The sequence below is a fragment of the Sphingobium bisphenolivorans genome (assembly GCF_000412635.1).
In the GTDB taxonomy this organism is placed as follows: Bacteria; Pseudomonadota; Alphaproteobacteria; order Sphingomonadales; family Sphingomonadaceae; genus Sphingobium; species Sphingobium bisphenolivorans.
This window is the reverse complement of the sequence record NZ_ASTG01000017.1, coordinates 57,672-142,186: the sequence shown is the minus strand read 5'-3', so window position 1 is coordinate 142,186 and position 84,515 is coordinate 57,672. Positions and strand designations below refer to the sequence as shown.

Below are 84,515 nucleotides of genomic sequence, written 5' to 3'. Positions count from 1 at the left end.
GCTTGGCGTCGTCCCGTCCGGTGAGGCGGCATATATGGAGGGGTTCCCGAACCGTCAAACCCTTTTTGCAATTTTATTACCGATTTTTTTGCGAGTTGCCCGCTAGAGGGCTTTCAGGCGCAGGAACAGCCTCGCGATATGGGAATGAAGATGGGTTTGCAGGACGCCGATTCGAGCGATGCCGGCTTTGGCACGCGGATAAGGAAGGCCATTCTCTGGCGATCGGGCAGCCAGATCGTGTCGCAGATGCTGAGCTGGCTGGTGACGCTGGCGGTGATCCGTTTGTTGGAGCCAGCGGATTACGGCCTGTTCGCGATGACGCAGGTGATCCTGAACTTCGCCACCTTTCTGAACGGCTATGGGCTGGTGAGCGCCCTGGTGCAATCCGATGAACTGAATCAGCATCGCCTGCGCCAGGCATTTGGCTTGATGCTTCTACTCAATGGCGGATTGGCGCTGCTGCAGCTGGCGATCGCTCCGCTCGCGGCGGACTATTACGACCAACCGATGGTGGCGCAGCTGCTGCGGGTGCAGGCGCTGCTTTACCTCTCCACCCCGTTCATCTCGATACCCGAGGCGATCATGGGCCGAGCGATGGACTTCAAGCGTCCGGCGCTGGTCAACCTGATCGCGGCCCTAGTTTCGGCCGCTACAGCGCTGGCCGGCGCGCTGTCAGGATGGGGCGTGTGGACGCTGGTGTTCGCGCCGATCGCGGGTTTCTGGATCAAGGGCATCGGCTATGTGCTGGCTACCGGCTTTCGACCGATCCCCAGCTTCGATTTCAAGGGCAGCGGCGCGATGATCGGCTATGGCGCATCGCTGCTGGGAAGCCAATTATTCTGGATCGTCCAGAGCCAGGCGGACATCTTTATCGGCGGACGCGTGCTGCACCCGCACCAGCTTGGCCTCTATGCAGAGGCGCTGTTCCTTACCCAGATTTTCGTCAGCAAGTTCGTCCCGCCGCTCAACGACGTGGCCTTCCCCGCCTATGCGCGGATGCAGAAAGACCCGGCGCGAATCGCCTGGTCCTTCTGCAAGGCGGTGCGGCTGCTGCTGCTGATTTCCTGTCCCGTCTATCTCGGCATGGCGGTGACAGCCGGACCGCTGGTCGAAACCCTGTTCGGCGCGAAATGGAGTGAAATGGCGCCGTTCGTTTCGATATTGGCCCTCGCCATGCCGTTCATGACATTACAGGTCATGTTCGCTCCGGTCAGCAATGCCGTGGGCCGGCCGGGGACGACTGCGCGCATCTCGGCGGTCGGCGCCGTGCTGATGCCGGCCGCGTTCCTGATCGGCATTCGGTTCGGTGCGTTGGGCCTGGCCTGGGCCTGGCTGGCAGCCTTTCCGCTGCTGACCCTCATCACGGCGCGCCTCGCGGGAGCGCCGATGGGCCTCAAAGTGATCGACCTCCTGCGCGCCGCTGCGCCTGGGGTGGGCTGCTCTATCCTGATGGCGGTGCTGGTCATGATGACCGACCGGCTGCTGCCGCCACTCGCCGCGCCGCTGCGCCTGGGCATCTTGGTGCCGGTCGGAGGCATCTTCTTCCTGGGCGCGCTCATGTTCTGTGCTCGCGGTACGGCAATGGAGTTGATCGCGCTGGTGGCGAGGCGCGCTCCGCCGGAGAAGGCGGCCGCCTGATCGATCAAGCCGTCTGAATATATTCGCGTAAGGCAGCCGCTTCCGACTCGATGCTGTCGATGCGGAACTTCACGAGGTCACCGATCGATACGAGGCCGACCAGTTCCCCATCCCTGATCACGGGAAGATGACGCACCCGCCGCTTCGTCATCAGCGACAGGCAGTGGATGACGGGAGTGTCGCCATCGATGGTGATGGGGTCTGCGGTCATGAACTCCTGCACTGGGCGGTTGAGCGCGTCCGCCCCCTCCTCCGCCAGGCGGTAGACGAGATCGCGTTCGGAAAAGACGCCGACGACCTTGCCCTGGTCCACCACGGGCACGCAGCCGATCCGCCGTTCGGCCAGGAGCTTAACGACGGAGAGAACCGTGTCCCCGGACTGCGCCTGGACCACTTCATGGCCTTTCCTCTGCAGAATCGTCGCGATCGTCATGATCCCACTCCTTCCCCTGCGTTATGTTGGTTCGGTCCCTTGATGATCCCACTTTCGCACCCCAAAAGAAAGGGATGACGCACAAGCAAGGCCTGGATGATCCCGAGATAGCGAAGGTCGCCTGGCGCAGATTTCGCCGCATCATGCTGTGGATGGCGCTAGGCGGCGCCGTTTGCGTCGGCGCGGCCCTGTTTCTTCTTCAAACATGGGTCGGCCCCATGCCGCTGCACATGATAGTGGCGACCATATTGGGGGTCTGGTTGACCTTCATGCTGGGGACTGGCTTGATGGCGCTGACCTTCCTTTCGCATGGAACCGGCCATGACCATCAGGTGGTCGACCGGATGAAAAATGAGGTGAAGATTGACGAGTGAGCAAAAGGGCGAGGTCGTGCTGCGCGTCGTACCGCGGATGAGCGACCTCAACGCCAACGGCCATATTTTCGGCGGTTGGGTGCTGAGCCAGATGGATATCAGCGGCGGCCTTGTGGCGGGGCGGATTGCGGCTGGGCCGGTCGCAACCGTGGCAATCGAAGCGATGACATTCATCAAGCCGGTTCTGGTGGGCGATGTCATCAGCGTCTTCGCCCATGAGGAGCGACGCGGTCGCACCTCGATCGGCATTCGCGTCGACGTCGTGGCGACGCGGGGGCCGGCGCAGGAACAGATCGCCGTGACCAGCGGCCTCTTCACCTTCGTCGCGCTGGACGAGAATCATCGGCCCCGGCCGCTTCCCGGATCCTGACCCGTCAACGGCACGAAAAAGGGGACGGCGCGAAGGCTCCGTCCCCTTTTTTCTGATCATCAGGCAGGCGGTCGCCTGGTGATGTGCCAGATCACTCCGCCGCTTCAGTCGCAGGGCGCGGCCGGCGGGTCCGCTTGCGGGGCGCTTCAGCCGCCGGATCGGCATCATTGTCGGCACGCGCGATCGAGGGCGGCAGGACAGCCGCATCAAGCGCGGTGTCGGCCTCATCCTTGGGCGCCGCCTTGCGCGGCCGGCCGCGACGCGCACGGGGCGCCTCCGCATCAGCCGGAGCCTCAAGCTGCAATTCGGGTGTGGTCACGGGTACCGGAGCGGGTTCAGGCGCGGATGCTGCCTGCGGATGCTCAGCCACTTCCTCCGCAGCCGGGCGTTCACGGCGGCGGTCGTTGCGGTCATTGCGATCGTTCCGCTCATTGCGATCCCGACGATTGCGATCATTGCGAGGCTCACGATATTCATCGCGGCGCCGCTCACCATCGAAAGCGCGCTCGAAATTCTGATCGGCGCGGCCGTCCTCCCCGCCCTCGTCAGTAATTTCGAACTCCTCGCCTTCCTCGTCGAAACTCTCGTCATGGCGGCGGAAGCGCTGTTGCTGCTCTTCCTGGCGGGCGCGGTTATCGGCAAGGACGCGGAAATAATGATCGGCAAATTGCAGATAATATTCGGCGTTCACGCGGTCGCCGGCCATCTGCGCGTCGCGCGCCATATTCTTGTATTTTTCAAGAAGCTGGGCCGCATTGCCACGTGCGCGGCTGTCGATCCGGTTACCATTATCGCCGCCGCCCCGGTTTCCGCCGTTGGGACGCCCGTTATTGTTCCGGCCGCGATTACGGCGACCGGCCTGCCTGTTGTTGATCAAGAGCTGATCCTTGCCTTCACTTTGCCATCGTTCACTGAAAACATGTGTTCAGTCGCTATCCTCAAACACCGCCTGCATCAGGCCGGGGTAGGGCTCCGCCGGACAGGGACCGAGCGACCGGTCCATGCCCTTGATCTGCCAGAGGCGCCTGCGCAGCAGCGCCATCGTGACTTTGAAAGGAGCAGGAAAACGGCCTTTTCTCGTCTAAGCCCCATGGGGCAGATCCAAAGGATAATGCCGTCCCTTAGTCCCATGTAGTAAGTTCAACGCCAGAAACCAAGCGATTTTCGCTTGGGCTGATGCAAATCGGCCACCGACTCAATCCCGGCGGCGCGCGGTGGCGATAAGGCAGCGGTCATGGCCGGCCAAGTCCTGGCGCACGGCAACAGCAAGTCCTTGATCCAGAAGCAGAGCCGAAACACTCTCGCGCTGATCATATCCGATCTCGATGGCGGCCATGCCGTCCGGCGACAGCAGCGGCGGCAGCAGCGGCGCGATCCGGCGATAATCGTCCAGCCCCTTCACCCCTGCGAACAGCGCGCCTTTCGGCTCGTGCAGCACGTCGCCGGTCAGCTCGACATCCTGGTCGATATAGGGCGGGTTGATGAGGATAAGGTCGAACCGCCCTGCCATCCCCTCGGCCCAGTCACCGATGCGGAAGTCGGCGCGGTCATTGAGGTGCAGGCGTTCGGCATTGCCGCGCGCGACCGCCAGAGCGGCAGCCGAAATGTCGATGCCCAAACCCTGCGCTCGCGGCCATTGGCTAAGCGCCGCGAGCAGAAGCGCACCCGAGCCCGTGCCAAGATCAAGGATGCGCGCCGGCTCTCTCCTCGCGAAATGATCGACTGCTGCCTCGATCAGCGTTTCGGTGTCGGGGCGCGGGATGAGAACGTCCGGCGTGACATGCAGGCTGATCGTCCAGAAATCGCGGGATCCAGTGATATAGGCTATTGGTTCGCCAGCCAGGCGGCGCTCGACCAGAGCCGCGAAGCCGGGCGGAACGATCAGGTCGCGCTGCCGCATCAGCAGATCGGCTCGGTCGATCCCCAGGGCGTGGGCGAGCAACAGTTCGGCGTCGAGGCGAGGGGTCGCGCTTACCGGCCCCAGGCGGACGGCTGTCGTACGAAGGGCGTCCGCAACGCCCTCCCTGGTCATTCCCCCGAAATCGGGAAGCCATCTCGACACGACTTCCGCATGGGGCAGAGCCGGGAAATGGATTCGCGCCTGCGCGGGAATGACAGCGTTGAAATAGGGGAGGAGAGGCTCACGCCACGCCGTCCAATTGCGCGAGGCGAGCGGCTTCATCCTCCGCCACCAGCGCGCCGATGATCTCGGAAAGGCCCGGGCCTTCGAGGATTTCGGGCAGGCGATGCAGGGTCAGGTTGATGCGATGATCCGTCACCCGGCCTTGTGGGAAATTATAGGTGCGGATGCGCTCCGACCGGTCGCCCGAACCGACCATCGCCTTGCGCGCGCCCGCCTGTTCGCTCTGGGCGCGCTCCCGTTCCACCTCATAGATGCGCGCACGCAGCACCTGCATCGCCTTCGCCTTGTTCTTGTGCTGGGAGCGTTCATCCTGCTGCGTCACCACCGTGCCCGAGGGCAAGTGGGTGATGCGCACAGCGGAATCGGTCGTGTTGACATGCTGGCCGCCCGCGCCCGACGCCCGATAGATGTCGATCTTCAGGTCGCTGTCGGCGATCTGGACATCCACCTCCTCCGGCTCCGGCAGCACGGCGACCGTCGCAGCGGAAGTGTGGATGCGCCCGCCGCTTTCGGTCACGGGCACGCGCTGGACGCGATGGACGCCGCTTTCGAACTTCAGCTTGGCGAAAACACCGGTGCCGGTGACGCTCGCCACCACTTCCTTGAATCCGCCCACTTCCGACGCGTTAGAGGAGATGAGCTCCATCTTCCAACCCTGCGTGTCGGCAAAACGCTGATACATGCGGAAGAGGTCGCCTGCGAACAGCGCGGCTTCGTCGCCACCCGTGCCGGCGCGAATTTCCAGCATCGCCGGGCGCGCATCGGCGGCATCCTTGGGCAGCAACTGGAGCGCCAACGCCCGTTCCGCCTCGGGCAACTGGCTCTTGATCAGCTGCATCTCTTCCTGCGCCATGTCGCGCATCGCCGGGTCGGCATCGGCATCCTCGCCCCCCGCCATATATTCCAGCGCCTTCAGCTCCTGGCGCAGGCGGCGGACTTCGCTGGCCGCGCGGGCCACCGGCTCGATCTCCGCATATTCCTTCGACAGCCGCACAAACTCTTCCGGCGCGAGGTCGGCGCGCGTCATCGACGCCTGCACCTCGTCCCGGCGCGCCTCAATCTGCGCGATACGTTCGGCGGAGATGTGCATTAGCCTATCTGGTCTTCCGGAAGTTCATCTCCAGACAGCTGGTTGTAAGGCTCACCCAGCGCATCGAGAACCCTCAACAACTGCCGCGACGCACCTTCAGGGCCAAGGCGAGCATTGGACAGTTTGACGCGGTCGCTGAGTAGCTCAGCAGTCCGGACGAACAAGACAGCGTCAACGCCCTTGCGCTTAGCTGCTTCCACCCGCTTTTTGGCTGTGCCTTTGAAAGCCATCTCGACGGCAATGCCCCGACGCCTCAAAACCGATGCTATTCTGATCGCTTCTTGCTCAGCATCGGGATTGTCCGGAACAACTGCAATCTCGGGCCGGTCTAGTTCCGGCGCATCGATCAGCATCGCCAGCCGCTCGATCCCCGCCGCCCAGCCGACCGCCGCCGTTGCAGGTCCGCCCAGATTCTCGATCAGCCCGTCATAGCGGCCACCGCCCAGCACCGTGCCCTGCGCGCCCAGCCGGTCGGTGATGAACTCGAACGCGGTGTGCCGGTAATAGTCGAGGCCGCGCACCAACCGCGCATTACGCTCCCACGCCACACCCGCCGCATCGAGGCCGCTCGTCACCTTGTCGAAGAAGGTCCGCGCCTCCTCGGTCAGATAAGCGTCGATGTCAGGCGCGCTGTCCGCCACGGCCCGGTCGCGCGGGTCCTTGCTGTCAAGGATTCGCAGCGGGTTGCGGTGGAGGCGGTCGAGGCTTTCTTCGGACAGCTCGCCCCGATGCGCCTCAAAATGGGCGACGAGCGCCGCGCGCCAGGCTTCGCGGCTTGGTCCGTCGCCCAGCGTGTTGAGGTTGAGCGTCACGCCCTCCGACACGCCCAGCTCGCGCAGCAACTGGTCCGCGAACACCAGCAATTCCACGTCCGCGCCCGGCTCGCCTGCGCCGATAATCTCCGCGTCAAGCTGGTGAAACTGGCGGAAGCGCCCTTTTTGCGGGCGCTCGTAACGGAACAGCGGCCCATGAGTCGCCACCTTGAGCGGCGTATATTGCTGCCAGCCTTCGGTGATATAGGCGCGCGAAATGCCGGCGGTGAACTCCGGCCGCAGGGTGATGCTGTCGCCGCCGCGATCGTCGAACGTGTACATCTCCTTGGAGACGACGTCCGTACTCTCGCCGAGCGAGCGCGCAAAAACCGCCGTCGATTCAAAGACCGGCACTTCCACGCGATGAAATCCGTAGAGCTTGCGCACCCGGTCGAAGCTCGCGACGACATGCGCGAAACGTTCCTGGAACGCTTGCGCCGTGCCGCCCAGCATGTCCTGCGTGCCGCGCACTGGCCGCGGCGTTTCGATTTTGGCCATGGGACAGCGCCTTTAGCGGCAAAGAAGCTTCAAGGAAACGCGCTTTTTTGTCCCATAATTTCGTTACGCCACTTGGGGGGTGGACGGCGGGATGATGGCCCGCCATGCTGCTGTTATACGGTCGTTCGACCGCCCTTTTTCGGAGATGTTCATGATCCGCAGCCTTGCTGCCGCCATCCTCTTTTCCACAGCCTTGACCGCCCCGCTGGCCGCGCAGGAAGCGACCCGCTCCAAGCCTGCCGCGCTGCCGGTGGACAGCGCCGCGCCGATGCCCAAGGACATCCCCTATCCTGGCGGCACCATTCGGCTGGAGGTCGATGCCACCGACACCGTGCAGCGCATCTTCCGCGTCAGGGAAACCATCCCGGTTGCGGCGGCGGGACCGATGACGCTGCTAATGCCGCAATGGCTGCCCGGCAATCATGCGCCGCGCGGACAGATCGAGAAGCTTACCGGCCTCACCTTCACCGCCGACGGCAAGCCGCTCGTGTGGAAGCGCGACCCGCTCAACGTCTTCGGCTTTATGATCGACGTGCCGCAAGGGACGAAGGAGGTCGTCGCGTCCTTCCAGTTCCTGTCCGCCACCCAGTCCAACCAGGGCCGCGTGGTGGTGACGCCCAAGATGCTGAACATCCAGTGGGAAGCTGTGTCGCTCTATCCGGCCGGCTATTTCACGCGGCAGATCCCGGTGCAGGCGACGGTCACCTATCCGGACGGCTGGCGCGCGGCGACGGCTCTGCGCGGTCGGCAGTCGGGATCGACGGTGGCCTATGACGTCATCGACTATGAGGCATTGCAGGATTCACCGGTCTTCGCCGGGCGCCATTTCAAGCCGGTCGACCTCGGCCATAATGTGACGCTCAACATCGTCGCCGACGACGCGGAGGAACTGAACGCCAAGCCCGATCAGATCGCCAAGCACAAGAAGCTGGTCGATGAGGCGGGCGCGCTCTTCGGTACCTATCATTTCGATCATTATGACTTCCTGTTCGCCATCACCGACGAGATGGGCGGCATCGGCCTCGAGCATCACCGCTCCTCGGAGAATCAGGTGGAGCCGGGCTATTTCACCAAATGGACCGAAGGCACGGCGCTGCTCGACCGCAATCTCCTGCCGCATGAGTTCACCCATAGCTGGGACGGCAAGTTCCGCCGCCCCGACCTGCTCTGGACCCCCGACTTCAATGTGCCGATGCAGGACAATCTGCTCTGGGTCTATGAGGGGCAGACGCAATTTTGGGGCTATGTATTGGGCGCCCGGTCGGGCCTGTTCACCAAGCAGGAGACGCTGGACGCCTACGCCCATATCGCGGCCAAGCTCGACACCACCCGGGGACGAGAATGGCGGCCGATGGAGGACACCACCCACGACCCGATCATCTCCGCCCGCCGGCCAAAGGGCTGGTCGAGCTGGCAGCGATCGGAGGATTATTATAATGAAGGGCTGATGATCTGGCTGGAAGCCGACGCCATCATTCGCCAGCAGACGCGGGGGGCCAAGGGGCTGGACGACTTCGCCAAGGCCTTTTTCGGCATCAACCCCGGCGACTGGGGCCAGGTCGTCTATAATCGGGGCGACGTGATCAAGACGCTGAACGCCGTCGCTCCCTATGACTGGGCTGGTTTCTTCGCCCGATATGTGGACAGCACCACGCGGGAGACGCCGAAGGGCGGTTTCGGGCTCGGCGGCTACAAGCTCGTCTATGGCGATACCCCCAACGCCTTCACCAAAGCAGCCGAGGCGAAGAATCTGGACCAAAGCTTCGGTGTCGGGCTGGTCGTGAAGGGCGATGGCGAGATCAGCAACGTCGTCTGGGACAGCGCAGCCTTCAAGGCGGGACTGGTCACCGGTGCGAAGATCGTCGCGGTCAATGGCGACGAATATTCCGCGGACGTCTTCAAAACCGCCCTGAAGACCGCAAAGCCGATGCAGTTGATCGTCAAGCAGGATAGATATTACCGCACTTTGACGCTCGCTTATTCCGGCGGGCTGCGCTATCCGCGCCTCGAAAAAACGGGAGAGGGTGAAGGCAGCCTGGACCGGCTGCTGAAACCGAGAACATAACCACCCACACAGTGCAACGCGTTTACAAAGGCTTAGTCTGATGAACATCGAACTGATCCCCGTCGGGGATGATCCGCCCAACAGCCTGAATGTCATCATCGAGGTTCCGGTCGGCGGTGAGCCCGTCAAATATGAGTTCGACAAGGCATCGGGCGCGCTGTTCGTGGACCGGATCCTGCACACGCCGATGCGCTACCCGGCAAATTACGGCTTCGTGCCGCACACTTTGTCGCCCGACGGCGATCCGCTGGACGCACTGGTCATTGCGCGCTCGCCTTTCGTGCCCGGCTCGGTCGTGCGCGCGCGCCCGATCGCGGTGCTGAACCTGGAAGATGAAGCCGGCGGCGACGAGAAGCTGGTCTGCGTTCCCGATAACAAGACCTTCCCTTATTATCATAATGTGGACGAGAAGGACGACCTGCCCGGTATCGTCATGGAGCAGATCGAACATTTCTTCACCCACTATAAGGATCTGGAAAAGCAGAAGTGGGTGCGCATCGGCACCTGGGGCGGCGCGGAAGACGCCCGCCGCATCACGCTGGAAGCGATCGAGCGCTACAAGGCTGAAAAGCAGGCTGCTTGAGGCTGAACCAAAGCGAAAAAGGCTCGCGTGGATCGTTCCGCGCGAGCCTTTTTTTTCGTGCCGTGCTTCTACGTCGGCAGGAGACCAGTCCCGCTGTCTGAGCTGGCTTCCTGCCGTCGCAGGAACACATCCACTATTCAGATCAATCGATCCGCCTCCAGCGCAGCGGCGAGCGAGTCCCGACCGCGCGGCAGGCGGGCGTGAAGCCGCGCATCCGCCTCGGCCAGCCGCTCCACACCCGCCGTCAGCTGCTCCTCGGGCAAGGTGAAGGGCAGCCTCAAGAAACGTTCGAAAGCGCCGCTGACGCCGAAGCGCGGGCCGGGCGCCACGCGGACGCCGTGACTCTCCGCCAGCGCCGCCAGCGCGGTCGCCTCGGCGCGCGGTAGTTCGGCCCAGAGCGAGAGGCCCCCGGCCGGCGATTCAACGCGCCAGTGCGGCAGATGCCGTTCGATCAGGCGCAGCAGATGATCGCGCCGCCCGCGCAGCATCTCGGCACGGGGGCCAAGCCCCTCGTCGGCGTCGATCAGCTGCGCGACGGCAAGCTGCTCGACTACCGGGCTCGCCATGTCCATCGTCGTGCGCAGGCGGCCCAGCGCCGCGACCGTCTGCGGATCGGCACGGACCCAGCCGACGCGCAACCCGCCCCAGAAAATTTTGCTGGCCGATCCCATGGTGATCACCTGCCGGCCGAAGGGATCGTGGATCGCAACCGGCGGAGGCGGCGCGAAGTCCAGACCCATCGCGACCATCGTCTCGTCGATGATGAGCGGCATGTGATTGCGCGCCGCGGCCGCCACCAGGGCGCGGCGGGTCGCCGGGTCCATGCTGCGGCCGGTCGGGTTGTGGAAATCGGCGATGATGTAGGCGAAGCGCGGCGAGGTCTGGCGGAACGCCGCATCCATGGCATCGATGTCCCACCCCTGCGCGGGCAGGCCCACAGGGACCGGCACGACGTTCGCGCGCTGCAAGGCCTGGATCGCATTATGATAAGTCGGATGATCGATCACCGCGCGATCCCCGGGTCCTGCCAGCCATTGCAGCAGCAGCGAAAGGCCCTGCTGCGCGCCGTTGGTGACGATGATCTGGTCCGGGGTGGTCGGACAGCCGCGGCGCTCATAATGAGCGGCGATGGCTCTACGCAGCGGCGACAAACCGAGCGGGTCATAACCCAGTTCGCCAAGGAATGCGGGCAGCATCTCGACCGCCACCTGGCAGGCCCTGCCGACGCCCGGCGCCGCGGGCAGCGCCGCGTGGGTCCAGTTCAGGACATTGCCGCCGTCTGCGGTGTCGATCGCGGGCAGGTCCGGCTCCATCCGGCCGGGCGGCAGGCGAGTCACGCTTCCCGAACCCTGCCGGCTCTCAAGAAAGCCCTCGTCCCGCAGCCGGTCGAAGGCGGCGGCGATCGTCGTGCGGCTGAGGCCCAGTGCGGCAGCCAGTTCCCGCTCGCCGGGCAGACGGACATTCAGCCCCACGCGGCCGTCCAGCACCAGCATGCGCAGCGCTTGGGCCAGTTGCCGATAGGCGGGTTCGGCACTTTCCTCAGCGCGCCATGCCCCCAGCAAACGGAGCAGGGAAGGCGGCCGCAGCAAAGAAGTGGACATGGACAGACGATCCTTTTGGGTAGTGATCAAGTCCACTTATCGGATAATGGCCGTTTTGTAAAAGGCCATCTCCAGGGAAGAAGAGGCTTGCCCCCTGACCGGCCGGCAAGGAGCCCAGCCGGCCGGTCCTTTTCCCCTCAGCCGGCGATCAGGCGGATCGAGGCGCTCGATACCCAGCCGCTGACGCAGGGGCCGTCATAGGCCTGCTTGCGATCCGCTGGTTCGGAGACGCCGCAGTCGACGGCCGCTCCATCCTCGGTGGCAGAGGCCGGGACGAGCACGACACCCAGCCATTTCTGGTCCAAGCTGCGGGTACAGACCCACGCCCGCCCGCCTTCGCTGATCCGCGTTACTTCCCGGGCATCGGAAAATGGCGCGGTTCGAACGGCAAGCCCCTTGGCTCCGACGCGAACAGCCTCGCCCATCGCTCCACAGGCATCGAGGCGCGGCCCATCCTCGCCGATCATGACCGGCCGGCGCAGGTCCGATTCCAGCCTCGCTTCGGGCACGTCCTCGCGGGGGGCGCCGGCCAGCGAACTGTTCGGCAGTTCCTCCAGGACGTCGCTGCTTTTCGAGCAGGCGGCGAGCATCAGGGCCAGGGCAAGGACGACACGCATATCCGCCTGATAGACCGTGCTTCCCGAGGGGGAAAGGCGGCATGTTTCGCTTTAGTTTCGGTGCGCCTTTCCCTATATGCTCGGCATGAGCGAGGAAAGTCAGACCAACCCCAACAGCAACAGCTATGGCGCCGACAGCATCAAGGTCCTCAAGGGTCTGGATGCCGTGCGCAAGCGGCCCGGCATGTATATCGGCGACACCGATGACGGCTCGGGTCTGCACCATATGGTGTTCGAGGTCAGCGACAATGCGATCGATGAAGCGCTGGCGGGGCACTGCGACCGCATCCTCATCACGCTGAACCCCGATGGCTCGGTCAGCGTCGAGGATAATGGCCGCGGCATTCCGACCGACATCCACCGTGAGGAAGGTGTGTCGGCGGCCGAGGTCATCATGACCCAGCTGCATGCCGGCGGGAAGTTCGAGAATACGTCCGACGACAACGCCTATAAGGTGTCGGGCGGTCTGCACGGCGTCGGCGTGTCCGTGGTGAACGCGCTTTCCGAATATCTCGACCTCAACATCTGGCGCGACGGCAAGGAGCATTATATGCGCTTTGCCTATGGCGATGCCGTGGCGCCGCTGAAAATCATCGGCGATGCGCCGGAGGGGAAGAAGGGCACGAAGGTCACCTTCCTGCCCTCGACCGAGAAGGTCCCCGGCGACGGCGGCACGTTCAAGAATCACACCGAGTTCGATTTCGAAAAGCTGGAGCATCGCTATCGCGAGCTCGCCTTCCTCAATTCCGGCGTGCGGCTGTTCCTTGTCGATGCGCGGCATGAGGAGAAGAAGGAGGTCGAGCTGTTCTATGAGGGCGGCATCGCGGCTTTCGTGAAATGGCTCGACCGCAACAAGCAGGCTTTGATGCCCGATCCGATCGCGATCTCGGGCAGCCGCGACGATGTCACCATCGACGTCGCGCTGGAGTGGAACGATTCCTATTATGAGAACGTCCTCTGCTTCACGAACAACATCCCACAGCGCGATGGCGGTACCCACCTCGCCGCCTTCCGCGCGGCGCTGACCCGCACGCTGAACAATTATGCCGACAAGTCGGGCCTGCTCAAGAAAGAGAAGGTGTCGCTGACCGGCGAGGACATGCGCGAGGGGCTGACCGCCATCGTGTCGGTGAAGCTGCCCGATCCTAAATTCTCGTCGCAGACCAAGGACAAGCTGGTTTCGTCGGAAGTGCGCCAGCCGCTCGAAAGCCTGATGGCCGACAAGATGGCGGAATGGCTGGAGGAAAATCCCCAGCATGGCCGCATGATCGTGCAAAAGGTGATCGACGCCGCCGCCGCGCGCGAGGCCGCGAAGAAGGCCCGCGAACTGACCCGGCGCAAGGGCGTGATGGACATCGCTTCCCTTCCCGGCAAGCTTGCCGACTGTCAGGAGCGTGATCCCGCCAAGTCCGAACTCTTCCTGGTCGAGGGTGACTCGGCCGGCGGTTCGGCCAAGCAGGGGCGTAATCGGCATAATCAGGCGATCCTGCCGCTGAAGGGCAAGATTTTGAACGTCGAGCGCGCGCGCTTCGACCGCATGCTGTCGTCCAAGGAAGTCGGCACGCTCATCCAGGCGATGGGCACCGGCATCCGCGACGATTTCAATCTCGACAAGCTGCGCTATCACAAGATCGTCATCATGACCGACGCTGACGTCGACGGCGCGCATATCCGCACGCTGCTCTTGACCTTCTTCTATCGCCAGATGCCGCAGATCATCGAGGCCGGGCATCTCTACATCGCCCAGCCCCCGCTCTACAAGGCGACGCGCGGTCGATCGGAGGTTTACCTCAAGAACGAAGCGGCGCTCGAACAGTATCTTGTCGACAATGGCGTTGAATCGATGGCGCTCGACACCCGCGAAGGCATGCGGTCGGGCGAGGACCTGCGCCACCTGATCGAACATGGCCGACGCATGCGCGCGGTGATGCGCTATGTGCCCCGCCGCTACAATCCCGCGATCATAGAGGCGCTGGCGATCAACGGCGCGCTCGATCCGGAACTCAGCCAGGATGCGCAGGGCGCGCGGCTGGACGCCACGGTGAAGTGGATGGACGCGCAGGATGACGAAGGCAGCTGGAGCGGCCGGATCGCGGAGGAAGGCGGCTTCCACTTCGAGCGGCTGTGGCGCGGCGTCACCGACCATCACATGATCGAACATGGCTTCATCGGATCGGCCGAGGCGCGCAAGCTGCACGCGATCGCGGCCGAAGAAGCCCAAAGCTACCAGACCTCCAGCCGCCTAGTTACCGCCAAGGCGGCGCAGGCGGCGGAAGAGGCTGGCGAGGATGATCTCCCCGTCGCGACCAAGGGTTCGACGCCGGTCACGCGGCCGAGCGAACTGCTGGAGGCGGTACTGGCCGCAGGCCGCAAGGGCCTGGCGATCCAGCGCTACAAGGGGCTTGGCGAGATGAACGCGGAGCAGCTTTGGGAAACCACGCTGGACCCGGACAACCGCTCCATGCTGCGGGTCGAGGTGGAGCAGGCGGACGTCGCCGACGAGATCTTCACCCGGCTGATGGGCGATGTGGTGGAGCCACGGCGCGAGTTCATTCAGGACAATGCGCTGAACGTCGCTAATCTGGACGTGTAAACACGATGCGGTGCTGGCCCCTCACCCTTCTCCTGCTGGCAGGATGCGGTGACGGTGGCCGCGCCGACGACGCACACCGGTCGCTGAAAACGCCGATCCGCTATGCCCCGGCCGATACGCCGCCGACGGTTTCCGCTCCTGCCGATATTCCTGCCGCGGCAGGCTTCGAAAATCAGGCCGAAGCCGCGCCAGAGCCGAAGCCGTCGGCAACGCCTGCACCCGTCAAGCAGACGGCCAGCCTGCCTGCCGCTGCGTCCGACAACAGCTATTATGCAATCGGCACAGAGCCATTCTGGGCGGTCACCGTCAGGGGCAGCAGCGCTTCGATCGACCGGGCGGACAAGGAACCGGCCCGCGTCATCGTCTCGCGCGCGGAGGAAGACGGCAACGTCCGCTACAATGGCGAGGGCTTCACCATGACGGTCACGCCAGGCCCATGCAGCGACGGCATGAGCGACGCCGTCTGGTCGGACCGCGTCACGATCTCCTTTGGCGACAATGTCGTGAAGGGCTGCGGCGGGCGGAGGGACGATCCAGGCGGTTAGGGCTCATCGGTCCGCATCGCTTCGCTGACCAGCGCTTCGGCCTCGATCAGCAGCGCATCTTCGACATCATGCTGCGCCACCTGTTCCCGCCCGATAAGGATCAGCACCGGCACCGCGAGCGGACTCACCCGGTCAAGGCTGACATGCAGCATCGTCGCACAGGCGCGGTCGATCAGATCGCCCAGCCGCCCGACGTCGGTCATCCGTGCGCGGGCGTCCGCCCATGCGGCCTTCAGCAACAGATGGTCCGGCTGATATTTGCGCAGCACCTCATAGATAAGATCGGTGGAAAAGGTAACCTGCCGCCCGGTCTTGCGTTTGCCGGGATGCTGCCGCTCGATCAGGCCGGAAATCACCGCCACGTCGCGGAAGGCGCGCTTCAGCAGGCTGGACTGTTCGACCCACTCGATAAATTCATGATCGAGGATATCGGCGGAAAAGAGGCTCTGCGGATCGGTGATGGGCTTTAAGCCATAGACCGCGAGCGCATAGTCGTTCGAAACGAAGCCCATCGGCAGCAGCCCCTGCGCGTCCATGCGGCGGGTCAGCAACATGCCGAGCGACTGGTGCGCGTTCCAGCCCTCGAAACTGTAGCAGACCAGGTAGTGGCGCCCCTCATGCGGGAATGTCTCAATCAGCAACTGGCCCGGCTCGGGCAAGGCGGAGCGATATTTCTGCACCTCCAGCCAGTCGCGCACATCGTCGGGGAAGCGATGCCATTCCTCCGGCTCGGCAAGAAAATGGCGCACCCGGTCGGCAAGGCGCGTCGACATCGCCATGCGCGTGCCGCCCCAGGTCGGGATGCGCGCCTGCTTGGAGGTGGCGCGCACGATGAGGTCGGTGGTATCCATCCGCACCACCTCCAGCGCCATGCCGGAGAAGAAGAAACTGTCGCCCGGCCGCAGCGTGGCGGCGAACCCCTCCTCCACCGTGCCGAGCTTTCGCCCATTGTTGAAGCGCACGCCAAGCGCCGGCTGATCGACGATGATGCCCGCATTCAGCCGATGCTGCTGGATGAAGCGGGGGTGGGAGACGCGCCATGTGCCGTCCGGATCATGGGTCAGCCGCCTGAACCTGTCATAGGCGCGCAGCGCATAGCCGCCGCCTTCGATGAAGTGCAGGACATTGGCGAACGCCTCTTCGGTAAGTCCGCTATAGGGCGTGGAAGACCGAACCTCCGCCAGCAACTCCGCCGCGCGGAACGGTGCGGCGCAGGCGAGGCCCATCACATGCTGGGCGAGGACGTCGAGGCTGCCCGGCCGGAAATCGTCGGCGTCCCGTTCCCCCTCCTCCACCGCATCCAGAGCGGCGCGCGCTTCGAGATATTCGAAGCGGTTGCCGGGGATCAGGATGGCCTCGCTCGGACAGTCGAGCCGGTGATTGGCGCGGCCGATGCGCTGGAGCAGGCGCGACGACCCCTTCGGCGCGCCCATCTGTATCACGCAATCGACATTGCCCCAATCGACACCCAGATCGAGGCTGGCGGTCGCGACAAGCGCACGCAGGCGGCCGTCCGCCATCGCCGCCTCCACCTTGCGCCGTGCCTCGATGGACAGGCTGCCATGATGAATGGCGATCGGCAGGTTCGCCTCATTCACCGACCAAAGTTCCTGGAAGATCAGTTCCGCCAGCCCCCGCGTGTTGCAAAAGACCAGCGTGGTCTGCCGCCGCTCGATCTCCTCCATTACCTGCCGCGCCGCATATTTGCCGCTATGGCCGGACCACGGGATGCGGCCTTCGGGGATCAGGATGGCGACGTTCGGCTCCGCGCCCTGTTCGCCGATGACCGGCGTCACGGCATTGATATCTCCGTCCGGCGCGAGCCAGGCGCGATAGGCGTCTATATCCGCGACGGTGGCGGACAGAGCGACCCTGCGCAGTTCCGGATTGATCGCCTGAAGACGCGACAGGCAGAGGCTCAGCAGGTCGCCTCGCTTCTGCGTGGCGAAGGCGTGAACTTCGTCGATGATGACGGTCTTGCAATTCGCGAACAGCAGGAAGCTGTCCGGATAGCTGAGCAGCAGCGAAAGCGATTCGGGCGTCGTCAGCAATATCTGCGGCGGCCTCGCGCGCTGCCTTGCCTTGCGATCGGAAGGAGTGTCCCCGGTCCGCGTTTCGACCCGGATCGGCAGATCCATTTCCTCGATCGGCGTGAGGAGATTGCGGCGCACGTCCACCGCCAGCGCCTTGAGCGGCGACACATAAAGGGTGTGCAGTCCCTCGGCGGGATTATCGATCAGGTCGGCAAGCGTGGCGAGAAAGCCTGCCAATGTCTTGCCCGCCCCGGTCGGCGCGACCAGCAAGGTGTGATCCCCGCGCCTTGCCGCCTCCAGCATCTCCAGCTGATGACGGCGCGGCCGCCAGTCGCGCTGGCTGAACCATCGCTCCAGCGGTTCGGGTAGGCTCTGGTCCATTATCATGATGTAGGGAGGGGGAGCGGTCCTCGGCAAGTTCGGTGCAAGGGGTAACTCCGTCCACCAAGAAGAAGTTTCGCGCCGCCTGTGGCTCCGGCGGCGGAAAAGGCGTTACACTCATCGACATGCAGACCGGCGCCGCTTCGGCCGCGCCCCTTGGCAGGAGAAGATGATGACCGGCGAAACCGAAGCCGACCTCACCGGCGCTGAACCCACGCATAACCGCCGCCGCCCCAAGCAGCCGATCATGGAGATTGAGGGCCGCAAGCTGAAGCCGGCGACGCTGATGATGGGCCACGGCTATGACCCCACCTTGTCGGAAGGGTCGCTGAAACCGCCGATCTTCCTGACCTCCACCTTCGCCTTCGAAAGCGCGGCGGCCGGCAAGCGGCATTTCGAGGGGGTGACGGGCCTTCGCCCCGGTGGCGCGGAAGGCCTCATCTACTCTCGCTTCAACGGCCCCAATCAGGAGATCGCCGAGGACCGGCTGGCAATCTGGGAGGAGGCGGAAGACGCGCTGCTTTTTTCCAGCGGCATGTCGGCAATCGCCACCACCCTGCTCGCGCTGGTTCAGCCGGGCGACGTGATCGTCCATTCGGCGCCGCTCTATGCCGCGACGGAATCGCTGATCGGCCGTACGCTGGGCAAATTCGGCGTCCAATGGCTCGATTTCCCGGCCGGTGCCAGCGAAGAGGAAATCGGCGCCGTGATCGAGAAGGCCAAGGCGCTCGGCCGCGTCGCGCTCATCTATCTTGAAAGTCCGGCCAACCCGACCAACGTCCTGGTCGATCTGGAAGCGGTAGTTGCGCGGCGCGACTTTTTGTTCGCAGGCGAAGAATATCGCCCGCCGATCGCGATCGACAACACTTTCCTCGGCCCGCTGTGGCACCATCCGCTCAGTCACGGCGCTGACCTCGTCATCTACAGCCTCACCAAATATGCCGGCGGCCATAGCGACCTGGTCGCGGGCGGCGTGCTGGGTCCCAACGGCCTCATCAATACCATCCGGCTGATGCGCAACACGATCGGCACCATCCTCGATCCGCACAGCGCCTGGATGCTGCTGCGGAGCCTGGAGACGCTGGAACTACGGATGAGCCGTGCGGGCGACAATGCGGCGAAGGTCTGCGCCTGGCTGAAGGATCAGCCGCAGGTGGAGAAGGTCGTCTATCTCGGCTTCCCGGAGACGGAGCGGCAGGCTGACATCTACCGGCGCCATTGCACCGGCGCGGGCTCCACTTTCTCGCTCTACCTCAAGGGTGGCGAGCCGGAAGCCTTCGCCTTTCTCGACGCCCTCAAAATCGCCAAGCTGGCGGTCAGCCTGGGCGGGACGGAGACGCTGGCGAGCCACCCGGCGGCGATGACGCATTTGTCGGTGCCAGCTGAGCGCAAGAAGGCGCTGGCGATAAGCGACAATATGGTCCGCATCTCGATCGGCTGCGAGGATGCGGACGATCTGATCGCAGACTTCGCGCAGGCGTTGCGGGCGGTGGGATGAGCGGGGACCGCCCCCTCATCCTCATCGCCCAGCCGCATCTTGCGCCGCTATTCGGGGTCCTGACGCCTCTCTATGACGTCATGCCGTTGTGGGAGGAAGCCGGGCGGGCACGCATGGCGGAGGCGCAGGTGCTGGTGACGGCGGGCGAGTTCCGGCTCGAAAGGACGATGCTGGAGCGGATGAAGGCGCTGCGGCTGATCGCCTGCTTCACCGTCGGCCATGACGGCGTCGATCTGGAGTGGGCCAAGGCGCATGGCGTGGCGGTGACCCATGCGCTCGATGCCAATGCGGAGGATGTGGCCGACCATGCCATCGGCCTCATCATCGCGCATCGGCGCGGCCTCGTACGCGGCGAGCGGCAATTACGCGCAGGCGGATGGACGGCGGACGGCAAGATGCTGAGCCACTCGCTGGCGGACGCAAGGATCGGCATCGTCGGCATGGGTAGCATTGGCGTCGCCGTCGCTACTCGCGCGGAAGCATTGCGGATGCAGCCGAGCTGGTGGGGTCCGAGGGCCAAGCCCGCCCTGCCCTGGCGGCGCGCCGAAAGTCTGCAAGCGCTCGCTGAGGAGAGCGACATAGTGGTGGTGGCGGCGAAGGCGACCGAGGAGAATCGCGGGATGATCTCCGCCGCCATGCTGGATGCGCTTGGCAGCGACGGGCTGCTCGTCAATGTGGCGCGGGGGCAATTGGTCGATGAAGACGCGGTGATCGCGGCGCTTCGCTCCGGGCGGCTGGGCGGCGCGGCGCTCGACGTGTTCGAGGAGGAGCCGACTCCCGCGGCGCGCTGGGAAGACGTGCCCAACTGCATCGTGACGCCCCACACCGCCGGCGCGACCCATGAGGCGGTGGCCCGCATGACGCAGATGCTGCTGGCGAACCTCTCCGCCCATTTCGCGGGCGAGCCGCTCGTCTCACCCATTATGGGATGATCAGTTCCAGTCCACTCTCGTCCACCCTCGCTCAGCCGCCAGTTTCGCCAGCGGCTTGTGCGGATTGGAGGCGAAGGGAACGTCCGCATATTCCAGCATCGGCGCGTCGGACACATGGTCCGAATAGGCGCGGATATGCGTCGTGGTGCGATCGATCGCCTCGGCCGCCATCCACGCCTTGATCATCCGCAGCTTGCCGGTGTCGTAGCAATTCTCACCCGCGATCTTGGCGCGAACGTAACGCAGGTCCTGGCTCAGATGATCGGTGGCGATCACCGCGTCGAAGCCGAGCCGGCGAGCGATCGGCTCGACATAAAGCCGGTAGGAGGCGGTCGCCAGCACCAGCGTGCAGCCATCAGCCTTGTCCCGCGCGATCTGCGCCAGCGCGCCCGCTCGGACGTTCTTCGCCACCACCCGCTCGGCATAGCTTTCGACATGCGGCATCAGCTTTGCGCGCTGGACATTGGAACCGATCATCAGCGCCTGATTTAATTCCTTCAGGCGCTGGCGCGTGATCAGCTTCATGACATAGGCGAGCATCAGCAGAATGACGCAAGGAAACAGCACCAGCCGCCATGGCGCCATCGCCCGGGCGACGTGGATCAGAAAGCCGGTATAGGTGCCCGTAAAGGTGACCGTGCGGTCCATATCGTAGATTGCCAGCCTGTGCGTCATGCCGTGTCCGAAACTTTTTGGGTAGTCCCTTCGTTTGATCGTGCGGATGGGCCGTTTCGGCTTGCCGTGCAACCGATAATGGACCACTAAACCGCCTTGATGAACAAAGCCGCAGACCTTGTGGAAGAAGCGCGCGATGGCGGTGGTGTCATTCGGCTTTCCGGTCATCTTTCCATTGCATGTCTCCACGACCTGCCCAACCGGCTGGACGCGATTTCCGGGCCAGTGGAGGCGATCGACCTGTCCGGCGTCGATCATATGGACACGATCGGCGCCTGGACCGTCCACCGGGCAGCGCGGCGGCTGGGTTGCGGCATCACCGGCGCGGACGAGGATGCAGAGCGGCTGATCGCGACCGTCAGCGAAGTGGACGAGCCGGTCAATATCCGTCCGGACTATGTGTCGCCCTGGCAGCGCGTCGTCGGGCAGATCGGCGCGGCCGTGATGATGGCCGGGGAAACGCTGCTCGGCCTGCTCGGCTTCTTCGGCAGCACGCTGGTCGCCACCTGGAACGTCATCCGCCATCCCAGCCGCTTCCGCATCAACGCCGTTGTCCAGCGGTTCGAAGTGGTGGGCGTGTCGGCGCTCGGCATCATCGGCCTCATGAGCTTCCTGATCGGCATCGTCATCGCCCAGCAAGGATCGGTGCAGTTGCGGCAGTTCGGCATGGAGATGCTGACGATCAACCTGGTCGGCCGTCTCACCTTCCGCGAACTCGGCGTGCTGATGACCGCGATCATGGTCGCGGGCCGGTCCGGTTCCGCCTTCGCCGCGCAACTCGGCACGATGAAGCTGACGGAGGAAATCGACGCTATGCGCACCATCGGCGTTTCGCCGATGGAGGCGCTGGTCCTTCCCCGCACGCTTGCGGTGGTGGTGATGATGCCGCTGCTCGGCTTCTATTCCTCGATCGTCGCCATCATCGGCGGCGGCTTCCTCTGCGCCGTGTCGCTGGAGATACCGCCGATCACCTTCTTCCAGCGCCTGCGCGAAGTGGTGCCGATCACCGACCTCTGGGTCGGCCTCATCAAGGCGCCGGTCTTCGGCATCATCATCGCGCTAGCCGGCTGCTATCAGGGCATGCAGGTCAAGGCCAATGCTGAGGAAGTGGGCCTGCGCACCACCTCCGCCGTGGTGCAGGCGATCTTTCTCGTCATCGTGATCGACGCCTTCTTCGCCGTATTCTTCACCTGGCTGGGCTGGAACTGATGGCGCCGGAGGAAGAAACCGCCGCTGAGGAAGCGCGGGTCGAGCGGGCTGTCCAGAAGGACGGCGTCGCCATCTCCGTGCGCAACCTCAAGAACAGCTTCGGCGATCAGGTCGTGCATGAAGGCCTGAACCTCGACGTGCGCAAGGGCGAGATATTGGGCGTGGTCGGCGGGTCCGGCACCGGCAAGTCGGTGCTGATGCGTTCGATCATCGGGCTGCAGACGCCTGACGAGGGCGAGGTTCACGTCTTCGGCGAATCCATGATCGGCCGTCTTGACGATGAGGCGCTCGCCATCCGCAAGCGTTGGGGCGTCCTGTTCCAGGGCGGCGCGCTCTTCTCGACGCTCACCGTTGCGGAAAATGTCGAGGTGCCGATCCGCGAATATTATCCGAACATCGGCCCGCAGCTGCGCGACGAGATCGCCGCCTACAAGATCCGCATGACGGGCCTGCCCGCCGAGGCTGGCCCCAAATATCCCGCAGAATTGTCAGGCGGCATGAAGAAGCGCGCCGGCCTTGCCCGCGCCCTCGCGCTCGATCCTGATCTGCTGTTCCTGGACGAGCCGACCGCAGGGCTGGACCCGATCGGCGCGGCGGCGTTCGATGAGCAGACCCGGAGGCTGCAGCAGACGCTGGGCCTCACCGTCTTCCTCATCACCCACGATCTCGACACGCTCTATTCGATCTGTGACCGGGTGGCGGTGCTGGCCGACCGGCAAGTCACCGCGGTCGGCACGATCGACGAGCTGCTGGCTACCGATCACCCCTGGATCCAGGAATATTTCAACGGCCCGCGCGGGCGGGGGGCGGGCCGCTACGGCGGCGGTGGAGCGGGAACGCGGCAGGTCCGCTTCTCCGCAGCCATCGGCGCAAGCGCAACCGGACAAAAGGCGATAAGATATGGAAACCCGCTCCAACCATGTGCTGGTGGGTACGGTCACGCTGCTGCTGCTGGCGGCGATCATGCTGGCCGCCTTCTGGTTCTCGCGCCTGTCCGATGGGGAGAATATGGAATATGACATATTCTTCAAACAGTCGGTGAACGGTCTGGCGAAGGGGTCGAGCGTCAATTATTCCGGCGTTCCCTCCGGTCAGGTCGAGAAGATCGAACTGTGGAAGCGCGACCCGAGCTTCGTGAAGGTGCGCATTTCCGTCAAGGAGGGCACGCCGGTGCTGCAAGGCACCACCGCGACGATCGCCGGCGTCGGCTTCACCGGCGTTTCGGAGATCGTGCTGGACGGCGCGGTCAAGGGTGCGCCGCCCATCACCTGCCCGACAGAAAACCCGCTCTCCGCCTGCCCTGATGGCGTGCCGGTGATCCCGACCAAGCCCGGAGCGCTGGGTGAATTGCTCAACAATGCGCCGCAACTGCTGGAGCGCCTCTCCACCCTGACAGAGCGGTTGACGCAATTGCTCAACGACAAGAACCAGCAGTCGATCGCCGGCATCCTTGCCAATGTGGAGCGGATCTCCGGATCGCTCGCCGATCGCAGCCCGGAAATCTCGGCTACGCTCGCAGAGGCCCGGGTCGCGGTCCAGCGCACCGGCATCGCCGCTGAGCAGATCGGCAAGCTCGCCGCCACCACCAATTCGATGCTGGCCGACGAGGGCCGCCCGTTGATGGCCGACCTGCGCAAGAGCGTGCAAGCTGCGACGCAAAGTATCGATACGTTGGACAAGACCATCGCCGAGGCGCAGCCGGGCGTCCGTGCCTTCAGCAACCAGACCATGCCGGAAGTGAACCAGCTGGTGCGCGACCTGCGCGAAATGTCGCGCGCCTTCCGGGGAGTGGCCGAAAAGCTCGATCAGCAAGGCGCCGGGTCGATCGTCGGCGCACCCAAACTGCCTGACTACAAGCCATGAGAGGGCCTCCTGCGATGTTCCACAAGAAACTAGCCGCCATGTCGGCCACTCTCGGCCTCGCTCTCGCGCTGACAGGCTGCGTCTCGTTCGGCGGGAAGCCGCCACAGCGGCTGCTCGCCCTCTCCGCCGCGCAGAAGGTTGCGCCCGGGACGCTGCGCAGCGCCTCCGCCGGCACCAGCATCACTGTGGCCGATCCGGAGTCGCCCAAGATGCTCGACACCGTGCGCGTGCCGGTGCAGACATCCCCCACCTCCCTCGCCTATGTGACGAAGGTGCAATGGGCGGACACGCCGCGCCACCTGTTCCAGAAGCTGCTGTCCGAAACCATCGCGGCGACCAGCAACCGCGTCGTCCTCGATCCCGGCCAATATTCCGCCGATGCGGGGCAGCGGCTGATGGGAGAGCTGGTCGAATTCGGGCTGGATGAGGCGACCAACAGCGCCGTCGTGACCTATGACGCCATGCTGGCAGGACCCGGCGGCGTGGCCATCGCCAAGCAGCGCTTCACCGCGAGCGCGCCAGTCGGCGGCAAGATCGAAGCCGGCACCATCGGCGCGCCACTCAACACCGCCGCAAACAAGGTGGCTGCCGACGTCGCCGCCTGGCTCGCGAGCCGCTGAAGGAGCGACCCGGCTGGGGGGCAGGTCAGCCGAGCACGGTCATTCCAGGCTCTTGCTGACCTGCTCGGTCACATCCTTTGACAGGCCGGGCTCTGCCAGTATCCGCTGCAACTCAGCGCGCATCATCCCAGCGCGCTGCGCATCGAACCTCTTCCAGCGGCCGAGCGGCGGAACAAGCCGGGCTGCGGTTTGCGGGTTAAGCTTGTCGAGGGCTATGACGCAATCAGCGACGAGGCGATAACCCTTGCCGGACGGGTGATGAAAGGCCCACTGGTTTCCGGTGAAGGCGCCATAAAGCGAGCGCACCCGGTTGGGGTTGCCAAGGCTGAAGTCCTGATGATGCGCCAGTTCCTGCACCAGATCGACCGTGTCGGCATGGAAGGCGAAGGCCTGTGTCTGGAACCATTTGTCCAGCGTCAGCGCATCGCTGCGATACCGCTGGTAGAAGATATCCAGCGCGGCATCCCGCTCCACGCTCGTGCCATTGGCCAGCGTCGCTAGGGCCGCCTGCCGTTCGGTCATATTGTCGGCCTGATCGAATTGGTCGAACGCAACGGAGGCCCCGTCCTCAGCGCCCGACGCAGCCAGATAGAGCAAAGCGGTATTGCGCAGCTTCCGTGCCCCCTTCGCCGCCGCGGAAAGGGAAAAGCCGTTGGCCTTTGTTCGGGCATGAATGTCGCGCCACAGCGTCTCCAATTCCGAGCCGATGCGGCTTTGCAACCCGTCCCGCGCTGCGTGGATCGCATCGGGATCGACTATGGCCATCTGATCGCCGAGATAGGCTTCGCTCGGCAGACGGATCGCTTCGGCGACGAATGCGGGGTCTAGAGCAGAATCGGCGGCGGTGTTCCGGATGGCGGCAAGGACCGCATCCTCGTCCACCGGCTGGCCCGCTATTTTCCCGACCAGCACATTGACCATCAACTGCTGCATCGCTTCATAGCGCGCGAAGGGGTCATCGTCGTGCGCGGAAAGGAACGCCAGATCAGCCTGGCTGCGGTCGGTCTCCACGATAACTGGAGCGGAAAATCCGCGATTGATCGACAGGATCGGCGCCGCGCTCAAACCTTCGAAGATGAAGTTCTGCCGCTCCTCGGTCAGCAGCAGCAGATGGTCGCCACCGCTCTGCCCCGATGCAGGATCGAACAGGGCCGTGCGCAGCGGAATAGCCATGGGCTCCTTATCGGCTTGACCAGGTGTAGGCGGAACCGACTGCTCCAGTGTAAGCGTTGCCCTCCCAGCGGCCGCGTCATAGGCCAGCAGGGCACGGACGCGCGGCGTTCCCGCCTGCTCATACCAGAGGCGGAACTGGCGAAGGTCGATGCCACCGCCCTCCTCCATTGCGATAACGAAATCCTCGCATGTCGCGGCCTGGCCGTCATGGCGCTCAAAATAAAGGTCGGTGCCTGCACGGAAGCGCTCTGGTCCCAGCATCAGCGCCATCATGCGGATCAGCTCAGCGCCTTTGTTATAGATGGTCGCCGTATAGAAGTTGCTGATTTCCATATAGGATTCGGGGCGAACCGGATGGGCGAGCGGTCCTTGATCCTCCTGGAACTGCGCGCCGCGCAGGATGCGCACGTCCTCGATGCGCTTGACGGCGTGGCTCCCCATGTCAGCAGAAAAATTCTGGTCGCGAAAGACTGTGAATCCTTCCTTTAATGACAGCTGGAACCAGTCGCGGCAGGTGACGCGGTTGCCGGACCAGTTATGGAAATATTCGTGGGCGACGACACCCTCTACTCCATCATAGTCGACGTCCGTAGCGGTATCCGGATCGGCCAGAATATAGCGCGAGTTGAAGATGTTGAGGCCCTTATTCTCCATCGCCCCGAAGTTGAAGTCCGCCACCGCCACGATGTTGAAGACGTCCAGATCATATTCGCGCCCATATACCCGCTCATCCCAAGCCATGCTGTTCTTCAGCGCCTGCATGGCATGAGCGGTGCGGGGGAGGTCGGCCTCCTTAACCCAAATGCCAAGCGCCACCTCGCGGCCGCTCATCGTAACGAAGCGGTCCGCATTGCAGGCCAGGTCACCCGCAACGAGCGCGAACAAATAACAAGGCTTGGGGAATGGATCCGTCCAGCGCGCCCAGTGGCGCCCGCCCGGCAAATCGCCTTGGCCCACCGGATCACCATTGGCGAGCAGGACAGGATAAAGCTGCTTATCGGCAGTCATATGGACCGAGTAGCGCGACAATATGTCCGGGCGATCCGGGAAGAAGGTGATCCGCCGAAATCCTTCCGCCTCGCATTGGGTGCAGAGCAGCCCGCCGCTCGCATAAAGCCCCATGAGCTTGCTATTTTCGGCCGGCGTAAGTTCGACCAGGGTTTCTATCTGATGCGTGTCGCCAGTCAGCGGGATGACGAGCGCCCCGGCATCAAGGTGCCACTGCCCCTCCTCCAGGATTTGGCCATCGACACTGACACGCAAGGGGGTCAGATCATCGCCATCGAGCCGAAGTGGGCGATCATGAGCACCGTTGCGCGAAACGCCGAGCGTTGCCTTGACCTGCGTGGCAGCCGCATCGAGATCAAAATCCAGGTCGATCGCAGGGACGAGCCAATCGGGCGGACGATAGTCCTCACGCCGGATAATGGTGGGGACGGCGGCGGGGGAGGATTGCATGTCTGCCATCGCGCCAGACTAGGACTGCGCCGGCTAAAAGGCCAGTAGCCGCCGCCGGAAAAGCGAGGGCTGCTGGCCTTCAGATACGTTCGCCGGAAAGGCGCTGACAGAGCATGTCAAGTTGATCGAGGGTTGAATAATGCAGCGACAATGTACCGCTCGCGCTATCCGTTTGGCCGATCTCTACACGGACGCCGAGAATGTCTGCCAGATGTTCTTCCAGTGCCAGAATATCAGGGTCATTCTGGCGCTGCGGACCGCCTCGGGGTCGAGCAGGCGCCGTGTCCCCGGTCTTGGCCTTGCGGACCAACTGCTCCGTATCGCGGACGGAAAGACCCTTGGCCTCGACCGTGCGTGCCAATGTTTCGCAATCCGGCGCGCCGATCAGCGCGCGCGCATGGCCCATGCTCAGCTTCTGCTCGACCACCTGTTGCTGCACCGTAGCCGGCAGGTCGAGAAGCCGCATAAGATTGGCGACATGGCTGCGAGACTTGCCGACGAGGCGTCCCAACGCTTCCTGGCTATGGTCATATTCGGCGATCAGCTTACGATAAGCTTCCGCTTCTTCGATCGGGTTCAGATCCTCGCGCTGGATATTTTCGATCAGCGCGATTTCCAGTGTCTCCGCTTCATCGAAGTCGCGGACGATCGCGGGAATGCGGTGAAGCTGTGCGCGTTGCGCGGCACGCCAGCGGCGTTCACCCGCAACAATCTGAAAGCCGCCGCCATGAGGACGTACGATGATCGGCTGGATCACCCCGCGCTTGCCGATGCTGTCCGCCAGTTCCTGGAGCGCGGCTTCATCGAAATGGCGCCGCGGCTGTTCGGGGTGCGGCTGGATCAGGGCGACTTCGATGCTCTGAATTGCCTTGGTCGACGGCGCATTCGCCGCAAGCGAAACAACGGGTTCTTCGCGCGAGACATCGCCCAGCAAAGCCGACAGTCCACGCCCCAACCCCTGCGGACGCTTGGCCGCCTTCATCGCATTTTCGTTACTCAAGCAGCGGCCTCCTGACGGGGAAGGCGCGCGATCAATTCACGCGCCAAACGCATATAGGCTTCCGATCCGGAACAGCGGAAGTCATAGATCAACGCCGGCACGCCATGGCTAGGCGCTTCGGACAGACGCACATTGCGCGGGATAACAGTGGAGAAAACAAGATCGCCAAGGCATGCGCGAACGTCGTCGGCTACCTGGTCCGTCAGCCGGTTCCTGCGATCATACATCGTCAGAGCCACGCCCATGATCGACAATCCCGGGTTGAATCGGCCGCGGATGCGCTCGACGGTTTGGAGCAATTGGGACAGGCCCTCTAACGCGAAAAATTCGCATTGTAGCGGCACGATCAAGGATTGCGCACCGACCAACGCGTTGATCGTCAGCAGGCCCAGCGAAGGAGGGCAATCCACGAGGCAAATATCCCATCGGCCGGGCTGCGCTTCGGCAAGGACACGTTCCAGACGGTGGGTGCGCTCCTCATATTCGATCAACTCGATCTCCGCGCCGGACAGATCCTGGGTCGCCGGCACGATATCGAGCTTGGGCACCCGTGTTGCGATGACCGCGTCCTCCAGCGCGCAATTCCCCACCAGCAGGTCATAGCTTGAACGGATACGATCGGGCTGGTTAACCCCCAACCCAGTCGACGCGTTGCCTTGCGGGTCGAGGTCGACGAGCAGCACGCGCAGGCCAGTGGCCGCCAAACCCGTCGCCAGATTGATTGCGGTGGTGGTCTTCCCCACGCCGCCTTTCTGATTGGCAATGGCGATACGGATCATCCCTGAACCTTCCCCCTTGCAGATCTCACGCCTGTCGCCACGATAATCGCGCTCTCCGGATCAGTGATACTGCGTTCCACGTGGAACACACCTTGCCATGATGTCCGCGCGACCTCCAGCTCATTATGCGCATTTCGCCCCTTTGGCAGCACCCATAAGCTATTGAGGTCGCTGAGGTGGACTGCGGAACTGAGCAATTTGGGCAAAGGCGCGTAGGCGCGGGCACTGATTACCGCCGCTGCGGCGGCTGGTACCGTCTCCACCCTGCCGGCGAAAACAGAAGCATGCGGTAAAGAGAGCCGGCTAATGACCCCGTTCAAAAAATCGACCCTCTTGCGCCTGCTTTCCACCATCACCACAGGCCGCTTTGTGAGGAGAGCAATGACGATCCCGGGCAGGCCAGCGCCCGAACCGAGGTCGATCCATTGCCCCTCGCGCGCCCCTCTCGCCATCGTCACGAGCTGCGCGGAATCAACGATATGGCGCGCCCAGACATGCGTACGCGTCGACTCGGCAATCAGATTTTGCTGGTCCATTTCGGCCAGCAACATCGCCACATAAGCCTCCAGCCCCTCCCATGTTTCACGTGGAACATCGAAATGCGTCTGCAGCCACCCCTTCGCTTCCTCTTCGGTCATGCGGCCTTCCGGCGAATATGCACAAGGACAGCGGCCAGCGCGGCGGGCGTCACACCCCTGATGCGCCCAGCCGCTGCCAAGCTTTCCGGCCGTGCAGCATTGAAGCGCTCTACCATCTCGTTGGATAGTCCGCCGACACTCTCGTAGGCGAAGTCGGCTGGAATGAGGACGCGTTCATTGCGGCGCAGTTCATTGATCTCCGCCTCCTGCCGTTCAAGATAGGGGGCGTAACGGGCATCCTCCAAAATTTCGCGGCCCAGATCCTCATCCACGCTGCGTAAGGAAGGAGCGAGAGCGAGAAGCAGTTCCTGGCTCACTTCAGGAAAGCGCGCCCATTCAAACAAGCTGCGTCGAGCGCCATCCTGCCGCACCGCCGCGCCCGCCTTGGCCATTTCTGTCGCCGAAAGCTGTTGCTCCAGATCGCTACTCACCCTTTCCCGGCCAGCGGCGCGGCGCTGATAATGGGCTCGCCGCTCAGCGCCAATCAAGCCATGCTCCTCGCCTAACACTCCGAGCCGCGTGCCGGCATTGTCCGCCCGCAGCCGCAGACGATATTCCGCTCGCGCAGTCAGCATTCGGTAGGGTTCAGTGACGCCCTGCAGGACAAGATCGTCGATCATCACCCCGATATAACTGCTGGCACGATCGAGGATGAGCGGCGCGTCGCCAAGCGCACAGGCCGCTGCATTGGCGCCGGCGACAAGCCCCTGGGCCGCAGCTTCCTCATAGCCGGTCGTGCCGTTGATCTGACCGGCGCAGAACAATCCCGTGATGGCGCGCGTTTCCAGACTGCTGTCGAGTGCCCGCGGATCGACATGATCATATTCGACCGCATAGCCGGGCACCACGATCTCCACCTGTTCCAGCCCCTCCATCGACCGGACCATCTCGCGCTGGACGTCTGCCGGCAACGATGTGCTGATGCCGTTGGGATAAACCAGATGCGTTTCAAGCCCTTCGGGCTCGAGAAATATCTGGTGGCCATCTCGGTCCCCGAACCGCAGCACCTTATCCTCGATGGAGGGACAATAGCGCGGCCCGCGCCCCTCGATTGCTCCGCTGAACAGAGGTGATCTTCCTAGCCCCTCCCGGATGATCGCATGAGACCGCTCATTCGTGCGCGTGATGGCGCAGCTTAGTTGCGGCAATATTCGGCGCTGCGTCAGCGCAGACATCCTCCAAGCGCCGCCATCGGAAGGCTGCTCTTCAAGTCGGGCCCAGTCGATCGTCCGCCCGTCCAAGCGCGGGGGCGTTCCGGTCTTGAGTCGCGCGATAGGCAGGCCCAGTTCGCGCAACTGCCTGCCCAGTTCCGTAGCCGCCCGTTCTCCGGTTCGGCCCCCAGCCTCCGTTTCCTCACCGCGGAAGAGTTTGCCTCCCAGGAATGTTCCGGTGGCAAGGACAAGAGCCCTGGCTCCCAGCGTACGGCCGTCCGCGAGCCGAACCCCGGCAATCGCATCACCCGCCAGCATCAGCGCCGCCGCTTCGCCTTCGACAATGTCCAGACCCTGCTGAACATCGAGCAGCCGGTGAATTTCTGCGCGATAATATTTCCGGTCAGCCTGGATACGCGGGCCTTGAACCGCTGCGCCCTTGCTACTGTTCAGCATCCGGTGATGGATCGCTGCGGCGTCAGCGCCTCGCGCGATCAGGCCGTCCAGCGCGTCGACCTCGCGCACCAAATGGCCCTTGCCCAATCCACCTATGGCAGGATTGCACGACATCGCGCCCACGGTGGCTTTGGAAAAGGTGAGCAGCGCGACAGTGGCACCCTTGCGCGCGGCAGCAGCCGCCGCCTCGCAACCGGCATGGCCCCCACCGACCACGATCACATCATAGCTTGTTCGCATAGCGTGCCCTTATCAGAAGAGGGCAGGGGGCGTCAAAACTGTTCCACGTGGAACATGCTATTTGCCGATGCAGAAGCCCGCGAACAGATGGTCGAGCATATCTTCAGTGCCGGCTTGGCCGGTAAGCTGGTCGATCACCTGCCGACTTTGCCGCAGCTCCTCAGCAGTGACCAGCAGATCGCTCGTGTCGCCAGCGTGCTTCAGATGCTGCTCCAAAGCCTCAGCCCCCTCGCGCTGTCGCCGGTGCAATGCATACTCCCCCTCCCCCGGCAGGAGAGCCCCGGCCCTCTCTCCCAGCAGAGCAACTAGTTCATCCATCCCCTCGCCCGAATGCGCCGAGATCCGAAGACCTGCCCGAGCGGCAGACGGACGATCGCTTTGCGCCGCCAGAAGAATGGCATCCGCGCGGGGCAGAGCCTCAGCCGGACCGAGCCAGAGGATGATGTCAGCCGCCGCGAGCGCATCGCGCGCGCGGTCCATTCCAATCGCCTCTATCCGATCGCCCGTTTCATCTCGGAGGCCAGCCGTATCGGTGAAAAGATAGGCCGTGCCGTTGAGTGAGGCTGGCACCTCAACCCGATCGCGCGTGGTACCGGCTATGTCAGACACGATGGCAGCCTCTCTGCCGACCAGGCGGTTGAGCAGGGTCGATTTGCCCGCATTGGGCGGACCCGCCAGTACCACACGGATTCCATCGCGCAGACGCTCAGCCGAAGGGGCTGACCGGATCGCTGCCACCTCCTCGGCCAGCTCCCTGATCCCGTCCTTAATCCGTTCTTCGATCGACCCGTCCGGCACATCATCCTCATCGGAAAAGTCCAGCGCTGCCTCCGCCATTGCGGAAACCTGCAGCAGACGCAGCCGCCAGTTTTCCAAACGGCGGGAGAAATGCCCCTCTGTCATCAGCAGGGCGGTCCGGCGCTGCTGCTGCGTCTCCGCCGCCAGAAGGTCCGCCAGACCTTCGACGGCATTCAGGTCCATCTTACCGTTGAGGAACGCGCGTCGGGTGAATTCCCCAGCTTCAGCTCTGCGCAGGCCGGAAAGCCCGGCTAATGCTTCCTCCACCGCCACGATCACGGCCCGCCCGCCATGACAATGAAGTTCCGCCAGATCCTCGCCGGTGACCGTGGCCGGCCCGGGAAACCACAAGATCAGCGCACGGTCGAGCGGCGCGGCGTCAGATGGATGACGGAGCAGCCTGAGCTTTGCAACGCGCGGAGGCGGCATGGCACCCGCGAGAGCCTGAAGCGCTGCCGCCGCTGCCGGACCGCTGATGCGCAGGACACCGATGCCAGCCGGGGGCGAACCACTGGAAAGGGCGAAGATTGTATCGCTCAACTCAGCCTCAGCGCGCGCTCAGCCTGGGTTCTTGCTGTCCGACTTGCCGCTCATTCCGGCCAGCCCTAGGTCCATCATCTGCCGGAACAATCGCATACCCGCATCGCCCAAGGGCGAAAAGCTCTTGAACAACGTTTCCATCTGCTCGACATTCGCGACACCGTCGAAACTGTCCAGAACGGTCTTCACATATTTGTCGTGTATCGGGGTAACATCGGGCAAGCCCAGGAAAGCCCGAGCCTCTGCCGGGGTACAGTCGACGTCTACGCTGACTTTCATCTTACTCGCCCTTGTTCCTGTTCATCACCTGTCATGGCGCATCCTCGCAGAAAAAGGCAAATTTTTTGCGGACGCCAAACCATGATTGCGCAGGTGCCCGGCCCGCCCCATGATGACGTCCTGAACCAGAAGAGCAACGGAAAGGATCACCGATGTCCGAATATAAGCCCATCGCCACATTGGAAGATGATGGTGAGTTCACCGCATATGTCGCGCTTCCGGATGGCGGTCCTAAAGCGGCCATCATCGTGATTCAGGAGATCTTCGGCGTCAATGAAGGCATTCGGCGGAAGTGCGACAACTGGGCAGCCGCTGGATATCTCGCTTTGGCACCTGATCTGTTCTGGCGGGAAAGGCCCGGCATCGAATTGGATGCTGACGTGCCGGAGCAGTTTGAGCAGGCGATCGGCCATATGGGGAAGTTCGATCAGGATCAGGGTATCCGCGACATCGAGGCGACCATCAAGGCCGCGCGGGCGGAACTGGGCGGCGCCGGCAAGATTGGGCTGGTAGGCTATTGCCTGGGCGGCCGACTGGCTTTCATGTCGGCCTGCCGGACGGACGGCGATGCTTTCGTCGGCTATTATGGCGTGGGGATCGACAATCTTCTGGGCGAGCAACATGCGATCGGCAAGCCGGTTCTGCTGCACATCCCTACCGCCGACGGGTTCGTGCCTGCGGACGTTCAGAAGAAGATGCATGATGGCCTGAAGGATAATGGTCATGTCACGCTGTACGATTATGAGGGGCTGGACCATGGTTTCGCAGCCGAAACGGGTAAACGCCGTGTCGAGGATGCTGCCCAGCTTGCGGATCGCCGCACGGCCGAGTTTTTCGCGGCACATCTTTGAGGAGCAACATGGTGGTTGACGCCTGGCGCATGGTCGCACGAACCCATGGCGGTCCGGAGGTCATTGCCCGGGAGCCGTTCGAGCCGGGCGAGCCCGCGCACAGCGAAGTGCTTATCGCGCAGGAGGCAGTCGGCCTGAATTATGTCGACACCTATTACCGCAGCGGCCTCTACCCTGCCCCACTCCCGATCCCCTTGGGGTCGGAAGGGGCCGGCACCGTCATCGGGGTTGGTTCGGCTGTTTCGAATATCAAGGTCGGGGACCGGGTCGGCTGCGTCGCCGGTCTTGGCGCCTATGCCACCCACCGCGTCGTGCCGGCCGACCGGGTCGTCAAGCTCAGTGCGGCAGTCAGCACGGAAGACGCTGCGGCCATGATGCTGAAGGGCATGACGGCCTGCTACCTTGCAGAGGATTGCCTTCGCCTCGAAGCAGGGCAGACGGCGCTCGTCCATGCGGCTGCCGGCGGGGTCGGATCAGTCCTGGTGCCTTGGCTCCGCGACAAGGGCGTGATCGTCATCGCGCATAGCGGGTCGGCGGAAAAGGCGGCGCGGGTCGATGCGGACCATAGTCTGCACGGCAGTCTTGAGGCGCTGGCGGCCCAGGTGCGGGAGATCACCAGTGGCCAGGGCGTCGAGGTTGTCTATGACGGAGTGGGCAAGGATAGCTGGACGGCTTCCCTCGCCTCTCTGAAGCGTCGCGGGTTGATGGTGAGCTATGGCAACGCTTCGGGGGCAGTGCCGCCGGTCAGCCTGCTCGACCTCAGCCGCGGATCGCTCTTCGTCACGCGTCCGACGCTGGCGGACTATACCGCGACTGCCGATGATCTAGCCCGTTGCGCGGCGCGCCTTTTCGACCGAATGGAGCGCGGCGTGGTGAAGGCGGTGATCGGACAGCGATTCGCTCTGAGCGACGCGGCAGAGGCGCATCGTGCCCTGGAGGCGCGTCGGACCGTTGGGACCACTTTGCTGATCCCCTAAGCCTCGGTCAAACCTGTTAATGGCGCCGGCGATAGACATTCGCCGGCGCTATGCTGTTCAGGTGAACAGCGTCAGTACGCCCACCTGATGATCGACAAAGCCGTCATAGATCATCTTGACCGCGACATAGAGGATCACGACCAGACCGAGATAGGCGATCCAGCGGAACCGCTCGATATATTTGGCGATGATGTTGGCCGCGACGCCCATCAGGGCCACCGACAGGATCAGGCCGATGATGAGGATGCCGGGATGATCCCGGGCCGCCCCTGCAACCGCCAGAACATTGTCCAGGCTCATGGAGACGTCGGCCACTGCAACCGCCCACGCAGCCGCCGCGAAGCTCTTGGCGGGGCGCAGGCCTGAGATGTCGTCATCGCTGGGGTCGGCCGTCTCTCCACCCCGCTTGGGATGGAGTTCGCGCCACATCTTGAACGCGACCCATAGCAGGAGCAGGCCGCCCGCGAGGATCAGGCCGACGATCTGCATCAATTGGGTCACGACCAGCGCGAACGCGATGCGCAGCACCAGGGCGGCGATGATGCCGATCATGATGACACGCTGCCGCTGCTGTACCGGCAAGCCGGCGGCGAGCGCACCGACTACGATGGCGTTGTCGCCCGCGAGCAATACGTCGATCATCAGCACCTGCCCGAAGGCCGCTAAAGCCGCGGGTGTACCGATGTTGCTGAAATCATTGACGATGTGCGACCAGATGTCGGCGGGCGAACCCAGTCCCTGGGCAGCGGCGGCAGCGGTGGTGAAAAGGTCGAGCATGACGGCCTGACATCCCCTTATGGCGATTTCCCGTCAGGTCGCCCGACAGGATGGTGAGCACAGCAAGGCAGGAAGCGGTCTGCGGTCCGGCATTGTCGAACCGCAAACCGCTGCGACGCTTACTGGTTCATCGAATCGAAGAAATCCTCGTTGGTCTTGGAATCCTTCATCTTGTCGAGCAGGAATTCCATCGCATCGACCGTGCCCATCTGCATCAGGATACGGCGCAGCACCCACATCTTGGAGAGCTTGGCCTTGTCGACCAGCAGTTCTTCCTTGCGGGTGCCCGACTTGCCAACATCCAGCGCCGGGAAGATGCGCTTGTCCGCCACCTTGCGATCCAGCACGATTTCCGAATTGCCGGTGCCCTTGAACTCTTCGAAAATAACCTCGTCCATGCGGCTGCCGGTGTCGATCAGCGCGGTGGCAATGATCGAGAGCGAGCCGCCCTCCTCGATATTGCGCGCGGCACCGAAGAAGCGCTTGGGACGCTGGAGCGCATTCGCGTCCACGCCGCCGGTCAGCACCTTGCCCGAAGAGGGCACGACGGTGTTGTATGCGCGGCCGAGGCGGGTGATCGAGTCGAGCAGGATCACCACATCCTTTTTATGTTCCACGAGGCGCTTGGCCTTCTCGATAACCATTTCGGCGACTTGGACGTGCCGCTGCGCCGGTTCGTCGAAGGTGGAGGAGACGACCTCGCCCTTCACGCTGCGCTGCATGTCGGTGACTTCTTCCGGACGCTCGTCGATCAGCAGGACGATCAGGAAGACTTCGGGATGATTGTCGGTGATCGCCTTGGCGATATTCTGGAGCAGAACCGTCTTACCCGTACGCGGCGGCGCGACGATCAGCGCGCGCTGGCCCTTGCCTTGCGGCGAGACGATGTCGATGACGCGCGCCGACTTGTCCTTGACGGTCGGGTCGAGCGTATCCAGCACCAGCTTCTGCGTCGGATAGAGCGGCGTCAGGTTATCGAAATTGACGCGATGGCGGACGACGTCGGGATCATCGAAATTGACCGACATCAACCGCGTCAGCGCGAAGTAACGCTCGCCATCCTTGGGCGCGCGGATTTCGCCCTCAACCGTGTCGCCGGTGCGCAGGCCGAACTTGCGGACCTGATTTGGCGAGACATAGATGTCGTCCGGTCCGGCGAGGAAGTTCGCTTCCGGGCTACGCAGGAAGCCGAAGCCGTCCGGCAGCACCTCGATCGTGCCCTCACCCATGATCTGCTCGCCATTTTCGGCCTCGGCCTTCAGGATCGCGAACATCAGGTCCTGCTTGCGCAAGGTCGAGGCGCCTTCGACGCCCAATTCTTCCGCCATGGTGACGAGGTCGGCAGGCGCTTTTTTCTTGAGATCCTTAAGGTGCATTCGCGGTGAAGTCCGATGGAGTGGAGGATGAACGAAGAGGTGGGGAAATGTGGCCCGGCAGTGCCTCGGGAACGTCCCGCGCCGGACGGGCGGGATAGAATATTCGGCGTTTAGCGGGCGGCGGCAGAACAAGTCAAGGCACGACGTCTGCCTCGTCCGGTAGAAAGTTGCGGGTGTACGCCCTATTGCCGGCGATGGACCGGAACTGCTTCAGCATGGTATGAACAGGCGTCACCAACCGGAAGGATGGGGAGATGGGACGCCTGAGCACCACTCTGGTCACCGCGGTCGCAATGATGAGCTCCGCTGCCATGGCTCGGCCCGACCAAGGCCGGTCGCTCGGTCCAGCGCAGCCCCCCGCCGTCGTCCGAACGACATCGACGCCCGACAATCGCCTCACCATAGCCGTCCATATCGACGGGCGCGGGCCGTGGAACTTCGTCGTCGACACCGGATCGCAGCGCACCGTCATCTCTCGCGACCTGGCCGAGCGGCTGGGCCTCCCACCGCGCCGGCAAGTCGTCGTCGTGAGCATGACCGGCCGGTCCGCGACGCAGACGGTGGCGGTGCCGCGTCTCGACTTCGGCGCGTCCACCGTCGATGGCATTGAAGCCCCGGTGCTGGAGGGCCAGCATCTGGGCGCCGCCGGCTTGCTTGGCCTTGACGGACTTCACGCCAAACGCCTGCTGCTGAATTTCCGGACCGGCCGCATGGAGATCGCCAACAGCCGCAAGGCTTGGCGCGATCCAAACGCGATCATTGTCGAGGCGCGCCGCCGCAAGGGCCAGCTGATCCTGCTCGATTCCGATGTCAACGGCATGACGGTCAACATCATCCTGGACACCGGCACGTCGCTGAGCGTCGGCAACATGGCTCTGATGAACCGGCTGGTGCGCAAGAAGCGCGCGCCCACGCTGAATCAGGTCAGCATGACCAGCGTGACGGGAGAGACACTGACGGGCCAATGGGGCCTTATAGACCGCGTCCGCATGGGTCCGGTGACGCTGACCGACACGCCGGTCATGTTCGCCGATGCGCAGCCGTTCCGCGAGCTGAAGCTGGGCGACAAGCCTGCCCTGCTGCTCGGCATTTCCGCGCTGCGGACATTCGACAGGGTGGCCATCGACTTCGGCAGGGGCAAGGTAGACTTCATCCTGCCCGACACCGGCCTTCTGGTCCGGCCGCGCCTCGCCGCGGCGGCCGGCTGAAGGTCAATGCGGCTGCTGCTGGCGTGAGGGACGGCCGAGCACATTGTCGATCCAGCGCTGGTCGAGGCGCGGCGCTTGCGGCCGGTCGGCCGGATCGGGCGCCTCCTGCTGCTGGTCCTCATCGGCGCTATCCTCCTCATCCGGAGCAGGGCGCGCACGCTCGACCGGCATGCCGTTTTCATCGACCATCATACCGCTGTCGGCGCCATTGTCGGGCTGGCCGTAATAAGCCTCCTCATCCGGCTCCAGCTGCCACTCGGGCAGCGTCACCTCGGTTTCGAACTGCTCGACCGGCCGCCGCGCGACCGCCACCTTCATATAGTCGGCAAAAGCCCGCGCCGGCGCGCGGCCGCCCTGCAGCACGCCGACGGGACGGGCATCGTCACGCCCCATCCAGACGCCCGTCGTAATCCCGCTGGAGAAGCCCAGGAACCAGCCATCCTTGTTGCTGCTGGTCGTACCGGTCTTGCCAGCCACCGGGCGACCGATCTGGGCGGCACGGCCCGTGCCGGTGCTCACCGCAGTCTGCATGAGGTCGGTCATGCCGGCCGCGACCCAGGGCGCCACCAGCACGCGGCTGGTGTCATCCTGATGTTCGTAGAGCAACCGGCCGTCGGCGGTCGTCACCTTGGTAATGCCATAGGGGCTCACCGCCACGCCCTTGCGCGCGATCGAGGCGAAGGCGCGGGTCATGTCGATCAGGCGGACATCCGACGTACCCAGCACCATGGAGGGATGCGTGTTGATCGGCGTGCTGATGCCGAAGCGCCGCGCCATATCGGCGACCGTGGGGAAACCGACTTCGACGCCCAATTGCGCCGCCACCGTGTTGATCGAATAGGCGAAAGCGGTGCGGATATCGATCTCGCCCGAATAACGGCCACTGCTGTTGCGCGGGCTCCAGCCATTGATCGTCACCGGCTTGTCCGTGACCCCCGTATCGGGCGTGTAGCCCGCCTCCAGCGCCGCCATATAGACGAAAATCTTCCACGCGGACCCAGGCTGACGCGTCGCGGTGGTCGCGCGATTATAGTTGGAACTCACATAGTCGAGCCCGCCAACCATCGCCCGCACCGCCCCGTCGCGGTCCAGCGACACCATCGCCCCCTGCGTGCCCGGCGGTACATTGGCCTGGATCGCCGCCGTCGCCGCCTTCTGCATGCCAAGGTCGATCGTCGTATAGACTTCCAGCGGCTCGTTCGGTTCGTCGATCAAGGTGTCCAGCTGCGGCAGGGCCCAGTCGGTGAAATAGCGGACGCTGTTCTGGCGCGGTTCGGGCGCCATCTTCACGTCCTGAAGATCGGTGCTGGCCCGCTCCGCCGCGCTGATGACGCCATTTTCCCGCATCAGGTTCAGCACCACGCCGGCACGGCCGATCGCCGCTTCCGCGTCAGCGGTCGGCGAATAGCTGGACGGCGCCTTGACCAGACCAGCGATGATCGCGGCTTCCGGCAGGCTCAGCGCAGTGGCGGGATGGCCGAAGAATTTGCGGCTCGCCGCGTCGATGCCGTAGGCGCCGCCGCCGAAATAGACCTTGTTGAGGTACAGCTCGAGGATTTGCCGCTTGGAAAATTTCCGCTCCAGCGCCAGCGCCAGCACCATCTCCCTGACCTTGCGGCCCCAGCTATAGCTGTTGTTGAGAAAGATGTTGCGCGTCACCTGCTGGGTGATGGTGGAGGCGCCCTGCCAGCGCTTGCCCCTGCCCCGGTTCTCCAGCGCCACCCAGGTCGCACGGGCCATGCCGATCGGATCGACGCCGGGGTGCAGATAATAGCGCTTGTCCTCGGTCGAGATCATGGCGTCGACCATCACGGTCGGGATCTGCTCATAGCTCAGCCAACGGCCAAAGCTCGGCCCCAGGGATACGATGACGCTGCCGTCGGCGGCATGGACGCGGATCATCTGCCCATTGGGAGAGGATTTGAGCGACTGATAATCAGGCAGCGACTGATAGGCGATCACCACCGCCACCACCACGGCGATCACCGCGCTCAGCGCGCCGACAAGGCCGATCTTCAGCCCCCGGAACAGCCATCGCTTCGCCCTGCCACGCGGTTCGCTGCTCTTGCCTGATCGTGCCATGGTTCGCCCGGATTTGCGCTAGAAAGGAAGGTGCGGCCAGCGGATACGGACCACGCCCCCGTTTCTCAAGGGAAAGGACGCTTTACCGGCGATGAATGATTATTCAACGTCGTCGCGCGGCTTGAAATCCAGCGACGCGCTGTTCATGCAATAGCGCAAGCCGTTGATGCCCGGCCCGTCGGGGAAGACATGGCCGAGATGGCCGTCGCACTTGGCACAGCGCACCTCGGTGCGGATCATGCCGTGGCTGGTGTCGCGGATCTCGTCCACCGCGTCGATATCGACCGGGGCGGTGAAGCTGGGCCAGCCCGACCCGCTGTCATATTTTTCCTCGGCGTCGAACAGCTCGGCCCCGCAGCCGGCGCAATAATAGATGCCGTCAGCCTTGTTACTATTGTATTTGCCGGTGAACGCCCGCTCCGTCCCGCCTTCGCGCAGGACATGAAACTCTTCCGGGGAAAGGCGCTCGCGCCATTGGGCGTCGGTCAGGTTGAGCTTGTCCATGGGCGCAATATGGCGATGGCGCCCCGTCCGATCAAGCGCTTAGGATCAGCGTTCGCGCGCCGCCTGACGGGCGATCGCCAGCAGTTCGTGGCGAACCAGAAGGTCCCCCAGCCCCCTGCCCGACCGGCTCGCCCGCTCCGCCTGGGCAAGCCGCTGGAGGACGCGCGCGATGCCGGCCGCGTCCCATATCCGCACCTGCCGCGTGACGATGCCCTTTTCCTTCCAGAAGACCGCCTTGCCGGCCGCCTCGACGGCGCCTTCCAGCCGACCGCTCTTGTCGAAACCTGCCCTAATGGTGGCGATCAGCATGGCACGCGTCAGCAGCGGGCGCAGCACCGCCGCCATGGCCGTGCCCGCTTCGGCGAGACGGCCCAATTCCCGATGCATCGCCCGCAGATCACCCCCGAGCACGGCGTTCACCAGCGGGGCGGCGTCCGAGTCCGGATTGTCAGCCGATAGTGCATCCAGCGCCTCCTCGGTCGCATCGCGCGGCCGGTCAGGCGCGGCATCGAGATAGAGGATCAGCTTCTCCACCTCGCCCGCCATCAGCGTTCGGTCGCCATTGGCGAGGTCCGCAATGCGGCGGCCGAGATCGGACGAGAGGCGAAGCCCTCCTTCCCGTGCGATGCCGATGGCGATCTGTTCCGCCTCCCGCGCATCGGGCTGGTAGGAGGCGAAGGCCATCACCCGCTTATCCTCCAGTGCCAGCTTCAACAGCTTCGAGGCGGGCTTGAGCGCGCCTGCCGTGGCGATAACGGGATTGCCCGCCGCTTCCGCCTCCAGCAGCGCGGCGAGAGCGGGAAGCGATTCATCGCCCATGCCGTTGATCCTGATCCAGCGCCTGTCACCGAACATGGAGAAGGACGCCGCTTCATCCGCCAGTCGCGCCGGATCATCGCGCAAGGTCGATCCATCCAGGTCGATCCGCTCCGCCTCGGGTCCCATGGCGCGCTCCAGCCTTTTGGCCAGCACCGCGCTGCCCGCCTCGTCAGGGCCGTAAAGCAGGAAGAAACGAAGGTCGGCCGGCGGCGCGTCGAGCGCCTTTTCGATCTGGCCGCGGCTTGCCTTCAACGCGTCTTTTCCCGCGTCGCGAACAGCGCCAGCCGCGCGACGATCTGGTCCGCGATCGTGCCCGACAGCCGCTCCAGCGCTGTATCTTCGGCCGCGATCGTCGCATATTCGCTGGACACCACGTCGATGCCGACGTCCGATCCGGCGGTGTCGTCCAGCATCTGCGTGCCGGTCGCAGCGTCGATCAGCTGATAGCGCGCGCGCAGCGTCCGCCGCTCCCGCGTGATGGCGGCGTCCGAACGCAGACCAAGGCCGCTGATCTGATCGTCCAGCTTCACCACCAGCCGGTAGCTGACGCCCGAACCGCTCATCGCCGACAAGCGGTCATTGAGCGCGTTGCGTACCAGCCAACCGCCCTTGCCCTCGATGGGAGCGATCTCGACATTCCCCAGCGCCTGCGCCACCGCGCCATGAGTGCCGCCGCCATAGACCGGACGAAGGCCGCAGGCGGAAAGGAGACATGCGAAACCAATCAGGGGCAAAATGCGCTTCATCGACCGTCCTATATCCGTTCGCCCTGAGCTTGTCGAAGGGCAAGGCTGAGCGTCAGCGAAGCCACTTCACTCCGCTCAGCCCCCCCGGGCGTTTCCACTAGATCACCAAATTCACCAGCCGGTCCGGCACCACGATGATCTTCTTGGGGCTGGCCCCATCCAGCGTGCGCACCACATTGGGCGCCGCAAGCGCGAGGCGTTCCAGCTCATCTTTCGGCGTGCCCTTGGGTACCGTAATGGTGTCGCGCAGCTTGCCCATCACCTGGCAGGCGATGGTCACCTCATCCTCCACCAGCAGCGCCGGATCGACCTGCGGCCAGGCGGCGTCGGCAATCAGCCCCTCCTCGCCCATGTCCGCCCAGGCTTCCTCGGCCAGATGCGGGATCATCGGCGCGACCAGCAGCGCCAGCGTCCGGATCGCCGCAGTCCGGCTGGCCGAGGGCTTGGCTTTCTCCACCGCGTTGGTGAGTTCGTAGATCTTCGCGACCGCCTTGTTGAAGGACAGCGCCTCGATGTCCTTCGCCACGCCGTCGATGGTCTGGTGCAGCTTGCGATCCATCGCCTTTTCGGCGCCCTCCGCAGCCTTGTCGGCCTCCCCGAACAGCCGCCACAGGCGGTTGACGAAGCGCCAGCTGCCCTCGATCCCGCTTTCGGTCCAGGGCAGGTCGCGCTCCGGCGGGCTGTCGGACAGCATGAACCAGCGCACCGCGTCCGCGCCATATTGGGCGATGATGTCATCGGGATCGACGACATTCTTCTTCGACTTGGACATCTTCTCGACGCGGCCGACCGTCACCGGTGCGCCCGTTTCGATGACGACCAAGCCATCACCCTTGCGCTCCACATCCTGCGGGGCGAGCCAGGCGCCTTCGGGCGACTTATATGTCTCGTGCGTCACCATGCCCTGGGTGAACAGGCCGGTGAACGGCTCGGCAAAGCCGATCTGCCCCATATGCTGCAGCGCACGGGTCCAGAAGCGGGCGTAGAGCAGGTGCAGGATCGCATGTTCCACGCCGCCGATATATTGGCCGACCGGCAGCCATTTCTCGACCGTTGCGCGATCGAACGGCTTGTCCTTGGGCTGGCTGGCGAAGCGGATGAAGTACCAGCTGGAATCGGCGAAGGTATCCAGCGTGTCCGTCTCACGCCGCGCCGCCTTGCCGCACTTGGGGCAATCGACATGCTTCCAGATCGGATGCCGGTCAAGCGGGTTGCCGGGAATGTCGAAGCTGACATCCTCGGGCAGCACGACGGGCAGCTGGTCCTTGGGCACGCCCACCGGACCGCAATCCTCGCAATGGATGACCGGGATCGGCGTTCCCCAATAGCGCTGGCGCGATACGCCCCAGTCGCGCAGGCGGAAGACGGTGGTGCCGGTGCCCCAACCACCCTCCTCGGCGCGGCGGATGACCTCGGCTTTGGCTTCCTCGACGCCCAAACCATTGAGGAAGTCGGAGTTCACCAGCTTGCCGGGGCCGGTATAGGCCTCGTCCGCGATGCCCTTGGCCTCATCGCCCTCGGCGGCGACCACCCGCTCGACCGGCAGCATATATTTGCGCGCGAAGTCGAGGTCGCGCTGGTCATGCCCCGGAACCGCCATGACCGCACCGGTGCCATAATCCATCAGCACGAAGTTCGCGACGAACAGCGGCAGCTTGCGGCCGGTGAAAGGATGGATCACCGACAGGCCGGTGTCATAGCCCTTCTTCTCCTGCGTCTCGATCTCCGCCGCGGCGGTGCCGGACTGGCGGCATTCCTCGGCAAAGGCGTGCAGCGCCGCGTCCTTCTCCGCCAGCGCCAGCGCGATCGGATGGTCCGCCGCGATCGCTGCGAAGCTTGCGCCGAAGATCGTGTCGGGCCGGGTGGAGAAGACCTCCAGTTCCTCGATGCCGCCCACCGCCTGATCCAGCTTGAAGCGGAACTGCAGGCCGACCGACTTGCCGATCCAGTTCTCCTGCATCAGCCGGACCTTTTCAGGCCACTGATCCAGCGTCTTCAGACCGCTGAGCAGATCGTCGGCGAATTGCGTGATCTTCAGGAACCACTGGCTCAATTTGCGCTTCTCGACCGGCGCGCCGGACCGCCAGCCCTTGCCGTCGATCACCTGCTCGTTCGCCAGCACGGTCATGTCGACCGGGTCCCAGTTGACCGCGCTCTCCTTGCGATAGACGAGGCCCGCTTCCAGCATGTCCAGAAACAGCGCCTGCTCATGCCCGTAATAGTCGGGATGGCAGGTCGCCAACTCGCGGCTCCAGTCCAGCGCAAAGCCCAGCTTTTTCAGCTGCGCCTTCATGTTGGCGATATTCTCGTAGGTCCATTTGCCGGGATGGACCTTCTTTTCCATCGCGGCATTTTCCGCCGGCATGCCGAAGGCATCCCAGCCCATCGGATGCAGCACTTCGTGCCCCGTCATGCGCCGGAACCGTGCCAGCACGTCGCCCATCGAATAGTTGCGCACATGCCCGATATGGATGCGCCCGGAAGGATAGGGGAACATCTCCAGCACGTAGCTGCGGGGCTTGTCGCTGCTGTCGGACGCCTTGAACGTCTGCTTCTCGTCCCAGGCGGCCTGCCACCGGGCATCGGCCTCAAGCGGATTGAAGCGCCTCTGCATGAACTATCCTCAAAATGCATTCGGGCCGAGCTTTTGCGAAGCCCAGCCCGTGGTTTCAGAAAAGGGACGAAGGGCTTTAGCCGGCGATCGCCATGCGGCGCAGATCGCGGGCCTTGGTCAGGATGATCTCTTCCAGCTTCTGGACGGTGGCGGCCTGGACGGGTGCGTCGATCCACTGTCCCCCCTGGCTGACCTGACGGCTGGCCGCAACGCGCAGAGCGTCGGCGCGCAGATCCTGGTCGAGGATCGACACGGTCAGCTTCATCCGCTCATTGGGGCTGTTCGGATTGGCGTACCAGTCGGTGACGATCACGCCGCCGTTCGAATCCGTCTGAACCATCGGCATGAAGGACAGCGTGTCGAGCGTCGCCCGCCACAGATAGGCGTTGACGCCGATCGTCGTCACCTTGGACGCGGCAAGATCAGCCTTGGGGCGCTCCTTGGAACCGCCACCGCAGGCGGCGAGCGGCAGAAGTGCAGCCAGCAGCAAACCGGCGGAAACAGGGGTAGGGAGGGGGCGGACCATCATTTTGTGTCCCATATCTTCAGGAAAACGCCCCGCTTCTATAGTGGACCCGCGCCAATCGGCAAGGGGGACCGCAGCGGCGCGCCTCATCCTGCGAAGGCTGCCCACGCCGCTTCTGTGTGTTCCGTGCAACAGCTCAGACAAAAAGCTTGCCGCGCTCTACCAATCGGCCCGCTTCATGCGTATAAAAAAGACTCAAGAAAAAGTCGGTGGGGAAGAGACTCGGATCATGCGCCTGAAGAGGGGACAGTTGGCATTGGCAGGCTCGGCGATCGCCGTGGCCGGCTTCATGCTGTCTCCGGCTCTTGGTGCAGCGACCGATCTGGTGCGCATGCGGGCGGAGGTGCCCGTATCGCTCGGCGCCTTGGGCAGCATCTCCTCCTTCACGCCGACGACGAAGGATCCGCGCCTCGCCGCCGCTTATGCGAAGATCGCCCTGTCGGCGAGCCGCCAGAATTTCCGCTTTACGCCCACCAGCGGTTCGATGAGCGGCCAGCGGTCGGTCACGGTCATGGTACGCGCGGCTGATCTGAACGATCGCGTGGCCGTGACGCGCACGATTGATCCGGTGAGCATCGCGCCTGTCGCCTTCAGCCTGAACAATGCGCACAACTGGCGCAAGTTCGCGCTGCCCGAAGCGGTGGGCCGCAAGGAGCTGGACCCGGTTCCGGCCGAACCGATCGCTGCCACGCGCAATTTCTCGCTGGCGGATGCGCGCAAGGATCGTTTCAGCACCAAGGTGGTGATCGAAAGCCGTCGCGAGCCTGGTCAGGCGATCCGGACGCCCAATGCGGACAAGGATTATTCGCTGGATCTGGCGAGTTCCTATTCGCTGACGCGCAACCTGAACGTGACGGCGGGCGTGCGCTACAATAACAGCTTCGCAGGACGGCTGACGCCGATGACCGACGACCGGCAGGACAGCCAGGCCGTCTATCTCGGCACCATCTTCAAATTCTGATCCGCTGAGCGTGATCGCCTTATGAGGACGGGTCTGCGTTAAGGCTCTCTTTCCCTCCCCCCGAACTTGGCGCGGGATCGGCTCAGGCCTGCCCTGAGCCTGCCGATGGATCCGGCGTCATAGCCACTCCCACCTGACCGGCATAATAGAGGTGGGCGACGCTCGCTCGCCCTTGACCGTTCAGACGCGTCCGCCCAGCCCGTCGATCCCCGCCCAGCCCGCAGCGCCCAGCGCTTTGAGCATCCGGCGGTGCTCAGCGCGCACCCCTCCCAGCGCGATGACCGGCCGGCGCGCCTGCCGCGACAACAGGCCGAATCTTGCCCGGCCAAGCGAACGGCCTCCGGGATGAGAGCGTGTCGGGAACAGCGGCGACAGAAGGAGGAAGTCGGCGCCCGCCCGCCTCGCCGCCTCCATTTCCCTCCCGTCATGGGCAGGCGCACTATGAAGCAGCGGTCGCCGCGCCCGCCGGCAGTCGCGTCCATGCCAGCCATCGGCACGCCACGCGGCCGCCTGCCGCGCCGAACCGCCGAGCATCAGGGTAAGCCTGCGGCGCAACGCAATGCTTTTCAGCCGCGCGAATAATCTGTGCCGATCCGGCCCTTCGGTGCGATAATGGCGAAAGATGATGCCCGCCCGGCCCTTTGGCAGCCGGCTCGCCGCCGCGAGCAAGAGGGCGTCGTCCACCCGCTCATCCGTCATAAGCCAGACGGCAGGCAGTTTTTTGCGGTGGCGGCGGTCCATGGCCCTCGCCTATAGCAGCCGCCATGACGACCGACACTATCGAAGCTGCAAATCGCCTCGGGGCCGTGCGCGATGCCATGGGCCGATCCGCGCGCCTGACGGAGCGGACTGCCGATGACATCAACCTGATCGCCGTTTCCAAGACCAAGGCGGCCGACGCCATTCGACCGCTGATCGAGGCGGGCCAGCGCGGTTTCGGTGAGAACAGAGTGCAGGAAACGCAGGAAAAATGGCCCGCCTTGCGAGAGGAATTTCCCGACCTGACGCTTCATCTCGTCGGACAGCTGCAATCCAACAAGGCGGCCGAGGCGGTCGCGCTGTTCGACGTCATCCACTCGCTCGACCGCCCTTCGCTGCTGCCCGCGCTGGCAAAAGCGATGGACGCGGCCGACCGGCGTGTGCCCTGCTTCCTTCAGGTGAATATCGGTGCGGAGGCGCAAAAGGGCGGATGCCCCATCGCTGAGGTTCCTTCCCTCATCCGCGCCGCGCGCGATGCCGACATTCCGCTGCTCGGCCTGATGTGCGTGCCGCCCGCAGAGGTCGAGCCGGCGCCCTTTTTCGCGCTGATGGCCAAGGTCGCGCGCGAGGAGGGGCTGGACCGGCTGTCGATGGGCATGTCGGGCGATTTCGAAACCGCCATCATGTTGGGCGCCACCGACATTCGCGTCGGCACCGCCCTCTTTGGAGAACGCCCCGCTGCCGCCCGCCCGACTCCGGCGAGCGGCAGGGGAATGATCAGAAACTCCCGCGCAGGGTGATGCCGTATGTGCGCGGCTCGGCCAGATAGGCCGAGATCAGCTGGTTCGCGAAAGGAGCGCCTTGCGCGAACTGGCCGGTCGTGGAGGTGGCGGGGCTGCTCGACTGAAGCGGGCTGCTGAAGGCCACCTGGGTATAATCCTGGTTGAAGATATTCTGCCCCCAGAACTCGACGGCCCAGCGCTGCTCCGGCCCGCGAATGCCGACACGGGCGTTGAACACGGCGTATCCGTCCTGCTCCTTTTCCGGGAACAGGTCGGACCCGGTGTTGAAGTCGCTGCTCATCCGTCCGTCGATGTAGAAGAGCGCCGAGAGGCCGCTGGAGCCGATCTCCGGCGTCCAGGCGGCGCTGACAGTCGTGACGACTTCGGGCGCCTGCGAGTTGATCGCGCCGGGCAGCAGGAACAGCGCCGGGTCGAGCGGTACGGAACCATTGCTGCTGCCGACCAGCCGGTTGGCGAACTTCGCCTTCGCATAGGTCAGGCCGCCGCTGACCCGGACGTTGCGCACGGGGCTGGCCGACAGTTCCAGCTCCACGCCCTGGCTGATCAGGCCCGGACCGACATCATCGCTGTCGCACCGTCCGCCGCCCGCCGCGATCGTGCCCGGCGTCAACGCGCTGTCGCAGCCGTTGATATTCTGAACGACGAAACTCGTGCCGTTGAAGGTGTTCAGCTGGAAGTTCTTGAACTCCTGCCGGAAGGCAGCGATGTTCGCGCTCCATTTGGGCTGAGTGTATTTCAGGCCGATCTCGAAAGCGTCGACCTTTTCAGCGGCGAAGCGCAGGCTGGTCACGTCCGCATTGCCGCGCGGAGCGAATACCGCCGGCACGAGATTTGTGCCGGTCGAACCAAGCTGGAAGCGGTCGAGATTGTAGCCGCCGGCCTTATAGCCCTTTGAATAGCTGCCATAGGCCAGCAGTTCCTCGATCGGCTTCCATGACAGGACGGCCGTGCCCGAAAATTCGCCGCCGCTGATCCGGTCATTGAGGTCCAGCGCGTTCAGGCTGGTCGAGGCATTGCCCAGACAGCCGAGCGTCAGGATACCACCCGCCAGGGTTGAGGCCGCACCCAGCGCCGGCGTGGTCGCGATCTCGAAAAGGTCGTTGAGAGCTCCCGGATTGCGCGCCTGCAAGGCCGCGCAGGTCGCATTGTTATTGTTCAGATCAGCCGAGAAACGCTTGCGCTCATGCGTGTAACGCAGCCCCAGAGTGAGATCGAGCTGCTTGGTGATGTGAATGATATTGTGGGTGAAGAGCGCCCAGTTCTCACTCTTCTGCCGATAGAGGGATGCCACGTCGCCAGCGCCGGTCGGGATCGCGGCCAGAGCGCGGAGCCCATTGCCAAGGCCCGTCGACAAGGCGCCTGCCGCGGTTGCGCCCAAGGCCGGCGCCAGCGCGGCATTGAGCTGTGCCTGAGTGCCGGTAATCAGCGCGCCGGTGGCAAGGCCGCTGCCACAGGCTGCCAGTTGAGCAGCGGTCAGGTTGCTGTTGACCCCTGCACCCGCCATCAGGCGACACGCCGCAAACCGGCCATAATCCGCTCCGAAGCGGATATTATCTTCCAGCGTCAGCTTCTCATGCGCGTAATAGCCGCCCACCAGCCAGTCGAGCACATCGTTGAAGGCCGACCCTTGCGCCCGCAATTCCTGAGTGAAGGTCTTGAACTGGCGATAAGTGTTGGGATCGCGATAGAGCAGGTCGGCGCCACTATAATCATAATCGCCATAATCCTGGCTCTTATAGTCGCGATAGGCGGTGATGCTGGTCAGCTTGGTGCCGCCCAGATCATAGTTCACCTCGCCCGACAGGCCCCAATCCTTAAGCTTGCTGACATATTCACGGCCCGCAGTGATGTGCAGCTCGCGATCATAAGGGTCCGCCGCGAAAATGCTGCCTTGTCCCGCCAGGATCGCTGCGATGCGATTGAAAGGCGCGGTGCTGTACCCGCCGCCCGCAACCGGGCGACGTTCCCGCGTCTCGATATAGGCGGCGCCGCAGCAGCTTTCGTCGCGATTGGTGTAGTCGCCGATCAGCCGGACAGAGAGCGCGTCGTTCGGCTCGAACAAAGCCTGCCCGCGCAGGAAATAACGGTCGCGATCGTTCGTCTCGCCGACCTTGTTGCCAGCCGTACCGACCAGATCGTAGAAGCCGTCCCGCTTCGACCAGACCCCGTCCAGGCTGAGCGCCAGGCTGTCGGTCACAGGCCCGGTGATCCGCCCGGCCAGCCGCCAATAGTCGTAATTGCCGTAGGTGACCTCCGCCTTGCCGGCGAGTTTGAACTCCGGGGCCTTGCTGATGATGTTGATCAGGCCCGCCGAAGCGTTGCGGCCGAACAGCGTCCCCTGCGGCCCGCGCAGCACCTCGACCCGCTCGATCTCCCCCAGTTCATTGAGGCCGGCGCCGGTGCGCGAGCGATAGACGCCGTCGATGAACACCGCGACCGAACTTTCGAGGCCGGGATTGTCGCCGACCGTGCCGATGCCGCGGATACGGGCCGACGCGTTGGCCTCCGTGCCGGTGGATGACAGCAGCAGCGAGGGGGCCAACTGGTTCAGCGCCCGAATGTCGGTCGCGCCGCTATTCTGCATCGCCTGCGCGGTCACCGCCGATACGGCGATCGGAACGTCCGACAGCGGACTGGCTCGGCGCGTCGCCGTGACGATGATGTTGACATTGTCTCCTTCCGGAGACGCACCACTGTCCTGCGCCCATGCGACCGGAACGCTGCTGCCCAATGCAATGGCACCGGCAGAAATCAGCCAAAGGCTCTTGTTTTTCATTATGCTGCTCCCTCTCTTCATCCGCGCGGCTTGTTGCCGCGTCTCCCTATCTGCTGTGGATAATGCTGGTACCGAATAACGATGGCAAGGATGCCCTGACTTTTCCGACATTTAACGGTCTGCGACGATAGGATTCTCATATGCTGTTGCATGACAGCAACAACTTAACTTCCGGTTTCCGCTACTGCATCCTTAGCGGAGCGGGAAGCGTAACAACCGGTCGGCCACAGGGACCAGCGCCGCGGCGCCCGGACCCATGACTCGGCGGATTTCGTCATGGCCGGCGTCCAGCCCGCCGGTGAGAGAACCCAGCGCCGGCAGGATCAGCTTCGTGGGCGACCCGACGAAGCAGCGCCGCGACACATGGCGGCCGCGCAAGGAGAGGCGCAGCTTGGGATGGAAGTGACCGGAGATTTCCGGACTCGGATCATGCGGATCAGCCTCATGCCGCAGCCAGATGCCGTCCACCAGCTTTTCCGCGCACCGCCAGCCGCCCGGCGTCGCCACCATGCCGACGTCATGATTGCCCGTGATCCACGTCCAGTCGAGCCGGGCCGTGAGCGCGGTCAGCCTTTCGCGCGCGCGCCGGTCCAGCCGCGCCGCACCGCCCGCGTCATGAAAGCTGTCGCCCAGCGACCATACTGCCTGCGCACCCGTTCGCTCGACCAGCATCTCGATCATGTCGAGCGTCGCTTCGCTGTCGTGGGGGGGCAGAAATTGGCCGAAGCGGGCGAACCAGCTCGCCTTCTCGAAATGCAGGTCCGCCACCAGCAGCGCCGCCCGGGCCGGCCAGAAGAGCGCGGCTTCGGAGAGCGCGAGAAACTCGTGACCTGCGAACGAAAGGGGAACCATGGCAGCGCTATGGCCTCTTGGGCGCCGGCTTTCAAGAGGGCTTGGAAGCGGCTATGGGCGCTGCATGTCGTCGGACTTCACCATCGCCGCCCTCTACCGCTTCGCTGCCTTCGCCGATCCGGAAGCGATCGCGCAGGAGCTACGCACCCTTTGTGCCGGTTTGGGCACATGCGGCACGTTGATCCTCGCGCGCGAAGGGATCAACGGCACCGTGGCGGGCAGCGAGGACGCGATTGCGACCCTGGTGGGGCATATCCGCGCGCTGCCCGGCTGCGCCGATCTCGACGTCAAATATGCGAGCGCGGCAGAGGCGCCGTTCGGGCGCATGAAGGTCAAGGTAAAACCGGAGATCGTGACGCTCGGCGCCGGCGATCTCGACCCCGCGAACCAGGCTGGCACCCATCTCGATCCGCAGCAATGGAATGCCCTGATCGCCGATCCGGACACGGTGATCATCGACACGCGCAACGCCTATGAGGTTTCCGTCGGCAGCTTCGAAGGCGCCCTCGATCCGGGCACGCGCTCTTTCCGGGATTTTCCCGACTGGTTCGACGACTTCGCCCAGACATTGCGCGACGAAGGCCGTAAACCCCGCATCGCGATGTTCTGCACCGGCGGCATCCGCTGCGAGAAATCGACGGCGCTGGTGCGCTCACGCGGCTTTGACGAAGTCTATCATCTGCGCGGCGGCATCCTGCGCTATCTGGAGGAAGTGCCTGAGACGGAAAGCCGCTGGCAGGGCGAATGCTATGTGTTCGATGAGCGCGTCGCCGTCGGCCATGGCCTGAAAACCGGCGAGCACCGGCTGTGCAAGGCCTGCGGCCTGCCCCATCGGCGCGACGAAGCGCATCTCTGCCCGGCCTGAACGCTCAGGCGGTGTAGCGGTGCAGCGCTGATCCATGTGCCCGCAGCCAAGCGCGCGCGGGCCGGGGGTCTTCCCCCAATATGCGCGCGTGGGCGGCGTGGAAGGCCGGGCTGTGATCCATGTGCAGCAAATGCGCCAGTTCATGCGCCACTGTCGCGCGGCGAACCTCCGGAGGGCAGAGGATCAGCCGCCAGCTGTAGCGGATGGCGCCGCTGGAGGCGCAGCTCGCCCAGCGGCTGCGCGGATCACCGATGCCGACCGACGCGACGATCAGCCCATGATCCAGCGCCATCGCGTGGCTCTCGGTCTCCAGCACCGCCCGCGCCCGCGCCTTGAGCCAGCGCAGGACCCGTGGCCCCGCCGATTCCGCCGCGCCGCCCAGCAGCAGCCGGTCGCCCTCCAGCCGGATCGTCCGTGACGCATCGGCAACCCAGCAGATGCGCACGTCGCGCCCCTCCAGCGGGAAGACGGCGCCGTCGCTGAGCAGGATCTGCGCGGGCCGCACCGCCATCTGGCTGCGGACCCAGCCCTCATGTTCCTGCGCCCAGCCGAGCGCCCGCTTCAGGTTCGCCCGCGTCGGCAGCGACAGCCGCAGCTCACCGCGCGCATGGTCCAGCGAGAGGCGGTAGCTGCGCGCCCGCGGCGATCTGCGCACTCTCACCGGCACCGCGACGCCGTCGATCAGAAGGACGGCGTCAGAGCTCGCGGTCGACAAGATGATTTTCCCAGTCCCCCGCGTCGGCCTCCGCCACGGTCCAGCCCCGCACCGATTCCTGCGCGCGATGCACCGCCTCCCGGTCGCCGGAGATCAGATAGTGCCATTCCGGCAGGGGCAGCCCCTCGCCCCGCAGCCGGTAGGCGCAGGTGCGCGGCAGCCAGCCGATCGTCTTCACCTTCTGCGGGGTCAGGCGGACGCAATCGGGCACGAAACGGCGCCGCTCGCGATAATTGGTGCACTGGCCGCTATGCCGGTCGAGCAGGCGGCAGGCCACATTGGTGGGGTAGATCCGCCCGGTATCTTCATCCTCGGCCTTGTGCAGGCAGCATTTGCCGCAACCGTCGCACAGCGCTTCCCACTCCGCGCGGTCCAGCTTGTCGAGGGGCTTTTCCCAGAAGTTCAACCGTCACTTCACCCATTTTTCGAGGAAGGCGGTCACCTTGTCGGGCGCCCCCTCATCCTCGTTCGCGGTCCCCGGATCGTCCACCGGCACCAGCGCGACCGGCGCTCCATCCGGACCAAACAGATAAGGCGTGCGGCTGTGGCTGACCAGATAGCCGCTCGCTCCCTCCGCCTTCTCCTTATTATAGATGACGACGAAATCCTTCGCCACCTTCGCGATCTCGTCCGGCGTACCGGTCAGGCCGACCAGGCGGGGATGGAACGCGGCGACGTAGCTTTTCAGCACCGTCGGCGTATCCCGGTCCGGATCGAGGCTGATGAAGATGGGCTGGACCTTCTTCGCCAGCGCCGGGCTGTCCTTCTCGAACTTGCCAAAGCCCTGCATGATACGTTGCAGATCGACCGGGCAGACGTCGGGGCAGTAGCTGTAGCCGAAATAGACCAGCCTATAGCTGCCCTTGAAGTCGTCCCAGCGGCGCTTCCTGCCGTCCTGGTCCTTCAGGGTGAAGGGCGCCCCGATCCGCGCGCCGTGGAGATCGCCCTGCGTGCTTTCCGCCTCGCCGGCCGCATTGCCCTCGCCCTTGTTGCAGGCTGCGGTCAGAAGGATGAGCGGCAGGATGAGGGATGCAAGCGCTTTGTTCATGGCGTGGCCAGCCATGCCTTGCTATGGCCGGATATGCAAATGCCAACGGGGCTGACAGACAGATGACAGGACGGATTAAAGGCTGGAATGGCTTGGGCCGGGCGGCCGCTGTGGCGCTGGCGCTGCTGTCGCCACTGGGCGCACAGGCGCAGTTTTCGGACAATTATAATTTCCTGAAGGCGGTGAAGGACGCCGACGGGCAGAAGGTCACCGACCTGATCCAGAAGCCGGGCTCCACCGTTATCAACAGCCGCGACGTGACCACCGGGCAAAATGCGCTTCATCTGGTGGTGGCGCGGCGGGACAGTACGTGGCTCAGCTTCCTGCTCGCGAAGGGCGCGAACCCCAATCTCGCCGACAATGCGGGCAACACGCCGCTCATGAACGCGGTGCAATTGCGCTTCGAGGATGGGGTGCGCACGCTGCTCAGCTACAAGGCGCAGATCGACAAGGCCAATGGCAGCGGCGAAACTCCGTTGATCCGGGCGGTCCAGCTCCGCGACGTCGGCCTTGTGCGCCTGCTCGTGGCGCAGGGCGCCAATGCCGACAAGCGCGATACGATCGCCGGCATGTCGGCGCGCGACTATGCCGAGCGCGATAGCCGGACACCGGGCATGATCGAGGCACTGAGCGCTGCCAAGAGCTCGGCCGCGCCGAAAGGTCCGGTGCAGGGTCCGACCTTCTGACCGCCGCCGCCCGGCGGGCCGGGTGTCACCAACCCAGTTCCGCCGCGTGATCCGGATCCGCGATCGCCGTCAGGCGGCGGGCGGCACGGCGGGCGAAACGCAGCGTCTCCGCCTTGCGCCGGGCGGCAGCCAGCGGCTCCACCGGAGCGGGGCGGACAAGCTCCGCATCATATTGATCGGCGACGATCAGGCCGGTCCGGGCAGGCCACAACGCCTCGCTATCGAACAGCGACAGGTCGAAGCCTGACGGAACCGCCCAGAAATAGCGGTCGCAATAATCGAAATAGTCGGGCCATTTCATGTCACCCAGCAGATCGTTGCGGCTGCACTTGATCTCGACGATGGTGATCCGGCCTGCCCCATCCAACGCCATGATGTCGGCGCGGCGGCCATTGGGCAGCGGCACTTCCAATATCCCGCTCATGTCGTGCCGAAAAAACAGGCGCAGCGTGCCGCGGGCCACGGCCAGCGCCGTGCCGTCGCTAAGAGGTGAACAGCTGTCGGAAGGGGCGGACATCATGTCCGGCTTCTAGAACAGGAAGGGAACAAAAGAAAAGAGCCGATTGGGGGAGTCCCAACCGGCTATCTCATTCACCGACAATATGTGGCGGGATCGGCTCAGCGATAGAAGATGTGATTGTCGATCGCCGCCAACTGGCGCTTGCCCCAGCCCGGCGAAACCCGGCGGGCGTGGAAAAAGAGCGCGCCCTCGGCCTGGCTGTTCCAGCCGTCTTCCATCGCGATCTGGGCGATGGCGACCGCTTCCCGCCAGCTCTCGCTGGCCATGGGGATCATAGGCATGCTGTTGCCGCGCACGAAGCTGAACTGGCCGCGCTGATAGACCACACCGCACAGGCTGCTGGCGAAGCGGCCCGACTTGGCCCGGTTGATGATGACGCGGGCGACAGCCAACTGGCCTTCCAGGCTCTCGCCCTTGGATTCGAAGTAAACCGCACCGGCCAGGCACTTCATGTCACCAGCCACATCCTCGGCCGCGCCCTGCGCGTTCACCAGGGCGGCGAGGTTATCGGCCTTCACGTCGGCGCTATCGGCAAGGGGGGCCAGCGGCTGCGCGATTTCACGCGGCGCGGCGAAAATAACGGCGGGCTTGGTGCCTGCCGACGGAGCAGCATTCCGCTCCGAGATCCCGGTGAGGGATATAACCGATGGAGCTGCCTCGCTGGCGCTCGATCTATCGGCTGCGGTGACCGCCGCAGTGGCGGACAGAGTAAATGCCGCCACGATGGCAGCCTTCAAACGGAGACTCATTACAACTCAAAATCGTGCGGTTCTTGGCCGGGGACGTCACAAACCCCTTGATACACCGACGTCCGGCCGCCCCCCGTCTGCGTGTTTACCGCATCCGCCCCCCATGGACGAAGCCGGCAACCTGCGCACTGAAGCGTGGGGGGCCTGTGCCTGCCCGGACGAAGGGAGTCAACGATCAGCAGATTGTTTCAGCGGCGAACCGTTCCGCATCCGCGATATCGAGTTCGATAACCCACAGATCGGGGTCTGATCGGCGTCGACGCTCAATATATTGGGCTGCCTTGTCGGACCCTTCATCCGGTGCGGGACCGCAACGAGTGATTCGGTACCCTCCTGAAAGGTCCGGAATCCGCTCCAGCAATCCCTTTTCTATCCCCTTTTCAAGAGCTTGGATGATGATGACGCCGCTCGTCTCATCGCCCTTCATCAATATGGCGGCAAATCCGCCTTCTGCTGCGCTGCGGCGTAACAACGCGCCGACCAGCATCGCGCTGGTCAGCCGTTCAGTCACCATAGCCCGGCAGAGAAGATAAGGGGAATTGCGACCGCATGAAGGTGCCAGTTCCACGCCCGACCTCCTCCCCATCTGCGTCGATCAGGCTCGCCTCGGCCACATACACCCGGCGCTTGCCGTTGATCCAGCGCCCTTCGGCCCGAAGCCGGCCGGGAGTGATCGGCCGGGTGAAGAGCACATTGAAGGCGGTCGTCAGCAGGAATCGGTCGCTCACCAGGCTGTTGGCGGCGTAGAAGGCCGCATCATCGAGCATCTTGAAATAGACGGTGCCATGCACCGCTCCGGCCGCATGAAACTGCGTCTCGTCCGCGTCGAAGCTGATGACGGAATGTCCTGCCTCCGGGATCGTCAGTTCCGACCGGAACAGGCGATTGATCGGTGCCGATCGATAAAGGCTCTCCAGCGCGCGGAAATGCGCCGCCTCCCCACTGGGCGAGGCACCCGGCTCAGGCAGCGTCACGTGCCTCGCCACCCGCCAGCAGGGCGTGCAGAGCCGCATCCGACTTGACGCCGCGCAATCGGGTGACCTGCCCCTCATCGCGCAGATAGCGGGAAACCCGCGCCAGGGTCTTCAGATGCTCCGCTCCGCTATCGACAGGCGACAGCAATGCGAAAACGATATTGACCGGGGCCTCGTCAACGGCGTCGAACGGCATCGCCGGGTCAAGCAACACGACCACGGCGCACATCTTGCCGAGCGAGGGAATCTTCGCATGGGGAATGGCGACGCCGCCGCCAAAACCGGTGGATCCGAGCTTTTCCCGTTCCATCAGCGCCTCTGCAACGACGCGGGCGTCCAGATCATATGCCTTGGCCGCAAGCGCCGCGATTTTCTGGAACAGCGGCTTCTTGCCGTTCACCGTCAGGGCCGTGGCAAGCGCATCCGGCGCGACGATATCGTTGAAGTGAACCATGACCAACCCGGAACAGCCGAGGCGCGCCCAGCTTCGATCGATTGCGCGTTGCTCGGGAACATATAAAGCCCGGCCCCATAGGCCGGCAGCCGACGAAGGTCAACCGCCGGCGCCGGGGCCGGTGCATTCTAGGAGGCGCGCGGCTCCACCCAGCCGATTGTGCCGTCGTGGCGGCGATAAACCATGTTATAGCTGGCGGTGCCCGCATTCACGAACAACAGCGCATTGGTGTTGCGCAGGTCGAGCATCATGACCGCGTCGGATACGCTGGCCTCAGGGATATCGACGCGTGTTTCCGCGACGATCAGGGGCGCTTCGGCCGGTTCCTCCTCATCGGCTGCCGAAGCGAAAATTGTGTAGCCCGCTCCGTCCACGCCATCGATCTCATAGCCATTGGCGCGGTGCGCTTCGGCGGCGGCTGCCTGTGCGCTGCGGTCCTTCAGGCGCCGCAGATAACGGCGAAGCTGCTTTTCGATCCGGTCAGCGGCCTGCTCGAAGGCGGGATGCGCCTCATGCGCCTCGCCCGCCCCCTTCAGGATCAGGCCGGTCATGACATGGCAGACGATATCGCAATGGAAGGCCCCATGGGGCGCAGGGCGGAACGTCACCTGGGCGGAAAGCGTGCGGGAAAAATATTTCTCGGCCATGGCTTCGAGCCGGGTCGAAACATGCTGCTTGAGCGCATCGCCCGTATCGACCTGATGCCCAGAAACACGAATATCCATATGCCTTCTCCTTATTCTTGCCGGTCAGCCGGGACGAGCCGACCGGCTGGCATGGAGCATGAAGGCGGTGAACCCGATAGGCCGCCTCAAGCCCCTTCGAGCCAGAGCGGCTTTTCCAGCGTTGCGATGAACGCGGCGTGCCGCACCAACTCCTCCGCGCTCGCTTGGAAAACGCGCGCGGGACGAACAGGGCGAACCGCGATTTCGGCCGCAAGTTCCACCCGAATAATGTCTTTCTCCACCTCCTGTGCAAGACCAAGGCCGATCTGACGGCCGCCGGTCAGTTCGATATAAAGCTGGGCGAGAAGTTCGGCGTCGAGCAACGCGCCATGCTTGATGCGATGGCTGCGGTCGATGCCGTATCGGGTGCAGAGCGCATCCAGGCTGTGCTTGGCGCCGGGGTGCAATTGCCGTGCGATCGCGACAGTATCGATCATCCGGTCGATCGAAATTTCGCCCAGGCCGCACAGCTTCAGCTCATGATTGAGGAAGCCGAAGTCGAACCGCGCATTATGGGCGACAAGATGGCTGTCCTCCAGGAAGGCGAGCAGCTCCTGCACCCCGGCCGAGAAGAGCGGCTTGTCCTTCAGGAATATGTCGGAAAGCCCGTGAATCGCCTCTGCCGCTGACGGCATGGTCCGCTGGGGATTATAATAGGCGTGGAAGGTGCGGCCGGTAGGCACCCGGTTGACGAGTTCGATGCATCCGATTTCCACCAGGCGATCGCCCGAGACTGGATCGAAGCCGGTCGTTTCGGTGTCAAAGATAATCTCGCGCATTGCCCTCTTGAACCGACTCTGCCGCACCCGTCTTTATCGGCCTCTCTTCGCCCCAAGGCAAGCGACCAGACGGCGCACCTGGGAACGGGTCGAGGCGAAGGTGGTGCCTGTGTTGATGATATAGTCAGCCCGACGCCGTTTTTCAGCATCAGGCGTCTGCAAGTGAATGATTCTGCGAAATTTTGCCGATGTCATGCCGGGGCGCGCCAAGACCCGGAGACGCTGTTTCCAGGCGGGCGCGGTCACGACGATGACTCCAGCGACCTTGCGATGGCCATGCTTCTCGAACAGCAGCGGTATGTCCAGGACGACAAAGGCGCGGGCTCGGTGTCGCCGCAGGAATTTCTTGCGCACATGGTTGACCGCCGGATGGACGATCGTCTCCAGCGCCTTCAACTCCTCGGGATGGCCAAATACCGCCGCGCCCAGCTTGACCCGATCAACGCCCTTCGCACCTGTCGTGCCGGGAAAACGCGCCTCGATCGCCGGCAGCAGCCGACCTCCCGGCCCTTGCAGCCGGTGCACCTCCGCATCCGCGTCGAACACCGGCACGCCTTCGCGGCGCAGCATCTTCGCGACCGCCGATTTCCCCATGCCGATGGAGCCGGTTAAGCCGTATATCTTCATGGAATCAGGCTGCCAGCAGCAGAGTGCGCAACTCTTCATCGCGGTCGCGCGGTGCCTCGGCATCGAAGAAAATGTCGAATGCCAACGCGGCCTGTCCGATCAGCATCTCCAGCCCATCGAGCGTCTTGAGGCCGCGCGCCCGGGCTGCCCGGAGCAGGTTCGTCTCCAGCGGCGAATAGACGATGTCGTAGACAGTGGCGCTGTCTGCCAAATGGGAGAGGTCAATATCGAGCACGGGCTGCCCCACCATGCCAAGCGAACTGGTGTTGACCAGCAGGTCGGCTGCAGGAAGCGCGTCGTTCATCCCGATCACCCTCCCCTCGACCCCGGCCCGGTCCAGAAGCCCCTGACCCTTGGACCGATCGCGCGCCATGATGCTGATGTCCGCCACCCCCAGGCTCGTCAGCGCGAACAGAATCGCCCGCGCCGCGCCGCCTGCACCGACCAGCACCGCGCTCTCACCCTTCCACTTGTCGCGCAGCAACGGCTGAAGAAAGCCCCCCGCGTCGGTGTTGGTGCCGATCAGCGGTCCACCCGTCTCGCTGGCGATCGTGTTCATTGCGCCAATCCGCTCCCGCACGCCACCCGGATCGTCGGTAAAGTCCATGACGGCGATCTTGTGCGGAATGGTGACGTTGCAGCCCAGCCAGTCGGGATCGGCCCGGCGCGCCAGGAAATAGGCGGCAAGCCCCTCCGCCGTCACATGCGTCTTGTGATATTCCGCTTCGATCCCCAGGCAGTCGAGCCAGAAATTATGGATCAGCGGCGATTTGCTGTGCGCGATCGGATCGCCAATCACTTCTGCATAGGGGAGCTTGTCGGTCATTGCGCCAAAACGCCCCGCACGCGCAGAAAGTCAAGCAGCGGCAGCAGAGGCAAGCCCTGAATTGCAAACTGGCTGCCCTCCACCTTCGCGAACAGCTGCACGCCCGGTCCCTCGATCCGGTAGCAGCCGACGCACCACCGGCATTCCTCCCACTCTTGATCAAGATAGTTAGCAATGAAACTATCCGACAGCGGTCGGACAGTCATCCTCACCCGCTCGATATGGCGCCAGATCGGCTCGCCGTTGAGCGCGATGACTGCGGCGCTGTGCAAATGATGCACCCGGCCCGACAGCAGCTTTAATATCCGTTCGGCATCCGCGCGATCGGCTGCCTTGTCGATCATGCTGCCATCGTCCAGGCTCAACGTCTGGTCGCAGCCAAGGACGAGCCCGCCCGGTACGCGCCGCGACACGCGCAATGCCTTGAGCTCAGCCAATGCGTCTGCCAGCTGCCGCGCGTCGAGGCCATCGGCACGCAGCGCCTCTTTGGCTGCCTCCTCATCGACGCCGGGTGACAGAGCCTCGAACGGAACCTGCGCCGCGCTCAGAAGCGCCCGGCGGCTCGCACTTTGCGATGCCAGAACGATCATGTCTTCAGGCTCCTTCCGCCAGCACGCGGTCGTTGAAGAGGTTGATGATGGCCGCCGCCGCTTCCTCGATGGAGCGCCGTGTCATGTCGATCACAGGCCAGCCATTGTCGGCGAACATGCGCCTGGCGAATGCCAGTTCCTCCTGCACCCTGTCGATGTCGACATAGGCAGTTTCCGGCGCCTGGTTCAGTGACAGCAGACGGTTGCGGCGGATCTGCACCAGCCGCTCGGGACTGACGGTCAGGCCGACAACCATTGGATGCTTCAGCGAAAACAGGCTGCGCGGCGGCGGCGACTGGATCACCAGCGGGATATTGGCCGTCTTGTATCCGCGATTGGCGAGGTAGATGGAGGTCGGCGTCTTGGACGCGCGTGACACGCCGGCCAGGACGATATCCGCCTCTTCCCAATTGTCGTGGCCAACGCCATCGTCATGGGCGATCGTATATTGAATTGCCTCGATCCGCGCGAAATAGGCTTCATCGAGGATATGCTTGCGACCCGGCCTGTTGCGCGTTTCCTGCCCCAATATGTTGGACAGGGCATCGGTTACGCTATCGAGCGCCGCGACATGGGGCAAGCCGAGCGCGCGGCAGCGTGTCTCCAGCCGGCGGCGCAACTGGTGGTTGGAGAGGGTGAAGAGCACTAGGCCGGGATTGGCGGCGATTTCCTCCATGATGCGGTCGAGATGGACATCGGACCGCACCATCGGCCAGAAATGCCGCACCGCCTCCACATTCTCGAACGCGCCTATCGCCGCTTTGGCGATATTCTCCAGCGTTTCGCCGGTGGAATCCGAGAGCAGATGAAGGTGGATACGGGACATGCAGCATATCTCTGTGGAAGGCCTGTGGATAAATCAAGAGATGGACTGGGGAGAAATCCCCACCTGAATCTTCCTCCTCCGGTCCCGGAATCTTGTCCACAGCTCCCCAACAGAAGCGAATTTCCATCCACAAGCTGTGGGTAATGTGGATAAGGGGACGGAATCGGACCGGTATGGGTAGCCCGAAAGAGTCAAGCTGTTGGCAAAGCCGGGCATAGCGCATAAACCCCGCTGCCAAGCGCCCAACTACCTCCACCACCTTCTTAGAATCTAATAATAAGAGAGTATATGACGGGACCAGATGCAGGCCGTTCGAACGGCCGGACCGCCAAGCCGTTGCTTTCCGTGCTGAAGGGTGAGTGCCTTGACGTCCCGCCCATGTGGCTCATGCGGCAGGCGGGGCGATACCTCCCCGAATATCGCGCATTGCGGGCGAAGAAGGGCGGTTTCCTGGAACTGGTTTATGACAGCCCGGCAGCGGCGGAGGTGACGTTGCAACCGCTGCGCCGCTTCGGGTTCGACGGCGCGATCCTCTTTTCCGACATATTGATCGTGCCCTATGCCATGGGGCAGGATCTGTGGTTCGAGGCGGGAGAGGGCCCGCGGCTGGCGCCCACGCTGGCAGAAACCGACCTCTCGGCGCTCAAACCCGATTTCAGCCGCTATGAGGCGGTCTATGAGACGGTACGGCGGGTGAAGGAAGCCATGGACCCCGCCGTGACCTTCCTCGGCTTTGCAGGCAGTCCCTGGACCATCGCCACCTATATGGTCGCGGGGCAGGGCAGCAAGAATCAGGAACCCGCCCGACGGCTCGCCTATCAGCAGCCGGAGCGCTTCGGCGCGATCATCGACGCGATCGTGGAGGCGACGGTCACCTATCTCTGCGGCCAGATCGATGCGGGGGTGGAGGCGGTGCAGCTGTTCGACAGCTGGGCCGGCAGCCTCTCACCGCTCCAGTTCGATCGCTGGGTGGTTCAGCCCAACCGCCATATCGTCGAGAAGCTGAAGACAGTCCATCCCGACGTCCCCGTGATCGGCTTTCCCAAGGGCGCGGGCGCGAAGCTGGTCGATTATGCGGTCGGCACCGCCGTGGACGCGGTCGGCGTCGACGAGACGATCGATCCGCATTGGGCGAACGGGGTGCTGCCGCAGGGCCTGCCGGTTCAGGGCAATCTCGATCCGCTGGCGCTGATCGCCGGGGGAGAAGCAGTCGAGCAGGCGGTCGATAATATCCGTTCGGCCTTCGCCGGGCGTCCGCACATCTTCAACCTTGGTCATGGCATTTTGCCTGACACGCCCATTGCCCATGTCGAGGCGCTGACGCGTTATGTCCGGCAGCGGGAGGGTGCCTGATGGCCTATCTGGGAGCAGCCTATTTGTGGGTCAAAGCCGCGCATGTCATCTTCGTCATCTTTCTGATGGCGGGCCTCTTCATGATGCCGCGCTTCTTCGTCTACCACCAGCAATGCGCTGTCGGATCGGATGAAGACGCCAAATGGATCGACCGCGAAAAGCGGCTGCTGAAGATCATCCTCAACCCCTCGATCATCCTCGTCTGGATTTTCGGCCTCATGCTGATGGTGGAGATCGGCGCCTGGCATTTCGGCTGGTTCCACCTGAAGCTGCTCTTCGTGCTGGGGCTTTCCGCCTATCATGGCTGGATCGCCGGCTATGTGAAGAAGCTCGCCAAGGGGCAGCGGCCCTTGAGCGAAAAGCAGCTGCGCCTGGTGAACGAAGTGCCCGGCATCGCCGCAGCGGTGATCGTGATTGCGGTGATCGTGAAGCCGTTTTGACGGGAGCTTAAACCGGATCGACCGCGATATTGTCGATCAGCCGCGTACGGCCGAGCCTGGCGGCGCCGAGCAGCCGGGCAGGGCGATCCAGCACCGTCATCGGCTCCAGCGTGACGGCATCGCACAAGGTGACATAGTCGATCGGATCGAAGCCGTGCGCCGCCAGCATGGCTATCGCCTTGGCAAGCGCGCCTTCGACCGCCGCGCCCCTTTCCATCTGGCGCGCCGCTTCCCCAAGCGCACGGGGGAGGGCCAGGGCGTCCTTGCGTTCTTCCTCGGTCAAATAGGCGTTGCGGGAGGAGAGGGCCAGCCCGTCCTCGGCGCGCTGGGTGGGCATGCCGATGATGTCGATGGGGATATCCAGGTCGCGCACCATCTGCCGGATGACGGCGAGCTGCTGATAGTCCTTCTCGCCGAACAGCGCGACGTGCGGCTGGACCTGATTGAATAATTTGGTGACGACGGTCGCCACGCCATCGAAATGCCCCGGCCGTGCGGCGCCGTCCAGCCCTTCTGTCACGCCGGAAACAGCGATGTTTGTGGCATAGCCTTGCGGATACATGACCTCCACGCCCGGTGCCCAGAGTATGTCGACTCCCGCCGCCTGCAGCATCTGCGCGTCCTTCGCCTCACGGCGCGGATAGGAATCGAGATCCTCGTTGGCACCGAATTGCCGGGGGTTGACGAAGATCGATACCACGACATGTCCGGCATGGCGCCGCGCCTCCTCCACCAGCGCCATATGCCCGTCATGCAGCGCGCCCATGGTCGGAACAAGTGCCAGCGGCCTTCCATCGCTTTTCAGCGCCTCGACGGCGTCTCTGAGAGCAGTCAGATCACGGAGGGTTTGCACGGGACGAGGGGCTCCGATAAAGGCATGGGCAGGGGAATTTCCTGCTAAGCCATGACCGTTTTGTTCGGTCAAGAATCATTGCGACAATTAACGGGGTAATCAAGGTCCGATGGCGAACGCCCAAACCCACCATATCGTTTTCGCCAATGAAAAGGGCGGGACCGGCAAGTCGACCACGGCCGTCCACACGGCGATCGCGCTGACGGTCCTGGGCCACAAGGTCGGCATCATCGACCTCGACCCGCGCCAGCGCACGGTCACCCGCTATATGGAGAACCGCGCCGAAACCGCGCGTCGGCGCGGCATCGATCTGCCGATTCCCGACTTCGCGGTGTTCAAGGGCGACACGGTTGAGGCGTTGGAGCAGGAGGCAGCCGCCCTTGCCGAAGGGAAGGACTTCCTGGTCGTCGATACGCCCGGCCGCGACGATGATTTCGCCCGTCATATGGCCGCTCGCGCCAACACGCTGGTGACGCCGATGAACGACAGTTTCGTCGATTTCGATCTGATCGGTCAGGTCGACGCCGAAACCTTCCGGGTGCGCCGCCTGTCCTTCTATTCCGAACTGATCTTCGAGGCGCGCAAGACCCGCGCCAAGGCGGACGGCGTGTCGATCGACTGGGTGGTGCTGCGCAACCGCGTCCAGCATCATGACGCGCGCAACAAGAAGCGCGTGGGCGACGCGCTGATGGAACTCTCCCGCCGCGTCGGCTTCCGCGTCATTCCCGGCCTCTCGGAGCGCGTCATCTTCCGCGAACTCTTCCCCTCCGGCCTGACCCTGCTCGACAAGGGGCAACTGGGCGATCTCGGCGTCAGCCACATCGCCGCGCGGCAGGAACTGCGCGAGATGGTGTCGAGCCTCGCGCTGCCGACTGGCGAGGAAGCGCAGCCGGTGGATCTGCTCGGCGCGGCCTGATGGGTCTGCTCGCCTTTCTGGTGATGGCGCTGGCCGCCTGGCTGACCTGGACGGGACGACTGCAACGCATGAGCGCGAAGGACGGGATGGCGCTGGGGGTTGCGCTGGTGGGCGCGGTCATGGCGGCCAAGGGCAAGCCGCTGGTCGGCGCGCCCATGCTGATAGGGGCGACGCTCTTCTTCTTCGCGAAGGGCCAGCCTGCCAGGGCCAAGCGCAAGCCGGCGGGTCCGGCGGCCGAGCCCTCGCCGCAGGATATCGTTCACGCGCGCCAGTTGCTGGGCGTTGGGCCGGACGCCGACAGCAAGGCGATCCGCGCAGCGCACCGTCGCCTGATCGCCTCGGTTCATCCGGACAGGGGTGGTACTCAGGCGCTCGCTGCCCAGATCAATGCGGCGCGCGACCTGCTCATCAGCGAAGCGAACCGGCGGGACTGACCAGAAGGAAGCGCATTTGCATGGCTCACCGCTTTCATCAGACGCTTCTACGCGAATATGACATGCGCGGCGTGGTGGGCCGAACGCTGGATGCGGCGGACGCTTATGCGCTCGGCCGCAGCTTTGGCACCATCGTCAAGCGGGCAGGGGGATCCCGCCTCGCGGTCGGCTATGACGGCCGGCTGAGTTCAGCGATGCTGGAAGAGGCGCTGGTACGCGGGCTCCAGGAATCGGGCACGGATGTCATCCGCATCGGCCTCGGTCCAACGCCTATGCTCTATTATGCCGAAGCGGTTCTCGACGTGAGCGGCGGCATTCAGGTAACCGGCAGCCATAATCCCGCCGATCATAATGGCTTCAAGCTTGTTCTTCAGCATCGCCCCTTCTTCGGCGAGGATATTCGGCAGCTTGGCGTACTTGCGGCGGCTGGAGATTGGACCAGCGGTTCGGGCAAGGTTGAAACCGTCGCCATCATGGACCGCTACGCCGCCCGGCTGGTCCAGGATTTCGATGGCGCGGCCTGGCGGATCGGCTGGGATGCGGGCAATGGCGCGGCAGGACCGGTGATGGACAAGCTCGTCAAGCTCCTGCCGGGTGAGCATCATGTGCTTTTCACCCAGATAGACGGAAATTTTCCCCATCATCACCCCGATCCTACTGTCGAGGAGAATCTGGCCGATCTGCGCGAGCTTGTCCTTTCGAAGAAGCTCGATTTCGGACTGGCCTTCGACGGCGACGGCGACCGCATCGGCGCGGTTGACGGCAAGGGCCGTGTGATCTGGGGCGATCAGCTATTGGGCATCTTCGCTGATGTGGTGCTGCGGGACCGGCCCGGCGCCGCCATCATCGCCGATGTGAAGGCCAGCCAGGCGCTGTTCGATCTTGTGCGGGCGTCCGGCGGAACGCCGATCATGTGGAAGACGGGGCACAGTCTCATCAAATCCAAAATGAAGGAAACAGGCAGTCCGCTCGGGGGTGAGATGACTGGCCATATCTTCTTCGCTGACGATTATTATGGGTTCGACGACGGACTCTATGCCGCAGTAAGGCTGATTCGCGCGCTCACCAGATTGGGCAAGAGCGTGACGGATCTGCGGACAGCGATGCCTGAACTCGCCAGTACGCCGGAAATTCGGATAGCGGCGCCAGAAGGACGGCCCTTCGCGGTCGTGAAGGATGTTCGCGACCGACTGCGTGCCTCCGGGACCATGTTCGACGAAACGGACGGTGTTCGCGTCACGACGGCGGATGGCTGGTGGCTGCTCCGCGCTTCGAATACGCAGGACTTGCTGGTGGTGCGCGCCGAAGGGCGGGACGGCGCCGTGCTCGATCGATTGCTCGCCGAAGTCGATCGGCAGCTTTCCCTTTCGGGGATCAGCCGGAAAGATTAAAGAATTTTCGCCGCTTGATCTGTCGAAATCCGTTACGGAAAGCTGGAAGAGGAAGGAAGGTTGCACAAAATGCAACCATGCTTGTTCCTTTCGCATTTGCAGCAAAGCGCCGTGCTCTGCAAAAGGGACAGGCCTTTCAGGCATCCTCTCCTAAAAACTTCCAAGCCGTCCTTCGGGGCGGCTTTTTTTTGCACTGCTTGCTCTGTTTCGGGCGGTCGCAAGCCTTCCGAACGATAAATTAACCATCCTGCCTCTATTGGCATGGCTCGCCGGCTGGACGATCACCAGCGCGGCTAAGGTGTATCGAAAGAGGAAATCTATGGTTGTGAGCCGCCCCGTCCTTGCCAGCTTCATGCTGTTCGGTGCAGCTGCCCTCCCTATCCCGGCATCGGCAGGCGGCTTCTACCTTCAGGAACAGTCGCCCAAGGAAACGGGGCGCGCTCTGTCGGGCGGCGCTGCGTCGGCGGACGATCCCTCGACCCTCTTCTTCAATCCGGCGGCGATGACGCAGCTTCCCGGCGTCCAAGTGTCGGCGGGCGGCGTCGCTCTTCTGGCTTCGGCAGGACAGAGCAACCGGGGAAGCAATCGCAGCGTTCCGACGCTTCCTGGCGCAACGGTGCCGATCACCGGCAATTCGGGCGGCAATCCCTTCGCCAGCGTCATTTACGTGCCCAGCTTCTATGCCACTGGGCAGGTCACGGACCGGCTCTGGCTGGGGTTGGGGGTCAACGCGCCATTCGGCCTGAAGCTCGACTATGACGACGGCTTCTTCGGCCGATACGACTCCCTCCACACCGACCTGAAGACTTACCATATCCAGCCCTCCGCCGCTTTCCGCCTGGGCGATCGCCTGGCGATCGGCGGCGGCGTGGATGTGCAATATGTGAAGGTGACTCTGACCAACGCGCTGCCGCAGCTGTCGCCGTCGCCTGCTCTTGCTGACGGTCTGGCGAGTGTGAAGGGCGACGATTGGTCCGTCGGCTGGAACGCCGGCATTTTCTACACCAGCGGCGATACCAATGTCGGGCTGCATTATCGTTCGGGCATCAAGCATGACGTGAGGGGCAGCCAGACCATCTCCGGCCTGCTGGGTCCCATCGCGGCCGCCAATGGGACGGTTCCCGCCGCCGCGCCGGTCGCCTTGCCGGATATCGTCACCGTCAGCCTGATGCATCGCCTGACACCCCGTTTACGCGCGATGATCACCGCGCGCTGGTATAACTGGTCCGTGTTCCGGGGCATCAGCATCACGACGCCTGGCGGCACATCGACCAAGGAACTGGATTATCGCGACAGCTACAGCGTCAGCGCTGGCGGCGAATATGATGTCAGCCCTTCCTTGACTCTGCGCGCAGGCACGATGTTCGATCGGACGCCCACCAATCCGCAGCATTTGACGACCCGCGTGCCCGACGGCGACCGGTCATGGCTGTCGGCGGGCGGGACGTTTGCGTTATCGCCCCATCTCGCGCTCAATCTCAGCTATGCGCATGTCTTCGTGGCGAAGGCCAACCTGATCCGTCCCGACCGCTATTATCCAGCGCCGGCGACGGTGACCACGACCACGCTCTCGCAGGCGAGCGGCAATGCGGACCAGATCGCCGCGTCCGTCACCGCGCGATTCTGACACGCCGCGCTTCTAACCGTCACTATTAATCACTATAGGGGCTTCATCACCATGGAGCCCCCTTTTCATGTCCGACCATAATCCAGGCCTGCGTCCCTGGCGCGATATTGCCCGCCGGACGAGCCGACAGATCATGGTCGGCAATGTCCCTGTGGGCGGCGGCGCGCCAGTTACGGTGCAGACGATGACGAACACGCCGACGTCCGACGCGCGGGCGACGATCGACCAGATTCGCCGTTGCGAGGAGGTGGGCGCCGATATTATCCGCGTGTCCTGCCCGGACGAGGAATCGACCGCCGCGCTCAAGCAGATCGTGCGCGCCGCCCGCGTGCCGATCGTCGCCGACATCCACTTCCATTACAAGCGCGCGCTGGAAGCCGCCGATGCCGGCGCTGCCTGCCTGCGGATCAATCCCGGCAATATCGGGTCCGAAGCGCGGGTGAAGGAAGTGGTCGATGCGGCCAAGTCCAATGGTTGCTCGATCCGCATCGGCGTGAATGCCGGAAGCCTCGAAAAGGACCTTCTGGAAAAATATGGCGAGCCCTGTCCCGAGGCGCTGGTCGAAAGCGCGCTCGATCATATCAAGCTGCTGCAGGATCAGGATTTCCACGAATATAAAGTCGCGGTGAAGGCCAGCGACGTGTTCCTGGCAGTCGCCGCCTATATGCAGCTGGCAGAGGCCGTTGATTGCCCGCTGCACCTTGGCATCACCGAGGCCGGCGGTCTGATCGGCGGCACGGTCAAGAGCGCGATCGGCATCGGCAACCTCCTGTGGGCCGGGATCGGTGACACGATCCGCGTCTCCCTCTCCGCCGAGCCGGAGGAGGAGGTACGCGTCGGCTACGAGATACTGAAGTCGCTCGGTATTCGCACGCGCGGCGTCAAGGTCATATCCTGCCCCAGCTGCGCGCGGCAGGGTTTCGACGTGATCCGCACTGTCCAGGCGCTGGAGGAGCGGCTTCAGCATATCCACACGCCGCTCTCGCTCTCCGTCCTCGGCTGCGTAGTGAACGGTCCCGGAGAGGCCCGTGAAACCGACATAGGCCTCACCGGAGGGGGCGCCGGCAAGCATATGGTCTATCTTTCCGGCCTGACCGACCACACGATCCAGGACGAGGGGATGATCGACCATATCGTCCAGCTGGTCGAGGCCAAGGCAGCGGAGATCGAGGCGGAAAAACTGGAAGCCGAATGTACCGACGCGGGGAAGGCGGAAGCGGCGGAATAGGCCGCTTGCCAGACCGATGACGAAATCCGGTGCGCTTGCGATCCCTTTCGCCGTCTGCTGCGTTGGCGTCGCTCTATTCTCGATCATGGACGCGACGATGAAGGGGCTCAGCCTCTCCATCGGTCTCTACAATGCCCTATTCTGGCGAGCGGTGACCGGCAGCCTGCTGGGGCTGGCGCTGATGCTGCTGACCCGGCAGCGCTGGCCTGGAGGGCGCGTGCTGCGGCTCCACATGCTGCGCGGCACGGTCGTCGCCCTGATGGCGAGCCTGTTTTTCTGGGGGATCATGCGCCTGCCGCTGGCTGAATCGATTGCCCTGTCCTTCATCGCGCCGCTGATCGCGCTCTACCTCGCGGCGCTGTTGCTCAAGGAGCGTGTCGGGCGACGGGCCGTCGGCGCGTCCCTGCTGGGGCTGGTCGGCGTGGCCGTGATCGTTTCGGCGCGCATGAGCGGCGGATATGATCTGGACGCGCTTCTCGGTGCTGGCGCGGTGCTGTTTTCCGCTGTGCTATTTGCGTGGAACCTCATACTTCAACGTCAGCAGGCGCAATTGGCCTCGCCGATCGAGGTCGCCTTCTTTCAGCATCTCGTCATGTTGGGTGCCTTTGTGGCGGTCGCCGTGGCGCCGACCGGCTTATGGCCGGTATTTCCCCCTGCAACCTCCTGGTTCCTGATCGGCCTTGCCGCGATCCTTGCATTCACCTCTCTCGTCGCGCTCGCCTGGGCTTATGCGCGGGCGGAGGCGCAATATCTGATACCAGTCGAATATAGCGCCTTCATCTGGGCCGCGATCGTCGGCTGGCTCGCCTTTGGAGAGCGGGTTACGCTGACCACCGTCGTGGGTGCGGTGCTGATCGTCGCCGGTTGCCTGATCGCAGCAAGGGCGCGGCCGGCGGAGACGCCGCAGGTTGAGCCGTCCGTCGCGTGACATGATGGCGCCGCCGCGCGGAGTCCATCGGGACGAGCCGAAGGGCGCGAGTCTTGACGGGGACTCCTTACCCGGCGCATTGTGCCGAAACGGAACATTTGGGGGACATTGACGCGATGGCTGTCAGCCGCGGAGCCAACCGCACGCCGGAATGGAGGGAAATGCTGAAGCGCAGCGTGATGCGCAGCGGGGCGCTGATCGGCGCGATCGCTCTCATGCTGGCGACGCTTTTCCTTGCGCTTGCGCTGCTGAGCTATCAGCCTAGCGATCCGTCGATGAACACGGTTGCCGGCGATCAGGTGCAGAATGTGATGCAGGCCCCGGGTGCGTGGGCAGCGGATTTCCTGCTGTGGCTGTTCGGCGTGCCTGTCGCCCTGGTGCTGCCGTTGATGGCGATCACGGCGCGGCGACTATGGGGCGATCAGGACATGAGCGGGTGGAAGGCGCAGTTCGGCAAATGCTTCGCCGGGATCACGCTGCTGGGGATTGCGCTCGCGCTGTTTCAGACCAATCCCCTCGTCGGCCTGCCTGCGGGCTGGGGCGGCATCGTCGCGCTGGTGACGGCGCGGGGCGTGATGAGCCTGGCCGCGCAAGCGCCCGCAGCGCAGGGCTGGATCACGGGTGTGTTGATGGTGCTGACCCTGATCGGCGGGGCGGTCGTCTGGTATCGCAGCCTCGCGCTTGAAAAGCCGATCATCGCGTTGCGGCGGCCGTCTCTTCCCAAGCTCAGCCTGCCCAAGCCGGCCTTCGCCTTGCCGGGCGGAGGCGCGATCGCGGATGTCGAGGATGAGGAGGATGTGGTGGAGCGCCCCGCGGCGCCGCGAAAGACCGTCACCAACGAACCCAAGCCGCCGATCAACATCCAGACGCCCAAGCCCGCTCCGGTGCAGCGCGCCATGGCGCCCGTCAGCCAGGACGACCTGTTCGGCCATGGCTCGCTGCCGTCGCCCGACCTGCTCAATCCGATGCCCGCGAGCCAAGGGCAGAAGATCGACAAGGCAGCGTTGGAGCGCAACGCGCGCCTGCTGGAAAGCGTGCTCGACGACTTTCATGTGAAGGGCAATATCGTCGAGGTGCGTCCCGGGCCGGTCGTCACCATGTACGAGCTGGAGCCGGCGCCGGGCATCAAGGCGAGCCGGGTGATCGCGCTGGCCGACGACATCGCCCGCAACATGTCGGCGCTTTCGGCGCGTGTCGCGACCATTCCAGGGCGGACGGTGATCGGCATCGAATTGCCCAATGCGAACCGGGAAGGCGTGTCCTTCCGCGAGCTCATCACCTCGGAACAGTTCAGGCAGGAAGCGACCCTGCCGATCATCCTCGGCAAGAATATTTCCGGCGAGCCGATCATCGCCGATCTGGCGCCGATGCCGCATCTGCTGATCGCCGGCACGACCGGTTCGGGCAAGTCGGTCGGGCTCAACGCGATGATCCTGTCGCTGCTTTATCGCATGACGCCGGACCAGTTGCGCCTGATCATGATCGACCCGAAGATGCTGGAACTGTCGACCTATGACGACATTCCGCATCTGCTCTCGCCCGTCGTGACGGAGCCGAGCAAGGCGATCCGGGCGCTTAAATGGGCGGTCGAGCAGATGGAGGACCGCTATCGCATGATGGCGTCGATCTCCGTCCGCAACCTCGCCAACTATAATGAGAAGGTCCGTGCGGCGAAGGCCAAGGGCAAGCCGCTCGGCCGCCGGGTCCAGACCGGCTACGACCCTGAAACCGGCAAGCCCATCTATGAGGAGGAGCAGCTGGATTTCCAGCCGTTGCCGCAGATCGTGGTCGTGGTGGACGAGCTCGCCGACCTGATGATGACGGCGGGCAAGGAAGTCGAATTCCTGATCCAGCGGCTGGCGCAGAAGGCGCGCGCGGCGGGCATCCACCTTATCCTCGCGACGCAGCGTCCCTCGGTCGATGTCATCACCGGCGTCATCAAGGCGAACCTGCCAACCCGCATCAGCTTCTTCGTGACCAGCAAGATCGACAGCCGCACCATATTGGGCGAACAGGGCGCCGAGCAGCTGCTGGGCAAGGGCGATATGCTCTACATGCATGGCGGCAAGGGGCTGATGCGCGTCCATGGTCCGTTCGTATCGGACGACGAGGTCCGGGTGGTCGCCGACCATTGGCGCGCGCAGGGGCAGCCCGACTATATCGCCGCCGTTACCGAGGAACCGGAGGAAGGCAGCTTCGCGCTTGATGGCGTGGACCTGGGCGATGACAGCCCCGACGCGCAGCTCTTCCGCAAGGCTTGCCAGCTGGTGTTCGAAAACCAGAAGGCGTCGACCAGTTGGCTGCAACGCCAGCTCCGTATCGGCTACAACAGCGCCGCCCGGTTGATCGAGCGAATGGAGGAGGAGGGGCTGGTCGGCCCGCCAAATCATGTCGGTCGCCGCGAAGTGCTGCGCGACGAAAATGGCAACCCACTTTAGCTTGAGCCAAAATTTTTGATTTCACCTGATGCCCGAAAGCCACTGCCCATTTCGTTCTGCAATGGACTTTACCTTAGGGAAAGCTGGCCGGCTGCACAGCAGTAACATCGGTTTCTTGGTCGAAATGGCTGATTTCCGGGCACGATTGCGAAAAACGCAATCGCTAGTCGTTCATTCGCATTTGCCCGCGGCCCGATTTTCCCGGAAGAGGGACCTGCCTTTCAGGCATCCTCTCCTAAAAACTTTCAGGCTGGTCTTCGGATCAGCCTTTTTTTTGCCATTTGACCGGGCTAAGCAGATGTCGTTGCCGCCGCGCCAAAAAAATAAATTTGGAGAGGGGCCGCCGGAGAGACCGGCACAGGCGAGGCGGATGCGCAGGGGGGATCGAGCCACAGTGTTTCACCGTGGCTCTCCCCCCATTTTCCTGCACATATTCTGATCGGGCCGATGGTGCGAAAGCCGTTGCCTTTGTGGAACGAGCGGGTTCACAGCGTGTTCAAGCCGCACCATCTAGGCTTTCCATTCTCAACTATCGGAGAAGATTGCATGAAGCGCACCCTTGCGCCCCTCCTCCTGGCCGTCGCCGTGCCGCTTGCCATCCCTGCGATCCCGGCTGCCGCCCAGCAGGGTCAGTCAGGCGATCTGTCGCAGGTCAACGCCTATATCCGCGCGGTCACGACCATGACGGCGGACTTCACGCAGACGGATCGCAACGGCCAGACGCTGAGCGGCAAGCTGACCCTCAAGCAGCCGGGCAAGATCCGCTTCCAATATCAGAAGGGCGTGCCCCTGCTGATCGTCGGCGACGGCCGCGCGCTCACCATGATCGATTATGAGGTGCGGCAGGTCCAGCGCTGGCCGATCGGCAATTCGCCGTTAGGCGCGCTGATCGACCCGAAGAAGGATCTGTCGAAATTCGGCAAGGTCGTGCAGACCGGCGATCCCAGCGTGCTGAGCGTCCAGGCGCGCGATCCCAGGCGGCCTGAATTCGGCACCATCACCATGATCTTCAAGCGCGACGCTGCCAGCCCGGCGGGCTTGCAGCTCTATGGCTGGGTGGCGCTGGATTCGCAGAACAACCGGACGGCAGTGCGGCTCAGCAACCAACGCTATGGCGTGGCGGTAGCCGATTCCGCCTTCCGTTGGACCGACCCACGGCCCAAGGGGCGATCGGCAGGCGGATGAACCGCCTCCTCCGTGCGATGGGCTGAGAAGTTTTCGGCATCGTTCATCTAAGGCTCATATGAGCGGCTCTAAACAGGACTCCACGGCGCGAGACGGACCGGGATTTCCCCCCTGTTACCCGGCCCCCCCGCTTTCGCCGCAAAGCGCTTCAAGGGCGCGATCGAGACCCCCGTTCCATGCCCCCGGAGCGGGGGTCTTACTTTGGATGCCAAGTACCGCACGAAGCGCTGACTCTTGCGCATGGAGGCGGAGGAACTTAGGGGATCAGCATGGCGCAGACCCTCAGCATCGCTTCCTGGAACATCAACAGCGTTCGCGCCCGGCTCGACATCGTGGAGCGCTTCCTCACTGAGGAGGCACCGGACATCCTCTGCCTCCAGGAAACGAAGGTCGTGAACGAGATTTTCCCGACCGAGATGTTCCGCCGGCTCGGCTATGGTCATCAGGTGCTGAACGGCCAGCGCATGCATCATGGCGTGGCGATCATGAGCAAGGTGCCGATCCATGAGGACGACCGGCTGGATTGGCAGGCCAATGGCGAAGCGCGGCATGTGGGTGTGCGGCTCGACAATGGGGTGCGGATCGAGAATGTCTATGTGCCTGCGGGCGGCGACATTCCCGATCGGGAGCTCAATCCGAAGTTCGGCCAGAAGATCGACTTTCTGGAGCGCATGATCCAGTGGTCCTCCGCGCTGGAGGACAAGCCCACCATTCTGACCGGCGACTTCAACATCGCGCCGATGGAATGCGATGTCTGGAGCCACAAGCAACTGCTGAACGTCGTCAGCCACACGCCGGTCGAATGCGAGATTCTGGGGCGGCTCCAGGCGTCGAACGACTGGGTGGATATCGGCCGCAAATTCTATCCGGCGCCCGAACGGCTCTACACCTGGTGGAGCTACCGCGCAAAGGATTGGGCAGAATCGGATCGGGGCCGGCGCCTCGACCATATGTGGATGACGCGGGACGTGGCCGACAAGGCGGTCGGCCATCGCGTGCTTGAACCCGCGCGCGGCTGGCTCAAGCCTTCCGATCATATCCCGATCATCACCGAGTTCGCCTTTTGACGCGGGGGCAGTCATGAGTGGTCGCGCTGCGGCCCGGGCGATCGACGCGCTGCGGCGCGGCTGGGCCGTGTCGCTGCGCGCGGCCGATGGTGCGATGCGGCTGATGGCGGTGGAGGGCGCCGACAAAGTGACTCTCGCGGCCTTCGACCCGGCGGGGGAGGCGGACATCCTGATCTCTGCGGCGCGGGCGCAGACGCTGAAGCTCGCGAACCAGCGGGCGGCCGCTGATCCCGACATGCCCGTTTTGGTGGCGCGCGTGCCGTGGATCGACGCCGACGTGGCGACGGCGATTTCGGACCCGGTGCTCGACCTTGCCTCGCCGCTCAAGGGGCCGTTCACCGCAGAGCCGCTCGCCGCGCCGGAGGCCGCCAAGGCAGCGTTGCGGCTCGCGCGCTTGGCGGGAATCCTGCCGGCCTTCTTCGTCACGGCGGACGGCGAAGTGGAGGCGGAGGTGAGCGCCGAGGAGATAGCCGCCTATGACGATGCGGTGCACCTCGCCATCGCGACCCGCGCACGCCTGCCCGTGTCGGCCAGCGAAACGGCGGAGATCGTGGCCTTCCGCAGCCCCGATGAACCGCGCGAGCATGTGGCCCTGATCGTTGGCAAGCGGGACAGCTCTCCCCCCGTCGTCAGGTTGCACAGCGAATGCCTGACCGGCGACGTGCTGGGTTCGCTGAAATGCGATTGCGGCCCACAGCTGCATCAGGCCCTGCACCAGATCGCCGACGCGCCATGGGGCGTGCTGCTTTACCTGCGGCAGGAGGGGCGGGGCATCGGCCTTGTCAACAAGCTGCGCGCCTATGCCTTGCAGGATCAGGGTTTCGACACGGTGGACGCCAATGTGCGGCTGGGCTTCGCGATCGATGCGCGCGATTTTTCGGTGGCGGCGCGCATGTTGGCGCTGCTCGGCGTGCATGAAGTACGCCTGCTGACCAACAATCCCAACAAGGTTGCGGGGCTGGAAGCGGCAGGCATCGGCGTGCTAGAGCGGCTGCCCATCATTCTGCCCGCCAACCCGCATAATGAGCGCTACCTTGCCACCAAGCGCGACCGGACCGGTCATCAGCTGTGAGCGTGATCCGCGTCGATAGCGGCGCGGGGCGCCTGAGCTTTGGCGGCATCGACATGCCCTGCACGATCGGCCGCGGCGGTCCATGCGCCGCGGAAGCGAAGCGCGAAGGGGACGGCTGCACGCCGCTCGGCCGTTGGCCGGTCCGCGGCGTTCTGCTGCGGCCGGGCAAGGCAGAGGCAAGCGGCATCCGCCTGCCGTGGCGCTGGGTAAGGGAGGGGGACGGCTGGTCGGACGATCCTGCCGATCCAGCCTATAATCGGCCCGTCCATCTGCCGCGTGCCTCTTCGGCGGAGAGCCTGCTGCGGGACGATGATGCCTATGACGTGATGGTCGTGCTGGGCCATAATGACGCGCCGCCGGTGCCGGGCCAGGGTAGCGCGATCTTCTTTCACCTGTCGGAAGGCCGTCCGACGGCAGGCTGTGTCGCAATCGAGCGAGGGGACATGCTGCGCTTGTTGCCGTTGCTCGCGCCTGGCGACATCATGGAGATTGTGTGAGGTCATTCCCGCGCAGGCGGGAATTCCTTTTCGTTAGAAGGTGCTTGGTGCGAGCGTGGGAGATGGGTTCCCGCTTTTGCGGGAATGACGGAGCAATCTAAGCTCGCTCCAGAGCTTCGGCCACTTCGCCTCCAGCCGCTTCCAAAAGCCGCCGCTCCAGCGTCTGGAGCCGCGCCTTGCTCTCGATCTTGCCGGCCAGCAGGTCGGTGACATAGAAGGTATCGACCGCGCGTTCACCATAGGTGGCGACATGGGCGCTGTGAACGGTCACCTTGGACTGGAACAGCGCATTCGCCAGGCTGAACAGCAGCGCCGGCCGGTCGCGGGCATTGACCTCGATCACGGTGAAGCGGTTCGACGCCTTGTTGTCGATCAGCACATTGGGCTCGATGCGGAAGGCTTCAGCGCGAGTCCGCGGCAGCGGGCGCGCCTCCAGCTTGGTGATCATGCGATGCCGGTTGGCGAGTGAATCCTCGATCGCGCGGCGGATGCGGCCCAACTGATCGGGGCTGTGGAAGGCGCCGCCCAGCGGGTCCTGCACCAGGAAATTGTCGATCGCCACGCCATCGCGCGTGGTGTGGATGCGTGCGTCGATGATGTTGCCGCCGGCGAGGTGAATCGCGCCCGCAACGCGGTAGAACAGCCCCGGATGGTCGGCGGCATAGACCGTGACCAGCGTCGCCCCGCGCTGCGGATAATATTGCGCGGCGATGGAGAGCGGGGAATCGCCCGCCGCCAATATATGCTGCGCATTGTGGATCAGGATATCCTCGGGCTCTGCGATCCAGTAGGATTCGGGCAGGCGCTTCTTCAGTTGTTCGAATTCTCGCGCCGGCAGACCGAGCGCCTGCCTCAGCGCTTCCTGCTTGGCGGCGACCCGTTCGCTGCGTCCCTTCTGCTTGTGGCCGAGCCGCAGCACTTCTTCCGCCGCTTCGTACAGATCGTTCAGCAGCTGCCGTTTCCAGCTGTTCCAGACGCCGGGGCCGACCGCCCGAATGTCCACCACGGTCAGGCAGAGCAGCAGGCGTAGCCGCTCGGGGCTCTGCACCACGTCCACGAAGTCGAGGATCGTCTTGTAATCGGCCAGGTCGCGCTTGAAGGCGGTGGCCGACATCAGCAGGTGATAGCGCACCAGCCAGGCGACAGTCTCCGTCTCCGCCGCGGTCAGGCCCAGGCGGGGGCAGAGATGCTCGGCCACCTCGGCGCCCAGGATGCTGTGGTCGCCGCCGCGGCCCTTGGCGATGTCGTGCAACAGGACGGCGACATAAAGGACGCGGCGGGAAATCAGCCGGCCCATGATCTCGGTCGACAGCGGATGATCCTGCTCGAGTTCGCCCTTTTCCACGCGGGCGAGCAGTCCGACGGCGCGGATCGTATGCTCATCGACGGTATAATGGTGGTACATGTCGAACTGCATCTGCGCCACGACACGGCGGAAGTCGGGGATGAAGCGGCCGAAGACGGTCGACTCGTTCATCCAGCGCAGCACGGTTTCCGGATCGCGCGTCGATGTCAGCACGTCCATGAAGGCGGCGTTGGCGCGCGGGTCGCGGCGGACCTTGGCAGTGATCAGGCTGGCGTCGCGGCTGGCGGCGCGCATGGCGCTGGGATGGATGGCAAGGCCGTGCTTGTCGGCCAGCTGGAATATCTCGATCAGGCGCACCGGATCGGCCTGGAAGAAATCGTCGCTGGGCAGCGCCAGCCGGCCGCGATCCAGCACGAAGCCGTCCAGCTTCTTGGGGCGGCGGAAAAAGCTCGGGATATAACGCCGTCCGCGCTCCGCCATCTGGTCGTCCAGGTGCGCGAGGAACACCGCCGTTAGGTCGCCGACCGTCTTCGCGTTGAGGAAATAATAGCGCATGAAGCGCTCGACGCCTGATCGCCCCGCACGGCCGGTGAAGTGCATGCGGGTGGCGGTTTCCAGCTGCAGGTCGAAGGTCAGCCGATCCTCGGCCCGGCCGGTGATCATATGCAGGTGGCATCGGACCGCCCACAGGAAATCCTCCGCCTTCTGGAACTGGCGCAGTTCGCCTTCGGTCAGCAGCCCGACATCGACCAGTTCGTCCACCGATTTCACGCGGTTCACATATTTGCCGATCCAGAACAGCGTGTGAAGGTCGCGCAGTCCGCCCTTGCCCTCCTTCACATTGGGTTCGACCACATAGCGGCTGTCGCCCATGCGCTTGTGCCGCTCGTCCCGTTCCTCCAGCTTTTCGGTGACGAAGGCGCGGGCGGTGCCCTGCATCACTTCTTCATCGAAGCGCTTGCTTGCTTCCTCGTAAAGCTTGCGGTCGCCCCAGATATAGCGCGCTTCGAGCAATGCGGTGCGGACGGTGAGGTCCGCCTTCGCCATCCTTATGCTTTCGTCGATGGACCGGCTGCTGTGGCCGACCTTCAGGCCCAGGTCCCAGAGCGAATAGAGCATGGATTCTATGACTTGCTCGGTCCAGCCGGTCGGCTTCCACGGGGTGATGAAGGCGATGTCGACATCGCTGTGCGGCGCCATTTCGCCGCGACCGTAGCCGCCCACGGCGAGCAGCACGATGCGCTCGCCGGTGCTGCGGTTACTCGCGGGATAAAGGTGATGGGTGGTCGCGTCGTAGAGCAGGCGCAATATCTGGTCGATCAGGAAGGCGAAGGCGGTGACCGCTTCCCGCCCGCGTGTCGGCTTCTGCTCAAGGCGTCGGGCAACGTCCGCGCGCCCGGCGTCGAGCGCCTCCTTCAGCTCCTTCACGATGAGGCCGCGCAGCTTCATCTGATTGCCGCGATGCTCCTGCGCCAGCGCGTTGATGCGATCGGAAATCGCCCGGCGATCGATGATCGCGCGCCGCAGACCGAGCTTGGGGAACTGCATGACCATGATGCTTATCTAGTCTTCCTGATGGGCTGCGGCCAGTTGCTTGAGCCGATATATATGTTCGAGCGCCTCGCGGGGGGAGAGCGCGTCGGCATCGATCGCCTCGATCGCGGCGCGCAGGGGATCGCTCTCTTCCTCCTCCTGAGCGGCGGCGGCGGCAGCAAACAGGGGCAGGTCGTCAAGCCCGGCGGCGATGCCCCCGGTCTTCGCCTTGCCTGCCTCCAGCCGGGAGAGCACATCCTTAGCGCGCTTGAGGACAGCGGGCGGCAAGCCCGCGAGCCGCGCGACCGCCAGGCCGTAGCTGCGGTCGGCCGGGCCTTCGCTGACTTCATGCAGCAGGACCAGATCGCCTTTCCATTCGCGGGCGCGGACATGGTGCAGCGACAGCGAAGGCAGGGTTTCGGCAAGACGCGTCAGTTCATGATAATGGGTGGCAAAGAGGCAGCGGCAGCGGTTCACCTCATGCACCGCCTCAACCACCGCCCAGGCGAGCGCCAGGCCGTCATAGGTGGAGGTACCGCGCCCCACCTCGTCAAGGATGACGAAACTGCGTTCCGTCGCCTGCGCGAGGATGGAGGCGGTTTCGACCATTTCAACCATGAAGGTCGAGCGCCCCTTCGCCAGATTGTCCGATGCGCCGACACGGCTGAACAGGCGATCGACCAGCGTCAGCGTTGCGGACTGCGCAGGGACATAGCCGCCGGCCTGCGCGAGAATGACGATGATGGCATTCTGCCGCAGGAAGGTCGACTTGCCGCCCATATTCGGGCCTGTGACCAGCCACAGCCTGTCGCTTGCCATCAGGCGGCAGTCGTTCGCGACGAAGGGCTGGCCATCGCGGCGCAGCGCGTCCTCGACCACCGGATGGCGTCCGCCGCTGATATCCAGGCAGGGGCCTTCGCCGTCGTCAGCGACGAAATGCGGGCGCTGCCAGCCGCCTTCCGCCGCGCGCTCGGCAAGGGCGGCGGCGACGTCAAGCCGCGCGAGCGCATCGGCGGCGCGCGCAATCTCCGCCTTGCGCCCCAGCGTGGATTCGATCAGCTCCTCCAGATGCGCGCTTTCCGCCACCAGCGCATGCGCGCCGGCCTGTGTCACCCGGCTCGCCTGTTCGTGCAGGTCGATCGAATTGAAGCGCACGACCCCTGCCAGCGTCTGCCGGTGCGTGAAACCGCTGTCGGGCTGCATCAGCTGGTCGGCGGCGCGGGCGGGCACCTCGACATGATAGCCGAGCACGCCATTATGCCGGATCTTGAGCGCGCCGATGCCGGTCTGCTCGCGATATTTGGCCTCCAGCGCGGCGATCGCCCGCCGCCCATCGCCCGCAAGCCTGCGCAGATCGTCGAGCGCCGGGTCGTAGCCGTCCGCGATATAACCGCCATTGGCCGTCTCGGTGGGGGGAAGGGGCACGAGCGCGCGGGCGAGGCTGTCGACCAGCGCGCCATGACCGTCCAGCGCAGGAAGGAGCGCCGCAAGCAGCGGCGGCTGGTCGGGAAGCCGCCCCAGCCGTTCGCGCAGCAAGCGGGCTTCGCCAAGCCCGTCGCGCAACTGCCCAAGGTCGCGAGGGCTGCCCCGCCCCATCGCGACGCGGCCGAGCGCGCGGCCGATATCGGGCAGCGCCCGCAGAGCGGCTCTCAGCTGGTCGCGCAGCATGGGATCGTCATGGAACAGCTGGACCAGGCCAAGCCGCGCCTCGATCATCGCCTGATCCATGAGCGGCGCGGACAAATCCTGCGCCAGCAGGCGCGCGCCCGCCCCGGTCACCGTCCGGTCGACAGCACCGAGCAGGCTCCCCGCTCGCGCCCCGCTCATCGTCGCGGTAATCTCCAGGCTTTCGCGCGTTGCGGCGTCGATCGCGACATGCGCGCCGCTCGTCTTGCGCATCGGCGGCGCGAGGAAGGGCAGGGTGCCCTTGCCGGCATGGTCGAGATAGGAGAGCAGGCCGCCCATCGCCGCCAGTTCGGAGCGGCTGAACTGGCCGAAACCGTCCAGCGTCGCGACCCCGAACAGACGCTTCAGCGCCGCTTCGGCGCGGCTGCTGGAAAAGGCTGCACGGTCGAACGGGTGCGCATCGGGCAGTTCAAGGGCCAGCCCGTCGGGCAGCACGATCTCGCTCGGCCGCAAGCGGGCGAGCTCGGCGGCCAGATCGGCGGCATTCAGGGTCAGCGTCTCGAACCGGCCGGTGGAGATATCCGCCGCCGCCAGCCCATATTCGCTCGCATTCTCACCCCCGGTCTGCGCCAGCGCCAACAGCATATTGTCGCGCCGGCTGTCGAGCAGCGTTTCCTCCGTCAGGGTGCCAGCCGTCACATAACGGACGATGGCTCGTCCCACGAGGGACTTGGAGCCGCGCGCCTTCGCCTGCGCGGGGGTTTCGGTCTGTTCGGCGATGGCGACGCGGTGCCCTGCCTTGATCAGCCGCGCCAGGTAGGATTCAGCGCTGTGAACCGGCACGCCGCACATCGGGATCGGCGCGCCGCCATGCTCGCCCCGGCTGGTGAGCGCGATATCGAGTGTTGCCGCCGCCGCCTTGGCATCTTCGAAGAACAGCTCGAAAAAGTCACCCATGCGGTAGAAGAGCAGACAATCCTGCGCCTCCGCCTTCAAGGAGAGATATTGCGCCATCATGGGCGTGGCTTTTTGCGCCGAAATGTCGATGGATTTCGCCATGGCACAGCGGATAGCCGCATCGAACCCCATAGGCCAGCGGTTCGGCTCCCCCTGCCGTCAGCGGCAGGAAAATTGCGCTTCTCGCACTTGCCCCCACCTGATCCTTCCCGCTAGGGCAACCATAGTGATCAGATAAGGGGTGGGTGCGGCCATGACCGACAAGTCGAATGTGGAGTTTCTTGAGCGTGAGGCGCTGTTCTTCCATTCGACAGGAAGGCCCGGCAAGATAGAGATCATCGCATCCAAGCCGATGGCGACGCAACGGGACCTTAGCCTTGCCTATTCGCCGGGCGTCGCGGTGCCGGTGCGAGCCATCGCCGAAGACCCGGCTACCGCCTATGATTATACCGCCAAGGGCAATCTGGTGGCCGTCATCTCCAACGGCACGGCCATCCTGGGCCTCGGCAACCTTGGCGCGCTGGCGTCCAAGCCGGTGATGGAGGGCAAGGCGGTCCTCTTCAAGCGCTTCGCCGACGTCGACAGTATCGACATCGAACTCAAGACCGAGGATGTCGACAAGTTCATCGACGCGGTCGAACTGATGGAGCCGAGCTTCGGCGGCATCAACCTTGAGGACATCAAGGCGCCGGAATGCTTCATCATCGAACAGACGCTGAAGGAACGGATGAATATCCCGGTCTTTCACGACGACCAGCACGGCACCGCGATCATCGCGGCGGCCGGGGTCATCAACGCGGCGATGCTGACCGGCCGCGACATGAAGAATATGAGGGTGGTGGTGAACGGAGCGGGCGCTGCGTCCATATCCTGCACCGAGCTGATCAAGGCGCTAGGCGTGCCGAATGAAAACGTCATCATGTGCGACAGCAAGGGCGTGATCTATCAGGGCCGTACCGAAGGCATGAACCAGTGGAAGTCGGCTCACGCAGTGAAGACCGACTGCCGCACGCTCGCCGAGGCGATCAGGGGTGCGGACGTGTTCCTCGGCCTGTCGGTCGCGGGCGCGGTGACGCAGGACATGGTGAAGTCGATGGCGGACAAGCCGATCATCTTCGCCATGGCAAATCCCGATCCGGAAATCGCGCCGCCCGACGTGCTCGCGGTCCGTCCCGACGCCATCGTCGCCACCGGTCGCTCGGACTATCCCAACCAGGTCAATAATGTTCTTGGCTTCCCCTTCATCTTCCGCGGCGCGCTCGACGTGCGGGCGACGGGCATCAACGAGGCGATGAAGCTCGCCGCCGCCACGGCGATCGCCGATCTAGCGCGGGAACAGGTGCCCGAGGAAGTGGCGAAGGCCTACGGCCGTTCGCACAGCTTCGGCCCGGACTATATCATTCCCGCGCCGTTCGACCCGCGCCTCATGGAAGTGGTGCCCTCCGCAGTCGCGCAGGCGGCGATGGAAACCGGCGTCGCGCAGAAGCCGATCGAGGATATGGCGGCCTATCGCCAGTCGCTGAAGGCCAGGCTCAATCCGACCACCTCGGTTCTCACCACCGCCTATGAGGTTGCCAAGGCCAATCCCAGGCGCGTCGTCTTCGCGGAGGCGGAAGAGGAAGTG

Annotated in this window: 78 protein-coding genes (1 of these 78 only partly in view); 34 read left to right on the top strand and 44 right to left on the bottom strand. The window is 64.2% G+C overall.

Features of this window, described 5'->3' with window-relative positions:
- Nucleotides 1–150: 150 nt before the first annotated feature.
- Complete coding sequence (locus L858_RS0113455) at nucleotides 151–1,638, top strand: lipopolysaccharide biosynthesis protein (RefSeq protein WP_028056116.1); 1,488 nt, start codon at nucleotides 151–153, stop codon at nucleotides 1,636–1,638.
- A 4-nt stretch (nucleotides 1,639–1,642) separates the two neighbouring features.
- Here the strand turns inward: L858_RS0113455 and L858_RS0113450 are convergent, their stop codons facing one another.
- Nucleotides 1,643–2,071 carry a CBS domain-containing protein gene (locus tag L858_RS0113450; protein WP_022683675.1) on the bottom strand — a complete coding sequence of 143 codons (429 nt, stop codon included), beginning with the start codon at nucleotides 2,069–2,071 and terminating at the stop codon, nucleotides 1,643–1,645.
- A 74-nt stretch (nucleotides 2,072–2,145) separates the two neighbouring features.
- Between L858_RS0113450 and L858_RS0113445 the strand changes: the two genes are divergently transcribed.
- Nucleotides 2,146–2,445 (top strand): hypothetical protein, encoded by a 300-nt coding sequence (locus tag L858_RS0113445; RefSeq protein WP_022683674.1) that lies wholly within the window; start codon nucleotides 2,146–2,148, stop codon nucleotides 2,443–2,445.
- 37 nt (nucleotides 2,446–2,482) lie between these two features.
- Complete coding sequence (locus L858_RS0113440) at nucleotides 2,483–2,815, top strand: acyl-CoA thioesterase (RefSeq protein ID WP_081643358.1); 333 nt, start codon at nucleotides 2,483–2,485, stop codon at nucleotides 2,813–2,815.
- 91 nt (nucleotides 2,816–2,906) lie between these two features.
- On the opposite strand, the gene L858_RS0113435 is transcribed toward L858_RS0113440, so the two are convergent.
- From L858_RS0113435 to hisS, 4 genes are all read right to left on the bottom strand, one after another.
- Nucleotides 2,907–3,692: a DUF4167 domain-containing protein gene (locus L858_RS0113435; protein WP_022683672.1), complete on the bottom strand. Its 786-nt coding sequence runs from the start codon at nucleotides 3,690–3,692 to the stop codon at nucleotides 2,907–2,909.
- 318 nt (nucleotides 3,693–4,010) lie between these two features.
- The gene (prmC, locus tag L858_RS0113425) at nucleotides 4,011–4,847 is read right to left on the bottom strand and encodes a peptide chain release factor N(5)-glutamine methyltransferase (RefSeq protein WP_028056115.1); all 837 of its coding nucleotides are present in this window, start codon (nucleotides 4,845–4,847) and stop codon (nucleotides 4,011–4,013) included.
- Between the two features lie 109 nt (nucleotides 4,848–4,956).
- Nucleotides 4,957–6,048: a peptide chain release factor 1 gene (gene prfA, locus L858_RS0113420; protein WP_022683670.1), complete on the bottom strand. Its 1,092-nt coding sequence runs from the start codon at nucleotides 6,046–6,048 to the stop codon at nucleotides 4,957–4,959.
- A complete protein-coding gene (gene hisS / locus L858_RS0113415) occupies nucleotides 6,048–7,358 on the bottom strand; it encodes a histidine--tRNA ligase (protein WP_022683669.1) in 1,311 nt (436 codons plus the stop codon). The genes prfA and hisS overlap by 1 nt, the downstream gene beginning before the upstream one ends.
- Nucleotides 7,359–7,509: 151 nt before the next feature.
- Between hisS and L858_RS0113410 the strand changes: the two genes are divergently transcribed.
- Both L858_RS0113410 and ppa read left to right on the top strand, forming a co-directional pair.
- Nucleotides 7,510–9,423: a M61 family metallopeptidase gene (locus L858_RS0113410; RefSeq protein WP_028056114.1), complete on the top strand. Its 1,914-nt coding sequence runs from the start codon at nucleotides 7,510–7,512 to the stop codon at nucleotides 9,421–9,423.
- Nucleotides 9,424–9,463: 40 nt separating this feature from the next.
- A complete protein-coding gene (ppa, locus tag L858_RS0113405) occupies nucleotides 9,464–10,006 on the top strand; it encodes an inorganic diphosphatase (RefSeq protein ID WP_022683667.1) in 543 nt (180 codons plus the stop codon).
- Nucleotides 10,007–10,143: 137 nt separating this feature from the next.
- Here the strand turns inward: ppa and yczR are convergent, their stop codons facing one another.
- Both yczR and L858_RS0113395 read right to left on the bottom strand, forming a co-directional pair.
- Nucleotides 10,144–11,607: a MocR-like transcription factor YczR gene (yczR, locus tag L858_RS0113400; RefSeq protein WP_022683666.1), complete on the bottom strand. Its 1,464-nt coding sequence runs from the start codon at nucleotides 11,605–11,607 to the stop codon at nucleotides 10,144–10,146.
- Between the two features lie 137 nt (nucleotides 11,608–11,744).
- On the bottom strand, nucleotides 11,745–12,224 hold the full coding sequence (locus tag L858_RS0113395) for a hypothetical protein (protein WP_022683665.1): 480 nt from the start codon (nucleotides 12,222–12,224) through the stop codon (nucleotides 11,745–11,747).
- Between the two features lie 85 nt (nucleotides 12,225–12,309).
- Between L858_RS0113395 and gyrB the strand changes: the two genes are divergently transcribed.
- Nucleotides 12,310–14,817 (top strand): DNA topoisomerase (ATP-hydrolyzing) subunit B, encoded by a 2,508-nt coding sequence (gyrB, locus tag L858_RS0113390; RefSeq protein WP_028056113.1) that lies wholly within the window; start codon nucleotides 12,310–12,312, stop codon nucleotides 14,815–14,817.
- Between the two features lie 5 nt (nucleotides 14,818–14,822).
- Complete coding sequence (locus L858_RS20160) at nucleotides 14,823–15,362, top strand: hypothetical protein (protein WP_022683663.1); 540 nt, start codon at nucleotides 14,823–14,825, stop codon at nucleotides 15,360–15,362.
- Here the strand turns inward: L858_RS20160 and L858_RS0113380 are convergent.
- Entirely contained in the window at nucleotides 15,359–17,776 is a 2,418-nt protein-coding gene (locus L858_RS0113380) for a ligase-associated DNA damage response DEXH box helicase (RefSeq protein ID WP_022683662.1), read from the bottom strand. The genes L858_RS20160 and L858_RS0113380 overlap by 4 nt on opposite strands.
- Before the next feature lie 172 nt (nucleotides 17,777–17,948).
- Here L858_RS0113380 and L858_RS0113375 point away from each other — a divergent pair, with 172 nt between their 5' ends.
- Nucleotides 17,949–19,274, top strand: a complete 1,326-nt coding sequence (locus L858_RS0113375) for a cystathionine gamma-synthase family protein (protein ID WP_028056112.1) — start codon at nucleotides 17,949–17,951, stop codon at nucleotides 19,272–19,274.
- A complete protein-coding gene (locus L858_RS0113370) occupies nucleotides 19,271–20,206 on the top strand; it encodes a 2-hydroxyacid dehydrogenase (protein ID WP_022683660.1) in 936 nt (311 codons plus the stop codon). The genes L858_RS0113375 and L858_RS0113370 overlap by 4 nt, the downstream gene beginning before the upstream one ends.
- On the opposite strand, the gene L858_RS0113365 is transcribed toward L858_RS0113370, so the two are convergent.
- A complete protein-coding gene (locus L858_RS0113365) occupies nucleotides 20,207–20,881 on the bottom strand; it encodes an HAD family hydrolase (protein ID WP_022683659.1) in 675 nt (224 codons plus the stop codon).
- A 99-nt stretch (nucleotides 20,882–20,980) separates the two neighbouring features.
- Here L858_RS0113365 and L858_RS0113360 point away from each other — a divergent pair, with 99 nt between their 5' ends.
- From L858_RS0113360 to L858_RS0113345, 4 genes are read left to right on the top strand one after another with little or no spacing between them, the layout of a single operon-like run.
- A complete protein-coding gene (locus L858_RS0113360) occupies nucleotides 20,981–22,090 on the top strand; it encodes an ABC transporter permease (RefSeq protein ID WP_022683658.1) in 1,110 nt (369 codons plus the stop codon).
- Nucleotides 22,090–23,109, top strand: coding sequence for an ABC transporter ATP-binding protein (locus tag L858_RS20155; RefSeq protein ID WP_022683657.1), 1,020 nt, complete (start codon nucleotides 22,090–22,092; stop codon nucleotides 23,107–23,109). The genes L858_RS0113360 and L858_RS20155 overlap by 1 nt, the downstream gene beginning before the upstream one ends.
- Entirely contained in the window at nucleotides 22,991–23,953 is a 963-nt protein-coding gene (locus L858_RS0113350) for an MlaD family protein (RefSeq protein ID WP_022683656.1), read from the top strand. Before L858_RS20155 ends, L858_RS0113350 begins: the two co-directional genes overlap by 119 nt.
- Nucleotides 23,954–23,967: 14 nt before the next feature.
- Nucleotides 23,968–24,573: an ABC-type transport auxiliary lipoprotein family protein gene (locus L858_RS0113345; protein WP_022683655.1), complete on the top strand. Its 606-nt coding sequence runs from the start codon at nucleotides 23,968–23,970 to the stop codon at nucleotides 24,571–24,573.
- Between the two features lie 39 nt (nucleotides 24,574–24,612).
- On the opposite strand, the gene pepN is transcribed toward L858_RS0113345, so the two are convergent.
- From pepN to L858_RS0113310, 7 genes are all read right to left on the bottom strand, one after another.
- Nucleotides 24,613–27,213 carry an aminopeptidase N gene (pepN, locus tag L858_RS0113340; RefSeq protein ID WP_028056111.1) on the bottom strand — a complete coding sequence of 867 codons (2,601 nt, stop codon included), beginning with the start codon at nucleotides 27,211–27,213 and terminating at the stop codon, nucleotides 24,613–24,615.
- Between the two features lie 70 nt (nucleotides 27,214–27,283).
- Nucleotides 27,284–28,186, bottom strand: coding sequence for a ParB/RepB/Spo0J family partition protein (locus L858_RS0113335; RefSeq protein ID WP_022683653.1), 903 nt, complete (start codon nucleotides 28,184–28,186; stop codon nucleotides 27,284–27,286).
- A 14-nt stretch (nucleotides 28,187–28,200) separates the two neighbouring features.
- Nucleotides 28,201–28,983, bottom strand: a complete 783-nt coding sequence (locus tag L858_RS0113330; RefSeq protein WP_022683652.1) for a ParA family protein — start codon at nucleotides 28,981–28,983, stop codon at nucleotides 28,201–28,203.
- Nucleotides 28,980–29,621 carry a 16S rRNA (guanine(527)-N(7))-methyltransferase RsmG gene (rsmG, locus tag L858_RS0113325; RefSeq protein WP_022683651.1) on the bottom strand — a complete coding sequence of 214 codons (642 nt, stop codon included), beginning with the start codon at nucleotides 29,619–29,621 and terminating at the stop codon, nucleotides 28,980–28,982. Before rsmG ends, L858_RS0113330 begins: the two co-directional genes overlap by 4 nt.
- A complete protein-coding gene (mnmG, locus tag L858_RS0113320) occupies nucleotides 29,618–31,468 on the bottom strand; it encodes a tRNA uridine-5-carboxymethylaminomethyl(34) synthesis enzyme MnmG (RefSeq protein ID WP_022683650.1) in 1,851 nt (616 codons plus the stop codon). Before mnmG ends, rsmG begins: the two co-directional genes overlap by 4 nt.
- A 57-nt stretch (nucleotides 31,469–31,525) precedes the next feature.
- Nucleotides 31,526–32,806 (bottom strand): tRNA uridine-5-carboxymethylaminomethyl(34) synthesis GTPase MnmE, encoded by a 1,281-nt coding sequence (mnmE, locus tag L858_RS0113315; RefSeq protein WP_022683649.1) that lies wholly within the window; start codon nucleotides 32,804–32,806, stop codon nucleotides 31,526–31,528.
- Between the two features lie 18 nt (nucleotides 32,807–32,824).
- The gene (locus L858_RS0113310) at nucleotides 32,825–33,085 is read right to left on the bottom strand and encodes a DUF6489 family protein (protein WP_022683648.1); all 261 of its coding nucleotides are present in this window, start codon (nucleotides 33,083–33,085) and stop codon (nucleotides 32,825–32,827) included.
- A 152-nt stretch (nucleotides 33,086–33,237) separates the two neighbouring features.
- Here L858_RS0113310 and L858_RS0113305 point away from each other — a divergent pair, with 152 nt between their 5' ends.
- A complete protein-coding gene (locus L858_RS0113305) occupies nucleotides 33,238–33,936 on the top strand; it encodes a dienelactone hydrolase family protein (protein ID WP_022683647.1) in 699 nt (232 codons plus the stop codon).
- Between the two features lie 8 nt (nucleotides 33,937–33,944).
- Nucleotides 33,945–34,913: a quinone oxidoreductase family protein gene (locus L858_RS0113300; protein WP_022683646.1), complete on the top strand. Its 969-nt coding sequence runs from the start codon at nucleotides 33,945–33,947 to the stop codon at nucleotides 34,911–34,913.
- Between the two features lie 57 nt (nucleotides 34,914–34,970).
- Here the strand turns inward: L858_RS0113300 and L858_RS0113295 are convergent, their stop codons facing one another.
- Nucleotides 34,971–35,690, bottom strand: coding sequence for a YjbE family putative metal transport protein (locus tag L858_RS0113295; protein ID WP_022683645.1), 720 nt, complete (start codon nucleotides 35,688–35,690; stop codon nucleotides 34,971–34,973).
- A 119-nt stretch (nucleotides 35,691–35,809) separates the two neighbouring features.
- Nucleotides 35,810–37,066, bottom strand: a complete 1,257-nt coding sequence (rho, locus tag L858_RS0113290; protein WP_022683644.1) for a transcription termination factor Rho — start codon at nucleotides 37,064–37,066, stop codon at nucleotides 35,810–35,812.
- A gap of 254 nt (nucleotides 37,067–37,320) precedes the next feature.
- On the opposite strand from rho, the gene L858_RS0113285 reads away from it, so the two are divergent.
- Nucleotides 37,321–38,274, top strand: a complete 954-nt coding sequence (locus L858_RS0113285; RefSeq protein WP_022683643.1) for a retroviral-like aspartic protease family protein — start codon at nucleotides 37,321–37,323, stop codon at nucleotides 38,272–38,274.
- A gap of 3 nt (nucleotides 38,275–38,277) precedes the next feature.
- On the opposite strand, the gene L858_RS0113280 is transcribed toward L858_RS0113285, so the two are convergent.
- From L858_RS0113280 to L858_RS0113255, 6 genes are all read right to left on the bottom strand, one after another.
- Nucleotides 38,278–40,356: a transglycosylase domain-containing protein gene (locus L858_RS0113280; protein WP_022683642.1), complete on the bottom strand. Its 2,079-nt coding sequence runs from the start codon at nucleotides 40,354–40,356 to the stop codon at nucleotides 38,278–38,280.
- Nucleotides 40,357–40,455: 99 nt separating this feature from the next.
- Nucleotides 40,456–40,860, bottom strand: coding sequence for a peptide-methionine (R)-S-oxide reductase MsrB (msrB, locus tag L858_RS0113275; RefSeq protein ID WP_022683641.1), 405 nt, complete (start codon nucleotides 40,858–40,860; stop codon nucleotides 40,456–40,458).
- 45 nt (nucleotides 40,861–40,905) lie between these two features.
- Nucleotides 40,906–41,931 (bottom strand): DNA polymerase III subunit delta, encoded by a 1,026-nt coding sequence (holA, locus tag L858_RS0113270; protein WP_022683640.1) that lies wholly within the window; start codon nucleotides 41,929–41,931, stop codon nucleotides 40,906–40,908.
- Complete coding sequence (gene lptE, locus L858_RS0113265; RefSeq protein WP_022683639.1) at nucleotides 41,928–42,425, bottom strand: LPS assembly lipoprotein LptE; 498 nt, start codon at nucleotides 42,423–42,425, stop codon at nucleotides 41,928–41,930. The genes holA and lptE overlap by 4 nt, the downstream gene beginning before the upstream one ends.
- A 97-nt stretch (nucleotides 42,426–42,522) precedes the next feature.
- Nucleotides 42,523–45,039 (bottom strand): leucine--tRNA ligase, encoded by a 2,517-nt coding sequence (leuS, locus tag L858_RS0113260; protein ID WP_022683638.1) that lies wholly within the window; start codon nucleotides 45,037–45,039, stop codon nucleotides 42,523–42,525.
- 76 nt (nucleotides 45,040–45,115) lie between these two features.
- The gene (locus tag L858_RS0113255; RefSeq protein WP_028056108.1) at nucleotides 45,116–45,565 is read right to left on the bottom strand and encodes a DUF3576 domain-containing protein; all 450 of its coding nucleotides are present in this window, start codon (nucleotides 45,563–45,565) and stop codon (nucleotides 45,116–45,118) included.
- A 229-nt stretch (nucleotides 45,566–45,794) separates the two neighbouring features.
- On the opposite strand from L858_RS0113255, the gene L858_RS0113250 reads away from it, so the two are divergent.
- Nucleotides 45,795–46,526, top strand: coding sequence for a hypothetical protein (locus tag L858_RS0113250; protein WP_022683636.1), 732 nt, complete (start codon nucleotides 45,795–45,797; stop codon nucleotides 46,524–46,526).
- A gap of 180 nt (nucleotides 46,527–46,706) precedes the next feature.
- On the opposite strand, the gene L858_RS0113245 is transcribed toward L858_RS0113250, so the two are convergent.
- Complete coding sequence (locus L858_RS0113245; RefSeq protein WP_022683635.1) at nucleotides 46,707–47,267, bottom strand: thiamine phosphate synthase; 561 nt, start codon at nucleotides 47,265–47,267, stop codon at nucleotides 46,707–46,709.
- 23 nt (nucleotides 47,268–47,290) lie between these two features.
- Between L858_RS0113245 and L858_RS0113240 the strand changes: the two genes are divergently transcribed.
- Nucleotides 47,291–48,025 carry a YggS family pyridoxal phosphate-dependent enzyme gene (locus L858_RS0113240; protein ID WP_022683634.1) on the top strand — a complete coding sequence of 245 codons (735 nt, stop codon included), beginning with the start codon at nucleotides 47,291–47,293 and terminating at the stop codon, nucleotides 48,023–48,025.
- Here L858_RS0113240 and L858_RS0113235 read toward each other — a convergent pair.
- Entirely contained in the window at nucleotides 48,003–50,804 is a 2,802-nt protein-coding gene (locus tag L858_RS0113235; protein WP_022683633.1) for a TonB-dependent receptor, read from the bottom strand. The genes L858_RS0113240 and L858_RS0113235 overlap by 23 nt on opposite strands.
- 192 nt (nucleotides 50,805–50,996) lie before the next feature.
- Entirely contained in the window at nucleotides 50,997–51,656 is a 660-nt protein-coding gene (pdeM, locus tag L858_RS0113230) for a ligase-associated DNA damage response endonuclease PdeM (protein ID WP_022683632.1), read from the bottom strand.
- 64 nt (nucleotides 51,657–51,720) lie between these two features.
- On the opposite strand from pdeM, the gene trhO reads away from it, so the two are divergent.
- Nucleotides 51,721–52,521 (top strand): oxygen-dependent tRNA uridine(34) hydroxylase TrhO, encoded by an 801-nt coding sequence (trhO, locus tag L858_RS20150; protein WP_022683631.1) that lies wholly within the window; start codon nucleotides 51,721–51,723, stop codon nucleotides 52,519–52,521.
- Nucleotides 52,522–52,525: 4 nt separating this feature from the next.
- Here trhO and L858_RS0113220 read toward each other — a convergent pair whose 3' ends face one another.
- From L858_RS0113220 to L858_RS0113210, 3 genes are read right to left on the bottom strand one after another with little or no spacing between them, the layout of a single operon-like run.
- Nucleotides 52,526–53,236: a M48 family metallopeptidase gene (locus L858_RS0113220; protein ID WP_022683630.1), complete on the bottom strand. Its 711-nt coding sequence runs from the start codon at nucleotides 53,234–53,236 to the stop codon at nucleotides 52,526–52,528.
- The gene (locus tag L858_RS0113215) at nucleotides 53,217–53,642 is read right to left on the bottom strand and encodes a YcgN family cysteine cluster protein (RefSeq protein ID WP_022683629.1); all 426 of its coding nucleotides are present in this window, start codon (nucleotides 53,640–53,642) and stop codon (nucleotides 53,217–53,219) included. Before L858_RS0113215 ends, L858_RS0113220 begins: the two co-directional genes overlap by 20 nt.
- A gap of 3 nt (nucleotides 53,643–53,645) precedes the next feature.
- Nucleotides 53,646–54,299 (bottom strand): SCO family protein, encoded by a 654-nt coding sequence (locus L858_RS0113210; protein WP_028056107.1) that lies wholly within the window; start codon nucleotides 54,297–54,299, stop codon nucleotides 53,646–53,648.
- A gap of 47 nt (nucleotides 54,300–54,346) precedes the next feature.
- On the opposite strand from L858_RS0113210, the gene L858_RS0113205 reads away from it, so the two are divergent.
- Nucleotides 54,347–54,970 carry an ankyrin repeat domain-containing protein gene (locus tag L858_RS0113205; protein ID WP_028056106.1) on the top strand — a complete coding sequence of 208 codons (624 nt, stop codon included), beginning with the start codon at nucleotides 54,347–54,349 and terminating at the stop codon, nucleotides 54,968–54,970.
- A 25-nt stretch (nucleotides 54,971–54,995) separates the two neighbouring features.
- Here the strand turns inward: L858_RS0113205 and L858_RS0113200 are convergent, their stop codons facing one another.
- From L858_RS0113200 to L858_RS0113150, 11 genes are all read right to left on the bottom strand, one after another.
- Nucleotides 54,996–55,490 carry an MmcB family DNA repair protein gene (locus L858_RS0113200; RefSeq protein ID WP_022683626.1) on the bottom strand — a complete coding sequence of 165 codons (495 nt, stop codon included), beginning with the start codon at nucleotides 55,488–55,490 and terminating at the stop codon, nucleotides 54,996–54,998.
- Between the two features lie 98 nt (nucleotides 55,491–55,588).
- Entirely contained in the window at nucleotides 55,589–56,239 is a 651-nt protein-coding gene (locus L858_RS0113195; protein WP_028056105.1) for a cell wall hydrolase, read from the bottom strand.
- A 175-nt stretch (nucleotides 56,240–56,414) separates the two neighbouring features.
- Entirely contained in the window at nucleotides 56,415–56,726 is a 312-nt protein-coding gene (locus L858_RS0113190) for a DUF1491 family protein (protein ID WP_152639827.1), read from the bottom strand.
- Between the two features lie 16 nt (nucleotides 56,727–56,742).
- The gene (locus tag L858_RS0113185; protein ID WP_022683623.1) at nucleotides 56,743–57,252 is read right to left on the bottom strand and encodes a PaaI family thioesterase; all 510 of its coding nucleotides are present in this window, start codon (nucleotides 57,250–57,252) and stop codon (nucleotides 56,743–56,745) included.
- The gene (locus tag L858_RS0113180) at nucleotides 57,200–57,667 is read right to left on the bottom strand and encodes a PTS sugar transporter subunit IIA (RefSeq protein WP_022683622.1); all 468 of its coding nucleotides are present in this window, start codon (nucleotides 57,665–57,667) and stop codon (nucleotides 57,200–57,202) included. The genes L858_RS0113185 and L858_RS0113180 overlap by 53 nt, the downstream gene beginning before the upstream one ends.
- Before the next feature lie 128 nt (nucleotides 57,668–57,795).
- Nucleotides 57,796–58,392, bottom strand: coding sequence for a ribosome hibernation-promoting factor, HPF/YfiA family (gene hpf / locus L858_RS0113175; protein ID WP_022683621.1), 597 nt, complete (start codon nucleotides 58,390–58,392; stop codon nucleotides 57,796–57,798).
- 86 nt (nucleotides 58,393–58,478) lie between these two features.
- Nucleotides 58,479–59,171 carry a DNA polymerase III subunit epsilon gene (gene dnaQ, locus L858_RS0113170; protein WP_022683620.1) on the bottom strand — a complete coding sequence of 231 codons (693 nt, stop codon included), beginning with the start codon at nucleotides 59,169–59,171 and terminating at the stop codon, nucleotides 58,479–58,481.
- 33 nt (nucleotides 59,172–59,204) lie between these two features.
- A complete protein-coding gene (gene coaE, locus L858_RS0113165) occupies nucleotides 59,205–59,798 on the bottom strand; it encodes a dephospho-CoA kinase (RefSeq protein WP_022683619.1) in 594 nt (197 codons plus the stop codon).
- Nucleotides 59,799–59,802: 4 nt separating this feature from the next.
- On the bottom strand, nucleotides 59,803–60,624 hold the full coding sequence (gene aroE, locus L858_RS0113160) for a shikimate dehydrogenase (RefSeq protein ID WP_022683618.1): 822 nt from the start codon (nucleotides 60,622–60,624) through the stop codon (nucleotides 59,803–59,805).
- Entirely contained in the window at nucleotides 60,621–61,214 is a 594-nt protein-coding gene (locus L858_RS0113155; RefSeq protein WP_022683617.1) for a Maf family protein, read from the bottom strand. The genes aroE and L858_RS0113155 overlap by 4 nt, the downstream gene beginning before the upstream one ends.
- Before the next feature lie 4 nt (nucleotides 61,215–61,218).
- Nucleotides 61,219–62,040, bottom strand: coding sequence for a pyruvate, water dikinase regulatory protein (locus L858_RS0113150; RefSeq protein ID WP_022683616.1), 822 nt, complete (start codon nucleotides 62,038–62,040; stop codon nucleotides 61,219–61,221).
- A gap of 288 nt (nucleotides 62,041–62,328) precedes the next feature.
- Between L858_RS0113150 and hemE the strand changes: the two genes are divergently transcribed.
- Together hemE and L858_RS0113140 are read left to right on the top strand one after the other, a co-directional pair.
- On the top strand, nucleotides 62,329–63,393 hold the full coding sequence (gene hemE / locus L858_RS0113145; RefSeq protein ID WP_022683615.1) for a uroporphyrinogen decarboxylase: 1,065 nt from the start codon (nucleotides 62,329–62,331) through the stop codon (nucleotides 63,391–63,393).
- Complete coding sequence (locus L858_RS0113140) at nucleotides 63,393–63,833, top strand: CopD family protein (RefSeq protein WP_022683614.1); 441 nt, start codon at nucleotides 63,393–63,395, stop codon at nucleotides 63,831–63,833. Before hemE ends, L858_RS0113140 begins: the two co-directional genes overlap by 1 nt.
- Nucleotides 63,834–63,840: 7 nt before the next feature.
- On the opposite strand, the gene panC is transcribed toward L858_RS0113140, so the two are convergent.
- A complete protein-coding gene (panC, locus tag L858_RS0113135; RefSeq protein WP_028056103.1) occupies nucleotides 63,841–64,686 on the bottom strand; it encodes a pantoate--beta-alanine ligase in 846 nt (281 codons plus the stop codon).
- A 109-nt stretch (nucleotides 64,687–64,795) separates the two neighbouring features.
- On the opposite strand from panC, the gene L858_RS0113130 reads away from it, so the two are divergent.
- The 11 genes from L858_RS0113130 (at nucleotide 64,796) to L858_RS0113080 (ending at nucleotide 77,469) form a co-directional block, all read left to right on the top strand.
- Nucleotides 64,796–65,602 carry a division plane positioning ATPase MipZ gene (locus L858_RS0113130; RefSeq protein WP_022683611.1) on the top strand — a complete coding sequence of 269 codons (807 nt, stop codon included), beginning with the start codon at nucleotides 64,796–64,798 and terminating at the stop codon, nucleotides 65,600–65,602.
- On the top strand, nucleotides 65,602–66,036 hold the full coding sequence (locus tag L858_RS0113125) for a J domain-containing protein (protein WP_022683610.1): 435 nt from the start codon (nucleotides 65,602–65,604) through the stop codon (nucleotides 66,034–66,036). Before L858_RS0113130 ends, L858_RS0113125 begins: the two co-directional genes overlap by 1 nt.
- 20 nt (nucleotides 66,037–66,056) lie before the next feature.
- A complete protein-coding gene (gene pgmG / locus L858_RS0113120; protein ID WP_022683609.1) occupies nucleotides 66,057–67,427 on the top strand; it encodes a phosphoglucomutase/phosphomannomutase PgmG in 1,371 nt (456 codons plus the stop codon).
- 319 nt (nucleotides 67,428–67,746) lie between these two features.
- Entirely contained in the window at nucleotides 67,747–69,054 is a 1,308-nt protein-coding gene (locus tag L858_RS0113115; RefSeq protein ID WP_022683608.1) for an OmpP1/FadL family transporter, read from the top strand.
- A gap of 67 nt (nucleotides 69,055–69,121) precedes the next feature.
- A complete protein-coding gene (gene ispG, locus L858_RS0113110; RefSeq protein WP_022683607.1) occupies nucleotides 69,122–70,282 on the top strand; it encodes a flavodoxin-dependent (E)-4-hydroxy-3-methylbut-2-enyl-diphosphate synthase in 1,161 nt (386 codons plus the stop codon).
- Nucleotides 70,283–70,298: 16 nt separating this feature from the next.
- Complete coding sequence (locus tag L858_RS0113105; RefSeq protein WP_022683606.1) at nucleotides 70,299–71,210, top strand: DMT family transporter; 912 nt, start codon at nucleotides 70,299–70,301, stop codon at nucleotides 71,208–71,210.
- Nucleotides 71,211–71,326: 116 nt separating this feature from the next.
- On the top strand, nucleotides 71,327–73,648 hold the full coding sequence (locus tag L858_RS0113100; RefSeq protein ID WP_028056102.1) for an FtsK/SpoIIIE family DNA translocase: 2,322 nt from the start codon (nucleotides 71,327–71,329) through the stop codon (nucleotides 73,646–73,648).
- A 546-nt stretch (nucleotides 73,649–74,194) separates the two neighbouring features.
- Nucleotides 74,195–74,833 (top strand): LolA family protein, encoded by a 639-nt coding sequence (locus L858_RS0113095; RefSeq protein WP_022683604.1) that lies wholly within the window; start codon nucleotides 74,195–74,197, stop codon nucleotides 74,831–74,833.
- Nucleotides 74,834–75,102: 269 nt separating this feature from the next.
- Nucleotides 75,103–75,900, top strand: a complete 798-nt coding sequence (xth, locus tag L858_RS0113090; RefSeq protein WP_022683603.1) for an exodeoxyribonuclease III — start codon at nucleotides 75,103–75,105, stop codon at nucleotides 75,898–75,900.
- A 13-nt stretch (nucleotides 75,901–75,913) separates the two neighbouring features.
- Nucleotides 75,914–76,972 carry a GTP cyclohydrolase II gene (gene ribA, locus L858_RS0113085; protein WP_022683602.1) on the top strand — a complete coding sequence of 353 codons (1,059 nt, stop codon included), beginning with the start codon at nucleotides 75,914–75,916 and terminating at the stop codon, nucleotides 76,970–76,972.
- A complete protein-coding gene (locus L858_RS0113080; RefSeq protein ID WP_022683601.1) occupies nucleotides 76,969–77,469 on the top strand; it encodes a L,D-transpeptidase family protein in 501 nt (166 codons plus the stop codon). The genes ribA and L858_RS0113080 overlap by 4 nt, the downstream gene beginning before the upstream one ends.
- Before the next feature lie 97 nt (nucleotides 77,470–77,566).
- Here L858_RS0113080 and L858_RS0113075 read toward each other — a convergent pair whose 3' ends face one another.
- Nucleotides 77,567–80,329 (bottom strand): [protein-PII] uridylyltransferase, encoded by a 2,763-nt coding sequence (locus L858_RS0113075; protein ID WP_022683600.1) that lies wholly within the window; start codon nucleotides 80,327–80,329, stop codon nucleotides 77,567–77,569.
- A gap of 9 nt (nucleotides 80,330–80,338) precedes the next feature.
- Nucleotides 80,339–82,993 (bottom strand): DNA mismatch repair protein MutS, encoded by a 2,655-nt coding sequence (gene mutS, locus L858_RS0113070; protein ID WP_028056101.1) that lies wholly within the window; start codon nucleotides 82,991–82,993, stop codon nucleotides 80,339–80,341.
- A gap of 151 nt (nucleotides 82,994–83,144) precedes the next feature.
- On the opposite strand from mutS, the gene L858_RS0113065 reads away from it, so the two are divergent.
- Nucleotides 83,145–84,515, top strand: the 5' portion of a protein-coding gene (locus tag L858_RS0113065) for an NADP-dependent malic enzyme (protein ID WP_022683598.1). It continues 891 nt past the right edge of the window; 1,371 of the gene's 2,262 nt are visible here — the first part of the coding sequence; it begins with the start codon at nucleotides 83,145–83,147; its stop codon lies beyond the right edge, outside the window.

Bases quoted from the DNA above. Each gene is read 5' to 3' on its own strand.
- L858_RS0113455 (WP_028056116.1), top strand. From the start codon at position 151: ATGGGTTTGCAGGACGCCGATTCGAGCGATGCCGGCTTTGGCACGCGG.
- L858_RS0113450 (WP_022683675.1), bottom strand. From the start codon at position 2,071: ATGACGATCGCGACGATTCTGCAGAGGAAAGGCCATGAAGTGGTCCAG.
- L858_RS0113445 (WP_022683674.1), top strand. From the start codon at position 2,146: ATGACGCACAAGCAAGGCCTGGATGATCCCGAGATAGCGAAGGTCGCC.
- L858_RS0113440 (WP_081643358.1), top strand. From the start codon at position 2,483: ATGAGCGACCTCAACGCCAACGGCCATATTTTCGGCGGTTGGGTGCTG.
- prmC (WP_028056115.1), bottom strand. From the start codon at position 4,847: ATGACCAGGGAGGGCGTTGCGGACGCCCTTCGTACGACAGCCGTCCGC.
- prfA (WP_022683670.1), bottom strand. From the start codon at position 6,048: ATGCACATCTCCGCCGAACGTATCGCGCAGATTGAGGCGCGCCGGGAC.
- hisS (WP_022683669.1), bottom strand. From the start codon at position 7,358: ATGGCCAAAATCGAAACGCCGCGGCCAGTGCGCGGCACGCAGGACATG.
- L858_RS0113410 (WP_028056114.1), top strand. From the start codon at position 7,510: ATGATCCGCAGCCTTGCTGCCGCCATCCTCTTTTCCACAGCCTTGACC.
- ppa (WP_022683667.1), top strand. From the start codon at position 9,464: ATGAACATCGAACTGATCCCCGTCGGGGATGATCCGCCCAACAGCCTG.
- yczR (WP_022683666.1), bottom strand. From the start codon at position 11,607: ATGTCCACTTCTTTGCTGCGGCCGCCTTCCCTGCTCCGTTTGCTGGGG.
- L858_RS0113395 (WP_022683665.1), bottom strand. From the start codon at position 12,224: ATGCGTGTCGTCCTTGCCCTGGCCCTGATGCTCGCCGCCTGCTCGAAA.
- gyrB (WP_028056113.1), top strand. From the start codon at position 12,310: ATGAGCGAGGAAAGTCAGACCAACCCCAACAGCAACAGCTATGGCGCC.
- L858_RS20160 (WP_022683663.1), top strand. From the start codon at position 14,823: ATGCGGTGCTGGCCCCTCACCCTTCTCCTGCTGGCAGGATGCGGTGAC.
- L858_RS0113380 (WP_022683662.1), bottom strand. From the start codon at position 17,776: ATGGACCAGAGCCTACCCGAACCGCTGGAGCGATGGTTCAGCCAGCGC.
- L858_RS0113375 (WP_028056112.1), top strand. From the start codon at position 17,949: ATGACCGGCGAAACCGAAGCCGACCTCACCGGCGCTGAACCCACGCAT.
- L858_RS0113370 (WP_022683660.1), top strand. From the start codon at position 19,271: ATGAGCGGGGACCGCCCCCTCATCCTCATCGCCCAGCCGCATCTTGCG.
- L858_RS0113365 (WP_022683659.1), bottom strand. From the start codon at position 20,881: ATGACGCACAGGCTGGCAATCTACGATATGGACCGCACGGTCACCTTT.
- L858_RS0113360 (WP_022683658.1), top strand. From the start codon at position 20,981: ATGAACAAAGCCGCAGACCTTGTGGAAGAAGCGCGCGATGGCGGTGGT.
- L858_RS20155 (WP_022683657.1), top strand. From the start codon at position 22,090: ATGGCGCCGGAGGAAGAAACCGCCGCTGAGGAAGCGCGGGTCGAGCGG.
- L858_RS0113350 (WP_022683656.1), top strand. From the start codon at position 22,991: ATGGAAACCCGCTCCAACCATGTGCTGGTGGGTACGGTCACGCTGCTG.
- L858_RS0113345 (WP_022683655.1), top strand. From the start codon at position 23,968: ATGTTCCACAAGAAACTAGCCGCCATGTCGGCCACTCTCGGCCTCGCT.
- pepN (WP_028056111.1), bottom strand. From the start codon at position 27,213: ATGGCAGACATGCAATCCTCCCCCGCCGCCGTCCCCACCATTATCCGG.
- L858_RS0113335 (WP_022683653.1), bottom strand. From the start codon at position 28,186: ATGAAGGCGGCCAAGCGTCCGCAGGGGTTGGGGCGTGGACTGTCGGCT.
- L858_RS0113330 (WP_022683652.1), bottom strand. From the start codon at position 28,983: ATGATCCGTATCGCCATTGCCAATCAGAAAGGCGGCGTGGGGAAGACC.
- rsmG (WP_022683651.1), bottom strand. From the start codon at position 29,621: ATGACCGAAGAGGAAGCGAAGGGGTGGCTGCAGACGCATTTCGATGTT.
- mnmG (WP_022683650.1), bottom strand. From the start codon at position 31,468: ATGCGAACAAGCTATGATGTGATCGTGGTCGGTGGGGGCCATGCCGGT.
- L858_RS0113310 (WP_022683648.1), bottom strand. From the start codon at position 33,085: ATGAAAGTCAGCGTAGACGTCGACTGTACCCCGGCAGAGGCTCGGGCT.
- L858_RS0113305 (WP_022683647.1), top strand. From the start codon at position 33,238: ATGTCCGAATATAAGCCCATCGCCACATTGGAAGATGATGGTGAGTTC.
- L858_RS0113300 (WP_022683646.1), top strand. From the start codon at position 33,945: ATGGTGGTTGACGCCTGGCGCATGGTCGCACGAACCCATGGCGGTCCG.
- L858_RS0113295 (WP_022683645.1), bottom strand. From the start codon at position 35,690: ATGCTCGACCTTTTCACCACCGCTGCCGCCGCTGCCCAGGGACTGGGT.
- rho (WP_022683644.1), bottom strand. From the start codon at position 37,066: ATGCACCTTAAGGATCTCAAGAAAAAAGCGCCTGCCGACCTCGTCACC.
- L858_RS0113285 (WP_022683643.1), top strand. From the start codon at position 37,321: ATGGGACGCCTGAGCACCACTCTGGTCACCGCGGTCGCAATGATGAGC.
- L858_RS0113280 (WP_022683642.1), bottom strand. From the start codon at position 40,356: ATGGCACGATCAGGCAAGAGCAGCGAACCGCGTGGCAGGGCGAAGCGA.
- msrB (WP_022683641.1), bottom strand. From the start codon at position 40,860: ATGGACAAGCTCAACCTGACCGACGCCCAATGGCGCGAGCGCCTTTCC.
- lptE (WP_022683639.1), bottom strand. From the start codon at position 42,425: ATGAAGCGCATTTTGCCCCTGATTGGTTTCGCATGTCTCCTTTCCGCC.
- leuS (WP_022683638.1), bottom strand. From the start codon at position 45,039: ATGCAGAGGCGCTTCAATCCGCTTGAGGCCGATGCCCGGTGGCAGGCC.
- L858_RS0113255 (WP_028056108.1), bottom strand. From the start codon at position 45,565: ATGGTCCGCCCCCTCCCTACCCCTGTTTCCGCCGGTTTGCTGCTGGCT.
- L858_RS0113250 (WP_022683636.1), top strand. From the start codon at position 45,795: ATGCGCCTGAAGAGGGGACAGTTGGCATTGGCAGGCTCGGCGATCGCC.
- L858_RS0113245 (WP_022683635.1), bottom strand. From the start codon at position 47,267: ATGGACCGCCGCCACCGCAAAAAACTGCCTGCCGTCTGGCTTATGACG.
- L858_RS0113240 (WP_022683634.1), top strand. From the start codon at position 47,291: ATGACGACCGACACTATCGAAGCTGCAAATCGCCTCGGGGCCGTGCGC.
- L858_RS0113235 (WP_022683633.1), bottom strand. From the start codon at position 50,804: ATGAAAAACAAGAGCCTTTGGCTGATTTCTGCCGGTGCCATTGCATTG.
- pdeM (WP_022683632.1), bottom strand. From the start codon at position 51,656: ATGGTTCCCCTTTCGTTCGCAGGTCACGAGTTTCTCGCGCTCTCCGAA.
- trhO (WP_022683631.1), top strand. From the start codon at position 51,721: ATGTCGTCGGACTTCACCATCGCCGCCCTCTACCGCTTCGCTGCCTTC.
- L858_RS0113210 (WP_028056107.1), bottom strand. From the start codon at position 54,299: ATGGCTGGCCACGCCATGAACAAAGCGCTTGCATCCCTCATCCTGCCG.
- L858_RS0113205 (WP_028056106.1), top strand. From the start codon at position 54,347: ATGACAGGACGGATTAAAGGCTGGAATGGCTTGGGCCGGGCGGCCGCT.
- L858_RS0113200 (WP_022683626.1), bottom strand. From the start codon at position 55,490: ATGATGTCCGCCCCTTCCGACAGCTGTTCACCTCTTAGCGACGGCACG.
- L858_RS0113195 (WP_028056105.1), bottom strand. From the start codon at position 56,239: ATGAGTCTCCGTTTGAAGGCTGCCATCGTGGCGGCATTTACTCTGTCC.
- L858_RS0113190 (WP_152639827.1), bottom strand. From the start codon at position 56,726: ATGCTGGTCGGCGCGTTGTTACGCCGCAGCGCAGCAGAAGGCGGATTT.
- L858_RS0113185 (WP_022683623.1), bottom strand. From the start codon at position 57,252: ATGCGGCTCTGCACGCCCTGCTGGCGGGTGGCGAGGCACGTGACGCTG.
- L858_RS0113180 (WP_022683622.1), bottom strand. From the start codon at position 57,667: ATGGTTCACTTCAACGATATCGTCGCGCCGGATGCGCTTGCCACGGCC.
- hpf (WP_022683621.1), bottom strand. From the start codon at position 58,392: ATGGATATTCGTGTTTCTGGGCATCAGGTCGATACGGGCGATGCGCTC.
- dnaQ (WP_022683620.1), bottom strand. From the start codon at position 59,171: ATGCGCGAGATTATCTTTGACACCGAAACGACCGGCTTCGATCCAGTC.
- coaE (WP_022683619.1), bottom strand. From the start codon at position 59,798: ATGAAGATATACGGCTTAACCGGCTCCATCGGCATGGGGAAATCGGCG.
- aroE (WP_022683618.1), bottom strand. From the start codon at position 60,624: ATGACCGACAAGCTCCCCTATGCAGAAGTGATTGGCGATCCGATCGCG.
- L858_RS0113155 (WP_022683617.1), bottom strand. From the start codon at position 61,214: ATGATCGTTCTGGCATCGCAAAGTGCGAGCCGCCGGGCGCTTCTGAGC.
- L858_RS0113150 (WP_022683616.1), bottom strand. From the start codon at position 62,040: ATGTCCCGTATCCACCTTCATCTGCTCTCGGATTCCACCGGCGAAACG.
- hemE (WP_022683615.1), top strand. From the start codon at position 62,329: ATGACGGGACCAGATGCAGGCCGTTCGAACGGCCGGACCGCCAAGCCG.
- L858_RS0113140 (WP_022683614.1), top strand. From the start codon at position 63,393: ATGGCCTATCTGGGAGCAGCCTATTTGTGGGTCAAAGCCGCGCATGTC.
- L858_RS0113130 (WP_022683611.1), top strand. From the start codon at position 64,796: ATGGCGAACGCCCAAACCCACCATATCGTTTTCGCCAATGAAAAGGGC.
- L858_RS0113125 (WP_022683610.1), top strand. From the start codon at position 65,602: ATGGGTCTGCTCGCCTTTCTGGTGATGGCGCTGGCCGCCTGGCTGACC.
- pgmG (WP_022683609.1), top strand. From the start codon at position 66,057: ATGGCTCACCGCTTTCATCAGACGCTTCTACGCGAATATGACATGCGC.
- L858_RS0113115 (WP_022683608.1), top strand. From the start codon at position 67,747: ATGGTTGTGAGCCGCCCCGTCCTTGCCAGCTTCATGCTGTTCGGTGCA.
- ispG (WP_022683607.1), top strand. From the start codon at position 69,122: ATGTCCGACCATAATCCAGGCCTGCGTCCCTGGCGCGATATTGCCCGC.
- L858_RS0113105 (WP_022683606.1), top strand. From the start codon at position 70,299: ATGACGAAATCCGGTGCGCTTGCGATCCCTTTCGCCGTCTGCTGCGTT.
- L858_RS0113100 (WP_028056102.1), top strand. From the start codon at position 71,327: ATGGCTGTCAGCCGCGGAGCCAACCGCACGCCGGAATGGAGGGAAATG.
- L858_RS0113095 (WP_022683604.1), top strand. From the start codon at position 74,195: ATGAAGCGCACCCTTGCGCCCCTCCTCCTGGCCGTCGCCGTGCCGCTT.
- xth (WP_022683603.1), top strand. From the start codon at position 75,103: ATGGCGCAGACCCTCAGCATCGCTTCCTGGAACATCAACAGCGTTCGC.
- ribA (WP_022683602.1), top strand. From the start codon at position 75,914: ATGAGTGGTCGCGCTGCGGCCCGGGCGATCGACGCGCTGCGGCGCGGC.
- L858_RS0113075 (WP_022683600.1), bottom strand. From the start codon at position 80,329: ATGGTCATGCAGTTCCCCAAGCTCGGTCTGCGGCGCGCGATCATCGAT.
- mutS (WP_028056101.1), bottom strand. From the start codon at position 82,993: ATGGCGAAATCCATCGACATTTCGGCGCAAAAAGCCACGCCCATGATG.